The following is a 115,343-nucleotide window of genomic DNA, read 5'->3' on the forward strand; positions in this document are numbered from 1 at the left end:
ATTGATGAGCTCTGATAGACGACTTCCATGAAAAATCTGGCTTTTGGCCCACCGACCACCAGCAACCATCTGGGTTCGCCCCCCTATCGGAAGATTCAGGCTAATATCATTGAGCCATAGCATGAGAGATTGTTTATCCCTAATGTCCTGGCCATTTATCTCTAAGCGATTGGAGATAGGAGTATAGAGCAGTGAGGTGTACGCCTTGATGCTCCCAACTGGATTAAGTTTATATTCGTAACTGCTCAACAAGTTATAAACATCATTTCCACTTGTTAGTTGGGTCAGTTTTCCCTTATCCCGCTCTTTGAGGGTAGAGTATTGTGCAAAAAAACGAACACCAACATCAAACTTAGAGGGATTTCGGTGATAGCTAAGAGTGATACTTCCATTATAGAGCTGTGCAAGGCTATTCCCTGTGGCTTCGCTTCGCCAAGTGATCGGAAAACGACCAGTACTTATCCAGCTTCTACTAGTTGAGATATGAGAATAGCCGATGAGACCGTATAGATTGGTATTTATACTCCAATTCTTACTGAGGGGAGAGAGCAATGTCATAGAGATATGGCTTCCCTTACTCCCTATACCAATATTTCCTGCCCCAGAGAAAGAGCCCATATGCTGGCGAGATGTAATAATATTTATTACTCCACCAATGCTCTCTGCAGCATACATAGCACTAGGCATTGTAGAAACTTCTATTCTCTGAATATCTGTAGGAGCAACGAGTGACAGCACTTGGCTGGAAGGAATCCCATAGAGCTCTTTGCCATCGATGAGTACCTTAATCTTGGAATTCCCCTGAATCATAGGCGTATTATTAGCACCAATTGTTACCAGGGGAGTCCTACGTAGGATATCAACAGTTGATATAGCGAATTTAGCCCCTTCATCATCAACAACTTTATATATAAGCGTATTGTCTTGATACCTATACTTCACCTTGGAAGCTGTCACTACTACTTCCGAGAGTAAGTAGCTCATGGAGAGTGTGTCTTTCCCAACACTCTTACTGTTCTGGGCGAAAGTAATCCCATCATTTGCTAACCATAGAGAAAGCATGTATAGTGTAAATATGCGGGCATACATAAAACACAATACTATGGGGTAATCTTAAGTCTATCAAAGTCTATAGAAGGATTTTGCTTTATAGATAAAACATCTCCTACGGCTTTACCATACGCATTGATAATTTCAATCCTGTGGGGGAATACAATGCCATGTACCGATCAATAGTTTGAGAAGAACGTCTTACCAAGTACATTAACTGTCATCTTAATCAAATAACTCTTTTTCGAGATATAGACATCTGTCTCTCCTATGCCTCCCTTGTAGACTACTTTCATTCGATGACAAGGCTCCTCCTCGATCTTATCATCACCTTCCAACGTGATGGTCTGGACAGGCCCATTGATAGAGTCAGTACCGTACTCATAAATAGGCCCCAGCATCTGAGTATTCAGTAGCAAGAAAGTCGCACATTCTTGAGGAGACATCATCCTGACCTTAGATGATACAAAGCTATTTAAGCTCCAGCCCAAGCTGTCTCTTACATAGGTGAGGACTTGCCCACCTTGGAGGATCATCTGTTGGTAGAAGAAATGCTTAGGCACCAATATTGTTGTTTGAATAGATTCTACTCCATTCGAAAGTAGTTTCTGTTCGATCTGTATAGAATGTAGGCGATTGGCATGCTTCCCGAGAGCTGCAACATGCTTACTGACAATCTCAGACATATCTTCTGCTAAAGATGATGATGTCCAGTATAAGAGTGCAAGCACTATTGTTATAATGCGAATTATTGCTTTCATAATTTTACTTTTTGTAGTGTGTACCGAATAGGCGGCTGATTTAACCAATCCCATTCGGTACAGACGTTAAGACCTGGTTCACAGTTGTGTTATCTCAGCTCCTCCCGCACATCCATATGTGCCGAAAGTTCCGCAACACCCTCCCGCTGTTCCAAAGGTCCCAAAGGTTCCACAGCAACCAGGAGCGACTTCTGAGCCAACATCATCTGCAGTTACATTCAAGTCTGCAACACTAACAGCATCTTCATGAGAAACCCTAACAAAACTTAGATTTTGATCTAATTGTAACATAGCTTAAAATAATTTAGCTAAACATTCAATTCGCAACATCAATGAGATAACCACAATGACATAGAACTTTGTTGCAAAGATAGAGCAAAATCAATCTTATAGACAGTATTCTTTAGTCTCTTTCTGCTATATACTAAAGTATTTTTAAAGATACGTTATAGATATTTCTTGTCATTAACCGCCATAATAAGACCGTATATATATGCTCGGTATATGGCATGATGTATATTTTTAACTTTTAATTTTCTCATTATATTTGCTTTAATCGTTTTTATTCTAGAGGAAGAGATGTATAATCGATCTGATATTTCATGCTCCGTCAGTCCTTGAGACGAAAGAATTAGAATTTGCTGCTCCCTATTGTTCAGTGCTATCGGAACTTTCTGAATCCAATATCGAAGATTAGGATGCAGGCGGTAATATATTCCTGTATAGCAGTTTATAATGCGGGGGATTCCACTCAATTTATGGGATGACGGTAATAGTCGACACAATACGGTGTGCACTTGACCTTCCTGAATTGAGAGTATAGAAACTATTCGTTCGCAGCATCGCCAAAAGCCATTAAAGAATACTTGAATATTACTTCTACAATTGAAGTCGAAGAACCGGTTTCCGTAATTACTCAAGATAAATCTAAATGCAGACTCTTCATATCTCTTGATTCTTAAAAGATCTTCTTTCGGATACAGGCATAGTAGATCATCTAATGCTGCTGTCTGATTCTCTAATGCTGCTGTCTGATTCTGAGATAAGAGCGCCATGCATCCTTTAGATAGCCAAATAATTCGTTGTTTCAACGGATTCCAAATGTAACAAATGGAAGACTCAGAAGATGAAGTGTTTCGAAGGGTAGAAATAACACCATAAAGAAAGCTATTTTTCTTTAAATCAATATCATAAATATCGATATATTCGTTAGGATAGGTTGAGTCTATATTCACATGCATAAGTCTAAAGATATGGTATTAATTACATAAGAAAACTAAATAAAAATTCACTGCTGCAAACTTACAAAAAAATCATTGGATTATACACCAGTCTAATAAAAAAGTTGAGCTCACAATCAAATCTCTACATGAGAACAACGTGCCATACGCACTTATTTGTTAATTATGCGAATCCAGCGTTAAAAGATAAGGTACAAGAAAGCGATCGCCAACTTTCCGTAGATGTGAACTAACAGCCCGTTGATAGATATTACTTTCATCGCTCTTTGAATATTTGTTTTTTCGTTCAGCCAATTGAAGAAAGCCCCAATAGGTTGTCCAACTTTTGAAACAGCCGTAGAGAAGAGGGCATTAAAGGCTTTGTCTCTTTGTTTTAGCTCTTCACATTGCCCTTTGATAGCTTTAACGGGAGTAAGCATTTCTATTTGTTGAAACTACACGAGCAGAAGGCTTTATTTGCGGTTCCAACTTTTTCATGTACATTTGCACGGCGCGAATCATAATAGGCTTGAGCACATGGCACGAGAAAATCAGACTGAACAAGAACGAGACGAAGAAATGCTGTTCGGGGAAAAAGTCCGGACAAATGGAAATGCGTATTCCGACGATGAAATATCTGAAACATCGGAGGCGGAAGAGATCGCAGAAGAAGGGGATGTATTACCTTCGCGCTCCGGCTATACTGTGCCGGGAGGAAGTGATGCGGTCCATCATCTGCCGGGGATGTATCAGAGCTGGTTTCTCGACTATGCCTCATATGTGATTCTTGAACGTGCCGTACCGCATATTAACGATGGATTGAAGCCTGTTCAACGGCGTATCCTGCATGCGATGAAACGGATCGATGACGGCCGTTACAACAAAGTGGCCAATGTCGTAGGGCAAACGATGCAATTTCACCCGCATGGCGATGCGTCGATCGGAGATGCTTTGGTGCAGCTGGGACAAAAAGATTTATTGATCGATTGTCAAGGGAACTGGGGAAATATCCTGACGGGCGACAGCGCCGCCGCACCGCGATATATCGAAGCACGTCTCTCCAAATTTGCTCTCGAGACGGTGTTCAACCCTAAAACAACTCTTTGGAAGCTCTCGTACGACGGTCGTAACAAAGAGCCGGTTAGCTTACCGATCAAATTCCCGTTGTTGCTTGCACAGGGAGCCGAAGGCATTGCTGTCGGACTTTCGTCTAAAATTCTACCGCATAATTTTAATGAGTTGATCGACGCTTCGATTGCGCATTTGCGAGGGGAGGAGTTCAAACTCTATCCCGACTTTCAGACGGGTGGGCTGATCGATGTCTCGAAATATAACGACGGAAGTCGAGGAGGCATGGTCAAAGTACGTGCGAAGATCGGTAAGATCGATAACAAAACGCTCGTGATTACGGAAATTCCGTTTGGTCACACGACCGGGTCGCTAATTGATTCGGTCATCAAGGCGAATGATAAGGGCAAAATCAAAATTCGCAAGGTGGATGACAATACCGCCAAAGATGTTGAGATTCTGATTCATTTAGCACCGGGCGTATCGTCCGACAAGACGATCGATGCGCTTTATGCCTTTACCGACTGCGAAAAAAGCATTTATCTGAACTGTTGCGTTGTCGAAGACAACAAGCCGCGCTTCATGTCGGTCAGCGAAGTGCTGCGCCACTCGGCGGATCAGACGTTAAGCCTGTTGCGCCGCGAACTGGAAATTCAGAAAAGCGAACTGCTTGAGTCGCTCTTTTACGCTTCGCTGGAACAGATTTTTATCGAAGAACGCATCTATAAAGATTCGGAGTTTGAGAATGCAAAAGATATGGATAAGGCCGTGGCACATATCGACCGACGGCTGGAGCCTTTCAAGCCCGATCTGATCCGTGACGTCACGCCCGACGATATCCTTCGACTGATGGAGATCAAAATGGGACGCATCCTGAAGTTTAATGCTGACAAAAACGAAAAACTAATCGCCCAGCTGAAGAAGGACCTTGCGCAAGTTGAGCAGCATCTGGCCAATATGGTCGGTCATACCGTCGCGTGGTTCTCGTTACTGAAGGAAAAATACGGATCTGCCTATCCGCGACGTACGGAAATCCGCAGCTTCGATACAATCGAGGCGACGAAAGTCGTTGAAGCCAATGAGAAGCTGTATATTGACCGCAATGAAGGATTTATCGGTACAAGCTTGAAAAAGGACGAATTTGTTTGCAATTGTTCCGACATCGACGATCTCATTCTGTTTTATCGAGACGGCACGTACAAGGTCATACGCGTAAGTGACAAAATCTTTGTCGGCAAAGGCGTTATTTATGTCAATGTCTTTAAACGGAACGATAACCGTACGATTTACAACGTCATCTACCGTGACGGAAAGATGGGGCGCAACTTCATTAAACGATTTGCCGTTACAGGCATCACGCGCGATAAAGAATATACGGTAACGAGGGGCGTGGAAGGATCACGTATCCTTTATTTCAGTGCCAACCCAAACGGAGAAGCCGAGACGGTAAAGATTGTCCTTAAACCCAAATTACGTCAGAAGACCCTCGTTTTTGAGAAAGATTTCAGTGAGATTTTGATCAAAGGCCGTGCCTCGATGGGAAATCTTTTGACGAAAGCCGAGATCCATAAAATTACCTTAAAGCAAAAAGGTAGCTCTACCCTTGGCGGCCGTCAAGTATGGTTTGATCGTGATGTGTTACGTCTCAATTACGATGGGCGTGGCGAAGAGCTAGGAGAATTTCAGAGCGATGACCAGATTCTGGTCGTGCTCCGCAGCGGTGAGTTTTATACGACCGACTTCGATCTGAGCAATCATTATGAAGAAAATGTTCTTTTAATCGAACGATACGACAGCCGTAAGATATGGACGGCCGTGCTCTATGATGCCGACCAGAAATACGTTTATCTCAAGCGTTTTCAGCTTGATGCCGGCGGGAAGCGACAAAACTTGATGGGAGAGAACCCGGAGCACCGCCTCTATTTACTTACCGACGAAGCGTATCCCCGCATCGAAGTGCTTTTCGGCGGGCACGACAGCTTCCGTGAACCGCTGACAGTCGATGCCGAATCGTTTATCGGCGTCAAGAGTGTCAAGGCGAGAGGGAAACGTATCAGCACCTATCAGATAGAGACGGTCAATGAACTGGAACCGATGCATTTTGCTCCTGAAGAGGAAGACAACAGACCGGTGAGCGTGCACGATGAAGAACCGGAAGAACGTGAGGAACAACAGATGAACCTCTTTGATGTATAGAAAAACAGAACGATAAATGTATGAAGAAGACTGTTTGTTTTTTTTGTTTTTCGGTATTCACCCTTGCACTGCATGCACAGGCTAACGAGCCGCATCGCTCTGTGAATGAGGCGACACTGATCGGTTGCGGAGGATATAAGATCAAGAATACCTACCTCTCGGCCGTTAAGTATAATGGGTGGGGGATAAACGTGTTGAACGAACGGATGAAGCTGATACGTCCGCGTATCTCTCGACAGCAAACACTTCACCTCGATGGGTTGACGGTGAGTCATCCTGCAGGAACAAGCCGCACTTATGCGGGGTTCATCGATTATGCTTACGGATTGCATTATCATTTCCGTGCGACTCCCGATCTGAAAATTCTGGCGGGAGGCGCGGCCGGTGCCATGCTCGGTTTTGTTTATAATATGCAAAACGGCAACAACCCGGCAGCATTACACGTCGATCTGGATATGCGTCTCTCCGCTGCAGTCATTTATACCTTCCGTCTGCACCATTACCCGTTGACGGTACGTTACCAGACGGCGCTCCCGATAGCAGGGGCGCTTTTCTCGCCGCATTACGGACAGTCGTATTACGAGATATTCGGTGTCGGCAATTCGGATGGCGTTATTCAATGCTTTTCTTTGCACAATAAGTGGGCCTTCCGCAACTACCTGACCGTCGATCTGCCTGTCGGAAACTGGACGGTTCGTCTTGGCTATCTGAATGATCTTTATCAGACGAAAGTGAATGGTATTCGAGTAGATTACGGGTCACACAGTTTCATGGTTGGGATGGTGAAGGAATGGATTTCGTTGGGCGGTAAGCGTCTTCGAAAAACGCAGTTGTATCAAAGCGCATATTATTGAGAGATGAAATATTATTTGAAAGGTCTCTTATTCTTCGTGGTAATCCTGTTTTCATCTTGTGAGAAGGCTGATAATTATACGATGGATGCGCGTACCAACTTCGAAGCGCTCTGGACCATTATGGACGAGCATTATTGTTTTTTCGAATATAAAGATGTAGATTGGAAAAAGGTATATCGAAAGTATAGTCCTCAGGTAACGGATACGATAGATCGATACCAATTGTTCGATTTGTTGGGGAACATGCTGTCCGAACTGAAAGACGGACATACGAACCTTGTATCGCCGTTTAATATCGCTCGTTACTGGTCTTGGTACGAAGATTATCCGGCCAACTTTAATCGGGAAATACAAAAGAATTACCTTGGTACCCGTTATTCTATTGCCGGAGGGATGAAATACCTGGAATTACCGGAAACGAAAATCGGCTATATATACTACGGAAGTTTCTCGAACAGTGTCGGAGAGAAGAATCTGGACGAAGTGTTCTTTGCTTTCCGAAAATGTAAAGGATTGATCATTGATGTACGTGATAACGGTGGCGGCTCACTGACTAATTCCGACCGCATTGCATCCCGCTTTCTGAAAAAGAAAATCGTAGCGGGATACATCCTCCATAAGACGGGACCTGCACATGACGCTTTTTCCGAACCGTACCCGATCGAACTGAAGCCCTCGAACCACCTTCGCTGGATGCGCCCGGTCGTGGTGCTTACAAACCGGCACAGCTACAGTGCGACGAACGACTTCGTGAACAAAATGCGACTCCTTGATCAGGTGACTATTATGGGAGACCGGACAGGAGGAGGAAGCGGACTCCCCTTTCACTCCGAACTTCCTAACGGATGGACGGTACGCTTTTCAGCCTCTCCGATACTCGATGCCGACAAACAACATACCGAAAACGGCATCGATCCGGACATCAAAGTGGATATGAAAAAGGAAGATATGGAGAAAGGGAAAGATACCATCATCGAAGAAGCCATTCGTTACATTGGTTCAAAGACAGAGAAGAATTGAGTCGTTTATAAATCCTCCTTTGTGTGTGGCTGTTGTATGCCCCCGGGTCTGGATGCTTTCTGGAATGGCCTTCCGTGTAATCCTGACAAGGAAGGGCATAGGGCGCCACCATAACCTACAATATCCTGTTTTTTAATTATCTGAAAGGAATTTTACCGGACTGGCCCGAGAAGACAAAACAACGGCAAAGTGAAAATAAAAAAAAATCCATACCTTTGCAAGTTACAATAGCAGGGATAAAAACGATAATAAAATATGCGCGATTGTAATAAAAACAAAAAAACACTATGGGAAAAATTATCGCATTAGCAAATCAGAAAGGCGGTGTTGGGAAGACCACCACGACGATTAATCTGTCTGCATCATTAGCGGCTTTAGAGAAGAAAGTGCTGGTAGTCGATGCCGACCCGCAGGCTAACGCTTCTTCAGGATTAGGTATTGATATCAAAAATCTGGACTGTTCTCTTTACGAATGTCTTATCAATGGTGAAGAACCGCAAAAGGCAATCGTAAAGACCGAATTGGAAGGATTGGACGTGTTTCCGTCACATATCGATCTGGTCGGGGCAGAAATCGAAATGCTGAATATGGAGCAGCGAGAGCAAATCTTAAAGCGGATCATCGAGCCATTAAAAAGTGCATACGACTATATTTTGATCGACTGTTCTCCGTCATTGGGGCTGATTACGGTGAATGCACTTACGGCTGCCGACTCGGTGATTATCCCCGTTCAGTGTGAATATTTTGCGCTGGAAGGGATCAGCAAATTGCTGAACACGATTAAGATTATCAAGTCGAAACTAAATCCGGCGTTGGAAATCGAAGGTTTTCTGATTACCATGTACGACTCGCGCCTGAGGGTGGCTAACCAGATTTATGAAGAGGTGAAACGCCCGTTCCAGGATTTGGTATTCAAAACGGTCATTCAGAGGAATGTGAAATTGGTGGAAGCGTCGAGCTTCGGAAGTCCTATTTTGCTTTATGATGCGGACTCGAAAGGGACGACCAATCATATGCAACTGGCACAGGAAATCATTGAAAAAAACAAATAACAGATGGCCAAACCGAATAAAAACAGATTGGGACGCGGACTGGAGGCCCTTCTTACTCCACCGGATGAAGTGACAACGAGCGGCTCTTCATCGATCAGCGAAATTGAACTGACCCAGATTGAACCGAATCCGGATCAACCCCGTTCGATCTTCGAGGAGGATACGCTGAACGAACTTGCTCAGTCTATCCGTACTTATGGCGTCATTCAGCCGATTATTCTGAAAGATACCGGCTCGGGTAAATACCTGATCATTGCCGGTGAACGCCGTTATCGCGCAGCCGTTAAGGCAGGACTCGAAAAAATACCGGCGTACATTAAAACCGCAGCCGATGAAAATATCGCGGAAATCGCCCTGATCGAGAACATACAACGTGAAGACTTAAATGCGATCGAAACGGCACTGGCTTATCAGAAACTGATCGATTCGAACGGCTTCACACAGGCAGAGCTGAGCGAACGTGTCGGAAAAAAACGAACAACGATTGCCAATTACCTGCGCCTCTTGAAACTTCCGGCAGAGATACAAGTCGGGTTGAAAGATAAACGCATTGATATGGGACATGCACGCGCCATGATTTCAATCGATGATCCCGAAGTCCAGCTGGCGCTCTATGAACAGATCATCACACAAGGATTATCGGTCAGAAATGTAGAAGAGCTGGCGCGAAATGCTTCGACCGGAGAAGACGTGAAGCTTCAGGAAGCAACCTCACCACAACCTTCCCGCAAAATTTTGCCGGAAGAATTTAAAATCCTCAAGGAGCATCTTTCATCGTTCTTTCAAACGAAAGTAAAGCTGACCTACAACGAAGAAAATGGGAAAGGAAAGATCACGATACCGTTCCAGTCGGAAGGAGAACTGGAAGATATCATGAGACTTTTAGACCGCATGAAAGAAAGATAAATCAAAGAGGAAGGCTTCTCATGAAGGATCGGTGTAGGAAAATGATCGGTATTTGGTTGTGTGTCGTGGGTTGGACAGGCTTTTCTGCGGAAGGAAAAGCGCAGGAAGTGATCACGGCAGCAGAAGATACGATCCGTATACCGGCAAACGTAGCCATAAAGCCGTGGATAGGGACAGACACTGTGAGCATGAGCCATACACCTGCTTCGTTTAAACCCAATCCGAAAAAAGCAGTTGTTTATTCGGCTATCTTCCCCGGATTGGGGCAGATTTATAACCGGAAATACTGGAAATTACCTCTTGTGTATGGAGGATTCATGGGATTCATTTATGCCGTGACGTGGAATAACAAAAACTATCGGGACTATTCGGAAGCCTATCTGCATATCGTCACGGATAATCCGGCGAAACCCGATACGTGGCATTCGAGCTGGCAGAATTTTGTGCCGGCAGGTAGAGATTCGAAAGATTATATCTCAAATGCGAACTTCAGAAGTAATCTGAAAAGCGGAAAAGACTATTACCGTCGTTATCGCGATTTGAGTATTATTCTTACTGTTGCGTGGTATTTTCTTTGTATTGCAGATTCTTATGTTGATGCTCAATTGTTCGACTTCGATATATCGAGCGATCTGTCTTTGCATCTCGAACCTGTTGTGGTACCGTGTACAAATTACAGTCCGCAACTGTACGGACTCAATTGTAGTATAAAATTTTAATGATATGAAGAAGATTTTTTTTGCTCTGTGGATAGGCAGTTTGGCGGTGCCGGCTATTTCAGCCCAAGACGACCGTAACGGTATCCGTCCGGATATGACAAGCTATTCCGTTTTATCGACTGACTCGGCGTATGAAGCTATCGGACTGATACCTGAAGTAATGGACGAAAATGTGAAAACCTTGCTTCAGAGCTGGCATGCCCAGTATTTTTCACAGACGGAGAGGCATTGTCTGGATGACAATGAAAACGTTTATTTCGCCGATGAAACTTACCGTGACCGCTTAGCCCGTATTCCCAGTATCATTCCACTCGATTATAATCCGGTGGTGCGTAACTGCATCAGCTTGTATGCCGATCGTCGTCGCGATCTGGTACGATACATGATGGGGATGGCGGATTTGTATTTCCCGATTTTTGAACAAATCTTAGATCAGTACCATTTACCGCTCGAATTGAAATATCTGGCTGTTGTCGAGAGCGCACTCAATCCACGGGCTTTGTCGAGGGTCGGAGCCGCCGGTCTCTGGCAGTTTATGCTTCCCACCGGGAAACTTTATGGATTGGAAATCAACAGTTTGATTGACGAGCGGTTAGACCCCTATGCTTCCACACATGCGGCTTGTCGCTACTTTAAAGATATGTATGCAACTTTCGGCGACTGGCATTTGGTGCTCGCTTCCTATAATTGTGGCCCCGGTAACGTAAACAAAGCGATCCGGCGTGCCGGGGGACGAACGAATTTTTGGGATATCTTTCCTTATTTGCCGAAAGAAACACGCTCCTACGTGCCTCTTTTTATTGCTGCAACGTATATTATGACGTATCATTGCGAGCATAACCTCTGTCCGATGCAGACGAGCCTATCTGTTGCTTCAGACACGGTCATGGTTCGAAAAATGCTACACCTGCAGCAGGTCTCCGATCTTCTGAAAGTAGACATGGAACTTCTGAAGACTTTTAACCCGCAGTATAAACGCGAGATCATTCCGGGCAACATCAGGCCTTCCGTACTGAAACTACCGGTGCAGGCCACGTATGCTTATCTTGATCACCAGGATACGATCAATCTTCATCGAGCGGAAGAGCTTTTGGGAAATAACTTGTCGGGAGGTGAACCGTCTGCTGCGGCAAACGAAGTGGTTAATTCAACGCAGGAAATCATCAAACATACCGTAGAGTCTGGTGAAAATCTTTATATTATTGCGAATCGGTATGGGGTCACCGCCCAAAACATTCGTAAATGGAATCGGTTGAAATCTAATCGGGTGCCACACGGAAAACGGCTGGTCATTCACGTTGATAACGGAGGGGTCCGTTATGGAGCCGAAACACAGCAGGAAATCAGCAATTTGGCGGCAACCGTATCGACGGGCTCTCAGACGACCGCTTCGTCATCATCAACCGCCAAGCCTCAAACGCAGAAAAGGTCAATGAAGAGTCAGAAAGGATATGTGTCGTATAAGGTAAGGTCCGGGGATTCTCTTATGAAGATTGCCCGGAAATATCCGGGAGTCACGGTTACACAAATCCAATCAGCGAACCGATTGAAAAACTCAACAATTCATGCCGGTCAGATCTTAAAAATACCGGTAGGGTGATAAAAGAAAAAACATGAATACACAAGAAGAGCTGCTCGTTGCGGAGGAGCAAATGGTGCAAGAAGAATTCAACCGCTTGCTCGACGATTATTTTCATACGAATCACCGGCGGAAGATTGAACGTATCACCAAAGCTTTTAATTTTGCCCATCAGGCACACAAGGGCGTAAGACGCCGTTCGGGCGAACCTTATATCATGCACCCTCTGGCGGTAGCTCGCATCGTATGCAATGAAATGGGGCTTGGCTCTACTTCGATTTGTTCCGCCTTGTTGCATGATGTGGTTGAAGATACGGAATATACGGTCGAAGACATTCGCAATATGTTCGATGATAAAATTGCGCAGATCGTGGATGGTCTGACCAAGATCAGCGGGGTCATCTTCGATGAGCAAGCATCGGCTCAAGCCGAGAACTTCCGTAAATTGCTGCTCACGATGAGCAGCGACATCCGCGTGATCCTGATCAAGATGGCCGACCGCCTGCACAACATGCGAACACTTAGCTCCATGCTCCCGGCTAAGCAGTATAAGATTGCCGGGGAAACCCTGTTTTTATATGCTCCATTAGCACATCGGCTGGGACTGTTCGCGATCAAAACCGAATTCGAGGATCTTAGTTTCAAATATGAACATCCTCAGGAATACGAAACCATCAATCAGAAGCTCAAAGCTACCGAAGCGGCTCGTCAGCGTCTGTTCGAGAAATTTGCCAAACCGGTAGATCAGAAGTTGCAGGCTATGGGGCTGACGTACGAGATGCGTGCCCGTGTCAAGTCAGCCTATTCGATCTGGAACAAGATGGTCTCGAAGAATATCCCTTTCGAAGATATTTACGATCTCTTTGCCGTTCGTATTATTTTTGAGCCTAAAGAGGGAGTGGATGAGAAGAATCTTTGCTGGGATATTTATTCGGCCATTACGGATATTTACCGGATTCGTCCCGACCGACTCCGCGATTGGGTAAGCAGACCAAAATCAAATGGCTATCAGGCGCTTCATGTAACGGTGATGGGGCCTGACGGACAATGGATCGAAATACAGATTCGCAGTCGCCGAATGGATGACATTGCGGAGAAAGGCTTTGCGGCTCACTGGAAGTACAAGGAAAAGCACATCGAAGAAGATACAGAGCTGGATAAATGGCTGGCTACAATTACCGAAATTCTGGAAAGTCCGAATCCCAATTCGCTCGACTTCCTGGATACAGTCAAGATGAATCTTTTTTCATCCGAAATTTTTGTTTTTACTCCGAAAGGAGATATCAAAACCCTTCCTCAGGGATCGACAGCGCTTGATTTTGCATATACCCTGCATACCAATATTGGAAATAGTTGCATCGGAGCGAAGGTGAATCACCGGCTTGTGCCATTGAGCCATCCGCTATCGAGCGGAGATCAAGTGGAAATTCTGACATCCCGTTCGCAGAAGCCGGCTCCCGAATGGCTGAACTATGTCGTGACGGCCAAGGCGCGAACAAAAATCGAAGCTTATCTCAAACGCGTACGTCGGGAAGCTGTCAGAGAAGGTGAACGTAAACTGCTGGAAGCGTTTAAAAAATCCGGTATTGAGCCTACCGCCTCACGGATGGACAAGGTGGCGATCTATTACGGATTTTCGTCACGTGAAGATTTTTGCTACGCGATTGAGAAAGATGATATGCCTCTTTCAGACAACCTCAAAAAACTGATTCAGGAGAAGACGGACAATGTACTCTTCAAATACCTGAAACAGGCGCTTCGGGTAGGGAAGAAGAAGGAAATACAGTTTCCGATTCAACCCGAAAGCAGTAAGAAAAAAATCGCGCAGTACGACCGAAAAAAGGCGTATGTGCTCAGCGAAAACAAATTCGATCGGAACTATGTCGTAGCCAGTTGTTGTAAACCGATTCCCGGAGATGAAGCATTGGGATTTATCAATGATGACGGGAGCGTGGTCGTACACAAAATATCATGCCCGATTGCGACACGACTGAAAAGCAGTTTCGGCGAACGGATTCTCTCCACGGTATGGAGCAACCATATCAATACCTCGTTCGAAGCAACCCTCGAAGTCAAAGGAATTGACTCTATCGGAGTTCTGAACACGATTACGAAAACCATTTCGAACGATTTCAATGTGTATATTCAGAAATTATCCATCGAAGCCAAAGACGGGGTCTTCGAAGGGAAAATCAAGATGATGGTACACAATGTGGAGGATATTCAGAAACTGTGTGTGACCCTTTCGAAAGTCAAGAATGTCAAATCGATCACTCGGATTGCGGATTAATACAAGGATAAAAAACTGGGGGGGGATGTTCCTCTGCGTTCGATCCTTTGTCATTCAGAGCGTAAGCGAAGAATCTCCTTTCTTTTCCGGGGTGAGATTCCTCACTGCGTTCGGAATGACAAGAGGAGGTGTTCGGAATGACAACAAACGCGGTTATTTGCGTTGATTTGCGCCATTTGCGAAATTTGCGTTCGGATACCGTGTACCCGGCATAACCATTGACCATTGACAATTGAATTACGTCAGGCTTTCAGCCCTCCGCCGAGGGGGAGGGACGCCTTTTTTCCCAACGCTTCGCTTCGCTGCACATTGGGCTGAATTAACGCGCCCTTTCAGGGCTTTTACAGCGGGCAGCTAAACACCTCAACAATTCAACAACTCAACACCTCAACAGCTCAACAATTAAACATCTCAACACCTCAACACCTCAACGCCCCGAAGGGGTTAGCTCGCCCGAGGCCCAAGGGCTGAAAGCCCGACATATTTCAGCCCCATCCCGCAAGGGTGGGGTATCGATGTTTATATCCCGGCGGAGGGCTGAAGGCCTGAATTAAATTCATTTTTATTTCTTCTATTGCGGAATCCGGGTTTAATGTTCCGTTTAACCGCACGGGTTATACGTTTAACCGGATTCGTGATCCGTTTAGCCTCCGGAGGTGTTCCGTATCACCTTTTTGACGTTCCGTTTCTTGTTTTTAAGGTTTCGTTTCACCTCCGGAGGTGTTCCGTTTAGCCTCAGAGGCATTCCGTTTAGCCGGATTCGTGTTCCGTTTCTCCTTTTTGGTGTTCCGTTTAACCGGTTTCGTGATCCGTTTCACCTAAGGAGGTGTTCCGTATCACCTTTTTGACGTTCCGTTTCTTGTTTTTAAGGTTTCGTTTCATCTCCGGGGGTGTTCCGTTTAGCCTCAGAGGTGATATATAATATCATAAAGGTATTCCGTATCATTCCGGAGGTGATATGCACCATTTCGGCAGCCTCCCGTATGATGTGCAAAGGCCCGATCGGGAAGCGCGCCCTTCTCTCCCTCTCCCTCACGTTTGCCTGCCGAAAAGGGGAGAGAGAGCCTTACATGGTGGGGCCTTCCGTTGCCAGAGCATTCATCACCAAATACGTCATATAGACGAGGAAACAGAGCACCATGACGATGCCTTCCCAACGTGTAATCATCTGCTTTTTAAAGAACCGGCCGAAGATGAACAACATGATACACGAACCGAGCATAACGGCATAGTCAAGAAAGGTAATGCCTTGTACACGCAGCGGGTAAATCGAAGAGCTGACACCCAGTACCAGAAAGATATTGAACAGGTTCGAACCGACCACATTCCCGATCGCCATCTGGGGATTCTTTTTCCATGCCGCTACAACCGAGGTGGCTAACTCCGGTAAGGAGGTGCCTCCGGCTACCAATGTCAGTCCGATGACCGACTCGCTTACACCCAGGCTGCGTGCAATCTGCGATGAGCCATCGACAAAAAACTGACCGCCATAAATTAACCCCGCCAGTCCGGCAACGATAAATAGCGCAGATTTCCCAATCGGCATTTCCTTTACCGCCTCCGTCTCGTCTCCTTCTGCATGACTACGGGCAATGGCAAAGGTATATCCGAAAAATATCAGAAAGAAACCGAGCAAAATCACACCGTCGGAACGGCTGAGGGTATTTTCGGTCGATCCATCGATCAAGAGGTCATTGGCAGATACCATCAGTACGACTGATGCTAAAATACATAAGGGTACCTCTTTCGTAATCGTGCTTTTAAGCACGCCCAATGGAACGATCGCTGCTGTAAGTCCTACAATCAGGAGCGTGTTGAAAATATTACTGCCTACTACATTGCCCATAGCCAGATCAGGACTTCCCTTCAGGGCGGAAACAACGCTTACGGCCAGCTCCGGCGCCGAAGTGCCGAAAGCCACAATCGTCAGGCCGATCACTAAATTCGAGATGCGAAACCGCTTTGCCACAGCGGCTGCTCCGTCCGTCAAAGCGTTGGCCCCGATTAAAATTAAAATCAAACCGGCAATAACCATTCCTACTGCCAAGACGCCATTGTTTATCATTTGCTTATTCTTTTTGTGCTTTTTCTGCTTTGTTCAGCGCTTCGATCATTGAAACCAAAGCCGCACGTACCCCGTGAAGCCTGTCCGATATTTCTAAGATGCGAACCGTCGTTTCTCTGTTCTCTTTCAGCTTGCGGCGTGCTCCGGATAACGTCATGCCGCGTTCTTTTACCAGATGATAAATCAACCGGATTTGCTCGATGTCCTCCTGACGATAGTAACGTGTTCCTTTTTTCGTTTTCCGGGGAGAGATCTCATCAAATTCTTTTTCCCAAAATCGCAGGGTCGATTCATTCAATCCAAATAATTGTGCTACTTCTCCGATCGAGAAATAGAACTTTTCAACTTTCTGCTGTTTCGGAACCATGGAAGTGTTAATCCATTACCTGACCGTGATTCTCCGATATTTGAAGCATATGATCATATTCTTCGGGACTCAGATCCTGGAAATAATATTTGGCAGGATTGTCGGGCTTGTTATTCACCAGGACCTCATAATGCAGATGAGGGCCAGTCGATTTTCCGGTACTCCCCACGGTACCGATCGTCTCGCCGCGAGTTACTTTCTGCCCTACACGCACAAAGTATTTTTCCATATGACCATACAACGTTTTGTAGCCGTATCCGTGGTCGATGATCACACAATTGCCGTACCCCTGTCGCCAGCCTACAAAAGAGACTTGACCATTGCCGGTAGCATAGATGTCGGTACCGGTAGGTGCAGAAAAATCCATGCCGGAATGAAAGCGGAGCGTACGGTAAATCGGATCGATGCGCATGCCGTAGCCCGAGGCCGTTCGTTTGAGGTCTTTATTCGATACGGGCTGGATGGCCGGAACGCAACTACTGCGTTCTTCCAGTTTTTTCCCCATGGCAATCAATTCTTCCAATGAATTGGACTCGATATAAAGTTGTTTCTTTAGCATATCCAACTTCGTCGTCGTTTCAATTACCAGCTCGGAGTTGGAAAGACTGGTCAGATATTCGTACCGGTTCGTGCCACCGAACCCCGATTTACGAACCGATTCGGGAATCGAGTGTGCCTGAAAAATGGCACGGTACAAATTTTCGTCCCGTTGTTGAATGTCATCCAGCACCTTCAACGCTTCGGTGAGTTGCAGATCGAGTACCTCATATTGTGTTTGCAACAGTTTGTTTTCCTTCTGCAACAAAGACTCCATGGGCGATGAGAACGTGCTGATGAAAATAAAGAAAACGACAAAGCCAAAGAAAAGCCCGATACTCAAATGCCTGACAACGGAAAAAAAACGTTGCCTGGCCGTAGGATATACGCGTTCATAGTTTAACGTATCCGGATTGTACAAATAATATATTTTCTTCGACTTAAACAGTCCCATTCTTAAAGTCTTCCTTTGAATCAGGTTGCAAATATAAGATTTTACTCTATTTTTGCAAAATATTTTAAAGGTTTTACAAGCACACCTGTTCGATTAATATGCTAACAGCAAAGGAAATTCGCGAATCGTTTCTGTCTTTTTTTGCGTCAAAAAGACATCACATCGTACCCTCGGCTCCTATGGTGGTCAAAGGCGACCCGACCCTGATGTTTACCAATGCCGGGATGAATCAATTCAAAGATATCATTCTCGGCAATGTACCGATTAAATATCCCCGTGTGGCGGATTCGCAAAAATGTTTGCGCGTCAGCGGGAAACATAACGACTTGGAAGAGGTGGGACATGATACCTATCATCATACCATGTTCGAGATGCTCGGAAACTGGTCGTTCGGCGATTATTTCAAGAAAGAAATCATCGCTTGGGCATGGGAATATCTTGTAGATTGTTTGCACCTCGATCCGGAACGGCTCTACGTGACGATCTTTGAAGGCAGTCCGTCCGAAAACATCGACCGCGACAATGAAGCGGCACAATACTGGGAACGGTTTTTGCCACAGGATCATATCTTGGAAGGAAACAAACACGACAACTTCTGGGAAATGGGCGATACCGGTCCGTGTGGCCCCTGCTCCGAAATCCATGTCGACCTGCGCCCCGAGGCCGAGCGCCGGGCAACGCCCGGAGCTGCACTCGTCAACCGAGACCATCCGCTCGTCATCGAGATATGGAACCTCGTATTCATGCAATATAACCGCAAAGCCGACGGCACGCTCGAATCGCTCCCGAACCATGTGATCGACACGGGTATGGGCTTTGAGCGGCTTTGCATGGCCTTGCAGGGAAAGACCTCGAACTACGACACCGACGTCTTCCAGCCCATCATCCGAGCTATTGCCGATATGACGTCGACACCTTATGGAACCGATAAGGAAAAAGACGTAGCGATGCGTGTCATCGCCGACCATATCCGCACCATCGCCTTCTCAATTACCGACGGGCAGCTGCCGTCGAATGCCAAAGCCGGCTATGTCATCCGCCGTATACTCCGGCGTGCCGTGCGTTACGGATATACGTTCCTCGACCGGCGCGAAGCATTCATGTACAAGCTCCTTCCGGCACTGATCGACACCATGGGGACGGCATACCCCGAACTCATTGCTCAGCAGGAACTGATCGGCAAAGTGATCCGGGAAGAAGAAAACGCATTCCTGCGTACACTCGAAACCGGTATCAGAATGCTCGACAAAAAAATAGAAGAAGCAAAAGCAGCCGGACAAAACATGCTGAACGGCGCTCATGCGTTTGTGCTTTACGATACCTACGGCTTCCCGCTTGACCTCACCGAACTGATCTTGCGCGAACATCGGATGACCGTCGATACCGCGGCTTTTGATGCGGAGATGCAGAAACAAAAAGAGCGGGCGCGCAATGCCGCTGCAATCGAAACCGGCGATTGGATCGTGCTCCGCGATGGTGAAACCGATTTCGTGGGGTATGATCATTTCGGATGCGATGCGGAGATTCTGCGCTACCGGAAAGTAAAACAAAAAAATAAGGAACTGTATCAGATCGTACTCGACAAAACCCCTTTCTATGCGGAGATGGGAGGACAGGTAGGCGACTGCGGCTGGCTGATTGCTCCGGATGGCGAAAAAACGGAGATTATCGATACCAAACGCGAAAACAACTTACCCGTACATCTGGCTCGGAAGTTGCCGAACGAGGTGTCCGGTACGTTCACTGCTCAAATCAACAAGGAGATGCGTATCCGTTGCGAATGCAACCATTCGGCTACGCATCTGCTGCACGAAGCGTTGCGCGAGGTGCTGGGTACGCACGTCGAACAGAAAGGATCATACGTGTCGCCCGAATCGTTGCGTTTCGATTTCTCCCACTTCCAGAAACTGACAGATGAGGAAATCCGCAAGGTCGAAAGGGTGGTCAACCGGAAGATACGTGAAGATTTGCCGCTGCAGGAATATCGCGATATCCCGATCGCGGAGGCTAAAGCGATGGGCGCAATGGCGCTCTTCGGCGAGAAATATGGCGACGAAGTGCGTGTAGTCCGTTACGGATCGTCCGTTGAATTGTGTGGCGGTACGCATATACCGAAGACCGGGATGATCGGTTCGATGTACATCGTGAACGAGAGTTCGATCGCAGCCGGAGTACGCCGTATCGAAGCGGTGACGGCCGAGAGTGCCGAGACGCAGTTCTATCTTGCGCAGGATGCCATCCGCGAGTTGCGTGCCATGTTCAATAATGTGCCGAACCTTGCCGTGACCATCCGCAAGTCGATCGAGGAGAACAGCGAACTGAAGAAGCAGCTGGGCGAATATATGAAAGAAAAGGCGGCTTCGATCAAGCAACGAATCCTTTCGCATGCTATCGAGCGGAATGGCGTCAAGCTGTTTGTCTTCAACGGCGAAGGGAACCTCGACATCTTTAAAGACATTGCATTCCAGATCAAAGGAGAAAATCCTAAGGACGAACGGGCATGTTTCATCGCGGGCATTGAAGACCATGATAAGTGCGGACTGATTGTCGCACTCAGCGATGCGCTCGTGGCCGACGGATGGGATGCTTCACGACTCGTTAAAAGCGGCGCCAAACACATTCAGGGCGGCGGGGGCGGACAGCCGCATTTCGCCACGGCCGGCGGCAAAAAGAAAGACGGTTTGAACGCAGCCGTAGAAACCATCCTTGAAGAAGCCGGTTTGAAATAAACGATGGTGCTTATCACAAAAGATATTGCCGGGGAACTGACATCGTATCTTGCGTCGCATAAACACGACCGGACGTATATCCTGACCGATACGAATACGCGTAATGCTTGTCTGCCGCTTCTGCAGCCCGTGCAGGCACTCAGGCAGGCGGAGGTCATCACGATCGAAGCCGGAGATACGCATAAAGACATCGAACAGGTTGCCCGAATTTGGACGATCCTCTCGCAAAGCGGAGCATCCCGCCATTCTCTGCTGATAAACCTCGGCGGTGGGATGGTGACCGACCTCGGCGGGTTCGCGGGGGCGACGTTCAAACGCGGACTGCATACGCTCAATATCCCTACGACGCTTATGGCCGCCGTCGATGCGGCTGTGGGCGGAAAAACGGGCATTAACTACAACGGACTGAAGAACGAGATCGGAGCATTCTACCCGCCTGATGCGGTGCTGATCGATACGGCCTTCCTGCGTTCGCTCGACCGTGACAATATCCTCTCCGGCTTTGCCGAGATGCTTAAGCACGGACTGATCAGCGATGAGAACCATCTGAACAGCCTTCTCGCGTTCGAGATCGAGGGGAGACAGATCGACATAGAACCGCTGCACGCGTTGGTTGAGACTTCGGTAGCCGTTAAAGAACGCATTGTCAGTGAAGACCCCAAAGAACAGGGAATCCGTAAAGCGCTTAATTTCGGCCATACCGTCGGCCATGCACTCGAGAGTTTGTTCTTTGCAAAGCATCACCCGATCCTCCATGGTCATGCGGTAGCCGCCGGGATGGTTTGCGAATTGTATCTGTCGCATAAACAGTGCGCCATGCCTGTCGAGGTCTTGCGGCGGACGGTGAATCTGATCCGTAGCGGATACCCCTCGCTCGCTTTCGACTGCCACGATTACGAAGCCTTATACGAGCGGATGACCCACGATAAGAAGAACGAAGGAGGACGTATCCGCTTTGCGTTGCTGGAAGGGGTCGGCGATATCCGTATCGATCAGGAGGTAGATAAGAAGCATGTTTTCGAATCGCTCGACTTCTACCGCGAAACAATGGGGAGGTAGAAAGTCGGAAACAGTAAAAAAACAATAACGTTATTTGATAAAGCAGGGTTTTCAGGAATGAGAATCGGTATCCAATAAATCCCGGTACTTTCCATACATACCTCACTCACGTAATGAGTGTGCATTACGGATGACAGCCGCTTTATTTCACGGGTCGTCACGCCAAATTTTTCTTCTCTTTTTTTGCCTTGTTCGTCCAAAATGCACATAAAAATGCTATCTTTGTGGACGTCGAGACCGCTGACTGTTCTCACAAAAGATATTTTTTAAATCACTATTAACCGACTAAAATCAAAATCCATCGGCTTTTATTTTTAAATAATTGATATATAGGTGTTTATTGTTTTGTTTTTCTATTTTCAAAAGCTACCTCCCTCTAAAATAAAGATAATTGAACATTCGAAGGGCTTTTATTTTTACTTTTAGTACGTTTGGAGTAGGCTTTACGTCCTTCTGTCACCACCCAAATTAAACCCAGATTCCGCGATAGAAAAAATCTTATCTTTGCATTTTATAATTTCTAATGCGTAGCGATAGACACAAAGCCGGTATGAAGTTTGAGTTATCCTTTACCAATAAAGAGATTACGCCTTGGGGCGGAATGGTATTTTTGAAGCAAATGTTAGACAAAATCGGGTTTAAAGAACAGGTGTTTTCTTGCCATTCTTTACCTACCCAAAACTCTAATCGTGCTTATGATGTGGACGTAATTTTAGAGTCTTTTATAACCAGTATTTGGTGTGGTGCCAACCGCTTTTTGCATACCGAGGTTACTCGGGCAGATAAGGCATTGGGACACATCTTCGGTTGGAAACATACCCCTGCACAAGACGTTTACAAGCGATATTTTTCCAAATTCAATGCCAAAACCAATTTGGAAGTTGCTCGTCATTTCTTTAGTTGGTTTTTCAAGAGTTTGAATATTAACTTTTTTACACTCGATATTGACTCTTCGGTAATTACTCGTTATGGGGAACAGGATGGCGCTACAAAAGGCTATAATCCTAAGAAAAAGGGCAGAAAAAGTCATCATCCCCTCATTGCATTTGTCAACGATATAAAAATGGTTGCCAATTTTTGGCTTCGTAGCGGAAACACGAATGCTTCCCATAATTTCATTGGTTTTTTGGAAGAGACTTTAGCCATGTTTGGCAACAAAAAAGTCGGCTTGGTACGACTTGACAGCGGTTTTTGCCAGGGAAATATATTTGACTGTTTGGAGGAAAAATCTTTACCTTACATTGTTGCAGCCCGATTTACACACCCCATTCAACACCTGATAGACAAACAGGATTTTTGGGTAAAAGTAGATGACGGTATAGAGATTTGCGACAAAACCTATCAGGCACAATCTTGGCAAAAACCAAGAAGAATCGTTATTGTAAGGCAAAAAATAGAGAAAAGACCTCAAGCGGGCGGAAAACAGTTGAGCCTTTTCCCCGAAGATGAAATCCATCGTAACTACCGATACTCTGCCTATTTTACGAATCAAACCTGCTCAATGGTCGATGTTTGGAGAACCTACCGTATGCGGGGAGATGCTGAGAACAGAATAAAAGAGTTGAAGCAGGATTTTGGGGCTGAAAGTTTTAATCTAAAAGACTTTTATGCAACCGAAGCTGCCTTGATTTTTTCGATGACAGCCTACAATTTAATGTCTCTGTTCCGTCTATTTGTTCTTCAAGAAAAAACGCAAAAAACACTATCTACACTGCGTTACAGAACCTTTGCTATAGGGGCATATTTTGAAAGGACCGGCGATACGCTCAAACTAAAAATAGCACTTACTAAAAAACGACGAAAATGGTTCATCGGACTATGGGATTACCCCATAAATCTGAACCAAAAAATTCCTATTGCGTAATCTGGGTTAAATCCAAGTGACTAATCAAGTGTATCCGCACCAATGCCGCGATGGTTGAAAACGCCTTTTTGCTCCCCGGACAAGACTCGCACTACGTTTAACAGCAAATGGGCAATCAGCGTGCACCAGACCTGTGTCTTTATCCCGTTTTCCGTTTCCGAGTAGAAGAAGTGCGGTTGAAAGTTTTGTTTCAGTTTTTTTGAATGTCAGCTCTATAGTCCACCTATATTTGTAAATCAAAGCGACTTCTTCGGGCCTTATCTCCCAGTTGTTGGTGATAAACTTGTATTTCCTGCCTTTCTCGTCCTTGTAATAAACCAAACGCAGACAAAGAGTCTCTTTTTTCTTTCCCCGTGTTTATAATCCAGGTGGATATGTTCTATTTTGTAAACACCGGATTCTTCTTTTTTGAGTTCCTTCTCGAACAAGACTTCCTGTAATTGAGATTTGGCATTGTCTTTCAACCGGCAGACAAAGTTGACCCCCTCTTTTGTCCGGTCGGAAAACAGACAATAGAAATTGTACGCCTTGTCGAAGACCGGCATGCTGCCTTTCGACGGATTCAGGTGGGACAGAAACTTCTTGTCGTGCATTTTCGCCTCGCTGATGGTGGCAAAAACGACCGTGTCGGCGTGTACGTCGGTCAGCATGTGGACTTTCAGCCCGCCTTTCTTCTTCCCGTCGTCCTTGGGGTTGCGCCCCACACCTTTCATGATGTCCGAAAACAAGGTCACCGTAGTGGAGTCAAAGGCGTAAAACTCCTCGAAACCCACGTCCTTTTTCCGGCTGACCGACAAAAGCGGACGGAAATAGGCTATCAAAGCAAAGTAATACAACCTGAAAAGCTCTTCACTCCTCTCGCGCAAGGCGTCACCCGCCGTACTCTTCGCCGGCGCACAATCCATGTTCAGGTAGTTCAGCTTGCCTTCCAATGCCCGCATACCGTCGCAGACTTCGCCCATAGAATCGCAGCGGGAAAATATCCCGAACAACATCACGATAAGTTGATCCCACGAAAAAAATGTCTTATAATAACGGTCGCTGCCGCATTGTCGTACCAAGATGTCAAACTGCTCACGCGGAAGTATTTTTACGATTTGTTTGAAAATCGGCTGACCGACTAATTTCTTTATATTATCTTTGCCCATAGTTGAGAATTTGCGTTGCAATACAAATTTACAACTTTGGGGGCAATGCTTCGGTGGAGCCCCTTATTTTTATTCTAAACTTTTGTCGGTCAGTAATGGTTTTTTATGTAAGTTTGCACTCTATTGTTAGGAATGTGATGGGTATGTACATATTTGTTCAGTGGGATGTAGATCCCGAAATTGTGAATCTTTTCGGAATGATTTCCATCCGGTATTACAGTCTGTTGTTCGTCTCGGGGTTAATGTTCTGTTACCGGATTGTTCAAGGGATGTATAAAAGAGAAAAACTCTCCTCAGAGCATTTATGGCATTTGGCCATGTATATATTTGTTGGGACGGTAGTGGGTGCGAGATTAGGCCATTGCTTATTCTATGAACCGGGCTATTATTTGTCTCATCCCTTAGAGATGCTATTGCCCGTCCAGTGGATCAACGGTTCTCTTCGCTTTACCGGTTACCACGGATTAGCTAGTCACGGCGGTGCTATCGGGGTATGGATGGCCATTATGGCTTACGCGAGAAAATATAAGGAAAAAATTTGGGCAGTCTTGGATAAAATAGCTGTAGTTGCCCCTTTAGCAGGAGCATTTATTCGTCTGGGAAATTTGATGAACTCCGAAATCATCGGCTATCCAACAACAGTGCCGTGGGCTTTCGTTTTCCAGCGTGTTGATGTGATACCGAGGCATCCGGCACAACTATACGAGGCCATTGCCTACCTCTTTATTTTCGCTTTCGTCTACGGATTGTATAGAGGGAAAAATATTAAGGCTGAAGGCTTTTTATTTGGACTGATGCTTGTTCTCCTGTTTACGGCTCGCTTCTTGATCGAATTTCTGAAGGAACATCAAGTCTCGTTCGAAGAAGGGTTGCCGTTTGATATGGGACAAATGCTCAGTCTCCCGTTTATCCTCTGCGGCATATTTCTTATGTTTCTGAAAAGGAAGGCATCGTTTCGGATACGGTCATAACAATTTGTTTTGAAGTTCTTCGCAGACGCCTTTGGGAATGGAAACGGTATAGCTTTCGGCAGGCGTAACGAGCGTACACGAAGGCTTCTTGGTATTTAGCTAAAAATGATTCTCCGCAATTCTTCCTATTGTAAATTTTTGATTTGAAGTTTGGCGGATAACTCACAGCGTCGATCAATAATCTGTAATTGCACTTTTTAGCTGTATGAGCGGGATTCTCTTTTCGGTTTTATAGAGGAAAGATAACTAAAAGGGCTGAATTCCAAGCGAGGAATCCAGCCTTAATTTTTATCCTTCAAAAAGTTTTAGCGAACATCCATAATTTCGGATAGATCAGACTACGTTTAAGCAGATGTGTTACAGATGAATCACAAAGAGTTAAGCATCCGTACCTGAAACACTTTTTTAGTCCTTTTGGGGAGGGAAAAACTTGCGTTCGAGAGGGTAGGAAACCAGCAACCCGAGTCCTCCGAAGAGCAGTACGCATGCCGTGAGCGATATTTCAAACAGTTTACGATCAGCCCACTGGTTCATATCGTATCCGGCGCTGACAAGCATCGTCTGGATTATGACTCCGATCAACAACCCTATTCCGACTCCGATCAACAGACAACCGACACGTAATGCCGTAAATGAATGTGCAAATAACTCTTTGTCATCAATTCCCACATCTCCCACGGCATTCATTTTCTCAATCATCAACAACCGTTCTTTCCGCCGGGCATACAATCCGATCAACTTATACGTATAATAAAATACGATCCATACAACAAAAATAGGTACTAATTCTGACATATTGTTAAAATTTTAAATGGTAAGTAATTTGTTTACCCTTTTGACGTACGTCTCGAAAAAAAGTTACACTCAATAAACGGCCCTTCTCTTTTTTCCGTCAGTTGAAAAGCGACCAGTTCGGATCGTCAACATGCGACTGTTCCATAAGCACCCGTAACTCATCGGCTTTTTGCGGATAGTCAGTAATAACATTTTGATTTTCCGACGGATCGGAGGAGATATTGTATAATTCGTAAACGCCTCCGTCTTTGCGGATATTCTGCCGGATCAGCTTCCAATCACCTTTACGAACAGCTTGCCGTCCGCCCAGTTCCAGAAATTCGAAATACAGATAATCGCGGTTTGTTTGCTTTCCTTTACCGGTGATTGCAGGCAGTATGCTGATACCGTCGGTCTGCACGTTTCGAGTTCCCGTCAGTTCGGCAAAGGTAGGCATCCAGTCCCAGAAAGCACATACGAGGTCGTTACTCGTTCCCTCAGCCACATGTCCTTTCCATGCAACGATCATCGGCACACGAATACCTCCTTCGTAGAGGTCGCGTTTATAGCCTCGAAAGATGCCGTTACTGTTGAAGAAGTCCGGATCGGCGCCTCCCTCCTGATGCGGCCCGTTATCGCTGGTGATGATGATCAACGTGTTATCATACACTCCCAGCTCTTTCAGTTTTTGCACAATCTGCCCGACATATCTATCGAAACGGCAGACCATGGCGGCGAAAGTGGCGCGCGGATAAGCCTGCGAGCAGTAACCGCCCTTACGGAATGTCGGCCCGTCGTCGATGCCGCGATAAGGCTTCTCCGGATACATTCCGCGGAACGTACGGAGGATACTGTCTTCGGGTACAAGCAGCTCGGCATGAGGCAGCACACAAGGCACGAAAAGGAAAAACGGCGTACGGTGATGTTCGTCGAGAAAAGCAAGGCATTTCTCGTGAATCAGGTCTTGCGCATACGTACCGAACGCACCGTTCTCGTTGTCGGGAGATTCGATGCGCCGGCCATTGTGCCAGATATGATCGGGATAATAATTATGCGCCAGCAGTTGGCAGTTGTATCCCCAGAACTCATCGACGTATTGTCGGTTCGGATCCCCCTCCGACCCGGGCGATCCTAAGCCCCATTTCCCAAAGGCTCCGGTTGTATAGCCGGCCTCCTTGAACAGTTTAAAGAAAGTATTCGTGCCATGTGGCAACGGAAATTGCCCTTCAGGCTTTACTTCCTTGTTCCCTCTCACACACGTATGTCCCGTATGAAGGCCGGTGAGCAGACTGGCACGTGAAGGGGCGCTGACCGTTGTGCCGGAATAACATTGTGTGAAACGCATACCATGCAGCGCCACACGGTCGATCTCGGGTGTCCGGAACTTTTCCTGTCCGTAACAACTCAAATCGCCGTACCCTAAATCATCAGCAATGATAAAAACGACATTCGGCCTATCCATCGGATATTTTATGTTTTGCGCCGTAGCTGTTTGGCCTGCGACTAAAAGCAGTGATCCGGAAATCCAAAAAGCCGGTTTTGCGGGATGTCTCATGATGTTTCCGTTTGTATGTATAACTCGTTCTGCGAATAATGCGAATCAATGGCAAACATACAAAAAAAATCATGATCTTATCTGCCATCCGAAAAAACAAGCCCTGTTCGCCCTTTTACAGAACCGTATAACAATCAAAGGAACATGACGGTTATGCTAAATTCACACGTAGTCTCGGCCGCAAAAAGAAGCATAGGGCAGACAGCAGCTTTGCCAAAAATATATCGTACCTTTGGCGACAAAATAGAACATTATAATCACTAAACAATTTCGATATGGAAAATACTCGACGCAATTTTTTGAAGAAAGTAACGGCTGCCGGTATCGGTGCCGCAGGACTGGCTGTGACCGATCAGGCCATGGCCGCAGTAAATCAGCCGGGCGAAGCGGCACAGCAAAAGAAGAAACCGGCAGGCAAGTCGGACGGCATGCTACGCTTCGGCTTTATCGGTACCGGTTCGCGCTGCCAGGAACACATCAACAATGTGTTAGGCATACAGGGCAACAAGATCGTAGCCATCTGCGACATACAAAAAGGACCGTTGGAGAAGACGTTGAAGCATATCGCCAAGTTCAACGTACCCGAGCCGAAGGTGTACACCGGCGGCGAGCGCGAGTTTGAGAAGATGCTGAATAATGAGGAGTTCGACTGCGTGATCATTGCCAGTCCGTGGGAATGGCACGTGCCGATGGCTGTCGCGGCGATGAAGGCCGGTGTGCCATACGTCGGTGTCGAAGTATCGGCCGCCAATACGGTCGAAGAATGCTGGGACCTCGTCAATGTTTCTGAAGCGACGGGCTCACACCTGAATATCCTCGAAAACGTATGCTATCGCCGCGACGTGATGGCCGCGCTACGGATGGTGCGCGAGGGTCTGTTCGGCGAGATGATACACGGCACATGCGGCTATCAGCACGATCTGCGCGATGTCAAGTTCAACGACGGCATACATTACACCTATCAGGAAGGCGGCGAGCTGCGGATGGGTCCCACGGCCTACGCCGAAGCGCAATGGCGCACACAGCACTCCGTCACCCGTAACGGCGACATCTATCCCACACACGGCATCGGACCGGTAGCCAACTGCCTGAACATAAACCGGGGCAACCGCTTCCTGTCACTCACTTCGATGGCCACCCAGTCGCGCGGGTTACACAACTTCGTCGTAGACAAAGGCGGAGCAAACCACCCGTATGCGAAGATTCACTTTAACCTCGGCGATATCGTCACCTCGATGATTAAATGCGCCAACGGGCAGACCGTCATCGTCACGCACGACACCAACCTGCCCCGCCCCTATTCGCTTGGCTTCCGCATTCAGGGCACGCGAGGGCTGTGGATGAACGACGGCAACCATGTCTATGTCGAAGGACAGTCGAAGCCTCATCGCTGGGATGCGTCGGATGACTGGTTTAAGAAATACGACCACAAGCTGTGGAGCACCCTCGAATTGAAGGCCAAAGAAGCCGGTCACGGCGGGATGGACTACATCATGATGCATGACTTTATCGATGCGATCCGCAACAAGAAACCGACGCCGATGGACTGCTACGACGCGGCCGCATGGAGCGCCATTTCGGGGCTGTCGGAAATGTCGATTGCACGTGGAGGAGCGGTGGTAGACTTCCCCGACTTCACACGCGGGCAGTGGATTCATCGCCAACCGGCTTTTGCCTTATAAACCGGTCGGGGCGTATCCGATATCCGAAAAAAAGAAATAAAATCATGTTTCTCCTTTTTTCTTTCTAACTTGCGCCCCCAACAATAGAAGAAGATGAAACAATAATAGATAATCGAATATGAAAATCTCCCTTGAAAGCACGTTGCCTTCGTATCCGAAGTTTCGGGAAGGCATACGCCGTGCCCCTGATCGCGGTTTCCGCCTCTCTCCGGCACAAACCGAAACCGCGCTAAAAAACGCCCTGCGCTATATTCCGTGCGAACTGCATGAGACACTTGCTCCCGAATTTTTAGACGAGCTGAAAACGCGTGGAAAAATCTACGGTTACCGCTACCGCCCCGAGGGCGACCTGAAAGCCAAGCCCATCGACGCATACCGAGGAAAGTGCATCGAAGGCAAAGCTTTTCAGGTGATGATCAATAACAACCTCTGTTTCGATATCGCCCTCTACCCATACGAGCTGGTTACATACGGCGAAACGGGACAGGTATGCCAGAACTGGATGCAGTACCGTCTGATCATGAAGTATCTGGAAGAGCTTACGCAAGACCAAACACTCGTAATCGAGAGCGGGCATCCGCTCGGCTTATTCCGCTCCAAGCCCGACGCACCGCGCGTGATCATTACCAACTCGATGATGATCGGACAGTTCGATAACCTCGCCGACTGGGAGATCGCCGCACAGATGGGTGTCGCCAACTACGGTCAGATGACGGCCGGCGGATGGATGTACATCGGTCCGCAAGGGATTGTGCACGGCACGTTCAACACCCTGCTTAACGCCGGACGCATGAAGCTGGGCGTACCGCAGGACGGTGACCTGCGCGGACATCTCTTCGTCTCGTCCGGATTGGGCGGCATGAGCGGCGCACAGCCGAAAGCCGCCGACATTGCCGGTGCCGCATCGATCGTAGCCGAAGTTGATTATTCGCGTATCGAAACGCGCCACTCGCAAGGATGGGTGCAACGCATCACACCCCATGCCGGCGAAGCGTTCGAATGGGCGCACGATGCCATGAAACGCCGCGAACCACTCTCCATCGCTTATCACGGAAACGTGGTCGACCTGCTCGAATATGCGGTGGAGAAGAACATCCATATCGAACTGCTGAGCGACCAGACATCCTGCCACGAACCCTACACCGGAGGATATTGTCCGGCCGGCATCTCGTTCGAAGAACGCACACGGTTGCTCAAAGAAGACCGTGAGAAATTCCATACGCTCGTCGACGCCTCGCTCCGACGCCATTTCAACGTCGTGAAAGAGCTTGTAGCCCGCGGCACCTACTTCTTCGACTATGGCAACTCATTTATGAAAGCCATCTACGACAGCGGCGTGAAAGAGATCTCGAAAAACGGCATCGACGACAAAGACGGGTTCATCTGGCCGTCATACGTCGAAGACATCATGGGGCCCGAACTGTTCGACTACGGCTACGGCCCCTTCCGCTGGGTCTGCCTCAGCGGCAAACACGAAGACCTGATCAAGACCGACTGTGCCGCCATGGAGTGCATCGATCCTCACCGCCGCGGACAGGATATGGACAACTGGATTTGGATTCGCGACGCCGAGAAGAACCGGTTAGTGGTAGGCACACAAGCGCGTATCCTCTATCAGGATGCCGTAGGACGGATGACCATCGCACTGAAGTTTAACGAGATGGTACGCAAGGGCGAGATCGGCCCCGTTATGCTCGGCCGCGACCATCACGACGTGAGCGGCACCGACTCACCCTTCCGCGAGACCTCGAACATTAAGGACGGAAGCAACGTAATGGCCGACATGGCCGTACAGTGCTTCGCCGGCAACTGCGCCCGCGGGATGAGCCTCGTAGCGCTGCATAACGGAGGAGGCGTGGGCATCGGCAAAGCCATCAACGGAGGCTTCGGCATGGTGTGCGACGGCAGCGAACGCGTCGATCAGATTCTGCGTTCGTCCATGCTCTGGGACGTGATGGGAGGTGTAGCCCGCCGCTCGTGGGCACGCAACGCGAACGCCATGAGCACCGTCGCCGAATTTAACCGGTCGCATGCCGACGGGTATCATATCACGGAACCGTATCTGGTGAATGAGGAGTTGATAAAGCGCATACTCAAACAGGAGTAATAAGATGTCAAGATTACGTAATAAGCGAATCGCTTCCCTGATTTGTACTCGTCTAACGATGCTTTTCGTTTGCATCTTCTTTTGGGGAGAGGGTAAAGCCCAATCATCGGAAGATTTAATCGGTCGATGCATTACTTTTCTGGAAGCAAGTGACAGTATCGCTTTCAGGAAGGTCTATCCGGATATTTTTATGCGATATGCGGCGGAGGCTTCGAAAATTTATTTAGACAGTGCCATTCATCAAGGTGATCGACAGGCCGTTCAATCCTACTTGGAGAGCTTGACAGCCGCCCCCGAATTAGACGCTTTAGCGTATTATTACCTCTCGAATACGGAATATCATCCCTTCTTCCGGTCACTGTCGGGCTGGGAGAAGTATGAAAGATGGCTCGACTCCGTAAAGTCCGTACCTTATGCCGACATCCGCGACGAAATATGGCGTATCCAACGCGAAGATCAAGGAATCAGGGTATTGTGGATCAATCTGCCGAAAGAGACAGCTGACACCACTAAGGCACAAGTTCGGAATGAAATGCGGCGTGTAGACGAGCGAAATACCCGACGTGCAGCACAGATTCTCGATGCTTTCGGCAAGTGGCCGGGAGCGGATGTGTTAGGAGCATCGGCCGATCAGACGCTTTGGCTATGCATCCAGCATGCTGACCAACGGCCGGAAGTAGCTGTCCGCTACTTGCCGATGCTGAAGGCGGCTGTTGATGAAAAGCGCACAGTTCCGATGTACTATGCTTATCTGGTAGACCGTATCCGTATGCATGAAGGACGCGAGCAAGTCTATGGAACGCAGACTTATAAAATAAAAGAGGAGGATGGACGTTCGTTCTTTTTCGTCGTTCCCATCGAAGACGTCGAACATGTAGACGAACGACGTGCCGCGATGGGCATGGGACCGCTCGCCGAATATCTCGAAGGGATGGGACAGAAATGGGACTTGGTCCAATATCAAAAAGATCTGCCCAAAATTTGGACGTATTACCGACGATCGAAGATGAAATAAATGGTTGGTAAAATGAATGTGTAAGAATTCTTTTTTCAGCCCCACCTTATGCAAATTGTAAGTTTATATTGCCATTATCATAAAAACAAGTGCTTCGCCTTCGGATCGGTGCCTACCGACCGGTTGAATGCACAAAGTGATATGGAGCTGATATTAGGTATGGCCGATGGAATCCCGTTCGAGTATGCCGGCAACCATTTCAACCTGAAATTTACAATGCTTGATACTCGGAATCATTCGATTGACCTGCCCGCACACAAGGCTGTTTTTCATCCATTGATACGTCAGTATCCATATATGGATAACTCAAAGCAATTGATTTATGAAAAAATTGAGAAACAACTGATTAGCTGAATCACGATCTAAATTTAAACAATAACATCATGAAGAATCTGAAAAAAATCATTGCATCTTCGTTATCTGTCATTTCCTTGGCAATTTCGGCTCAGAACGTGATCCCGAAAATGAGCATCGTACGTGAATCGAACGTTACCCCAATTGTCTTACAAGATATGCATATCGACATTTATGTGGTAGGACAAACAGCCGTTACTACGATGGAGATGGTGTTTTATAATCCGAATGGTCGCGTGATGGAGGGCGAGTTCGAGTTTCCGCTCGCAGACGGCCAGCAGGTATCGCGGTTTGCGCTCGATATAGACGGTCGCATGCGCGAAGGAGTCGTGGTAGATAAGGCACGAGGACGAGAAGCGTTCGAGAGTGTCGTCAGACGCAATGTCGACCCCGGTTTACTCGAAAAAACGGAAGGCAACAATTTCAAAGCCCGCATCTATCCGATGCCGGCCAAAGGTACCCGCCGCGTACTGATCGCTTTTGAACAAGAATTACATGATCGTAAGGGGAAGGATGCTTATTTCCTGCCGATCAAGAGCCCGATAACCTTGAAGAATTTCACGCTCAAGGCCGAAATCGTTTCGCGTTTTGTAGAAGTCGACACCGAAAATTCGCTGGGACTCTCGTTCACCCATTCGCGCAACTCCTATCTCACCGAAGTCTGCAAGACAGACTACACACTTTCAGACGATATCTCCCTCCTCTTCCCGAAAGTAGAAAAGCCGCAAGTCATCGTAGCATCAGAGGGCAAAAAAACATACTTCTATGGCAGTTTAATGCAGCCGGAGAGAGCCGACGAGCAGAAAACGCTCCCGAAAAAAATAGTCATCCTGTGGGATGCCTCCAATTCGAGTCGTAAACGCAATTTTACTAAAGAGTTTCAGCTATTAGAGGCTTATTTCAGGCAGGTACAAGAAGCAGATATCGAGCTGAATACATTCCATATTCAAGCCGGCAAACCCGAACAGTTCACTCTTCGAAACGGCGCTTGGAACGCATTAAAATCAGCACTCGAAAAAATCACTTATGACGGAGCCACTAGCCTGAAAGCACTGTCGTTCGTCCCTGACGCCGATGAGTACCTCCTTTTTACTGACGGTATTTTCAACTTCGACACCGATACCGATTTCGCAGAGTTGGTTCAACGGGTACGGAAGCCTGTCTATGTCATCAACTCAAACAGGACGGCCCACCCCGAAAAACTCAACTATCTGGCCTTCGCGACCGGCGCCCGTTATATTGATCTGACACGCAATGAGGTGGAACAATTGGCACGCGAAATGATGCAAATACCTTATCGACTGATCGAAGTGAAAGTACTTTCAGGCCAGGTTTCGGATATTTACCCGAAAGCGAAAGCGGTGGTTACTCAACGGCATTTCACCCTGTCGGGTGAAATGTTCAGCGAAACGGCGACACTCGAACTCTCGTTCGGATACGGTAATAAAGTGGTACAAAAACAAACGATCGACATAAAAAAAGAAACAGGTACCGACACGAAACGGTTCACTCTGCTCCGTCGCATTTGGGCCGAAAAGAACATCGTACAACGACAGATAGAAGGCCGGCCGCAAACCGAAATCGATGCGATCGGAAAGGAGTACAGCATCGTAACGGAAGGCACCTCACTAATTGTTTTAGAGAATATTGCAGACTATGTACATTATAAAATCATACCGCCGGCCGAGTTGCAGGAACTATATTATTCGATCCTGAAAGAGGAAGAAACCGAAGAAAAAAAGGCTGCTGTCGAAAAAAAAGCGGAAAAGAAACAAATGATCGAAGAGGTAATTGCCCTATCGAATGCGCAGACCGATTGGTGGAAAACCGATTTCCCAGTAAAAACCGAAAAGCCGGATTCGAAAAAAACAGCCCACTCATCCAATGATTCTTCCGAATTAGTAGAAGAAGAGATTGTGGTTGCGTATGCCACCAGACGCGCAGCCAGCCACGGGGTGCTCAATGAGGCTGTCGCGAGTGAAGAGGTGGCGAAGATAGAATCTGATTTGCAAGCAGTCGTAGTAACAGAACGTGCGCCGCACGTTTCGTCTCCGAAGATACAACTGAACGAATGGAATCCTGAAACGCCTTATCTAAAAGTACTGGAGTATGCTGATGTCGAAAAATCGTACGAGACATACCTGAAAATGAAAATTGAATATGGCGAAATACCCGCATTTTACGTAGACGCTGCCGACTATTTCTTCAAAAACGACAAAAAAGATACCGCCTTACTGGTGATCTCGAATCTGGCCGAACTGAATCTGGCCGAAGCACAGATATTGCGTATGCTGGGGCAAAAACTGCTCCAATACGGCTTTACGGAGCAGTGCGTATCCATATACCGTAAGATATTGACGATCCGTAAAGAAGAGCCACAGACGTATCGCGATTTGGGACTGGCACTGGCGCAACACAAGCAGTTCGACGAGGCTGTGAAAATGCTCTATGAGGTAGTAACGCATCGTTGGGACAATCGTTTCAGGGGCATCCAGTTGATAGCGATGAACGAAATTAACGCCATAGCTAACGCAAACAAGAATGTAGATGTCTCGTTCGTCGAGAAAAGACTGCTTAAGAATGAACCGGTCGACATACGCGTCGTACTTACATGGGACACGGATAATTCCGATATGGACTTGTGGGTGATTGACCCGAAAGAAGAAAAATGCTACTATAGCAACGTATTGACGTATCTGGGCGGAAAAATCTCCAACGACATTACTCAAGGTTATGGACCGGAAGAGTTTATGCTGAAGAGAGCTATAAAAGGCAGCTACAATGTCAAAGTCAATTATTTCAGTACAAGATCGCAGAAACAACTCTTCCCCGTAAGTCTACGCATTGAGTTCTTTACTGATTACGGTACACCAGCACAGAGAAGGCAGGAGAGTGTTGTTCGGTTAGTCGATCAGAAAGAGGTGATTGACGTCGGGAGCTTTTTGAAGGAATAAAACAGAACATATAAAGATAAATGCAAAAATATTCGATTGCTACAAGTTGTGACAACGAATTGCAGAATAATCATTAGCCGCTGCTACAACAATCTATCATTACAGAATTTATTTTTTAATATCATAATATAGTAAATCAATCATGAACAAAATCATCGAATGCGTTCCCAACTTTAGCGAAGGGCGCGACAAAGAAAAAATCGAGAAAATCGTGGAGTGTTTCCGCGGAAAAGACAATGTAAAACTCTTGGACTACAGCAACGACGAAGACCATAACCGCTTAGTCGTTACCGTCGTGGGCGAGCCTGCCCCGTTACGGGATGCCGTGATCGAGGCGATCGGCGTAGCTGTGAAACTGATCGACCTGAACAAGCACAGCGGCCAGCATCCCCGCATGGGAGCGGTAGATGTGGTGCCGTTTATCCCGATCAAGAACACGACGATGGACGAAGCCATTGCCCTCTCGAAAGAGGTGGCCGAGCAGGTGGCTCAACGGTATGCCCTGCCCGTATTCCTCTATGAGAAGTCGGCTTCGGCGCCTCACCGCGAGAATCTGGCCGCCGTACGCAAAGGAGAGTTCGAAGGGATGGCCGAGAAGATCAAACAACCCGAATGGCGTCCCGATTTCGGTCCGGCCGAGCGTCATGCCACGGCAGGAACGGTAGCCATCGGAGCACGGATGCCGCTGGTGGCTTACAACGTGAACCTCAATACCGGCAATCTCTCCATTGCCGATGCCATCGCCAAGAAAGTGCGTTTCCTCGGCGGCGGCCTCCGCTTCTGCAAGGCCATGGGCGTGGAACTGACCGATCGCGGCATCGTGCAGGTATCGATGAACCTGACCGACTTCACGAAGACGGCTATCTACCGCGCACACGAAATGGTGCGTATGGAAGCGCAACGTTACGGCGTGAGCGTCGTAGGTGCCGAAGTGATCGGACTCGTACCGATGCAGGCGCTGATCGACTGTGCCGAATATTATCTGGGAATCGAAAAATTCTCAATGGATCAGGTGCTCGAATCGCGCATCATGGAGTAAACGCTTCGAACGATAGTACTTGTTCAGATTGATGGTAAACATATTTTAAACGGATCCAATGAACAACCTGATTGTAAAAAACGCGTCGCAAGTCGTTACATGCAGCGGATTTGTCCCGAAACGCGGAAAGGAAATGTCGGAACTGCATGTCATCGAGCATGGGACGGTCGTTGTGACGGACGGGATCATTTCGCACGTGCTGAAACCGGGCGAACCGGTTCCCGTCAACGAGGCGGAGTATGAAATCCTCGACGGCACGGGCAAAGCGCTGTTGCCCGGTTTTGTCGATCCGCATACCCACTTTGTGTTCGGCGGCTATCGTGAGGAGGAATTCTCGTGGCGCATGCGCGGCGACAGCTACATGGACATCATGAATCGCGGAGGAGGTATCGTCAACACCACACGGGCTACGCGCGAAGCGTCGGAGGAGAAGCTGTTCGAAGCAGGCTGCCAACGGCTCGACGCGATGATACGCCTCGGCATCACGACCGTCGAAGGAAAGAGCGGCTACGGGCTCGACAGGGAGACCGAATTGAAGCAGCTCCGTGTGATGCGTCGCCTCAACAGCGAACATCCGATGGACGTCGTTCCCACGTTTATGGGACCTCATGCGACGCCGGCCGAATGGAAAGGACGCGAAGACGAGTTTATCGACTTCAACATCCGTGAGATGCTTCCTCTTGTGGCGCAGGAGCAACTGGCCGAGTTCGCCGATGTCTTCTGCGAGAAGAATGTCTTTACGATTGAGCAGTCGCGCCGCTACCTGCAAGCGGCCCGCGAGCACGGCTTCGAATTGAAGATTCATGCCGACGAGATTGTCCGTTTCGGAGGAGCCGAGCTGTCCGCCGAATTGAAATGTACTTCGGCCGATCACCTGCTGCAAGCCTCCGACGAGGGCATCCGCGCCATGGCCGAAGCGGGCGTGGTAGCTACTCTGCTGCCGCTCACCGCCTTCTCGCTGCGCGAAGAATATGCGCGAGGACGTGAGATGATCGATGCCGGATGCGTCGTAGCGCTGGCGACCGATCTGAACCCCGGCAGTTCGTTCAGCGCCTCCGTACCGTTGCTGTTCGCCATCGCCTGTATTTATATGAAGCTCTCGCCCGAAGAAGCTGTAACGGCGTTGACGATCAACAGCGCGGCAGCCCTTCGTCGTGCCGACAAGATCGGCAGCATCGATGTGGGCAAGCAGGGCGATTTGGTGCTGCTGCAATTCCCGTCGTACAAGTTCCTGCCCTACCATGTAGGGATGAATATCGTGGAAAAAGTAATTAAGGGAGGAAGAGTGATTAGATAACTAAAAGTGAAAAGTGAAAAGTGAAGAGTGAAAAGTGAAGAGTGAAGAGTGAAAAGTGAAGAGTGAAGAGTGAAAAGTGAAAAGTGAAGAGTGAAAAATTATGGCTGACTCCATTTTGAAAACGAAGAGTTATCATTTTGCGATAAGGATCGTGCGACTTGCTCAAATGCTTCAGAGCGACAGGATGGAGCTTGTCTTAAGCCGTCAGATTTTGAGAAGCGGAACATCCATAGGTGCCTTGGTTCGAGAAGCGGAGTTCGGTCAGAGTAAAGCCGATTTCGTTCATAAAATGAGTATTGCGCTAAAAGAAGCTAACGAAACGCATTACTGGTTGTCTTTGATTTTTGATACCGGCTATATGGAAGAGAGTCTTTCCGTTTCCTTAAAAAAGGATTGCGAAGAAATCATTTCATTGCTCGTATCGACCGTAAAGACATCCAAAAAAAGCCTGAAAGAAAAAGAACGATCCCCCAACTTTTAGTTATTCGTTTTTCACTTTTAGTTTTTCGTTTTTCGTTTTTCACTAAATAATTTAGAAGAATATGAACTTACAAGATTTAACAGTCAAAGAATTTATTGACAAAGTAACCGGCAACGATCCTGTGCCGGGAGGCGGAAGCGTTTCCGCATTGAACGGTTCGCTGGCAGCTTCGTTAGCGGCCATGGTGGCCAATCTGACCGTGGGGCGTAAGAAGTACGCCGAGGTCAATGACGAGATGGAGGAGCTGTCGGCGCGTCTGACGGGCTTATCCGCTCAATTATTAAACGACGTAGACCGCGACGCCGAAGCATACGACCGCGTCTTTGCCGCCTTCAAGTTGCCCAAAGAGACGGACGAAGAGAAGGCCGTTCGCACGGAAGCCATCCAGCGTGAGACGAAGTACGCCGCACAGGTGCCGATGGAAGTAGCCCGTACGGCTCACGCCATGTTGCCGCTTATCGATACGGTAGCGCGCAAAGGCAACAGCAACGCGGTGACGGATGCCTGCGTAGCCATGATGTGCGCCCGCACGGCCGTGCTGGGAGCACTGCTGAACGTGCGCATTAACCTGACGTCGATTACCGACGAGGCGTTTGTGAAAGAGATGAGTGCCGAGGCCGAGCGGCTCGAGCGGGAGACGCTCGCCGCCGAACAGCAGGTGCTCGAATACGTTAAAACGGTTTTCCAATAAATACAGACTACACTATGAAGAACGTATATCAAATCGGTTCCGGCGAACTGACCTTCGACATTATCGAACAGATCATCAGTGAGAACCTCAAACTCGAACTGGCGCCCGAAGCCCGTCGGCGCATCCAGACGTGCCGCGACTATCTCGATGCCAAAATAGCAGCCTCGTCCGAACCGTTATACGGCATCACCACCGGATTCGGGTCGCTGTGTAACAAAAACATCTCGATGGACGAGCTGGGGACGCTTCAGGAGAACCTCATCAAGAGCCATGCGTGCAGCGTAGGCGAAGAGATACCGCCTGTCGTGATCAAGCTGATGATGCTGCTCAAGGCCTACGCCCTCTCGTTGGGGCACAGCGGCGTGCAGGTAATCACCGTACAGCGCATCCTCGACTTCTTCAACAACGATGTGATGCCGATCGTGTACGACCGCGGCTCGCTGGGTGCATCGGGCGACCTTGCGCCGTTGGCCAACCTCTTCCTGCCACTCATCGGCGTGGGCGACGTCTATTACAAAGGGAAAAAGTGCGAGGCCATCAGCGTGCTCGACGAGTTCGGCTGGGAGCCTGTACGGCTGATGAGCAAGGAAGGACTGGCGTTGCTCAACGGTACTCAATTCATGAGCGCCAACGGCGTATTCGCGATTCTGAAAGCGCGCCGTCTCTCGAAAATGGCCGACCTGATTGCCTCCCTCTCGCTCGAAGCCTTCGACGGACGCATCGAGCCGTTCATGGATTGCCTCCATCAGATTCGTCCGCACAAGGGACAGATCGAAACCGGCGAAGCATTCCGCCATTTCCTCGAAGGCAGCGAAATCATCGCTCAGCCTAAAGCGCACGTGCAGGATCCGTACTCGTTCCGCTGCATCCCGCAGGTGCACGGTGCAACGAAAGATGCCATTCGTTACGTGGCCTCTGTATTGCTGACCGAGATCAACTCCGTAACGGACAACCCGACCATCTTCCCCGACGAAGACCTGATTATTTCGGGCGGGAACTTCCACGGTCAGCCGCTGGCTATCTCGTTCGATTTTCTGGCTATTGCGCTGGCCGAGCTGGGCAACATCTCCGAGCGACGCGTGGCGCAGCTGATTATGGGCTTCCGCGGACTGCCAGAATTCCTCGTCGCCAATCCGGGACTTAACTCCGGCTTTATGATTCCGCAATACGCCGCAGCCGCTATGGTGAACCAGAACAAGATGTACTGCCACGCTGCTTCGAGCGACTCGATCGTCTCGTCCAACGGACAGGAAGACCACGTGAGCATGGGCGCAAACGCCGCCACGAAGCTCTACCGGGTGATGAACAATCTGGAGCTGATTCTGGCCATCGAGCTGATGAATGCGGCGCAGGGCATGGAGTTCCGCCGGCCGCTGAAAAGCTCCCCCATCCTGGAACGGTTCATGCACGCCTATCGCAAGGAAGTGCCGTTCGTCAAGGACGATATCGTGATGTATAAAGAGATACATAAGACGGTCGCCTTCCTGAAAAGAACGCAAGTAGACCATCTGTAATCACCGACCGGAAGGGGGGGGCGGAGTATCAAAAATAATAATATATTAAAAAAGATTTATATGCTGTACAACATATAAAAATATTTGCACATATCTTCTCTTTTTTTCAAACTTTGCATACATTAACATATAAAACAGTTATAAAATGAAAAAGTTTATTTTGGCCTTAGGCTTAGTGGCGGTAACCGGAGCAGTATCAGTTAACAGTAGTCCTGCAACGCAAGCACACGTCGACCAAGATTGTATTATCAGTTTTTGTCAAGGTATTACCGTTTGCGATCCGGCCTTCTCTAATCCTGATGTTGCCGCGGATTATCTTGACATGATGGAGTCTTTTTGCGATGATGAAGAGTAAGAAAACAAGGTAGTCCTTAAAGAAGAGAATGATGAAAAGGCTGATGTTTATTTTTCTTTTTGCGGCAGTTTCATTTTGTAATGCACTGTCGCAGGAAAAACTTGACGATGCCGTGTTTCGGGCGGTCTATACGTTTTCGTATAAGACTCGCCCGGATCAAACCGAGTATGCCAAGAGTGATTTAATGTATCTTGATATGGGTAAGAAAGCGTCCAAGTTTTACAGCCGTAACCAGGAGGTGAGAGACTCTATCCGCCATGCGGCAATGATGAAGAATTCATCTCCCGAAGTAGCCGTAGAGGCGGCAAGAGGTTATCAACGAGGTACGCCTCATATATATTATATATTGCAAGATATAAAGAAAGTACGTGTTACTACGGAATACGTTCTTTATGGATATATGTATGAAGAACCGCTTGTAATGCCGAAATGGACGATACTCGACGACACAATGACCTTTGTTGGCTATTCTTGCCGACGCGCAACGACCCGGTATCTGGGGCGCGAATGGGAAGTCTATTTCACGACAGATATCCCGATAAATAAAGGCCCCTGGAAATTATGGGGACTTCCGGGATTGATTGTAAGAGCCGAAGATAAAGACAGATATTTTCGCTACGAACTGAATAATTTTGAAAAACAATCATCGTCCACGCCTATTATTTATGTCCATCATAAGTTCGATATAGGAAAAGGGGCGTATGCAGGCGAAGCATACAAGCATATTACCAAGAAAACGTACCAACAATACGAAAAAACATTCAACGAAGACTTCGCCGCTTTTTCACGTATCGAATTCGGGCGTAATATCCATATGAGCCAGGATGGAAGCCCTGTCACCCATAAAATAAAGAAAGACTATATTCCGCTGGAAAAATAAGAGATAAATAATCAGAGACACCCTGTTTATAGCTCATTTCATCCAAAAGACAAAACGTTTGACCTCGAAAGTAAAATTTTATCATTTCAATAAAGCAGAGTCTCTCAGCGGCATACAATCCGACCGAATACTTTCATACTCCGCACAAGGTGTTCGGTACGATACATCCAAACAGAGAGGTATACGATGAATCATGTAAGACGATACTTCATATGGTTTTTCGCTTGGTGCATTACGACGATGGCTGTAGCGCAACAGTCACTCACGGGGCAAATTAAGGACGTCCGAACGGATCAACCGGTACCGAATGTGTACGTCATGCTTATGAGTGAGGATGGGGCTAATATCTTGGCCTATGCTTTTTCGACCGAAAATGGGTTCTACACCATTGATTATCCCGACGAGAAGCGACAAACTTTCCTTATCTCTACCTCGTGCGTAGGCTACGAAACGTTCAAACAGAAAATTTCCTCCCGTTTGCAAGTATTCGATATCGCCCTCAAAGAGTCCGTCATTCCCTTGCGGGAGGTTAAGATCACTTCGTCTCCTATTCGTCGGCAAGGCGATACGATCAACTATTACATGGCCAACTTCATCCGTCCGCAGGATCGTTCGCTGGCCGATGTGCTGGCACGCATGCCGGGCATTGAGGTGCGAAAAGACGGCCAAGTAAAGTACGGCGGCAAACCCATCAATCGCTTTTATATCGAGGACATGAATCTCCTAGAACGTCGCTATTCGCTGGCCACGAAGAATCTTTCACCTTCCGATATCGCCACCGTACAAGTCTACGAGAATCACGAACCGATCAAGATGATGCGCGGACGAAGCGACCCGGAGCAAGCAGCGTTAAATATCAAACTCAAAGAAGGAGCGCGCGCCCGATGGTTATACGCGATTGATTTTGGTCTGGGTGCATGGCCACCACTCTATAACGCTACGGCAACGTCGGCACGCTTTGCCCAAAAGAATCAGACGCTCATCGTAGGAAAAATCGACAATACGGGAACAGATATTTTTCAGGAGTTGAAGCTTCATTCGCTTGGTGCAAGAGGCAAGGTATTCGTTTTAGGCCAAGATGAGGGGCCTTCAGACCGTTTTTGGCCCATCCGGTCGTCTGCTGATCTGTTTGTACGCGACCGCGCACGCTTCAATACAAGTTCTATTGTCTCCCTCAATCACTTGCGGCGCACAGCTGCAGATACGGATCTACGACTGAACATAAACTACGGATACGAGCGCGAAGAACGTGAGCGAAGCATAGAAACGGCGTATCACTTCAAAAAACACCCTCCCGTCATTTTGCGCGATTACACATCGCAGGCAGCGAACTGGCACAAGACAGAAAGCGAACTGACCTTCCAGGCCAATAAGTCGACCTATTACCTCGAAGAAAAACTGACGGCGAACGTACATTGGAAAGATATTGCAGCAGACATCAAGGCTCCTCGTCATCAGATGACACAGCAAATGACGTTGCCGCGCATACATCTAAGAAACAAGACATCGTTTTCCCGTCTCATCGGCAACGTATCGCTGGGTGTGGAAAACGAGACAGAATATACACGTATGCCACAACAACTTACCATTGAGTCAACAGATACGTTACCGCTCTTCGGTGTACAGGCGGTAAAGCAGTCGGTAACATTCGACGAAGCCTTCAGCCATACATACGCGACGGCAGGATATAAGCGACGCCATCATACGTTCGATCTTACAATGGGTGGCATCCTTACATGGCAACGTATACGAAGTCAACTGACACCGTATCCCGAAGTGGCAGGCCATTACACGAACGACTTACAATGGCGCTCGGGTAGATTCTACGCCCAACCCTCGTACCGATTCATCTACGGTAAATGGAACATCCGTACTTCTTTCGCTGTCAATTCTCTGCACACGGATTATTCGGGTCGACGAAACCGACACACGTACATCAACCCGCACATGCGTGTCATATTTGATTCAAAGAGCGGCCTGAAACTCAGTGCGGGCTATTCACGCAACGTCCGCTACGGAAATCTTGACGGGATGGAAACAGGCTACATGATGACACGCTATAACACTTTTTCGCGCGGCATCGATCAACTGCAACGCAAAGCCACACAAACGATCGACGTTGACGCAACATACAAAACGTTCTCACAGTTTATGACATTGAATTACAATATAATTTATTCACAATACAATGATAACCTGATACCCGTAAGTTTCATCCGTGATATGTATGCGTTCTACGGTCAGGAAGTGCGTAACAAAACGTTTTCTTCTTGGACAAACCGTCTCTCGGTAAACAAGCTGTTTACAGGCATATCGCTTATCGCGGGTCTCAGCCTATCGTACAACCGATCCGGCTCATCCATCGAACAGCAAGGAACGAATTATGATTATATCAACCATTCATTGGGTATCGAGCCTTCGTTGAGATGGAACGCAAGCCCAAAACTAAATTTCGATTATACAATGGACGCCTCTCTTTCCGGGATCAGTGTGAATCGTCAACCTGTCCCTACCTATATTCCTCTCGTCGAGCATCGGCTCTACACGTTTTTTGGAGCTACCGACAAACTTTCTTTCACGCTCAACTTACAACACTTTTATAACAAAGCCCCCGGTGCATCGTCCTCGAATCTGCTATTTGCCGATTTAGGTATTCTCTATGCCTTCAAATATCTGACTATCGGCTTAGACTGGACGAACTTGCTGAACCGCAAAGAGCATATCACCACTCGATACAGTACGATCAATACTGTCATGTACACCGAACGTCTCCGCCCGTCGGAAGTACTGATCAGCATCCGATTCAAACATTGAACAACAGACGCTATTCCCCGTGCACCGTCATTCTTTCCATTTACGATCACAAAGATAGCCCGCCCGTCAGGGCCGTTTGATTTTAAGATATAAATACCCTCCCTGCTGCGACGGATAAAGCTCTTTCGTATACCAAATTTAATCTCTAACTTTGTCGGACGAAAACAGGAATAACCGTGAAGATAGGAAGATATAACACGTTACGTGTCGTAAAGAAAGTGGCGTTCGGCGTATATCTGGACGGAGGTGATCAACATGAAATCCTCCTGCCGAAGCGTTTTGTGCCCGAAGGGTTGGACATCGACGACGAGATCGAAGTATTCATTTACCACGATAACGAAGGGCGTCTGATTGCTACCACGCAGCGTCCGCTGGCCACCGTTGGCGAATTTCAGTGGATGAAGGTGAATCAGGTGACAAATGCCGGTGCTTTCCTCGAATGGGGGCTGATGAAAGAACTCCTCGTGCCCTATCGGGAGCAGAAAACCGAGATGATCGCCGGACGGTGGTATCTGGTCTACGTCTACCTCGATTTCATTACCCAACGTGTAGTGGCCTCGGCGCGTATCGACAAGTTCCTCGATAATCTGCCGCCACGCTACGAATATAATCAGGAGGTTGATCTCATCGTGGCCGACGAGACCGAGCTTGGCTACAAGGTTATCATCAATCACCTACACTGGGGACTACTCTACCGCAACGAGGTCTTCCGTACCCTTCGCAAAGGTGAGAAAACAAAAGGCTATATCAAAGAAGTGCGTGAAGACGACAAGATCGACGTGAGTCTTCAGCCTCTTGGCTACGATAAGGTAGAAGGTATCGCCCAACAGATTCTCCGGGCATTGGAGCAAAACAACGGTACCTTGCCGCTGCACGATAAAAGCGAAGCCGACGAAATCTATGCCCTTTTGGGATGCAGTAAGAAAAGCTTTAAAAAAGCCATCGGATCCCTTTACAAGCAACAACTCATCACCCTCGGTGAAAACGGAATCACACAAAAAGGAATGAAAAGCGAAAGCCCTCCGGACTGTGATAATATACTTGACGGTATCTTCGTCCGCGACGATATAGCAGGAACATCGTAAACGGTTGAGAAATCCTTTGCTTCTTACGACCGAAAATATGCAACTTTTCAGAGAATTATGCGGACACCATATTTACTTTTAAGAAAAACTGGAGAGTCATTTCAGTTCTTGAATGGTAAATCGTTTTAAAAAGCCCTGGCTCAGGTGAAAATAGACAATGCGGAAATCACGGTCTATCTTCCGGTGTAAATAGTCTCTGGCTTCAGCCAGCAACCCGGGCGTAATTTCTTCGAGTTTCACCGTAAAACCTTTAGTGATATACAACCCATGCAGAAAACAATCCTGCTCTACTTCAAATGTATGTTCGCCGATTTGACGAAAGAGAGGCGGCTGCATATCCTCGACCGAAAGCCCATTGACGAGCTTCTTCCAGCCTAAATGATTGGTGACGATCCCCCACGAGTAAAGCGGAAGCGCTACATCGAACGTTAACGGATAATCGTTCATATTTCGGGTATAAGCCTTGAGTAGCGAGAGGTCGAGGATCGAGTTGGCCGAATCGTCTCCGGTGGGATCGGAGGTCGCGTAGCACATCAGGTAACCCTTGTCGGCCGGCGGCACGCCCGTCTGTTTCCTGTCCTTGATCTGATGCAGGCGTAACGTACACGATATGTTCTTCGCTGAATGTTTTTTCAGCACTTCGAGGAAACGGAAGTACGCGTTTCGGGTACGTGTCGTCCAGTCACAGTCGATCTTAATTTCGCGTATTTCCGGAAAACGGTTGACGGTGGCGATGTCCCGAATCAGTTTTAAGGTATGTTCGGCGAGTTCGTCGATCTTTTCGTCCGTCATATCGAGAAACGTACGGTTCGTAATGAACACGACCGGTACATATTCCGCCGGCAGGACCGCTGCATCGAAACGTTTGATTTTAGCTACGGGCACCGGCTTTCCTTCTTGGAGATCGATATCGAAAAGTCGGATAAAAAGCCTCTCACAAGCCAGCGAGTCGAAATAATTTTTTTCCGTCTCACCGATATGTACATCGGCTTTCCAGTAATAAAAGTCGACCGGATGGTTGCGTTCGCGGCGGCAACCTGCTGCCAATATACTAAATAAAAATAAATATATCAAACTCTTAGTATTCATTTCTGTATCCTATTGATTGCACAAATATAAGTATTAAAATTATTATCTTGAAATAACAGTTTTGTGAACCATTTTGCTGCAATTTTGTTTATGCTTAAAATTGATTGCATTCATTTGATCCGAAAAGATTCATTTCTCTCAAACACAAATATCGACAGCAAGACCGAAAGAAAAGATTTCTCTAAAAATCAAAGGGTACACATCAAATCACTGAATTATTTTTATAACATTTAAACTTTATATGGTATGAAAAAGAAAACTTTTATTGCAGTCGTACTGAGCATTATTTCGGTTGCTGTATTCGGACAGGAAAAGATCAAAGACGTGCGGACGAATCCTACGCTTTATTTCTTACAGATCGAAGACGTAGCAAGAAGCCTCGACCTTCTGGCTCCTCCTCCGCAACCGGGCAGCATTCTTTTTCTTCATGATCAAGCGCAGTATCAATGGGGAAAGATGCAGCGAAACACGCCACGCGGCGAGCAGGCTTTTTCGGATGCCAACGTAGATGGGGATGGTGTGCCGCAAGCCTTTTCAGAAGCTTTCGGAGTCCGTATCTCGAAGGAGACAACCCCCGAAATTCACAAGTTGGTCTTGAATATGCGCGAAGACGCGGGTGATCTGGCCACACGCGGCGCCAAGGAGCATTACATGCGCATGCGTCCGTTTGCTTTTTATCAGGAAGAAACGTGTAATCCTAAGCAACAGCAGGAACTTTCGACCAACGGTTCTTATCCCTCGGGACATACCGCCATCGGTTGGGCTACGGCACTCGTACTGGCTGAGATCAATGTGGATCGTCAGAACGAAATCCTTAAAAGAGGATATGAGATGGGGCAGAGCCGTGTTATCTGCGGGTATCATTTCCAGAGTGATGTCGATGCCGCGCGTTTGGTGGCCAGCGCTGTTGTTGCCCGTCTGCATGCCAATGAGAATTTTATGGTGCAGCTCGGCAAGGCCAAGCAGGAGTTTGCCAAACTCGTTAAGGAAGGCAAAGTAAAGAAAAGCGAGACACAGGTAAACTGAAACGGGTGGACGTATGATGAAACAGTTTATTCTCATACTTCTCGGTCTGATGTTGATGGGGACAGCCCATAGTCAGGACGAGGAGAAATTAACGGTGAAACCTTCGGGGCGTATCCTGATGGATGCGGGAGCGTTCCATGCCGACCATTACAACGACAAATTCAATGATGGAGTTGCCATCCCCGATGTACGCATCGGGTTTGGAGCGCAGTACGGCAAATGGAAGAGTAAGGTCGATGTGGGATTTGCTTATGCAAAAATCTCGCTGAAAGACATCTTTATGGAATACGTCTTCAATAAGGAGAATCTGCTTCGCGGAGGATATTTCGTCCATCAGTTCGGGCTGCAGAGCGCAACAAGTTCTTCCTTCAAGATCACAATGGAGGAACCGGCCAGCAATCAGGCCTTTTTCAACTCCCGTCTGGTCGGTCTGATGTTTCTTCATAATAAAGGGAAGTTTTTCGGTACACTGAGCCTCTTTGCCGAAAGCGAAGCGATGAAACAAAGTACGGATAAACTCGGCAATGAAGGCTACGGTATGATGAGCCGACTCGTCTACCGCCCCCTGCGCGATCCGGGTAATATCCTTCATATCGGTCTTTCAGGTGCTTTCGAATCGCCTCGATACAGTGCCAAACCCGAAGATAATCATCGCTCGTATGCGTTGAAGTCGGAATTTCCGACCCGTATCGCGCGCGTGGCAGCTCAGCAGGCCGACATCACCGAGGCGAAGATGCTTTACAAGTTTACGCCCGAAGTAATGGCGGCTATCGGTCGTTTGGCTATCGAATCGCAGTATTTTTTCGTGACGGTAAATCGTGAAAAGGATTTACCCCGTTATCAGGCAAGCGGTGCGTATGCCCTTTTAAGAGGACTTGTAAAAGGTAATGGCTACGTTTACTCTGATGGAGACAGCGGTATCCGTACACCTGCTCCGGGTTCGATGGAGCTTGTATTAGGATACAACTACACCGATCTGTCCGATCATAAAGCCCGGATACTCGGAGGGCGGGTGAACGACTGGTCGCTCACCTTCAACTATTATCCGAACAAATACATGATCTGGCGTGTCAGAGGTTCGCTGACAAAAGCAACCGACAGAGCCGGCTATGACGATACCAATCTGAGTCTTATCGAGACGCGTTTTCAGGTGAAGTTTTGAATCCGTCAGAAAAACAACACAATCATTTCAATTTAATCATTTCAAAACATGATAAAAAGAAAAAAAACATTCCGGATTCTTCTGCTTCTGTTGTGTCCGGCTGTAATGATGGCACAACTGGAACGTTCGCAGGAATTCAGAAGCGAATATAAATTGAAAGAAGTGGTTATTCTCAGTCGCCATAATATTCGCTCACCACTGTCTTCGAACGGCAGCGCACTTAGTCGCCTGACACCCCACAAATGGACGGAGTGGTCGTCAGCTCCGAGCGAACTGACACTGCGCGGAGGAATACTTGAAACAATGATGGGGCAGTTTTTTCGCAAATGGCTTATTGAGGAAGGTCTTTTTGAGGAAAATCATGTACCGACAGCAGATGAGCTGAATTTTTACGCCAACAGCATGCAACGTACTATTGCTACGGCACAGTACTTTTCATCCGGATTTATGCCGGTGGCAAATATCAGAGTCAACCATCGCTTTTCTCCGAGCAAGATGGATCCCGTCTTCTTCCCTCGCCTGACCAAAGTGAGCGACGCTTTTCAGACACAGGCGCTGAAAGAGATTGCAGCTATGGGAGGCAAAAAAGGAATTGTCGGGATCAATGAGAAGCTGGAAGATTCATATAAAGTAATCGCTAAAGTGCTTGATCTAAAATATTCTCCATCCTGCAAAGCGGGAGAGACATGTGCATTCGATGATTACAACACACAGATCTCACTTGTCAAAGGTCAAGAACCCAATATGACGGGATCGTTAAAGTTGGCAAACTCCGCATCCGACGCATTTATTCTTCAATATTACGAAGAGCCTGACACGGTCAAGGCCGCTTTCTGCCATTCGATCACGAAGAGTGATTGGGAAAAGATTGCAAAGGTCAAGGATGTGTATGGTGATGTACTCTTTGCGGCGCCGATTGTGGCTGTCAATGTAGCTCATCCGTTACTTGTGTATTTGCAGGACGAGCTGAATGCATCCGCGCGTAAGTTCACATTTCTCTGCGGACACGACTCGAATATTGCCAGTGTCAATGCTGCACTCGGAATAGAAGATTACGAACTTCCTCATTCTATCGAAAAGAAAACACCGATAGGCTGTAAACTCGTGTTCGAAAAATGGGAGAACCATGAAGGTAAGACCTATATTGCCGTGAACCTCGTTTATCAAAGTACCCGGCAATTACGCGAGCTACAGATGCTCACGCTCGAACATCCTCCGATGGTCTATCCGTTAAAACTGGAAGGTTTACAGGCGAATAATGAAGGACTTTATTCCTTCGAAGATATTCAATCACGTTTTAATCGCGCAATTTGTGAATATGAAGAAATAAAGTAGATATTATTTCCCCAAACGGGGCGCGCCGGCAGCCGAAAAAATGCCTCGCTGCTTGGAGCGAACATCTTCGACCAGATAAAAAGCATCCGGATCGAACAAGTTCACCAGACGAACGACTTTCTTCTCCGACTTACGACTTACGACGGTCTCGATAACCGAGACCTCGGAGATCGCTCCTTCGCCCTTAAGGCACGTAGAGCCGAATCCGTTATCGTTGAGGAGACGGGTCAGCTCGGCACCGTCTTTCTTCGTATAAATGCGGAACAACAGAAAGCCGATGGCAATCTTGTTCTCCACCATAATCCCCACGAAATTACCGGCCGCATAACCACCGGCGTATGAGAGATAAGCTACGATATCGTTGGCGTTAGAAAATATTTGCGAAATCACAATCACCCAGATAAACACCTCAAAGAAGCCGACAACCGGCGCTTTCTTTTTTTCTCCTTTCGAGACAAAGATGATGCGCAAGGTTCCCAAGGTCACATCGCAGATACGACCAAAGAAAATAATCATCGGTGTTAACCAAGGATAAATCTCTAAAAATTCGAACATAAACGTATAAAATTTTCGTGTTGTTTGCTGCAACGGCGATATTGATAATACGCGGCAAAGATAACGTTTTCTAACGGATCGCGCGAACAAAACGGCAGGCATTCAGATCATCCGACGCATTTTTTCTCTTTTTCTTGTCCGATGCCGGAATTTTATCTACTTTCGCAACTTCATCCAAACGACAGGTTATTTGAACAATGATACAAGCGCGAGGAATAAGAAAACGCTTCGACAAGCTGGAGATTCTGAAAGGTATTGATTTGACGATCGACGCCGGAGAAATCGTAGCCATCGTCGGGCCGAGCGGTGCCGGAAAAACGACCCTGCTGCAAATTATCGGAACGTTAGACAAGCCCGACAGCGGCACACTCCTGATCGAAGGCATCGAACCTTTCCGGCTCAACGAAAAACAGATGGCTGATTTCCGCAACCGCCATATCGGTTTCGTCTTTCAGTTTCATCAGTTGCTGCCGGAGTTTACCGCGCTCGAAAACGTGATGATCCCCGCGCTGATTGCCCGCCAACCCACCTCTGCCGCCGAAAAAAGGGCGAAAGAACTGCTGGATTTTCTCAAACTTTCCGACCGGATGACGCACAAGCCCGCCGAACTGTCGGGCGGCGAAAAACAACGGGTCGCTGTGGCACGCGCGCTCGTCAACCGGCCTTCCGTGATTCTGGCCGACGAGCCTTCGGGCAGTCTGGACACGCAGAACAAGGAAGAGCTGCATGCGCTGTTCTTCGACCTGCGGAACGAAATGGGACAGACCTTCGTTATCGTCACACACGATGAGCAGCTGGCGACGCAAGCCGACCGTATCATTCACATGAAAGACGGACAGATATGAGTACGGCCACACGGACCACTTTCGGCCGATTGGGCGTGGTGCTCGCCACCATCGGGAGCGCCGTAGGGTTAGGCAATATCTGGCGTTTCCCTTATATGCTGGGCACCAATGGGGGCGGCGCGTTTCTGCTGATTTATATCCTCTGCGTGTTGCTTCTCGGACTGCCGGCCGTCATCGCCGAGTTCTTCATCGGCCGACACACGCAACGCAACGCGGCCGGAGCCTTCAAAGCCATAGCGCCCGGTACGGCATGGGGGCTAATCGGTTACAACGGAGTTCTGATCGCGTTCCTTATTCTCGGCTTCTATTTCGTCATTGCCGGATGGACTTTTGAATATCTTTTTCAATCCGTGACCGAGCCGTTAACCGGTAAAACGACGGCCGACTTCGAAGCGGAATTTTTCACCTTCTCTTCCGAGGTTTTCCGCCCGGTCTTCTGGACCATACTCTTCATCGGGCTTACGCATTTCATCGTGACGGTAGGTGTGAAGAACGGCATCGAGCGGGCCTCGAAATTCCTGATGCCGCTACTCTTCGTCATCATGCTCATACTGTGCATACGCAGCCTGATGTTTTCGGGCGCTCGCGAAGGGTTGGAGTTTCTCTTCAAACCCGATTTCGGGAAAATCAACTCGTCCGTCGTGTTCAGCGCCATGGGGCAGGCATTCTTTTCGCTCAGCATCGGCATGGGATGCCTGATTACGTACAGTTCGTATTTTCATAAAAAAACCAACTTGCAACGTACTGCAATCGAGGTGGTGGTACTCGATACGGTCGTGGCGCTGCTGGCCGGAGTGATGATTTTTCCGGCCGTCTTTCATTTCGGTGTCGAACCGACCGAGAAAGTCGCCCTCGTATTTATTACGCTGCCCAACATCTTCGCCCGGATGCCTTTCGGAAACGTATGGGCTTTCAGCTTCTACCTCCTTTTGGGCGTAGCGGCGCTGACGTCTACCATCTCGCTGCACGAAGTAGCCACGGCCTACATTCACGAAGAACATGGCATCAAACGCAAGCGGGCAACCGTCTACGTATCGCTCGGCACCTGTATTCTGGCCGGATTCAGCTCGCTCTCGTTCGGACTGATGAAAGACTGTACGCTTATCGGGATGACATTCTTTGAATGCCTCGATTTTCTGACCGCTAAAATCATGCTGCCTCTCGGAGGTATGCTCACCTGCATCTTTGTCGGGCATCGCATCGACCGAAAAATCCTGAAAGCCGAACTGACGAACGAAGGCAGCGTGCCGTTCCATTTCTTCCGAACCTATCGTTTCCTTGTGCAATACATCGCACCGGCAGGTATCGGATTGATTCTGCTTTATCAGTTTGGCGTCTTCAAGCTCTCCGGTTAATGAGCCCTCATTTACATTCGTAATCTTCCATACACAGGTCTCTAAAGACAAGGCAAACGCTCCCCCTCCCTCCAAATTCCAGTTACACGTAACATATGTTGGAAGACCTCGCGAAACTATATATTAGTTGCCAACACAAGAAATTTATTTACCCACATGAAAAAGATTTTATTCGACTTTTGCAAGTTCAATAAATGATTGATTATAGAAAAAAACGCACATTTAGCGAGCCTCTGTTATTCATCATTCTACAGTACTTAACAAAAAAGGTCAAACTTCACAGTCTGACCTTTTTCCAAATCAACTAAAACAAACAACTATTTATCTATGGTAAATCGGTAGATACACCGACTTTCATAGCTATTTTCGGGCCGAAGTTCCGTTGTCGGGAACTCCGGATGATTCGGACTGTCGGGGAAATGCTGTGTTTCCAAGCAGAGTGCCCCCCGATAAGGATAAGTTACTCCCTGTTTTCCAATATCCTTTCCGCTCATGAAGTTACCGGAATAAAATTGTATCCCCGGTTCCTTCGTATATACTTCGAGTACGATTCCACTCACGGGACTGATCGCTTTTGCCGCGAGTTTAGTCACATCGCCATTCGTATTCAAGACCCAATTATGGTCGAATCCACGACCTCTTACGATTTGTTCCGATGAGCTATCGATATGCAAATTCAACGCTACCGGATCACGCAAGTCCATTGGAGTTCCTTCGACCGGTGCGATCGAATCGGGAATCAGCATGCTATCAACCGGCGTATAATAGTCAGCATTGATCATTATCAGATGATCGAGCACCTGCGAGCCGGGCACACCGGAGAGGTTGAAATAACTGTGATTCGTTAAGTTCACTACGGTCGGTTTGTCGGTTGTTGCAGCATAACGTATATCGATCTCATTTTCTTCGGTCAGGAGATATGTAACCGCAACATGCAGGTTCCCGGGGAATCCGGCTTCCCCATCGGGTGAAAGATACGTCAGTTTCAACGTCTTTTCATCCGGCTGTTCCGCTGTCCAAACCTTGGTATGAAAACCCTCCGGACCTCCGTGGAGGCAGTTCGTCTCATCGTTTTTCGGCAATGTATAGGTCACGGAGTCTAAGCTAAACGAAGCATTTGCGATCCGGTTTCCATACCGCCCGATAATCGCCCCGAAGTTTCCGTCCGACGCCAGATAATCGGAAATTTTATCATATCCGAGCACGACGTCTGTCATCTTCCCGTTTTTATCGGGTACCATCACAGAGACAATGCGTCCGCCATAGTTCGTAATGCAAACTTCCATCCCTCTATCATTGGTAAGAACATATAAGGCAGTCGGATGACCTTCTACCTCCGATACGAAATGCTCCTTGTTCAGACCGGATATCGTTAACTCATCACCCGTTTTACCACACGCTGTCAACATAACGACAGCAGCCAACATACTTAAAACCAATTTCTTCATCTGTTTATTTCCCTCTCTGTTTCTGTTTCTTTTTTCATTCCCTCTCCGTCTTTTTTTCGTTTCGTGGCAATGTGCCTAAAAAACGGTTTGTGTTTTTATAACAAAGAGAAATTAGAGATTGTTCATGAAAAAAAATTTTTTTGTTCGCACTTTTCAATCGTTGGTATAAAAAGACGAATGAGAAGCGGAAAACAAAATCTTTACTTCCTGTAAAAACGTGACGAGCAGGATAAGAGAAAGGGATTCGTTCGGTTCTTCCGACATCGGTTCGAGTTGATACGCAAAATGATTTTATCGAAAAAAATATCTTATTTTTGTACTTTGAAGTAAAGGATGATATTCATGATGGAAAAGATTGATTATGCAACAGAAATAAACCGCCTGCGAAAAGAGAAAAATGCGTTTATTCTGGCACATTATTACCAGACAGGAGAGATTCAAGATATTGCCGACAAGGTGGGCGACAGTCTTGCATTAGCTCAATGGGCGGCTAAGACAACGGCTGATATCCTCGTGCTCTGCGGCGTACATTTCATGGGGGAGACAGCCAAAATTCTCTGTCCGGAAAAAAGGGTACTCATTCCTGATATGGAAGCGGGCTGTTCGCTGGCAGACAGCTGTCCGGCCGATGAATTTGAGAAGTTTGTCAAAGCACATCCGGATCATCGGGTAATCTCGTATGTGAACACTTCGGCAGCCGTCAAAGCGTTGACTGATGTTGTAGTCACATCGACGAACGCACACAAGATTGTTGCGTCGTTCCCTCAAGATGCTTCACTGATTTTCGGGCCGGACCGGAATCTGGGTAATTATATCAATCGTATTACCGGGCGCAACATGCTTTTATGGGAGGGCGCATGTCATGTACATGAACAATTTTCACCAGGGAAAATCCTTGCTTTGAAGAAGACACACCCCGAAGCGGAAATCATTGCACATCCCGAATGCAAACAATCTATCTTGCAAATGGCCGATTTTATCGGCTCGACGGCCGCACTGCTGCATCATGCCGTACAATCGCCGAAAACGGTGTTTATCGTATCGACCGAGAGCGGTATCATCCATGAGATGCGTAAACGTAATCCTCACAAGACGTTTATTCCCGCTCCTCCGAACGACAGCACGTCCCCCTGCAACGAATGCAACTTTATGCGTTTGAATACGATGGAAAAACTGTATCGTTGTCTGCGAGATGAAACACCTGAAATACTCGTAGACGAGACCATTCGTCTTCGAGCCGTCAAACCGATTCGGCGCATGCTGGAGTTGTCATGAGACATTGCATTTGCATGCCCGTGAACAGACGAGATGATTTATCGGTCGGTCGATGCCAGCTTTCGACCCTGTGGGAACGTTCGGTACGTATCGTACGAATACCTTTCTTGGGATGGGCGGTATGTGTGCTCATCGGACTCGATGTTCATGCACACGACATTCCTTTTGTACCTCCGGTTTACAACTACACAACGGCCATGTATGGAGGGGGTAACCAGAATTGGGCCGTGGCGCAGGGTGCCAACGGTGTGATGTATATCGGCAACAACAACGGCCTGCTGTGTTTCGACGGGGTCAACTGGGAGTTGCATCGACTACCTAATCACTTGTCCGTCAAATCACTTTTTGTCGATACGACTGCGAGGCCCGAACGAATTTATGTCGGGTCGTTCGAAGAGTTCGGATATTTTACTGCCGACGCCGCTCACCGCCTCACGTATCATTCGCTCAAACCACTTGTAAAGGATTATCTTTTCCGCAACGACGAAATCTGGACGATTCATAAGGTCGGGACGGTCATTTACTTTCAATCTTTCTCCTCTTATTTCGCTTATCGTCCCACCGACGGTCTCATCCGCCATGCTCGCCCATACCCTGCGCCGCTTTATTTTTTCGAGGCCGGTGGAGAGCTGGTCTCGCAACTGATCAATGACGACTTTTATCGATTCAATGAGAATGGCAAGGCGGAACGGCTCTTCGAGCGCAAGCAGGTAGGCGATGACGATATCGTTTCGGTACTGCCTTTTGGCAGAGAGTGGCTGCTCGTCTCGTCACAACACGGGTTCTTTATCTTCGACCCGGCAACGCATGCCATACGCCCTTGGCCGACGGATATCGACTCCGAACTGCGCACAGCGGCCGTCAACCGTGCGGTTTGTACACACGATTCGATTTATATTGTCGGTACGTTGAATAAAGGATTGTTCGCCGTCGGTCGAGACGGGACGCGGCGATGGCTTCTACATCGGCAAAACGGACTGAACAACAACACGGTACTCGGTCTGTTCGTCGATCGCGATCATCATGTATGGGCTGCGTTAGATAATGGTATTTCCCTTGTTCATACGCGATCGGAATTGTCGTTCTTTCAACCGGACGGCATTCAGTTGGGCCTGGTAGAAGAGATGCTTTTTTACGACGGCAAGCTCTATCTTGCCACCAATCAAGGGGTTTACAAATCATCCAGAATAGACGGACAGATGGATCGGTTGCCGGGCTTCGATACGCAATCGTGGTTTATCCGTTGCTTCGACGGACAGATGATTACAGGTAATAACCGCGGCACATCATTCATCCGGAACGACCGGAATCTCCCCCTTGAAACGAGCACGGGTGGAATGGATATCCGTCAGGCGCGGCTGCATGAGCAGGACGTGCTGATCGAGTCGACATACACTTACCTGTCCGTCTATCGCCGGAACGAGGCCGGCCGCTGGATGTTCGCCCGACAGATTGACGGGTTCTATGACCTGATCCATCACCTTGAGACAGACCATACCGGAAATATCTGGGCCGGACACATGTATAAAGGAGTGTATCGGCTGCGACTGAACGATTCGTTGAGCACCGTTGTCGAGACAACTTATTTCCCCCATTTACATCCTGCCGACAGCACCCCGGCACACATCCGCGTGATGAAACTGCGCGGGCGTATCGTCTTCTCCGACGGCCGACATTTTTATACTTATGACGACATTGACCGACGGATCGTGCTCTATGAGCAACTCAACACACAACTCTGCGGACTGGAAGACGTCAACCGCATGACCGCCATCAACGACAGTCTGTACTGGTTCGTGTGCGACGGCGCTTATGTGCTTGTCGGGCTGCACAACAATATCTATCGTCTGCGCGAAAAAATTCCGTTTGCCATTTTGAATCATCCGCCCAACAGCGGACGCGGTAACGTACATGTAACGAACGATGGGGTATCGTATCTTTGCCTCGACGGTGGCATCGCACGGTACTTGCCGCAATCGGGTATCCCTTATCCTCCGAAAACGTTACGCCTGCATGCCGTGTCGACCTACAATCGCAGGAACGACCAACGTCAGCATCTGCCGGTCGATGTACCTCCGGCTCCGATCGATTATGCGTTCAATCATCTGACGTTTGCTTTTCAGTATCCCGATTTCTCGCGGAAGGCTTTCCGGATAGAGTGCCTGCTGGAGCCATACGACACACGATGGATAGCTACCGATGATCACCGTCGTATCGAATATGCCTACCTGCCTGCCGGTGAATATACATTGCGGGCGCGTGTGCTCAACGATCTTGGAGAGGAACTTTCGGTTCTTTCCTACTCGTTCCGTATCCAAAAACCGTGGTATCGGACGTTCACGGCCGGCGTCGGCTATCTGTTTCTCGGGATACTGCTGATGTTCTTTTTTATCAGGCTGTACACACGTCGTGTAATGCGCAAACGCAGCGCGTTATTCGAACAGCAGGAGAAGGAACGGATAGCACAGCTCGACCGGCAGGAGAAACTGATTACAGCCTTGCGCAACGAACGGCTCGAAGCCGATCTGACTCACAAGGGCAAAGAACTGGCAGGCGCCACGATGAACATCATCAACCAAAAAGAGTTTCTCAATAAGTTAAAACACGAGATACAAGCGGTAATTCTCCGGGAGAAGATGAATAAGAACGAAGGTCACAAACTCCTCGCACTTATCGACAGCAACCTCTCGGACGAAGACGATTGGGTACTGTTTCAGGAAAATTTCGATTTGATTCACGAAAATTTCTTCCGCCGGCTGCAGGAGCAGTATCCGGTACTGACCCCGACCGACCTTAAGCTCTGTGCCCTGCTCCGCCTTAACTATTCCTCGAAAGAGATCGCGAACATGCTGAACCTGACGATTCGAGGAGCCGAGGCCGCACGCTATCGCCTGCGCAAGAAGCTGAACTTGCCCGAAGAAGTCAACCTTGTTTCTTTTATGATTGATTTCAAGTAAGTTTTTCGTACGTTTGTGGTCAAAAAAACGTACCCATCATGAAAACAGGATTATTCATCGTTTTGCTACCTGTCCTCACTGTCTGCAAAGGAATAGCGCAGCATGTCGCTTTACAGGAACTTGTCGATAAGCGGCGATATGCCGAAGTCATGGCGTATGCGGCCACCCTGCAACCGGCCGACACGGCCGATTATGCCACGATGTATGCCATCGGCCAGGCTTGCGAGGGGATGCTCAAATACCGCGATGCCTACCGTTATTATCGGCGCTGTCTGGCCATCGACTCGACCCGGACGGATCTGCTGGCAACGGCTTCACGCATGGCTGCGAATCTGGGTAAAACCGCGGAGGCGGAAACGTATCTGCAACAACTGCGCGCACGTGATACGACCGACTTTTACGCCAACTATCAATTGGCTCGACTCTATGCCCAGCAGGGAGAATATCCGAAAGCTATCGGACGGTATGAGTTTCTCCTGCGACAAGACCCCGAAAACTCGGTACTGATGCGCCTTATCGGTGATTGTTACAACCGGATGGACTACACCGTTTCGGCTTTTCGATACTATCTGAACGCTTTTCGAAGGGAGCCGGAAAACGCGTCGTTGGCAGCCTCGCTGTCTAATCTGTTGCTGTTGCTTCAAGAGCCGGAAGAGGCAGTGGCCGTCTGTGACACGTCTTTACGATATCATCCCCAAAGCCGTTTGCTGCTTCAGAGCAAAGGACTTGCACTGTTTACCATGCAGAAATACGCACAGGCCGATACGGTCTATTCCATGCTTATGGCACAGGCCGACAGTTCCTACAATACGTTAAAGTACGGAGGGTCGGCCCAATATTATGCCGGTCAATACATGAGGGCGATCGAGCCACTCGAGAATGCTTACCAAAAAGATACGACATCCGTCGAGGTCTGCCTGTTGCTCGGTTCGTCATTGGGACGTACCTTCGACCGTAAACGAGCGTTCAAATTGTTCGACAAGGCCGAAGCGCTCATGCAACCCTCACCTGCCTTAGTCGATATGTTGATACGGTTCCGGGCCGAAACCCTTGATCGTGACAACCAGCATGACAAGGCGAACGTGCTCTATTACCAACTCTGGACCGAGAGTCAGCGGTTCGATATGCTGGGATGCATCTGGCAGCGATACCGAACCTCTAAGATGGCGGAACAGTCTGACGACTATCGCCGGCGTGCCCTCTTCATCAACATGCTTTTCGCGACCGAATATCTGAAAAGGCCGGAGCGCAGGAAAGATCATCTGGTTTACCTCCGTTCGCTGCTTTCGCAGTTTCAGGAAGAAATGTTTTTCCGTAGCGTGAAACAGTTGCCGACGCTCGCCCCCGACGGTAAAAAAGGCGTCTGCACGGAGGAGCAGTTGCAGACCGTGATTCGGCAACTCCCCGAAAAAGAGTAATACACTCGGACAGACGTTCCGGATTTTTGCACTATTTTTGTCGGACAGATAAACGACAGACAGATGAATAGAGCATTGTTTGAGTTCCTCCGGGAACTTCAGGAAAACAATAACAGGGAATGGTTTCAGGCCAACAAGAAACGGTATGATGCTTTGCATGCCACTTTCGTCGACCATGTGAGGCAACTGATCGACCGTATCGCCACGTTCGATCCCGAGATTGGCGGGCTGGATGCCCGGAGTTGCGTGTATCGCATCTATCGGGATCTGCGTTTTTCGCAGGATAAAACGCCTTACAAAACTCATTTCGGAGCGTATATGACCGGTTTCGGAGGACGTACCAGTCCCTACGGCGGCTATTACATCCATCTTGAGCCGGGTAAACCGTTTCTCTCGGGAGGCGTATGGTGTCCTGCTCCGGCTATGCTTAAGCAACTACGAAAAGACCTGTTCGATAATATGGACGAGTTTCTCCAAATTTACGAAGACCCGAAGCTCAGAAAAGTATTCGGTGAATTAGAAGGCGACAAACTCAGCCGGATGCCGCAAGGTTTTCCCACCGAGACTAAACACGGTGAGATCTTGAAATATAAGAGCTTCGTCGTGTCGAGCGTCAAAACGGAGGCGTTCTTCTGTGCCGATGACTGGATAGATCGCACCGTCGAGGATTTCAAACTGCTACAGCCGTTCAACCATTTTCTGAATTATACCATCGGTGAGTTTTTCGGGAAAGCATGAAACGTTTTTTGAAGCGTCTGTATCGGTATCTCTTCTGCCGTAAAGGTTACGGAGTTCATTCGCCATTCGTCTTCGATTTGATTACCAACGTGCTCGAAGAACGACACGGGTACTATGCCTATACCGAACTGAAAGCTGCCCGTCTGATGCTGCAAGATGCTGCAAAGATGAAAAATGCAGTCAAACGGCAAAGCCTTTCCCGACATGAATGCGAGTGGCTTTTCCGGCTGGCGAATCGTTTCAAACCATGTCGCATTATCATGGTCGGGAGCGGAGCGGGACTGATTCCGCTCAGCCTGACGAGCTATGCTTCGGGAGGGCTGCACGGCATTGCCTTAGAGCAGGATGCCGTGATGGCCAATGTGGCGCGGAGCTTGCTGCGTGAGCGGGCCACATCGCCTGTCGAAGTCCGTTATGAGACATACGAGGTTTCGTTACCCAAGGCGCTTGCTGAATTCGGACATCCCGATTGTATCGTGCTTGATGAGATAACAGGCGCATTATCCGCTCTGCTCCGATGCTGTGCCGGCTATATCCATGAAGATACCCTGCTGATCGTCCGGGGAATCGACGCTTCGCCGGAGGCAAACGAAGCGTGGCGAACGGCTTGTGCCTTTCCGTCCGCCACAGTCAGTATCGATGCGTGCACATGGGGCATTGTCTTTTTCCGCCCCGGTCTGCCCCGGAAAACATTCAGGCATGTCGTGTGTTAAATCTCTCGCGTGCCTTTGTCTTCCGTCTTTGCGATACCATTCGTTTCGTTTCCGTTAAAATCTCAATCGACCGTTGTATATCCAGTGCTCACGGGAGTTGAGGTAACGAATCTCGACATTATCGTGTGAAGTGATACAGGCTTTTGTTTCTTCCGTTCTTTTTTCCCTTACATCGGTAGCCAGTATTTTGATGATTCCATCCATAAAACCGGCCTCACCACGTATTTTCTCAATACGCAAGGGTACCTCGATCGTATAATCGAGTTGGAGCTTGGGCGATTGGATGCTCAACAGCGTGCCTTCTCCTTCGATTTTGCGCGACGCGCCTTTTCCGAAGTGAATCTTCCACGAGCAGGAATACTCGAATTCCCTGTCCCGGTTGTTATGACGGGCAACGCTCCATGTATTTCTGTCTTCGTTTTTAATCTCGAATTCGTAGATGATCCGTTGCTTTACCGACGAAGAAGATAAGTCACGCACCGTCCATGTTCCGGGAGCATTGAGATTGTGTCCGTTCGTTCGGACGGACATGTGCATTTTATCTTCAGAAAGGTGCCGAAGCGTCCACGTATTTTCTTCTTCGCCACGAAGTATTTTTACGTTGTTGAAGTAGAGCTTGTCGACCGAGTCGCGTTTGGCGAGGTCCGTCTGCGAATAGTATTCGTTGAAACGATAGGCATATTCGAGCATGGTCGCGTATTTTTCCAACACATTATACGTATAGTCGAACGCTACACGGCCAGGATGAGTTCTGCGCCGGCTTTCATCGTAATATACGCAACTGCACGTCATGCTCAGTAGAGTCAGACTTAAAAGGAACTGTTTCATTTTCATAGTCGTGTAAGTATATTTGAATATTTAACCATTGTTTTTTTCAGAAACGATAACCTGCACCGGCCTTCAGGAAGCCCATCGTTCCGTATCCGATTTCCCAAGATCCGAAAAGGTTACGTCCGAAGGATACCCCGAAGAAAGTGAGCTGTCCGGTTACAAACGTTCGATGAGAGTATTCACGCATGCCGAATTCTCTCTCGCTTTCCATGCCAAATCCTAATCCGAACCCCGAATAGAGACGTACGACAGGACGATTGAAATAGATGAAACGTATCGTCGGATAAAATGCAAAACAGTGTTTGCGGTAAGTATCATCTATCAAAAACGATTCACTGATTCTGCGGTTTTGAAAAGCCCCTGAATAGGAAACATTAAGACCCACAGCGAGCCATCGTTTCATCTCCTGTGTGTAGGAGAACGAAAGCGCTTGTGTGTAATGGCGCTCGTCATACGTATATCGTCCCTGATTATACCGATCGAGTGGTGTCCGCCACCAATTCGGATAGTCATGACTCTCCCACCACGATGGAGAAGATAGTTCGACCCATCCCCAACCGAAGGAAACCTCACGCCGCGGATGGAAGGTAGATCGTCTCCTATCCGGTAAATCATCTTGCGCTCGCGCACCCACCACCAATACAGCCAGACAAACAAAACAGAACAGTTTCTTCATTAAGATTTTTTTTATTTATTCTCATTTATATAAAACAACAGACTCCACACCAATGGGCAGAAAAATCCTCTCTTTTTATTTATCTCCGTAAAAAAACTTTTATCTTTATATATAGACGGAAAAAACAGGTGAAACGTTGCCGCAAAGCAATTTTTTTTTGAATAGATAAAAAAACGATGAGAAGATACTGTCGTATAATGACATACATTCGTTCATAAAAAGGTTGGATCGTCGAAGAGATCACGAGAAATCGCTTTCATCCAAACACCGGAGTTTACCACCGAGAAACCCGTCACTTGCAAGGCAATAATTAATTGTATAAAATGGTTAAAGTCAAACGATAGACATTTGCATGTTCGCATAATATGCCTACCTTTGCCCGTCCGTAAGATAATAACTCAGGATATGAAGGAATATATTTTCAAGCTGGAGATGAAGGTGCGCGACTACGAATGCGACTTGCAGGGCGTGGTGAACAATGCCAATTACCAGCACTATATGGAACATACGCGTCATGAATATCTGGAGTCGCTCGGCGAAAACTTCGGAGAGATACACGAGAAGGGACTGGATGCGTTCGTGGCGAAAGTAGAGATCAAATACAAACATTCTTTGCGAAGCGGCGACCATTTCGTGTCGTGCGTAAATCTCAAACGCGAAGGTATCAAACTCGTATTCGAACAGGATATTTACCGGAAGTCCGATGGGATTCTGGCTGCATCGGGGCGAGTGGAGACCGTGATGGTACAAGATGGGAAACTGACTCGCGGCGAGTACTTCGACCGTCTGATTCCTTAAATTCTGTTTGTCCTTTTTCCATATGACGGCCGATCCCACTGCACTGATTGCTCTGACGATGCTTCAAGGTGTCGGCGATGTGTTAGCGCGTGCGCTGTTGCAATATTTCGGAACGGCTGAGGAGGTCTTTACTTCGCATCGGCGAGTCTTGGAAAAGATACCGGGCATCGGCGAATATACGGCCCGACGGATCGATGAAGGAAAAAACGAGGCCTTAAAACGGGCAGAAAAAGAAGTTTCTTTTATCGAGAAAAAAAACGTACGGTTGTATGCCATCACGGAGCATGACTATCCGAAGCGCCTGCGCGAATGTCAGGATGCTCCCGTCGTTTTCTATTACAAAGGTAAGGCCAACCTGAACGCAACGAAGATCATCAGTATCGTTGGGACGAGACGTGCAACGGATTACGGGCGGATGCTGACCGAACGGTTAGTCAGAGAACTGGCCGAAGCATATCCCGCTCTGCTTATCGTCAGCGGATTGGCGTACGGTATCGATATCTGTTCGCATCGCAGCGCTTTAAAGAATGGCTTATCCACTGTCGGTGTCTTGGCACACGGGTTAGACCGGATTTATCCTGCCGAACATCGAAATACGGCAGCCGAAATGCTTGAACAAGGGGGGCTGTTGACCGATTTTTCCAGTGAGACGAATCCTGACCGCGAGAACTTCTTGAAGCGTAACCGACTGATTGCCGGACTCTCCGATACTACGGTCGTCGTCGAATCGGCAGAACGTGGCGGAGCGCTTGTCACGGCTGATATCGCGTGCTCATACGGACGCGATGTTTATGCCTTTCCGGGACGAACGACCGACGAGTGTTCGGCCGGATGTAACCGGATGATTCAAACGAACAAAGCCGGCCTGATCACTTCGGGACAAGACCTGATCCGCGCCCTTTGCTGGGATACTGACACAACGGGCCTGAGCGTCAAAGGACAGTTGAAGCTGAAACTTGAGAAACCCGATCATCCGATCGTAAAAATACTGGCCGACAGAGGTGAGATGCAAATCAATGACTTGGCGATGGCAATAAACCTGCCCGTACATCAAGTGACTCCGATACTTTTCGAACTCGAGCTTGCCGGACATATCATCGCTCTGCCGGGAGGAATGTATAAATTAACCGATTAAAAACAGATGAAAAAGTTCTATCAGACAATAAAGGAACGGAAACTGCAGATATTCTTCTTAATGTATATCCTGCTGCTCGTTCCGTCCATGAGCCTGATTGCTCAAAACATACCGGCCAAAACGCTTATCTCCGGTTTCCTCGTGAGTTTCGGACTGCTGTCCGTAGTCTTCATCCTCTCTTCATTTATGACGACGAAAGGGATCCGTATATTCTATTCCATTCTATTGGCGATTACCATCATACCAAGTACGATTTTGCTCAGTTACCTACTGATTGCAAATGTGTTGCTTTCGGGTGGGACGATTACTTCACTTTTCGAGACGAATACGGATGAGGCGAAGGAATTTATCACCTATGTAAACCCCTGGATCGTCATGGGGGTCGCTTTATATGTCCTGCTTCCCATCGTGATGATCTGTAAAATGAAACAAGTCGTTTTTCACCGCGTAGGAAAGCATAAAAACGCCTTTTTTGCCTGCGTACTGCTGTTGTTGTTGTTTCTGGCTATCGAGCCTGTGGCACAGCGCATTTACTTCGTCGACTTCTATCGCGTTTTTGCCGATTATAAACGGCAGAGGTTACGTGAAGAAAAAGAGATCGCAGAACGCCAGACTCTTCCCTTCGACGTAAGCATGCTTCCCGAAAAAGCACCGCAGACGTTGGTCGTTGTGATCGGCGAATCACATACCCGGCATCACATGTCGCTCTATGGCTATGGCAGGGATACAAACCCGTTGCTGTCGGCACAGAAAAGCAGATTGAACGTTTATCGTGATGTGGTTTCGCCGCAAGTACATACCATTCCCGTCTTGCGAGCCGCACTCACCTTTGCAGATCATGAGCATCCCGAGAAACTGACCGAACAGCCGTCACTCTTCGAGTTATTCAACCGTGCAGGATACGAAACGTATCTGATCAGTAACCAGCCTTTCGAAAACTCATCCTCCAGCTACGAATCATTGCTGAGGTTGGCCCAACATACGACCGACCTCTCACGGCTGAACGAGCCGGATGGCGTGATGCTCAAATCACTCAGGCAGGCGTTGCAGGAACAAACGAACAAGCCCCAACTTATCGTGTTGCATCTGATGGGAAGCCATATCGCGTACAAATACCGCTATCCCGAAAATTTCGAGCATTTCAACCATTTGCATCATCCCATCGGGCGTCGAGACATACAGCTCACCGCTGATGCCAAGACGGTGATCGACCGGTACGATAATTCCGTGCGCTATAATGACTATTTGCTCGCCTCAATAATTGACATGATAAAGAGTGAAAAGAAAAGATCGGCCATGCTCTATTTCTCCGATCATGGCGAAGAAGTATATGATTTGCGCGAATTTGCCGGTCATGCTTACGAAAAAATTTCCTCTTACATGTGTGAAATACCGTTTATCCTATGGATGTCGGACGATTACAAGCAACGGAGAAGCGATCTTGTCTTCGATACGAAGCGTCCCTATTCAACCGTGGATGTATTGTACAGCCTTTCGGATTTGGGAGGATTGCGGTATGAAGGATACGACACGCGCCGGAGTATTTTTTCCGCGCAATTCGCGCCCCGTCCGCGAATCGTCGGCCAAATACCCTACGAATCAGTGCTTGATATGACCCACGAGATTCGACAAAAACATCGCCGAACCATGGCATCGAATACATTCTTCGACAATCTGAATAAAGAATGGAAACAGATTAAAAGCTTATCCGATAAGGTGCTCTCTTCTCCTCGGGCAGAAAAATGAAACAGATATAAAAAAATTAAAGGCTATCTCACGACAGCCTCTAACCCACTTTGTTAACCTTAAATCTAATACTATTATGAAAAAACCACGATGCAAAGATACAGTCATACCTCTTATTTGTCAAGAACAAATAAGTTAAATAATCATAACAAAAGCGAACGCAAAATATAAAAAATGTTTACGCTTGTATAAGGGGTAATAGCCGCACATATCTATTATAACTATCTCTTTAATACTTTATAACCGCTTAGAATTACTTTTAATGGTGTTCCGTTTTTCAGTTTGACCTGATAATGCTCTTTACCGAAAAATCCGATCCGTGCGATGTATTCCGTATTCACGATACAGGAGCGACAGCCCCGTACGAACCGGCCGACGGATTACGCCCCGAAATCGACGAAGATTTGAATATATCAACCTTTTTTTGTTCCTTTGTCATCTCAAAACAAATCAGAAACAGAATCCTATGAATCCGAAGAAGTTTTTATTACAAGAGAAAGATATTCCCACTGCATGGTATAATATCGTAGCCGATATGAAGACAAAGCCGATGCCCATGCTCAATCCGGCTACTCGGCAGCCGATGACGGCCGAGGATCTCTACCCGCTCTTCGCCACCGGGTTGGCACAACAGGAGTTGAACGTGACGGACACATGGATCGAAATCCCCGAGGAGGTGTGCGACCTCTACAAGAACTGGCGCCCCACGCCGCTCGTCCGGGCCTACGGTCTGGAGCGCGCATTGGATACTCCGGCACATATTTATTTCAAGAATGAGAGTGTCAGCCCCATCGGTTCGCACAAGCTCAACTCGGCGCTCGCACAAGCTTATTTCTGCCGGAAAGATGGGGTGACGAACATCACCACCGAGACGGGCGCTGGACAATGGGGCGCGGCAATGTCGTATGCGGCCAAGGCTTTCGGGTTGGAGTTGGCCGTCTATATGGTCAAGATCAGTTATAATCAGAAGCCCTACCGTCGTTCGATGATGCAGACATTCGGGGCACAGGTCATCGCTTCGCCGAGCATGAGTACGAAGTCGGGAAGGAAGATATTGACGGATCACCCGACGTATCAGGGCAGCCTCGGCACGGCGATTTCCGAAGCCGTGGAGCTGGCCATGCAGACACCTAACTGCAAGTACGTGTTGGGCAGTGTGCTCAACCATGTGGCGCTCCACCAGACGGTGATCGGTCTGGAGGCGGAGAAGCAGATGGAGATGGCGGGCGAATATCCGGATGTGGTGATCGCGTGCTTCGGCGGAGGGTCCAATTTCTCCGGCCTGTCGTTCCCCTTCCTAAGGCATAAGCTGACCGAGGGTCGCACGCTACGTGTCGTGGCGGCCGAACCGGCATCATGCCCGAAGCTGACGCGTGGCCGCTTCCAATACGACTTCGGCGACGAAGCGGGTCACACACCGCTCATTCCTATGTATACGCTCGGCCACACGTTCTCCCCGGCACATATCCACGCCGGCGGACTGCGTTACCACGGTGCCGGAGCCATTGTCAGTCAACTGAAGAAGGAGGGGCTGATGAACGCCGTCGACATCCCGCAGCTTGAGACGTTCGACGCCGCCCGACTCTTCGCCAAGACGGAGGGTATCATCCCCGCACCCGAGTCGGCTCACGCTATCGCCGCTACGATCCGGGAAGCGAAGGAGGCGAAGGAGGAAGGCAAAGCACGCACGATCCTCTTCAACCTTTCGGGCCACGGACTGATCGATATGGCTGCCTATGACCTGTATCTGGCCGGCGACCTGACCAACTACGAACTTCCCGACGAGGAACTGAAGAAATCAACCCAAGATCTGGAACAGATTATTTAATCACAACACATCGGACAATGATATTCCTGCAAAACCGGCGACACAATAAAACAAAGCGGCAGTCCGTTCTTCAAAAGAAAACGAAAATCAATTACACTAAAACCTGTAAAAAATGATAACGAACTGGATAATCATGATGGCAACATGTATGATGGGACTGTCGGGCGGAGAGAATCCGCAGACCAACCCCAAAGATAAGCAACAAGAGAAAGAAATCTATCTGGCCGGAGGATGTTTCTGGGGAACGGAACATTTTCTGAAGCAGATCGAAGGTGTAAAAACAACGCAGGCCGGATATGCTAACGGCAACAAAAAGAATCCGACCTATCAGGAAGTATGTACGGGTACGACCGATTTTGCGGAGACGGTAAAGGTGGAATACAACCCTGCCACGGCAGAGTTGCCTTTCCTTATCGAGCTGTTCTTTAAAACGATCGATCCTACGAGCCTCAACAGACAGGGAAATGACCGGGGCACGCAATACCGGACGGGGATTTATTACACCGATCCGGCCGACCTGCCGGTCATTCAGCAAACCGTTAACCGGTTGGCATCGGCGTATAAACGTCCGTTAGCCGTAGAGATAAAGCCGTTGGTCAACTTCTATGCGGCCGAAGATTACCATCAGGATTACCTCGACAAGAATCCCGGCGGTTATTGCCACATCGATCCGTCGCTGTTCAAATTGGCACGCAACGCACGGATGGAGAAACCCCGATCCTACGTCAAGCCGGACGACAGCGTCCTGCGCGAACAGCTTACGCCCGAACAGTATGCCGTAACTCAGGAGAATGCGACCGAACGCCCTTTCCGGAATGCTTACTGGAACGAACACCGTCCGGGCATTTACGTCGATATTACCACGGGCGAACCGTTGTTCGTCTCGACCGATAAGTTCGACTCCGGATGCGGATGGCCCAGTTTCTCGAAACCGATCGACCGCAAGTCAGTGGTAGAGAAAAAAGACACCTCGCACGGAATGATCCGCAAAGAAGTGCGCAGCTCGACGGGCGATGCCCATCTGGGACACGTCTTCGACGACGGCCCGAAAGACAAAGGAGGGCTGCGTTACTGCATCAACAGCGCCTCACTGCGGTTCATTCCGAAAGAAAAGATGGAAGCCGAAGGGTACGGAAGCTACATCGGGATGGTCAAATAAATCTTCGGCACACCTCCATAGCCATACCAAAGTTTTTTTCAACAAAGGAAGATTTTCGGGGCTAAAGTTTTTTCTTGTTTCGCCCGGAATGTCTTCCTTTGCGAGGTAATGAACGAGGGGATTTTAGAGAAACTGAAGATACTGGCCGAGTCGGCCAAATACGATGTCTCGTGCGCTTCGAGCGGCACGGTGCGCAGAAATACGTCCGGCGGATTAGGCAATACCGTCGGCGGGATGGGCATCTGCCATAGCTTCACGGACGACGGACGTTGCGTGTCTCTCCTCAAAATCATGCTCACGAACCATTGCATGTACGACTGTGCTTACTGCATCAACCGTCGCAGCAACGATCATCCGCGAGCCACATTCTCGGTCAGCGAACTGGTAGAACTGACCATCGAGTTTTACCGTCGCAACTATATCGAGGGGCTGTTTCTCAGCTCCGGCGTCATGCGCAGCCCCGACTATACGATGGAACGCATGGTGCGTGTCGTCAGAGACCTTCGCACGGTGCATTGTTTCAACGGGTATATTCACTTGAAGAGCATCCCCGGATGCAGTCGGGAACTGGTCAACGAAGGAGGGCTTTATGCCGACCGTATGAGTGTCAACCTCGAAATCCCGACAGAACAAAACCTGAAACTCCTCGCGCCGGAGAAAGATTTTCAAAGCGTCTTCACACCGATGCGCTACATTCAGCAGGGCATGTTGCAAAGCCTCGAAGACCGGCGCAAGTTCCGGCATGCTCCGCGTTTTGTTCCCGCCGGACAAAGCACGCAGATGATCGTGGGCGCTACCTCCGAGACTGATAAGGAAATCCTCTCCATCTCGTCCGCCTTGTACCGCCGACCAAGTATGAAACGCGTCTATTATTCGGGATACATACCGGTGAATACATACGATAAACGCCTGCCTGCCCTGAGGCAAGCTCCTTTGATACGTGAGAACCGACTCTATCAGGCCGACTGGCTCATGCGCTTTTATGAGTTCAGGGCGGACGAGATTGTCGACGACCGTTTCCCGAACCTCGATCCGGAGATCGATCCGAAGCTGGCATGGGCCTTACGGCATCCCGAACATTTCCCGGTAGATGTGAACACGGCAGACTATTCGATGATTCTGCGGGTGCCGGGCATCGGCGTGAAGTCAGCTAAGCTGATCGTAGCCGCACGCCGCTATGGCCGGCTCACATCGGCACAACTGAAAAAGATCGGCATCGTGATGAAGAAAGCGCAATACTTCATCACCTGCCGTGAGTTACCGGTGAATACGGTGCATGAGGTGACGCCCGAATACGTGCGCCGCATCCTGACCGAACCAAAGAAACGCAAATTGGCGACCGATGAACGCCAGCTGACCATCCCATGGCCGGAATAGGAGAAGACGTATGGTGATTTTCTTCTACGACAAAACCTTCGAAGGGCTGCTGACTGCCGTTTTCGACGCATATAACCGGAAAACATTTCCGCAACGCCTGATGAAAACAGGCGAAACGCCTCCTCTGTTTACGGATGAAGTCTATACGGTGTGGACCCAAAAAACATCGGCCGAACGCGTGTGGAAGGCGCTGGAGCGCAAGTTGAAAAAAGAAGCCTGTAACATGCTGATGCGTGTCTGGCTGTCGGAACTGCCCGGAAGCGACGAACTGCTGCTCCGTTATATCCGCAAAACATTCGACACAAAGCACGACATCTCCCTGAACTTCGGCGATGCCGATGTGTTGGAAGTTGGTAAGATTGCCCGTAAAGTAGGCCATGAAGCGCTTTATCTCAAACAGTTCGTGCGCTTTCAGAAAGCTGCCGACGATCTGTTCTTCGCCCCCGTCCGACCGATATATAACGCGTTACCCCTGACCATCGACCATTTCACCGACCGCTTTGCCGACCAGCCTTGGGTAATCTACGACCTGAGACGCAAGTACGGTTACTATTACGACCTGCAAACGGCACGCGAAATCACGTTTACGGACGACGACCGGCTGTTGGGCGGCCGGCTCGACGAATCGCTGATGGCCGAAGACGAGCAACTGTTTCAAGACTTGTGGCGCGGCTACTTCAAGGCGATGTCCATCAAAGAACGCATCAACCTGCGGAAACAGCGTCAGGATATGCCCGTCCGCTTCTGGCAATACCTGACGGAAAAGCAATAAGCAGAGAATGGAGCGATAACCGTACTTCCTGTCGGCATCGGACAGAAATCCCCTCAAAAAGATTGGATACCAATCTAAAGAAACACATTAAAAAACATAATTTACATAAAACAGCAAATACCCCGGCAGAAAAAGAAAAAGAACAAGACACAGACATCACGCATCAGAATACAAGTTTACAGATCAAACACTTACAAATAAAATCAAACGCGCATAATCATAAAAGTTAAAATGATTAGGTATAAGTGCGGATAATCATATTTTAAAAAATAAAGCAATGAAAAAGATGACATATACATTGATCGTGGCGGGGCTGACGATGCTCTCCGCCGGTAAAAGCGCGTATGCGCAAATCCCCGAAGCGAAAAACGTTCCGCAAGATACGGTGATGTACAAAACAACATACGAAGTACGGCAAATCATCCCACCTCTATATGAGGCAGCCGGATTTTTCCGCGAGGGGAGAGCTCGGATCAAGCGTGACAACAAATGGGGCGTATTATCTTTCAGAATAGTGAAAAACGAAAAGTGAAGCCCTTCGGGCATTTGATTGTTGATTGGTTGGACTGTTGGCTGAATGCTGACCGCTGCATACTCTTTAGATAAACTTCTCTCTGCGGCGGAGGTTCAGAAGTCCGGCCAGAAGAAAAACGATGCCTCCGACCGTCAGGAAAAGACGGCTTTTAAGGATCGTACTCTGCCAGACGAGGGGGTGCATCTCACGAGGCCGCGAGAATGGATTGAGAAAAACGTTCCAGAACGAACGGCTGATCAGGTCGACAGCATTCATAAAGATAAAGAACAGCAGTCCCAGCACAATCATGATCACGGCCGTAGCGTTCCCGCTACGCGTCAAGGTGGAGAAGAGAAATGCGAGGTTACCGAAAAACAGCATGGGGAATAGCAGTTGTGCGGCCATCTCGAAGACGGGTACGGGATAGAGCAGCCATCGGGCGAGCAAAGCAAAAAGCAGCAGGATGACATAATCGGCCACGTAGACCATCAGCATACGTGCACCCCAGACCTTATAACGGTAGTCGGGGATGCTGAAGATGATCTCGAGCATGCGGCTATCCTCATCGTTCTGAATCCCAAAGACCACGGGGTAGAAGATCAACAGCATACACGGGAAGAACAGCAAATAATAAATACTTTCTTCGTTGATTTCCACCCTGTCCCATGCCATCTGAAACATAAAGAAGGCAAAGAACACGAAGGCAGCCAACAGAAACCAAACAAACTTGCCGGCAAAGATAATCTTCAAGTTATAGCGCACCATCCGCCCGGCCAGTATGATATATTTTTTCATCTTCTACATGTTTTTTAATAAGCACAAATAAGCATCTTCGAGATTGGCCTCTGCCTGCACGGCATCAGGACGGGGCTGCACGGCCGAGAGATAACGCACCTGTATGCGATCGCCATCCTGAATATGATGTACGACGAACGACTTATCGAGCTCGTCGAACGACTCCCCATCGATGGAGAACTGCCATATCTTGCCTTCGGCCATATAAACCATGCCTTCGGGCTGTCCGAAGTATTTCAACTGTCCCCTGTCGATGACAGCCACCTGATTGCACGAACTCGAAATATCCTCGATGATATGCGTCGAGAAGATGACGATACGTTCCTTACTCAGTTCGACCAGCAGGTTACGAAAACGGATCCGCTCGCGCGGGTCAAGTCCCGCCGTAGGCTCATCGACCACGAGGATACGAGGCAGATGAAGGAGAATTAGGGCGATGCCGATCCGCTGCTTCATGCCGCCGGAGAAGGAACCGATCTTCTCGTCTCTTCGTTCATACATATTTACGGCTCGCAACACGTATTCGATCCGTTCGTTGCGCAAACGGTCGTCGGTCAGTCCTTTCAGGATAGCCTGATAGTCCAGAAACTCCCACGACGACATCTGCTCGTATGTGCCGAACTCCTGCGGCAGGAAGCCGATCAGCCCCTGCAACTCCTCACGGTAGACACGGGTGTCCAGCCCATTCACCCGAATACATCCGTAACTCTGCTCCAAAATACCCGTAACGATCCGCATCAGTGTTGATTTACCGGCTCCGTTAGGGCCCAGCAGACCGAACACCCCCGTCTTGATCTCGAACGATACGCCGCGCAACGCTTTGAACGGACGACGACGCTTGCCGAGCCACGGCACACTCTTGACCAGACGGAAGAACATACGTTTCAGCCCCGCAAAGCGACCGCCTACACGCTCGATGTTCACTTCCCTTTCATACAGATATTGCGACGTGACATAAACAATCAACCCGCATCCCCACAAGAGAGCGGTAAGCACCATCAGAGACGGTTGACTGATCTTGCCCGACAAAACGACAAGCAGTACGACAGGCACTCCCCAGAACAGGAGTCGGTTGAGGTAACGGAGGCCTCTTCCGTCGCCGAAACGGAAGAAGAGGTACATCCGTATTTTACGCCACAGGTACAGGGTCAACGCATATACGATAAATGAAAAGACAAAGATCCAGAACGAATGCTCCAGATAGCCGTAGGTGAAACAGACGACAAACGCGAAGAGTCCAAACAACCAGCCGATATTCAGGAAGTCTTTGAACGAACGATACTCCTGCTGAATCCCCAGACGCTTGCGCCGTTCCTGTCCGCTGTTCCACTGGCGGGCGAAACGTCCCGCACGGTCGTATACCTTCACAAGGTTACGGATGACGATCCGGATCTCCTGCTCAGGATGAATCACATCGGCTCTTGCCCGGCGCAAACTGGCCTTTACAAAGGCTGTGACTCCGGGAATGAGGATGACCAGCGTCACAACCGATACGGCCTGCCACAGCCAACTGTCGATATAGACATAGACGGCAAGCAGCCCGGCAAGCATAAGCCCGAGATGAAGCCATTGCACCCTGCGCGAGAGCGCACGGTACCATTGTAACGTATTCTCCAGCCCCATGTAAGCCGTGGGAAGGATGACCAGCGTCAGCAACGACGAAAAAGTCAGTCCACCGATCACAGTAATCGCAAAAGGCGCTCCGATAGCTCCGGCATATTCCGTATCGCCCATGGCCAGCGGGAACATGGCGATAATCGTGGTGATGCTCGTGATCAGAATCGGACGGATACGGGACAGCCCGGCCGTCATCAGCGCACGTTCGCGTCGGAAGCCTTGCTTGCGGAGAATACGAGCATAGTCGATAAGGATGATGCCGTTGTTCACAACTACTCCAAGGAGGATCAGAAAGCCCGTCAACGTATTCGCATTCAGCAGGCTGTTACCGGTCATAAGCAGAGCCAGCAGTGATCCGATAGCCGCCAGAGGAATGGAAAAGAGCAGTACGAACGGAGTCGATATCGATTCGAATACGCACGAGAGAATCATAAAGATCAGCACGAAGGCGGCAAGCAGGAGGAATTTAAAATCGGCGAACAGATCTTCTTCATGAACGACTTCAATGGCTACCCCGGCGGGCAGATTATAATTCGCGATATACCGGTCGATGTCGGCACGATACCCTTCGAGCAGTGTCTTCGACTCTTCGACACTGCGGGCGAACCGGTAGCGTACTTCAAGTTGCTTGTCCTGATTCACACGTATGATACGTGAGCGTCCGTTGCTCTTGTGAAGGGTAGCCAGCTCGTGAAGGCGGTGCATTCCTCCCTGCCCGTCGGCAATGCGTACCTCTTTCAAGTCATCAACGGTTTGCTGTTTCTTTTCCCGCTCGGACGTCTTGTCCGGCAAATCTTCACGAATCACGATGTCGTAAGTCTTGTTACCCACTTTGAAGGTTGTTCCCGTAGCATATTCGGGCGTCAGCTGCGCCAGTCCTGTTGCGATATGACTTCGGGTGATGCTGTACGAAGCGAGCAGTAACGGATCGAAATGCAACCGCACTTCGGGTTGACGACGGGTCGACGGCATCCACGCATGTCCGACAAACTCCTGTGCGTCGAGGTAATACCGTATATCTTCGGCCACCACCTGCATCATGTCGTAGTCCGATCCTTTGATAACCACCCGCTCCTGATTATCCCCAATGCCCAGCAGCGTCATAAAAGCCATGGCCGTTCCTGCGCCGTCACCCCCACCGGTTCCGCTCATAGCTTCGGAGAACGATATCTCGGCACCTCCCACAGCCGGCATCCGCGTTTGTGCGTCGGCCTTGATCTCAGCGATCTTACGCCTACCCGTCGTCTCGTAATCTTTCCGAAGAATCACGGTCAGCACGGCTTGCTCCTCCTGAACACAGCTGACGACATCCTGCTTCTCCGGGATCTCATTAAGACGTTCTTCGATCACCTTCACGATCTTATCCGTATGCTCCAGCGTGCTGCCCGTATGCATCGTGACATAGATATCGAAGCGGTCGGACTCAACTTCCCTGTTCTGACGGACGTTCATCGTCAGCGACAGAATCAGCGTCAGGAAAAGCAGTACGACGGCGCTCAACAAGGTAGCACCGGGATGACGCATGCACGTTTTGAGAAATACGAGGTAAATCTGCACAGGCCGTTGCAGCAGAGAAATCTTTTCGTAAAATACGCTCTCACCTTTTCGTCGCAAGATGCCGTAGGTCGCCATCGGAATAAACAGCAGGGCCACCCCCATCGACACCAGCAGGGTGGAAATAATTGAGACACCGATATGGTTGCCGATCAGTTTGATCATGAAATTATCGGAGAAGACGAAAGGCAGGAATACGGTGATGGTTGTGAGCGTAGCGGCTATAATCGAACGCCAGACCTCTTTTGTCCCTTTCGTTACGGACTGCTCGGGCGATTCTCCCGCCGCCGACCGCCGATACACATTTTCGAGCACGACGACGCTGTTATCGAGCAGCATCCCGATAGCAAGCGCCATGCCGACGAGAGTCAGGCTGTTGATCGAGATGCCTGCCGCATAGAAGAAGTTAAAAGCCGTATATACGGACAAGGGGATAGACAAGGCGATGAAGAACACGAGACGGATATTCTTCAGGAAAAACCAGAGCACTAAGATAGCCAACAAGCCCCCTGTCAGCGCCAGACGAATGATCTGATCGATATTCTTCTCCATCGTTTCAGCCGTATCCGACTCGATCACGATCTCCACATCCTGTTCCTGCAAACGTTCATTGAGCCGGTCGATCACCGCCCGTGTACGATGCGACAGGTCGATGAGGTTCGTCTGGGCTTCGTTCATGAGCGCGACGGAGATCGCGTCCTTGCCGTTCACGCGGCTGAACGAGGTTTCTTCTTTCAGGTCGAAGCTGACGGTTGCCACGTCTTTCAGGAACACGGGGCCTTCGGCTACGACAAGATACTCCAGCTCGGAAACCTGCGTGTACGCCGAATGCACATGAACGAAATAACGCGAATCAGCTTCCGTAACATTCCCTGCAAACATTTTCTCCTGCGTCTGACGATTCAGCAACTCACCGATCTTCGAGGCCGTCAGGTTCAACGCTTCACACACTTCCTTATGTAAACGGATCTCAATGGTTCGCTCCTGTCCGCCATACACATCGACGGCCGCCACTCCATCGATATGTTCAAGGTCGCGCCGAACCTCTTCTTCCACGACATTACGCACGCGATCCACTCCTCCCGAACCTCGCACCTGCAATGTCATAAAACGGTTCGCCATCATCGCCAGATCAACTTTCTGCACTTGCACGGTAAAGCCTTTCGGCAGCGATGAGGAGACTTCTTTCATCTTCTCTTCGAGCCTGAGATACGTCGTCTTGAAATTGATATCGGCCTTGAAATCGACCTGTATGGACGACTGGCGGCGGTTGATCTCGGAGCGTATCTTATCTACCCCTCCGACGGTGCTGATAGCTCCCTCGATCGGAATGATGACTTCGGTCTCGACATACGCCGGATCCATCTCCTGCTGAGACTGGACGGAGACGAACAGCACGGGCAATTCCGCATTGGGCAACAACTCCACAGGCAGCTGTTTGTAGGACACATACCCCAATAAGGTAAGCGCAATAAACAACATGCTGATGGTTACCCTTCTGTTTAAAAGAATGTTCATCCTTCGCGTCTTACCTTACTTTTCAGTTGTTCGAACACATAGTAAACACACGGAATCACGACAAGACTCATCAAAGTAGACGTAATAAGTCCGCCGATGACAGCCACCGCCATGGCGGAGCGCAAGGCCGCTCCTTCGCCGATATGGAGCGACATGGGCAGCAAGGCCAGAATCGTCGTAAGCGTAGTCATCATGATCGGACGGATTCGCTGCCGGCCGGCCTCGACAATGGCCTCCGTAAGCTCCATCGTCTTCTTCAACTGGTTGATGCGTCCGACTAAAAGAATCGAGTTGTTCACCGCAATCCCGGCAAGCATAATCATCCCGATCACTCCCATGATATTGAGCGTTATTCCGGTGATCCAGAAGATCAGCACGGCTCCCACCAGTGCCAGCGGAACAGTCAACAGGATGGTAAAAGGATGCAGCAACGATTCGAACTGCGATGCCAGCACCATGTATACAAGTACGACCGACAATAACAGCGCAAGCATCAGGCTGTTCATCGATTCCCGACGCTGCTCCTCCTCGCCCGTCACATGAATCGAATAACGTGAGGGCAACTCCACGTCCTCCACTGCCCGGCGTATGTCTCGCGCCACCTTATCGAGCGAGCGAGCTTCGTCTTTGTCGGCAAGAATCTTGTTGATACGGCTCTGATTCCGACGAAATATCTCCTTCGGGGCCTGTGTCGGGGTAATCGTCGCGATCTCGTGCAGCAGAAATTCCCGATTCCCGCTACGGATGACAAGGCGTTTCAATTCCTCTGCCGTAATATCGGGTATTTTGATGACAATATCACGCATCTCTCCCTTATATTCCATCTTGCCCACGTCCCGCCCCTGCAACTGTTGCTTTAACTGGGCAAGCACGGTCGAGGCCGTAATCTGATGAATACCGGCCATCGTACGGTCGAGGGTGATCAGCAGCTCGGGCGCTCCGTCGGCCATCGACGACTTGAGGTTATAAATCCCTTCGACCGATGCCATCCGTGCCATCACCTCGTCTGTGAGAGCCGCGATCTCTTCCGATTCTTCTCCTTTCACTTCCACGACAATCGGAGCCTCTTCATCTCCGAACAGCGAGCCCAGCGAGTAATCCTCCTGTTTGAACGTAAGTTCCAACCCTTCGATCTCTTTCGTTGCTTCCACAAAACGCGATATGACTTTATCGGTCGACAAAGGCGACGCCTCCGAAAGCAAGACCGTCAGCGTTGCCGTCGACTCTCCCTCAAATACCTCATGCTCCGATGCTCCTTCTCCGATATGGCTGTACACGGTAAGCAGGCTGTCGCCACTGATGGAGTGCAGCAGATATTCCAGATTATGCACTACGGCATCCGTGCGTTCGAGACGTGTGCCTTCCGGCAGTCTCAGTGAGACGGAGAACGCACGTCCGGCGGAGCGGGGTAAAAACTCCGTCCCGACGAATGGAGTAAGCAGGAACGTAACGACCAGCAATCCTACCGACAGACCGATCACCCACCAACGGCGTCGGAGAAACGAGGTGAGCAGCATGCCATACCGCTCGAACCGAACGGTTTTCGCTTGCCGCTGTATCTGCTTCCTCCCCGATAGTCGGTCGTATAGCATGGGAATAATCAGCAAGGCAACAAATAAAGAGGACAGCAGCGAGAAAGCCACCGTCCACGCCTGCTCCTTGAACAGTTCGCCCGATGCTCCGTGCAGGTAGACGATTGGAAGAAAAACGACAATGGTCGTCAGTGTAGAAGCAATCACTGCGCCGGCTACCTCCGATGTTCCGGTGACAATAGCGTCTGCACGGCTCAGCCCCCGCTCATGATTTCGGAAGATGCTTTCTATCACCACAATGGCATTATCGACGAGCATCCCTCCGCCAAGCGCGAGACCTCCCAGTGTCATGACGTTTAATGTCAGTCCGTTAAAATACATCAGGTTAAATGTTGCCACGATCGAAATAGGGATCGACAGACTGACGATCAGCGTCGTCCCGATACGACGAAGGAAGACAAACAGCACTAACACGGCCAACAGCATCCCCAGCAAAGCCGTACTTTTCACTTCACCGATCGCTTGACTGATAAAAGTACCCTGATTGCGGATCACCTGAAAACGATAGCCGGGCAAAGCCTGTTCCATGGCTTTCAACTGTCGATCGATTCGATCGACCACCCGAACCGTATTATGCTGCATCTCCTTATAAACAGAGAGGCCGATGCAACGTTCGCCGTTGATACGCACGATGTTTTCGGGACGGGCATTTTCAAACCGGGCTGTAGCCACTTCGCACAGATATATCGGTGCACGGTTCTCCGTTCCGCCATTTGCATGAGATGCTTCCGTCGATGCGACAGTCGGGCGATAGCTCACAATCAGATTCTCAAAATCGGCTTCGGAAGTAAAGAACGACGAACTTTTCACCAAATACTGCAGTCCGAGTTCACTGACCCTTCCGCCCGATACGGTTTGATTATTCGCCTCGATTCCGGAGGCGATGTCTTCCATCGTCAAGCCGAACGCCTTTAACTTATAGGGATCGGTTCGTAAGGTCAGGACAGAGCGCTCTTCGCCGGAGAGTAATACTTCCCCTACCCCTTCTATACGCACCAGTTCGTTGCGCACGTAATTCCCGGCCATCTTACGCAGCTCGGCCATATCGGTGATGGAACGATGCGACATGGCAATCAACATCACCGGATCGGTATTCGGATCATGCTGAGTGATGTTGAGAGACTCAATATCCGTGTTACGCGAAAAAGGCGCCATGGCTTTCTGCAAGTCTAAAAAGGCCTCGTCCATATCTTTATGCTGGACGTACGTGACCGTGATGCGTGCCGAGCCGGAACGAATCACCGAGGCGACCTGCGTGACGTCGCTCTGACGTATGGCCATCGACTCCATATTCTCTACGAACATCTTCTCCATCTCTTCGGGCGGACGTTCACCCGCCTTGATTTCTACGAACAGACGCGGAGCATTCATGTCGGGCAGTAAATCCACATTCAGACGATTGTACGAGATATTGCCGAGCAACACGATTGCCAGCACCACCATCGCCATGGTAACGGGATTGTTTACCGCAAACCGGATGATTTTTTTCATGTCATTGCGTAATCTTAAACTATACCTGTATTACCGTTTCACTGCATCGCGTTACTTCAGCACCTTTACCCGACTGTTTTCACGCAAGGTCTCAAACCCTTTGACGATAAGATGATCATGCTCGTTCAACCCTTCCGTAACCTGAATAGACTCATCGTCTTCAAGACCTGTCCGTATCTGACGCGCAACAGCCGTATTCTTTTCCACCACATATACATATTTGCGGTCTCGTGCTGAGAGAACAGCATGCTTCGGAATAATAATGGCACTGTCGGCCTGCTCCACAACGATATCGACTTTGATGAACATACCGGGACGCAGTTTCTGCCCGGCATTGTCTATCCGTATCCGTCCGGTGAAGGTGCGTGTCTCGGTACTGATAGCCGGAGAAAGTTCGCTGATCACACCTTTCAGCGTATCTTCGGGCAAGGTGTAGTGCGTCACATGGACCGGCTGATCGACCCTGATATACGGAATCGTACTTTCGGGCAAGTTCACATCCATGTACATACTCGTATACGACATGATACCGACCATCGGTTTCCCCTGCTCCACCCGACTGTCCGATGTATAATGAGGCAGAGAGACGATCACTCCGTCAAAAGGCGCCTTGATATTCATCTTTTCCAGACTGATATTGGCATTCTCCAGTTCGTACCGGGCATTGGCTGCTTTCACATCCGTATTACGCATCTCACTGAGGGTCACTCCTCCTTTCTCGTATAACGCCTTCTGCTTGCTTTGCTCCTGCCGGGCAATTTCAAGATTCAACGTTTTCGATTCCAACGCAATGCCATTCTCATATTCTTTATTTTCGAGGCGTATGATCAGTTGACCTTTCCTGACCCCATCACCCAACTTATACGGTTTGCCCGTCGCCGGATTACGCTGAAGGCCGTACATCCCGCTCATCTCGGAGACAAGTTCGGCCGCACCAGCGGCCTGTGCCGTTCCCGTGGTATGAATGAGCTTGCTGATCGATCCTTTCCGAAGTTCCTGCACAGATACGGGAGTCTCCACATCGTTCTGATCGGATTGAGGTTTGGAACCGCATGCCGTAAGCGCGGCCAGCGCGGCTACGGCGAAGATTGTTTGGTATTTCATCATGAGGTATATCATTTTATTTTTTACTCGTATACGGGAATGAATTTATTTATCTCTATGACGGGCATCGCCCAATGTCCGGACAGGAATTACCGGAGCGTTTTTCTCAAAATCGTACAGCGAAAGAATTTTCAGATTCAGCAACTCGATTTTATAATTGATCAACGTTTGCGAATAAGCGATCTTCTTATTGGACAGCTGGGTCTGAAACTGACTGATCTGCATACCGGTGAGGTCTCCTTCACGATATCTGGTCAAGTTCAGGTCATACGTCAGCTGCGCGTTCCTGACATTCTTTTCGGCAATGGTAATCTGTGTGCGGAGATTTTCGAGCCGGCGCCACACCTGACGGATATTCAGCTCGATGTCGAGCTTTTCATTTTCCTGCCGGAGCTTCGCGATTGTCTGTGCTGTCCGTTGCGCCTTCACACGCGCTTTCTTCTCTCCCCAATCGAAGATCGGAACGGTAAAGCTGATGGCGACACGAGGATTTTGCGTCGGATTATCGTAGACGCTTCCCAATCGCTCATTGTCACCGGTAATGCCGACCGATAAGGAGATATCTCCTTTAAATTCATTCAGGCTCTTCGTGCGGATCATTTGCAGTTCCGCCAACTCGATATCGATCTCACGCTGCCGAAGCTCCATCCGCGAATCGAGTCCGTTGCGGACAGCCTCCTCAAGACTGACGGCTATCGGACTGATCCCGATATCGGCCATGACACGAATCCGTTCGTGAAGAGGCAAGCCCAGTGCCTGCTTCAACTCGTCTTCCGCGTTGGCGAGCGCAACCACACGTTCCTCGACCGAAGACTGTGCCGTGGCCAAATTCAACTCCGCCTGATACAGCTCCTCTTTGGCCGACAAATCGGCTTCGACCTTGTTTTTGATAATTTCGAAGCTCTGCCGGGCATTTTCCAACTCCTCCCTGCTAGTCTCCAGGTTACTTTGCGCCATGTAAACCGTATAGAACCGATTCGTGATGTCTCGCTCCGTATTCAGGCGCTGAAGAGCATAATCGATCCCTGCATTTTCATAATCGAACTCAATCTGTTTCAACTCCATCTTCCGACGGTTATACGTAAACACCGGCTGAGTGAACTGAAGATAAAGATTGTTGCTGAATGCTCTGTTGCGGTTTTCATGCCCTTCGACCACCGATGTGTTATTTTGCCACCCGAACCGGTTAATGAGCGAGAGCTCTCCATCCGTCCACAAGATAGGCTGCGTAACACGGAACGTCCCGCTTGAAGTCAACGACTCGTTCGTGTACCATTGCGAAAGCCGGTTGTCGAAACGACGCGTCTTCGTATAATCAATCGGATCGAGGTTCAGAGAGAACCGGGATTTTAACGATGCCCGCTGCGCAACGAGCTGAAGCTGATATCGCTCCAGATTGAGCTTCGAGTTGATCAGGGTAGGATTGTGCTCTTCGGCGATGTCGAGTGCCTGCTCTATGGTCACCGACCGTTGCGCATACGCTTCTGAAGGCACGCCCCACATTCCCGCAAGCCACATCATCCCACTCACGTAAATCCTTAGGAATTGTTTGTTCATCATCATGTTTCTTTTCTATGCTGCTTCTTTGAGTTCATTCGCTTATTTTCTGACGATTTTCACGGCATCGGCTGTGACGGTTCTTAACTTCGTATCATTCGTCAATACGACATGTACCGTATCACCGTTGAAATAATATGTGCCCAGCAGACCCCATCCGTCTTCCGAACGTGCAAGGTCGATATACGCTTCTTCTTCCTCGTGATCATAACAGACCTTAAACCGATATTCCGTATGACTTGCCCTTCCTCCGCCACGTCCTCCTTCACGAAGTTCCTGAGGTTTATACACGTAATAGTAGAGGTCATATTGTCCGGCATGCGGAACCGGGATACTCCATGTAGCCGTCTGATTTCCGCTTCCGCCCTTGATCACGTAAGCCGAACGGATATGCGCACCGTAATACTTATCGTTTGTCGTCAATGTCCATTGCAGCGGAGCACGCCATTGGGACACGCCCGAATAACGGAACGATTGATCGTTCTCCTTATCGAGCCACCGTGGCAGAAGACCGAACACTTCGGGTTTCGACAAGGCGAACAGCAAAGAGTCTTCATTATCTACGATCACCTCTCCGGACGTATCATCCGACAGAAGCGGCAGTACGAAGTCGCCTTCCTCTTCGATCGTCCGGTTCTGTTCACGCAGGATATTTCCGACGGGTAAATCGATCTGCGCCGGCAGGTTTGCCGATATAAGTGTATGAACACGGAGTTTCCGCGGCGCTTCGTCCCAATGCGTCACGATGCGTTTCGTCTGATGCGGAGCGAAAGAGAAGGTGCGTTTCGTTCGCGGATCATACAAGTCGTTACGTCCTCCCGCATCGGTTTCCAGACGGATCGCACCCTCGTAATCGGAGGTATTGGTGATCTGCAAAGCCACGACATACGTCTCCTTATCGCGGTTCGTGACGTGTACGATACGGGGCGTTCCGACAATATATACAGGCAGCGGCGTAGGACGTAGCCATGCGCCGAGAGACACCCGGAGGTCTTTGCCGGTCATCGTGCCGAGTGTATCGAGCAGGTACTCGAAGCGCAGGTTTGTAAACTTGTTCCGTTGCAGGATGGCACGCAGCGAGTCACGAAACGCACGGTATCCCATATCAATTTCGGCAGGAGCGAAGAGGCTGCTTGCCTTCAGCGACAGCACATCGTCGACCGGATTACGCAGTTCCGTATCGGAGAGCAGCTCCTTCAACGGCCGCTGCTCCATCAGCAGATTTGCCTTTTCCTTATTGCTGATACCGTTCATCTCCCTGATCCAGCCGTTCTCTTCGGACTTGTCCTGCAGGTAGAGTTCGATCATGCGGTTGGCGACAGACCATTCCGACGAAAATACATTGTATCTGAAATTATACAGTTGAGGAAAAAGCAAATAAGGATTGACCTCGGCAGAGACATTCTCCGTTCCGCGATCGAACGACCAGTTGAAATCGCTCTCTGTACGACGGAAGAGATGCATAAAGCTATTGAACGTACGGATGGCAGCTTCCTTATCGGTAATCTCACGTCCTTCCCAACGCGCCCATTTCTTTTCACGTTCGACCCTTCTCGCAACATCAGCCTCGTTGAACAGGCAACCTTTTTCGGGAAAGAAAATCATCTCGGGCTGTACTTTCTCCTGTGCCTGCGTCCATACTCTGGGATAGCTGTAAAACTGCACAGGCACTTCGACTACGGAGAATCGGCGGAACGAATAATCGAGCGAATAATCGTGTTCGATCGACTGGCGAAACTCTCTGATCTGCGATGGAATGGTATCCGTAATCGAATCGAACGGAGCCGTAAAATCACCATGCCCCCGCAGATGCCAAATACTGTACTCCGTACTGTCTACCACGAGGCTTTTCTGCTCGTAGTCCCCCACGATAAGCGAGAGAGAAGGTGACGGAAAATCCGTTTCGTAGATAAACACCCGTTCTTGTTCCTTATCCAAAGAGAATGCAGCGGTGTCCAGCGTCGTTGGGAAAGGTTGCTGCCGTGTACCCTGTGAGAGAGCCATCAGGCCGTCTGTCGTACGCACCGTCAGCCGGAAACGACTGAAATACGTTTGCTGCCCATCGGTGCTGAGGCTGCTGTAGGAAGTGCCGGGACGCGGATACCAATACGCTTCGGGTGTAAAAAGCAGATAGTCGCGTTCCTGAAAGCTGTATTTCTTATCCATTCGGAACAGATCGTTCGCATACTCCTGCTGCAGGATGTCGGCAGGAATATCAAGGTAGCAAAAGCGGTCGTCGATGCGTCCTTCGTACTTCATGACGATCGAAAGGGAGTCTCCTTCGGCGAGTTCATGTCCGAGATCAACAAGGATGATCTGGCTCCTGCGCTCGAACGCTAACGGACGACCACCGGCTTCGACCTCGTGCACGGTCAAGCCGGGATTGAGGCAGAATGTAAACACGGAACCGCGAGTGGCAGCCACTCCGTTCATGGACACCTCAGCAATAATCGTCGACGGCTGTTGGGTGAGGATGATGTCGTAACGGTCGACAAGCATCTTCGGTGCGTGCACATACTCATTATTCAACGCGATATAATGCTGTCGCAGCTCCCCTTTTTTCCTGACGGAATCTACATGACGATAAGCTGCCGCGATACCTCCGAGAAAGAAGCAACAGCCGAGTGCCAGCCATCGATAGCGTCCGTACTTCGTGTTCGGCAACCGACGGAACAAAAACACGGCGAGGCAGACAAAGCCTAATCCAATCAGCAGATAAATCGCACGATGTATCATCAGCGCCTGCACGTTCGTAAAGCCGACGACAGACGATTTCACCAAAGGCAGGTTGTAGGTCATGTAATCGAAGAGATAGTAAAACCGATCGCCAACATAAAACAGAGTCAGTCCGATATACCCCAGCAGCAGTACGAAGGTCACAGCCTGATTTTTCAAGATAAGCATCAGGCAGATAGACAGTCCAAGGATATAGAAGAGCGTAGGGATGCATATCAGGAAGAAATACGTGAGATAGGCCGTCCAGTCGATCGACACGCCCGACGCGAGGTTAAAAATCAGGACCATCGCAAGAATCATCAGGTCGAGGCGGAAGAACACGCTTAAAATCCCCCATATCTTACCCGCTACGTATTCGGCATTGCTGAGCGGATGAACATAAAACACCTCGGACGTATCGAGCTTTTTGTCCGACTTCAGAAATTCGGACGACAAAAAAACGGCGATCACCGCCTGCCCGGTATTAAGCAGCAGCAGATTTACATACGGGATATTGGAGGGCAGCGATTTCATCAGCCAGTAGCCGTCGTCGCTAAGTAAAGCTGCAAAATTAAACAATGCCAGAATCAACACGGAAAGTACCAGAAAGACGCGGTAGAACCATGTACGGAGCAATAGCTTGCGTTCATACTTGGCGACAGACCGTATATTATTCCATACCGACATATTGGTTTGTCTTCTGTAATTGGATCAATCGTTCATCCACCGGTTCAACTTATACTCCATGTAATATACATAGGCGTGCTCCAGATTGGGGGGATACGGTTCGGCGTCATATCCTTCGATCTTGTCGGCTACCACTTGTACTTCCCACCCCGTACCGGAGGGGATGGTCGATATCACAGGGTATTTCGCGTCGATAACGGGCATCTCGTCACTGCTGATATGCATCCGCCACACCTTCCCTTCGGCCTCTTGCAGCATCTCCCGGGGCGATCCGAAAAACGCCACTTCGCCTTTGTTCATCAACGCCATACAGTTGCATGTGCTCGATATGTCGCCGACGATATGGGTCGACAGGATGATCGTCACATCCTGCTTGCCCACTTCGGCCAACAGATTACGGAAACGAATGCGTTCTTCGGGATCTAACCCCGTGGTCGGCTCATCGACGATGATCAGTCTGGGGCGATGTATCAATGCCTGTGCAATGCCCAGCCGACGTTTCATACCGCCGGACAGCTTATTGGCATAACGCTCCCTGACATCGAACAGCCCGACGCTCTCCAGCATGGCATCGACGGCTTGCCGACGCTCCCGCCGGTTGTTCATCCCCGATAGACGAGCTGCATAGTCAAGGAACTCATGCGTCTTGTATTTCGCAAAGAAACGGAAGTCCTGCGGCAGATAACCGAGTATCCGGCGTACTTCCCGACGCTGCTTACGCAAGTCGTAGCCGAACACATTCACCTCGCCGGACGTAGGCTCCATCAGCGCCACGAGGATACGCATCAGCGTCGATTTGCCGGCCCCGTTAGGCCCCAGCAGACCGAACATGCCCGTCGGTATCTCCATGTTGACGTCTTTCAGGGCATGGTTGCCGTTCGGATAGCGTTTGTTTAGCGAACGTATCGATATGTTGTTCATCTGTCTTTACCGGTTATCGTTTCCTATAACGCTGTTTTCACTTATCTTATTGTCTCGGAAAGCACCCTCGCCTTTCCCTTACCTGTAGAGGGTGCTTTCCTTATGTACAAAGCCTCTCTTTGCTTAAGCGCCGGTCACTCTTGCTTACGCGATATAAGTTTCCAACAATTTGGTCTGTGGTGCAGGCTTTAGGGTAACCGACTGTGTTGTTGCAGGAAAGAGCACGGTCTGTCCCTGCGAAACAGTCAGTTCGTTGCCGTTATCATCACGTAACTCAACGGAGCCGGCCATGCAGATATAAACAACAAACGAATCGAGCGTGGCATAATCGCGCATCATAGGTGTTTCCGTCTCCAGCAAGCGAGTGGTGAAGTACGGGCATTGCACCAGCTCGACGGCGGCGCCCGGTTGTGGCGTATAATGCGTCCGATAGTCGCTCTGAAACGTATAGTCGATCGCGTCTTTGGCCAGTTCGGTATGCAACTCGCGTCCCTTGCCGTCGGCACCTTTGCGGTTATAGTCGTAGATGCGGTACGTGATATTGCTGGTCTGCTGTATCTCGGCGATGAAGCATCCCGCGCCGATGGCATGCACTCGTCCGGCAGGCAGGAAGAAAACGTCGCCCGCTGTCACGTCGTAACGCTTAAGCACCTCCATAATACTGTTGTCTTCGACTCGTCGCACGTATTCATCCGCATCGATGGGCTGCGAAAAGCCGCAATACAACGCAGCGTCGGGGGTAGCCTTGATTACGTACCACATCTCCGTTTTTCCGAATGAGTGATGACGTTTCTCGGCCAGCACATCGTCGGGGTGTACCTGAATGGAAAGATCGTCCCAGGCATCGATAAACTTGATGAGTAACGGAAAGCGTGTTCCGAACCGCTTCATCACCTCACTGCCCAGCAGACTTTCACCGTACTCGCGAATCAATTCGTCGATCGTTTTTCCTTTATCGGCACCATACGCTACAACGGAAAAATCGCCGTCTACATGCGACAGTTCCCAGCTCTCTCCTATCTTTTCCTGTGTAGGAGTCATGCCCTTAAACGGACGGATATCCGTCCCTCCCCAGATGATTTCCTTTAAAATCGGTTGAAATAAATATGGATACATTATTTTATTTGTTGTTTGACTGTTTGTTCTGCTTTGTTTGTTTTCATTGATCGTACATGTTTAAGTAGATGATTCATCTCTTTTTACATGACGTTATTCTTTCCTTTTGCGTGGCATCGTTTTTTCCGTACCCGTCTTTTCTCCATCTCTCCTTGTTCGACCGATAATGAACGAACTTCAGGTAGCCGTTTCAATACCATAGCCGTGCGCGCCGGGAGATACAGTTTCAGCCAGCCTTTATATTCTTTTTCGTAAAGCGGATCGTATTGCGTCAGATGCTCGATGGCATCGTCGGTTAATCCGTTCCCTCCGAAACGCGGGTCATCCGTATTTAGTACTGTACGGTAAGTGCCCGGAGGAGTCAGGAGACCATAATCGGTAAACGACTGCGCAGGACTGAAATTAAAGACGAACACATATTCTCCACGCATGTAGGCCAGCACCTGGTCGCCGTCGTTATCCCACACCTTCTGCACGGGTAGCGCTTGAAAATCTTTTACGCTGCGGATCAACGCAAGCATCTCACGGTCAAAATCGCCCAGAAAGCGATATTTCAGGTTCGGAGCATCGACCAGACTCCACTGTCGGCGAGCATACTTGTACGACCAGCCGTTGCCTTCGCGCGGGAAATCGATCCATTCGGGATGTCCGAACTCGTTCCCCATAAAATTCAGATAACCGCCGTTGATCGTCGTGGCCGTCACGAGCCGGATCATTTTATGAAGCGCCAGTCCGCGCTCTACCATAAAGTGTCGGTCGTCCGCCTGCATGTGCCAGTACATATCGGCATCGATAAGACGGAAGATGATCGTTTTATCTCCTACCAACGCCTGATCGTGACTCTCGGCATAGCTGATGGTCTTCTCATCGGCCCGCCGATTCGTTGTCTCCCACCAGATGGCCGAAGGATGCCAGTCTTCATCTTTCTTCTCTTTCAGTATTTTGATCCAGAAATCCGGGATATTCATCGCCATGCGGTAATCGAACCCATAGCCACCATCGGCTACTTTAACCGCCAGCCCCGGCATACCGCTGACTTCCTCCGCAATCGTCACGGCATGCGGATTAACCTCGTGTATCAGTTTGTTAGCCAGCGTCAGGTATGTTATCGCGTCATCGTCCTGATGACCGTTGTAATAGTCACCGTAGCTTAAGAAATCTTCGCCCAGTCCATGGCTGTAATAAAGCATCGAGGTGACACCATCGAAACGAAAACCGTCGAAGCGATACTCATCCAGCCAGTATTTGCAGTTCGACAGCAGAAAATGCAACACCTCGTCCTTTCCGTAATCGAAGCAGAGAGAGTCCCATGCCTGATGTTCACGCCGGGTACCGGTATGGAAATACTGATGATACGAACCGTCGAAACGTCCGAGCCCCTCTGTTTCATTTTTCACGGCATGACTGTGCACAATATCCATGATCACCGTCAGCCCCATTCGATGGGCATCGTCGATGAGACACTTCAACTCGTCGGGCGTGCCGAAGCGTGATGAGGGCGCAAAAAAACTGCTCACATGATACCCGAATGAACCGTAATACGGATGCTCCTGTATCGCCATGATCTGTATGGCATTATAGCCGTCCTTCACGATACGCGGCAGAACGTGTGTACGGAATTCCTCATACGTACCTGTCTTCTCCTCTTCTGAAGCCATACCGATATGGCACTCGTAAATCAGCAGTGGCGACGTATCCGGCCGGAATGTCTTTACTTCAAACTGATACGGATTTTCAGGCGCCCAGACTTGCGCGGAGAAGATTTTGGTCTGCTCGTCCTGCACCACCCGACGGCACCATGCAGGGATACGCTCTCCGCAGCCCCCTTCCCATTCGATGAGTAACTTGTATAAATCTTCGTGATGGAGGGCAGCAGCCGGCAAAACGATCTCCCAGTTGCCGTTGTCGAGAGGTTTCAGACGATAACTCTCGTTCTTTTCCCAGCCGTTGAACGTCCCTATCAGATAGATAGCTGTGGCATGCGGCGCCCATTCGCGGAACACCCATCCATCCTCCGTCCGGTGCAATCCGAAATACAGATAACCCGATGCGAATTCGGCAAGGGTTTGTTTCCCGCCACAGGTTAATGTTTTCTCTTTTTCTATCGTACGGTGATAACGTCCTTCGATAGCGTCCGAATAAGGTTTCAGCCAAGGATCATTCTGAATTAGAGTCAATTTTTCCATCTTCCGTTCTTATTTATGTTTATTCCAGAGACCATATCAGCAACGAAGCATCTTATCTTAAACCCATGCTTTACGGTTTTTTGCCGTATGTACAGCCCATTTTCGCAACCGATGCAAAGCTACAAGATAAATTTCAATTCACCCACAGGCCGATAAAAATAAAACTCAAAGCGACTATGTTTTTTAAATATAGATGTGAGATGAACTTTTTTAGGTTCATTCTTCTTTGCTTTTGGAGAATCGATGTTGCTGTTGGAGCGATAAAAGCAGAAAATTCTTTCAATATTTCTATGCTCGAAGTAACCGTTTCAAATCACGCAAGAAGAACAGGAATTGACATCTCCCATTTTTTTGTTTTTGATATTTTTTCGGCAATAATTCGCACAAATATTTTGCAATTACATCTTTTTTCTTTTACTTTGCAACCGTTATCAAGATTTAAACAAGAATTATGTATAATAATAACATCGGTATTCTTATTATTTCTATTCGACTTCTGGAAGAATCCGGAGGGTGGGATTGGAATATCGGTAACTGAAAAAGATACAAGCAGCATAAAGAAATAGCCTTTCTCACTCATTGGGTGGGAAAGGCTTTTTTTGTTACAAAACACAAAGAGCTATATTTAACTTATGGAACAAATTTATGTTTTCGACACGACCTTACGCGACGGGGAACAGGTTCCCGGATGTCAACTAAACACCATCGAGAAAATCCAGGTGGCCAAAGCCCTGGAGCTGCTGGGGGTAGATGTGATTGAGGCCGGATTCCCGGTGTCCAGTCCCGGCGACTTCAACTCGGTGGTTGAGATCTCCAAAGCCGTCACCTGGCCTGTTATATGTGCGCTCACACGTGCGGTGAAAAAAGACATCGAAATGGCTGCCGAATCATTGAAACACGCCAAACGCAAACGGATCCATACCGGTATCGGCACATCGGACATGCACATCAAACACAAGTTCAACTCCAACCGCGAAGAGATCATCGAACGTGCAGTGAAAGCGGTGAAATTTGCCCGCCGTTTTGTGGACGACGTGGAGTTCTACGCCGAGGACGCCGGCCGCACCGACAACGAATACCTTGCGCGGGTGGTACAGGCGGTGGTGAACGCGGGGGCAACCGTAATCAACATCCCCGACACCACGGGCTACTGTTTCCCGCACCAGTACGGCGCCAAAATAAAGTACCTCATTGATCACGTCGATTTGAAAGAGGCCATCCTCTCCACCCACTGCCATCAGGACCTGGGCATGGCTACGGCCAACACCCTTACAGGGGTGCTCAACGGCGCGCGGCAGGTGGAAGTAACCGTGAACGGAATCGGCGAACGTGCCGGAAACACCTCGCTCGAAGAGGTGGTGATGGCGCTCAAAAGCCATAGGGAACTGGGACTCGAGACGAACATCAACACAACCAAGATTCACTCGACGAGCCGACTTGTTTCAGCGCTGATGAACATGCCGGTACAGCCCAACAAAGCGATTGTGGGGCGGAACGCTTTCGCACACTCGTCGGGCATCCATCAGGACGGCGTGCTCAAGAATACGGATACCTACGAAATTATCGACCCCAAAGAGGTGGGCATCGACGATAACGCCATCGTCCTGACGGCAAGAAGCGGCCGTGCGGCGTTGAAAAACCGCCTGAGCCTGCTGGGAGTCGACCTCGATAACGGCAAACTCGACGACGTGTACCAGAAGTTTCTCGCGCTGGCCGACCGGAAAAAAGACATCAAAGACGACGACGTGCTGGCGTTGGCCGGCATCGAGTCGCGGCTAAACCGGATCAAGATCGATTACCTGCAAGTTACTTGCGGCGTAGGGCTGCGCCATGTGGCGAGCATCGGGTTGAACATCGCCGGCGAGCACTTCGAAGCCTCCGCCACCGGAAACGGGCCGGTCGATGCGGCCATCAAAGCGGTTAAAAAGATTATCAGCCGCGAAATGGTGATTCAGGAGTTCCTCATTCAAGCCATCAACCGCGGAAGCGATGATGTAGGAAAAGTGCACATGCAGGTAGCACACAACGGCATGTTGTACTACGGCTTTTCGGCCAATACCGACATCGTTTCGGCATCAGTCGAAGCTTTTATCGATGCGGTGAACAAGTTCGTGGAATAGCTCTCCGAAAAAGATAACAACGACAAAAACAGAAAATGACAAATCATACATCACAGACAAACAGTTCGAAGCCCTCGACCGGACAGAAGGGGGCGACCCTGTTCGATAAAATATGGGACGCTCACGTCGTTACCACGGTAAAAGAGGGGCCTACCCAACTCTACATAGACCGTCACTTATGCCACGAGGTAACCAGTCCGCAAGCTTTTGCCGGACTTCGTTCGCGCGGACTGAAAGTATTCCGTCCCGAACAGACGACCCTGACGGCTGACCACAACATCCCTACCGTGGGACAGGACCAACCCATTCGCGATCAGATATCCCGTTTTCAAGTCGAAACGCTTGCCAAGAACGCACAGGAATTCGGGCTCACCTATTACGGACTGAATAATCCGAAGAACGGCATCGTGCACGTGGTAGGACCCGAAAACGGCTACACCCAACCGGGCATGACGATTGTCTGCGGCGACAGCCACACCTCTACGCACGGTGCTTTCGGCACTATTGCTTTCGGTATCGGCACGAGCGAGGTGGAGATGGTGCTGGCCTCGCAATGCATCTTGCAAACGCGCCCGAAGACGATGCGTGTGAATTTCGAGGGCAAACTGGGTAAAAACGTGGGGGCGAAAGATATGGCGCTCTATATGATTTCGCAGCTCACCACGAGTGGCGCGACCGGCTACTTCGTGGAATACGCCGGCGAGGCCGTCCGCAACCTCACCATGGAGGAGCGGATGACACTCTGCAACCTGAGCATCGAGATGGGCGCCCGGGGCGGGCTGATTGCTCCGGACGAAACAACCTTCTCCTATCTGAAAGGGCGTGAGTTCGCTCCCAAGGGCGAGAAGTGGGAACAGGCGGTGGCTTATTGGAAGACGCTGAAAACCGATACCGACGCGGTATTCGACAAAGAGGTCTCTTTCGACGTGTCGAACGTCGGCCCGATGATCACCTACGGAACCAATCCCGGCATGGGCATGCCTGTCGACGGTGCCATCCCGCAAATGGAGGAGATCGATGAGGCGGGAAAAATATCGTTCGCAAAGTCGCTCGAATATATGGGTTTTGTTCCCGGCGAAAAGCTGGAGGGGAAAAGCATCGATTACGTGTTTCTGGGCAGTTGCACCAACGGCCGGATCGAAGATTTTCGCGTATTCGCCCATTATGTGAAAGGGAAACGCAAGGCCGACCACGTAACGGCATGGCTCGTGCCCGGAAGCTGGCAGGTGCACAAACAGATCGAAGCCGAAGGGCTGGACCGGATTCTGGAAGAGGCCGGATTCGAACTTCGTCAGCCCGGCTGTTCGGCCTGCTTGGCAATGAACGACGACAAAGTGCCCGCCGGCAAATACGCGGTATCGACCTCGAACCGGAACTTCGAAGGACGTCAGGGCCCCGGAGCGCGTACCATTCTGGCCGGCCCGCTGGTAGCGGCTGCTGCGGCAGTTACAGGAAAAATAACCAACCCGTAAAAAGAACGCAAATTACGCGAATAACACAAATTTCCGCAATATGGTAACACAAGAGAACGCTCCTGCTTCGGTTCCTAAAGAACTCGTAGACATTATTATTACACAATTCTATCGCGTTTACAACGACTTAGGATACGGCTTTCTTGAGAAAGTCTATAAGAATGCGATGTATTTTGCATTGACCGATTCAGGACTGAAATGCGAAGTAGAGAAAAACATAACAGTGTACCATGACGGACGTGTAGTAGGAGATTATTTTGCCGATCTATTGGTTGAAGGCTGCATCATACTCGAACTAAAAACGTGCGAGAACATTGATCCGGCACACGAAGCTCAATTAATCAATTATCTGAAGGCAACAGAAATAGAAGTTGGCTATTTGCTGAATTTCGGCAGGAAATCCACTTTCAAAAAGAAAGTATATTCAAATCAGAGAAAATTTTATAATACAAAAAAGGACTTGCGTGAATTTGCGTTTTTTGTGCAATTTGCGTTCAAATAAGACTCATGGACAAATTTCAAACACTTACATCCACCTGTGTTCCGCTACCCATCGAGAACGTGGACACAGACCAGATTATCCCGGCGCGCTTCCTGAAAGCGACCACGCGCGAAGGTTTCGGAAACAACCTTTTCGCCGACTGGCGTTACCACAAAGACGGTAGCCCGAAGTCCGACTTCGTACTCAACAATCCCACCTATTCCGGTCAGGTGCTGGTGGCAGGCAAAAACTTCGGAAGCGGCAGCAGCCGCGAACATGCCGCATGGGCTATTGCAGGTTACGGATTCAAGGTAGTCGTATCGAGCTTCTTTGCCGATATTTTCCGCAACAACGCTCTCAACAACGGTATTCTGCCCGTGGTAACGAGCGAAGGCTGCTTGAGCGAACTCTTCGCGTCGATCCACAACAATCCGAAAGCGACGGTTACGGTTAATCTGGAGGAGCAGACTATCCGGAACAACGAGACCGGCACGTCGGAATCGTTCGAGATCAACTCCTATAAGAAGGAGTGTCTCCTGAAAGGACTCGACGACATCGATTTCCTGTTAAGCAACCAATCGCTGACGGAGGCGTGGGAGAGCAGGGCAAACCGGTTCTGACAACCTGCCTGCGGGTTTGTTGCAACGCTTAATAAACGATTGAATATTGAAACATGCGTGATCTTCACGAATAAGCATAAAAACAATGACAACAATGAATCATTCACAACCGTTCGAGTCCTCGCCGAGGAAAATCGAAATCATGGACACCACACTGCGCGACGGCGAGCAGACCTCGGGCGTCTCGTTCGCGGCCGAAGAGAAGGTGAGCATCGTTCGTCTGCTCCTCGAAGAGCTGCACGTCGACCGGGTAGAGATCGCCTCGGCACGCGTATCGGAGGGGGAATTCGCTTCGGTACAAAAAATAGCCCAGTGGGCAAAGAAAAACGGACACATCGACCGGATTGAAATTCTGGGATTTGTGGACGGAAAAGCGTCGCTCGACTGGATTGCCGCCACCGGATGCAACGTGGTGAATCTGCTTTGCAAAGGCTCTGAGAATCACTGCACGCATCAGCTCCGGAAGACGGTGAACGAACATCTGGCCGATATCCGGTCGGTCATTGCCGATGCCAAAAGCCGCGGAATGACCGTAAACATCTACCTTGAAGACTGGTCGAACGGGATGCGAGACTCGCAGGCGTACGTCTTTGAAATGATGGACGAGCTCCGGCACCAGCCCATCGCCCGCTATATGTTGCCCGACACCTTGGGCGTCTTAAATCCTTCGGAGACAAAAGAGTTCTGTGAAACGATGGTGAACCGCTATCCCGATCTGCACTTCGATTTTCATGCCCACAACGATTACGATCTGGCGGTGGCCAACGTCTTCGAAGCGGTAAAAGCCGGTGTGCACGGCGTGCATGTAACCGTCAACGGTTTGGGCGAACGTGCCGGAAATGCGCCGATTACCAGTGTAACGGCGCTGATCCACGACCAGTTGAAGTTCAAAACGAACATTGCCGAAGACAAACTCTACAGCATGAGCAAAGTGGTGGAGAGCTATTCCGGCGTGCGTATTCCCAACAACAAACCGGTCATCGGCGATAACGTCTTCACGCAGGTTGCCGGTGTACATGCTGACGGCGATAAAAAGAAGAACCTCTATTTCAACGATCTGGCACCGGAGCGTTTCGGCCGCTCGCGCGAATATGCGCTGGGGAAAAATTCGGGCAAAGCCAATATCCTCAAAAACCTCGAAGCCTTGGGCATCGAGGTGGACGACGAGGCGGCGAAAAAAATAACCGCCCACATTATCGAATTGGGTGATAAGAAAGAGCTGGTCAGCCCCGACGAACTTCCCTACATCGTCTCCGACATCCTGAAAAACGGTATTGAGAACCAGAGTATCAAGATACTCAACTATTCGCTGATGCTTACTGAGGGGATGCGTCCTACGGCTACCGTGAAACTCTCTATCGGAGGGCAGGTTTACGAACAGTCGGCTGCGGGCGAAGGACAGTACCACGCGTTTTCAAAAGCGATGTACAAGATTTACAAAAGCCTCGACAAGCCGACCCCCGAATTGCTCGATTACGTGGTGGTCATCCCTCCGGGCGGAAAAACGAACGCTTACGTGCAAACGATTATCACCTGGAAGTTCGACGGAAAAGTTTTCAAAACGAGGGGACTGGATGTCGATCAGACGGCTGCCGCCATCAAAGCGACCATGAAGATGCTCAACATGATTGAGAAAGGAAATATCCCCGTCATCAACCATATGCAGTTGCCGTAAGGGAAAAAAATCAGAAATAATAAGAAGTAAAAAATCAGATATCAGCAATTTTATACAACAATGAAAATCAATATAGCAGTATTAGCCGGTGACGGCATAGGCCCCGAAATCATGGCGCAGGCGTTGCACGTAACGCAGGCCGTTTGCGATCGGTTCGGACATGAATTATCGTACGAAGAGGCCATGGTGGGCGCGTGTGCTATCGATGCCGTGGGCGATCCCTATCCGCCGGAAACGCACGCTCTGTGCATGCAGTCCGACGCGGTGCTTTTTGGCGCAATCGGCCATCCCAAATTCGACAACGATCCCAAAGCCAAGGTGCGCCCCGAGCAGGGTTTGCTTCGTATGCGCAAGCAATTGGGACTGTACGGAAACATCCGCCCCGTGATGACTTTTCCTTCGCTGGTCCACAAATCGCCGCTCCGTGCCGACCTCGTCTCCGGAGCCGATTTCGTATGCATCCGCGAGCTTACCGGCGGCATGTACTTCGGTCGTCCGCAGGGACGGAGCGAAGACGGCAATACGGCCTATGACACCTGCGTTTACACCCGCGAAGAGGTAGAACGCATCCTGCATCTGGCTTACAAGTTTGCCGCGCAGCGGCGCAAAAAAGTAACCGTGGTGGATAAGGCGAACGTGATCGCTACCTCACGCTTGTGGCGGCAAATCGCGCAGGAGATCGCGCCGCAGTACCCCGACATCGAAACCGATTACCTCTTCGTGGACAATGCCGCCATGCGCATCATCCAGTGGCCGAAGAGTTTCGACGTGCTCGTTACCGAAAACCTTTTCGGCGATATCCTCACCGATGAGGCCTCGGTCATCACCGGATCGATCGGACTGCTGCCTTCGGCCTCGATCGGACTGCACACGTCGCTCTTCGAACCGATTCACGGGTCGTATCCGCAGGCGGCAGGCAAGAACATCGCCAATCCGCTGGCCATGATTCTCTCGGCCGCACTCATGTTCGAATACGGTTTCGACCGGATGGAGGAGGGCACGCTGATCCGTCGCGCGGTAAACGACTCCATCAATGCGGGCATCGTAACCGAAGACCTTGCCGACGGCGGAAAAGCCTACACCACAAGTGAGGTAGGCAAATGGATAACCCGATACATCGCAGAAGAGGCATGAATGAAAAACCGAACAGCGCCACCTCTATGCAGGGACGCCGCATGGCCGGCGCGCGTGCCTTGTGGCACGCCAACGGCATGACGCGCGAACAGAAAAAAAGCCCGCCCGTTAGGAAAGTCACCTTTACTCAGGGAAGTGATTCCGGTGCGATTCGAACGCACGACCCACAGCTTAGAAGGCTGTTGCTCTATCCAGCTGAGCTACGGAACCCTGTTTTTTGCGGTTGCAAAGATAGGAAAGGTTTTTTTTCTGCCAAAAGAATAAAACTTGAATGACCTTCGGAAAGATCGCATTTTTTAACGCTTTTTATCTTGGTCTTCGTAGAAATACCGGTAACGCCCCACACGGGAGTACACCCCTTGAATGTCTCCTTTGGTATCCCTGTATGAACCGCTCTCGATCGGAACATCCGGAAGATACTTGACAGGAGTACCGTAAATACCCAGATAATACAAATCCGGATTGATGATCACTTCATTCGTCAACGGCGACCCGGCATAGCGCAGCACATTGCAGACATAACCTTTATTCTCGATCTTTCGGGACGAAAGCTGGACGGTATAATAACGCCCTTCCGGCTCTTCAATGATCGTAATGCTGTTCGAACGTTTCCGGGCATTCAGATAATCATACCGAAAGTGAATGACAGACCGTTTATTCAAAATCTCGACTCTCGATAAATATCCGCCCTGATCATAATGATATCTTAACTGAACATACAGATTGCTGTCTTTCCAGACTTCCATATCTTCAACGAATCCGTGATCTTCGAGCGACAGGATTTTATACTCATATGCTTTATCGTAGTACGTATAATCGTATCCATACCGGATTCGCGGATGTTTCTTATCCCACGAGATGTGCTTTCGGTCTTCACCGATCATTCCCTTGCGAAATCCCACGATCTTTACTCTCCCTGTTTTCTGTTGTTCCAGCATCAATTCGGTGTAAACGGAATCGAGCGCATACGCTTTCATACCGACGCTAAGCAGCGACGTCTCGATATGAATTCCGTTATTATTGATTCTGTTCCCGTGTTCATCGATCTCAATCAGGTCGGAAGTGTGCACTTCACATCCTGCCATGCCAACGAACAGGAAGAAAACCCGGAAACTTTTCCATGCATTCTGTAAGTGGTATATGCTCATATTTTTGTTTTTATACGATGCAAAAATAATAAAAAAACAATACACTTAGGAACTTAAAGAATAAATGCTTGTTTTTTTCTTTTTATTTAAGGAATCAGAACGGATATCCGACGGCAAAATGCCATGCAAACCGATCGGTCAGGTTGGGGCGAGTAATGGCCCATTTGCGATGGCCGATTTCCTGCGGGTTGTAGGCTTTCATTCCCGTGTCAAGACGAATCAGAAAATAATCGAAGTCAAGTCTCACTCCTAATCCGTACGAAAGAGCGATTTCTTTATAAAAGCGGGTAAGATCAAAATTCCCTTGAGGTTGATAGTCGTATTTTCGGATAGTCCAGATATTGCCGGCATCAATATAGGCGGCTAACTCGATTTTCCAAAACAGTTTAGTACGATATTCCAGATTCGCATCAAGGCGGAGGTCGCCTACCTGGTTGACGAACGTCGTAGCATCGGTGACAGGCATGCTTCCGGGTCCCAGCGAACGTACCGACCAGCCGCGGTTGCTGTTCGCGCCACCGGCAAAATACCGACGGGTGAAGGGCAGTTCCTTGCTGTTTCCATAAGGATAACCGATGCCGGCACCGAGGTGGAAGGCGAAAGAGTTGCGATTGTCGATCGTCAGGCTTCGTGCAAAATCGATATCACCTTTGACGAATTGCGAATAATGTGTGCCGAAGAGTTTGTAACGGCCGTCGGCATCTTTTTTATTCAACAAGTTCGATAATCCGTACAGAATATTCCCTGCCAGTTCGACAGACAAACGCAGCGAGTAAGTACTTCGCCCGCGTTTCATCGGGTCGTAGTTATTAAACGAGTATGTATAGCCTGAGCTGACGATGAACAGGTCGGAATAGTTGTATTTGGCCGTGATTTCCGGCAAGGTATTGCGAAATGCCGTATCGACATGAAGCATATAGATATAGTCTACATCGAGCAATTTAAACGTATGACGGGCCAGATTATTCGTCCGGTTCTGCCAGATATAGTTCCAGCCACCGGAAAGGATGGCACGCCGGTATTCCGGTCGGTGCTGCTGGTCGTAGCTGAATTTAAATTCGGTTGTGGCACGTACTTTTCGGCGGAAGTCGTAACTTGTAAACGGGAAAACGAATGTAGGAAAAAGCATGGATGCTTCGCCGGCAAATTCCCAATAGCTCCCCCATCCGGCCTGACTGTTCCCGCCCGATAGCGCTTCATAAGCTCCCCGTACTTTAGCCGTAAAGAGCTCCGAACCACCGAACAGATTACGATGCTGATAGTTCAGGCTCGATGCGAAGCCCAGATCCCCACTCGAGTTGGTTCCTTCTATTTCGATGCCGAAACCTTGTGTTTGGGCCGGAGCGGTAAGGATGGTACAGTCGAGTTTGAGTGTGTCGTTTTCCTCGCGTTCATCGTAGCGGATATTGACATGGCGCATGGCTCCCAGATTGGCAAACGCGGAGTAGGTCAGTTCCATATTGCGGTCGCTGTACAGCTGTCCGGGCAAAAGGTAGCAGCAGCGCGCAAGGACCCTGGGCCGTAGGCGATGCTTTCGGGTACTGTGGTAAATCCATACGTTGCGTTTCCATACGGAGTCGACCGGTACGATGTGCGTATATTCCTGTGATAAGGGGTCATAGCCTGTCACAACGCTCACCTTATTCAGGTAATAACGCCGGTGAGGACGTTCTTTGGTCGAATCGGAGGGCATAACCGAACGGAAGGGTTTGAGATGCAAGTCAAGGTCGACGAGTTGTTGATTTTGTAGACTGTCTGCCCGGAAATAAATATAATCGCGATTAAAAGCATAGTACCCGCGTCGGCGCAGCAACATGGTGATACGTTGCCGTTCCTGATCGAGCACGTCGCGATCGAAAAGATTGCCGGGCTGTACCAATGGCGTGTATTCTTCGGAAGCTGGACGGAACAGCCCTTTCAACCACGATACCTTCGAAACTTTCAAGTGAAGGATACTGTCGATACGTGCGTCGTTCACCCTCGTGCGGTATTCCCGGATTCGGTAAGGTTCGCCGGCAGTGATCGTATAATGCACGGTTGCTTTTTTATATTTAGACGTATCAATGGCGTAATGAACATCGGCACGTATGAATCCTTTGTTGATCATGTACCGGTGAAGTTCGTCACGCGACGGCCCGACAAGGGTTGTGTCAAGAATCTCAGGAGGCTCTCCGATGCGACGCAACAGTTTGTTGAACCATCGCTTCTCGTTTCGTCCCGACCAACTATAGACATACAGCGGCCATTTCAAGATACCGAACACTTTATAGTTGGGCTGTTGACGGAGATACGACCGGAGGTCGTCCGCTTTAATGCGACGGTCATCGACCGAAAGGTCTACTTTATCCAATAAATATTCATCATCTCCCACATACTTTGTTGTGCTGCATGACCAGCAACATGCAACAAGGCTTATACACAGAATCAGGTAGACATATCGGCTCATATCGTCTTTTAGCTGCACAAATGTACGCGAAATAAATTATTTGACGTATTTTTGAGTTCCTAAAAATGATGCGGCATGTTGAGTAAATCAAAAATGAAACAGGTACGTGCGCTGGAGATGAAGAAGTACCGGGATGCGCAACAATTGTTTGTGGCAGAGGGTAACAAATTGGTGACGGACTTGATGAAGGCTTTCGAATGCAAATGGCTGGCAGCCCGCTCGTCGTGGGTCGAGGTGCAACCTGACTTACGTACCGGCGAAGTAATCGAAGTCCGTGACGACGAAATGCGTAAGATCAGTCTGCTAAAGACACCTCAGGAGGTACTGGCCGTTTTCAGCCGACCCACATACCGGCTCGACGAAGCTGATCCAAACTCACAACTCATCCTTGCCCTCGACGGTATTCAAGACCCCGGCAATCTGGGCACAATCATCCGGCTGGCCGACTGGTTCGGTATCGCACACGTCGTTTGCAGTACGGATACGGCCGACGCTTTCGGCCCGAAGGCCGTACAGGCTACGATGGGAGCATTGGCTCATGTGCAGATCCACTATACCGATCTCGTCGAATACCTTAAACAATACCGGACACCGTGTTACGGCACGTTCCTCGACGGTGAGAACCTGTATCGGAAGAAATTGTCGCCTAACGGCATTCTCGTGATGGGTAATGAAGGGAACGGCATCCGACCGGCTGTCGAAATGCAGATTAACGAACGACTTTTTATCCCCAACTTCCCCGAAGGACACGAATGTGCGGAATCATTGAATGTGGCTGTCGCCGCTGCCGTCGTTTGTGCCGAATTTCGGCGACAAGCGATACAATCGCCTGTTTTATGATATGACAGGAAAAGGTGGTTAATGTAGGGGCGAACCCCTGTGTTCGCCCTTTGGGGTTGGGTTATCCGAACGCAAATTTCGCAAATGGCGCGAATAACCGCCTTTGTCATTCCGAACACCGTGAGGAATCCCGCGGAGTAAAAGAAAGAGATTCTTCGCTTACGCTCTGAATGACAAATTAATTGTTAATTGTCAATGGTTAATTGTTATGCCGGGTACACGCCGAATCATGTATTTAGAAAATAACCATTGACAATTTATTTCGTCCATGGGCCTCGGGCGGTGAGCCGACGAAGCAGCGAGCAGGGCGAAAGAAAATCAGGCTGTCCGAGCCAAGCGAGTTACCTGATTTTCCGACCTGCAAGCGTCGCGAAGGCGTGCGAAGCCTTGACCTTTGGGTTACTTTTTGGGTCAAGCCAAAAGTAACGGAAAAAATATCCCTCTTTTCATTTAAAAAAAAAATTGTTATATCTTTGCACCGTAAAGAACAAATAAACAGGAACGGTCAATGAAAGGCAGAGGCAGACAGACACTATCGATAACGCTACGGACGGACGCGCACGCCGCGACGAACCGTGTCTCGCACCCTGACACCCGAACGATAACGCCTCAATTTACCCCCCCCTATTTACATTTATTAACACCTACATAATAACTCCTTATGTCTCCGTATGTCACATGCGGAGCAACGGACGTTGCGTATCTTTTCATCATAAAAACAAAGCGATTATGAAAAAGACAGTTTTTCTCGCGGCCGACATCTGTCATTCGGCCGCCACCAAAGTCGACGAAGGCGACATCGTGGTCAACAACCCCTCGGAGCTGATGATCATCATCCCCGCCCTCCCCGCCGGGACGTACCAGTTGGAAGTAACGACGCAGTATTCGATGGGGAAGCAATGGTTGAAAGAACCTCGAACAAGCGTGTTCGAGAAGACATTAACGGTTAAATAATCAGTCCGGCATATTAGGGCGTCTAATAAGCACGTATTAGGGCGGCGCATACGTACCTGTCAAATTATGTCAGGCTTGCAGCCCTCAAAGCGGGGTATGGGAATCGATACCCCACCCTTGCGGGATGGGGCTGAAATATACCGGGCTTTCAGCCCTTGTGCCCATGCGAGCTAACCCCTTCGGGGTGTTGAGTTGTTGAGTTGTTGAGGCGTTGAGTTGTTGGCTGATTGCTGACAGCTGTAAGAGCCCTGAAAGGGCGTATTAATTCAGCCCAATGCGAAGCGTTGGGAAAAAAGGGCGACCCCCTCGGCGGAGGGCTGAAAGCCTGACGTAATTCAGTTGTTAATTGTCAATGGTTAATTGTTATGCGTGGTACACGGAATCCGAACGCCACCCTTTGTCATTCCGAACACCGTGAGGAATCTCGCGGAGAAAAAGAAAGAGATTCTTCGCTTACGCTCTGAATGACAAATGTCAGAACGCAGAGAAACATCCCCCCCAGCCCCCCTTCAAAGGGGGGAATGCGGAAGCAAAGCGGGGATGTTCTCCCATAAGCGCTAACTTAAGGGTTGTGGTATTACGCCTGATATGATTTAACGTGCCGATGAATTACTCTCACGATAACTGGTCAGCAATTCTGGCCCATATTGGTAAGCCCGAAGAACTGGATACTTCGGCACGTAATGCCGGGGCTCTAACCCGCCGCCGCGAAATTCGTGATGCTGCAACTCTGCTACGTCTGGGGCTGGCTTACGGCCCCGGGGGGATGTCATTACGTGAAGTCACTGCATGGGCTCAGCTCCATGACGTTGCAACATTATCTGACGTGGCTCTCCTGAAGCGGCTGCGGAATGCCGCCGACTGGTTTGGCATACTTGCCGCACAAACACTTGCTGTACGCGCCGCAGTTACGGGTTGTACAAGCGGAAAGAGATTGCGTCTTGTCGATGGAACAGCAATCAGTGCGCCCGGGGGCGGCAGCGCTGAATGGCGACTACATATGGGATATGATCCTCATACCTGTCAGTTCACTGATTTTGAGCTAACCGACAGCAGAGACGCTGAACGGCTGGACCGATTTGCGCAAACGGCAGACGAGATACGCATTGCTGACCGGGGATTCGGTTCGCGTCCCGAATGTATCCGCTCACTTGCTTTTGGAGAAGCTGATTATATCGTCCGGGTTCACTGGCGAGGATTGCGCTGGTTAACTGCAGAAGGAATGCGCTTTGACATGATGGGTTTTCTGCGCGGGCTGGATTGCGGTAAGAACGGTGAAACCACTGTAATGATAGGCAATTCAGGTAATAAAAAAGCCGGAGCTCCCTTTCCGGCACGTCTCATTGCCGTATCACTTCCTCCCGAAAAAGCATTAATCAGTAAAACCCGACTGCTCAGCGAGAATCGTCGAAAAGGACGAGTAGTTCAGGCGGAAACGCTGGAAGCAGCGGGCCATGTGCTATTGCTAACATCATTACCGGAAGATGAATATTCAGCAGAGCAAGTGGCTGATTGTTACCGTCTGCGATGGCAAATTGAACTGGCTTTTAAGCGGCTCAAAAGTTTGCTGCACCTGGATGCTTTGCGTGCAAAGGAACCTGAACTCGCGAAAGCGTGGATATTTGCTAATCTACTCGCCGCATTTTTAATTGACGACATAATCCAGCCATCGCTGGATTTCCCCCCCAGAAGTGCCGGATCCGAAAAGAAGAACTAACTCGTTGTGGAGAATAACAAAAATGGTCATCTGGAGCTTACAGGTGGCCATTCGTGGGACAGTATCCCTGACAGCCTACAAAACGCAATTGAAGAACGCGAGGCATCGTCTTAACGAGGCACCGAGGCGTCGCATTCTTCAGATGGTTCAACCCTTAAGTTAGCGCTTATGGGATGTTCTCCCTTCAAAAGGGGAATGCAAGGGGGCTGATTGCTGACAGCTGTAAGAGCCCTGAAAGGGCGTAATAATTCAGCCCAATGCGTAGCGAAGCGAAGCGTTGGGAAAACAGGGCGACCCCCTCGGCGGAGGGCTGAAAGCCTGACGTAATTTAATTGTTAATTGTCAATGGTTAATTGTTATGCGTGGTTATCCGAACGCCACCCTTTGTCATTCCGAACACCGTGAGGAATCTCGCGGAGAAAAGGAAAGAGATTCGTCGCTTACGCTCTGAATGACAAAAGACCGAACGCGAATTTCGCAAATGGCGCGAATCAACGCAAATAACCGCCTTTGTCATTCCGAACACCGTGAGGAATCTCGCGGAGAAAAGGAAAGAGATTCGTCGCTTACGCTCTGAATGACAAATTAATGGTTAATTGTCAATTAATTTCGTCGATGGGCCTCGGGCGGTGAGCCGACGAAGCAGCGAGCAGGGCGAAAGAAAATCAGGCTGTCCGAGCGAAGCGAGTTACCTGATTTTCCGACCCGCGAGCGTAGCGAAGGCGTGTGAAGCGCACGAAGCCTTGACTTTTTGGTTACTTTTGGGTCAAGCCAAAAGTAACGGAAAGAGCGCTCTGAATGACAAAAGACCGAACGCGAATTTCGCAAATGGCGCGAATCAACGCAAATAACCGCCTCTGTCATTCCGAACGCAGTGAGGAATCTCGCGAGGAAGAGGAAAGAGATTCTTCGCTTACGCTCTGAATGACAAAGTAATTGTTAATTGTCAATGGTTAATGGTTATGCCGGATACATGATTTGGCGTGTACCACGCATAACAATTGAAAAACAGCCCTGAAAGGGCGTATTAATTCAGCCCAATGTGCAGCAAAGCGAAGCGTTGGGAAAAAAGGGCGACCCCCTCGGCGGAGGGCTGAAAGCCTGAATAAATATGGATTTGGATGCCCCCTTTGTCATTCCGAACGCAGTGAGGAATCTCGCGAGGAAGAGGAAAGAGATTCTTCGCTTACGCTCTGAATGACAAAAGTAATTGTCAATTGTCAATGGTTAATTGTTATGCCGGGTACACGGAATCCGAACGCAGAGGGACATCCCCCCCTCCCCCCCCTTCAAAGGGGAGAAAGAGCGAAGCGAAGGGGGGATGTTATCCCTTCAAAGGGGGGAAGAGCGAAGCGAAGCGCACGAAGCCTTGACCTTTGGGTAACTTTTGGGTCAAGCCAAAAGTAACGGAAAGAACGCTCTGAACAACAAAAGAAACGAATAACGAATAGTGACTAACGAAAAATGTTTATTAATATCAAATTGTAGAAAACAATGAAAAAGAAAATGTTTACTTTATGGATGACGGGTCTCTTCTTATTGTTGACGACCCTGGGCGCTGCGGCGCAAAACAGCGGAACCACCGGACCGCTGAACTGGAACTACGATGCCGGTACCAAAACCCTTTCCATCACCGGAACGGGCGCCATGCCGGACTTCACGCTCACGACGCGGCCGCCTTGGGAGAAGACCACGAACCCGATAGAGAAAATCGTGATCGAGGCCGGCGTGACGAGCGTCGGGGCGCACGCCTTTAGGAATTGCGCCGTGCTGACAAGCGTTACCCTCCCGGCGGGTGTCCAAACGATTGGGGATAATGCCTTTCACGCTTGCGAGAAGCTGACAAACATCACGCTGCCCGCCGGCCTCGAAAGGCTCGGAGATGGCGCCTTTGGGGAATGCGGGGCGCTGGCCAGCATCACGCTGCCCGAGGGGCTCCAAACGATCGAACGGAACGCCTTTGGGGAATGCCTTGCGCTGACGCACGTCACGATCCCTAAGAGCGTAACCACGATCGGAGATGGCGCCTTTACTAATTGCTGGAAGCTGGCAAGCGTCACGCTGCCCGCTGACGCGCAGCTCGGCACGATCGGAGAGAACGCCTTTTATGGGTGCGAGAAGCTCGCCAGCCTCACGATCCCGAAGAGTGTGAACACGATCGGAGAGCTGGCCTTTGCCTACTGCGTAGCGCTGAAGGACGTGACCGCGTCCTGGCCAGACGCGACCTCCATCCCCGTCATCCAGTCGAATGTCTTTGATTATCTCAATCCGGGGAATATCAAGCTGCATGTGCCCGCTGGCACGGGGGAGGCTTACCAAGGGAAGGACGTATGGAAAGAATTCACCATCGTGGAGCAGCCGTGGGGCGACCTCAGCACCGGCCTGCACTGGGAGTACGACGACGCCACCCGCACCCTCACCATCTCCAATCCCAACCCCGGGACGCCCAAGTCGATGCCGGACTTTGCCGACTTTAACGATCAGCCTTGGAAGGATCTCCGGGAGAAGAAAATCAAAACCGTAGTGATCGAAGCCGGTGTGACCAGCATCGGAAATAAGGCCTTTACGGGTTGCGAGGCGATGACAAGCGTCACGCTCCCGGAGAGCGGCCTTGAAACAATCGGGGAGAAAGCTTTTATGGGTTGCGAGAAGCTGCTAAGCATCACCATCCCGAAGAGCGTCACCACGATCAAAGAGCGAGCCTTTCTCTATTGCCAAGCGCTGGGGGGTGTCACCGTGGGGTGGACGGAGGCCAGATTCATCCCTGCCATCTCAGAGTTAGAGTATGTCTTTTTCTCCCCCTCTGATCACCAGTCTAAAGTGCTGCACGTGCCCGCCGGTACCGCGGAGATGTACCGCGCGAAGGATGTGTGGAAAAAGTTCTTCATCATGGCTGGAAAGACTGCAGGGGGTGACCTCAGCACGGGGCTGCACTGGGCGTACGACGACGAAACCAAGACGCTCTCCATCACCGGTGCGGGCGAGATACCGGACTATAACTACCCGAATGATCGGCCTTGGAATGCTTTCATGAATAAGGCGCGAACCCTAACCCTTGCAGAGGGCGTCACCAAGATCGGGAAGAATGCCTTCGCGGGTTTCCAGGTGCTGCCAAGCATCACCCTCCCGAAGAGCGTCGCCACGATCGGAGAGTATGCCTTTATAAATTGCCACAAGCTGACGGACGTCACCGTAGCGTGGAAGGATGCCGGATCGATCCCCAACATCCAAGCGAATGTCTTTGACGACGTCACACTCTCGGACGTTACGCTGTACGTGCCCGAGGGCATGGTCGATACCTACAAAGCGAAGAACGTGTGGAAGGATTTCGATATTCAGGAGACGCCGCCCACCTTGTCCGCCGCCCTGACCGACGCCGCGCCGATGGCCTGGACTGCCGGCAGCACGAAGCAGATCAAGGTGCAGGGCAATAAGAAGTGGAAGGCTACCATCCCCGCCGCAGCGCAGACGTGGCTCGAGTTTGCAGGCGGCGACGGCATAACGATCGTCTCCGAAAGCCCGGACACGACGCTGACGGTGAAGGCCAAAAATGCGAACGGCATTACCGCGGCACGCACGGCCACGCTCGATTTCGTGTTTGAAGACGGCAGCGGCCCCGCCACGCCGGTTACGGTCGCGGTGACGCAGGTAGCTTTTTCTCCCACGCTCTCGGTAACGCCCGCCACACTCACGTTTACCTTTGACGGCGAAGATAAGGCGCTGACCGTTACGGCTAATCGGCCGTGGACCGCCCAATGCGACGCGTCGTGGATCACCCTCTCGGCCACTTCGGGCACAGGCAACGGCACAATCACCGTCACCGCCCCGGCCTACGAAGACGAGCAGCCCCGCACGGCTAATATCTTCTTCGTCTCCGGCGCGCTGAAAGAAACGGTTACCGTCACGCAAAACCCCAAACCCGGGCCCGCCTTCGTCGCGCTCGATTATACGGAACTTACGCTGCCCGCAGGCGCCTCGCAACGCCTCGTCGTAACGGCCTATCCCAAAGACGCGGATATCCATCGCGACGTGAAATGGTATTCCTCGAACAATGACATCGCGACCGTGAGCAGAGACGGTACCGTCACCGCCCTCGCGCCCGGACGGGCCGATATTACCGTCGTGGCCAACGTCGGCGGACAGCAGACGGCCTGCCGCGTGCGCGTCGTACCGGCCGAACAGATGGTTTCCGTCACGTCGGGAGGCGATAACACGTTACGATTGGCCTTAGTGGCACCCTCCGATGCCGACTTTACGCTCTCGTTCGACGTCGATCTGCCCGAAGGCTTTGCCCTCGACGCCAAGAAGACCGCGCCCGATGCGTCGCTGGCTGCCGGCTATGCCGTCACCGTGACCGGCAAACGCGTGGAGATGAAACCCAACGGTCTGCGCTCAGGCAGCACGATGGAGAAACGCAACCTGCTGACGTTCGCCTGCACGGCCGCGCCCGGCACGTCGAAAGGCAGCTACAAAGCTGCGCTGCGTAACCTCACGTTCACGCCTACGGCAGGATACGCGCTGCAAAACATCACGGTGCCGTTCACGTTCACTCACACCGTGGCCAATCAAACGATCGACGGCCTGCGCGTCTACGCCGCCGACGGCGCGCTGCACCTCACCCTGCCCAAGGCCGAGACGGTACATATATATAATGTAGTAGGTTCGCTCGTTCGCACGATGAACGCCTCCGCCGGCGATCATGTTCTTCCGCTGTCCTCGGGCATGTATGTGGTGCGCGTAGGAGAACGGGTAACCAAAATTCTTATAAAGTGAAGAGTGAAAAACGAAAAGTGAAGAGTGAAAAACGAAAAACGAAGAGTGAAAAGTGAAGAGTGAAAAGTGAAGAGTAGTCAACAGTAATTAATGTTGTCAATGTAGGGGCGAACCTTGTGTTCGCCCTTTTTTTGTGTGGCGTCGGGTTTATCCGAACGCAAATTTCGCAAATAGGCGCGAATGGACGCAAATATTAACCCGACGGGACTATTTTGTGATTTTTGAAACTATTAAATGTCTGACTAATATATTTTTGTCAAAATAAAAATAACGTTATATTATCGCCGTGTTAATAACTGTGTTTGTCATTCTGCCCCACCCTTTGTCATTCCGAACGTAGTGAGGAATCTCGCCTCGAACGCCCTCGGCGTTCGTCCCTTCGGCCTCGGGCGGTGAGCCGACGGAGCAGCGAGCAGGGCGAAAGAAAATCAGGCTGTCCGAAGCGAAGCAAGTTACCTGATTTTCCGACCTGCAAGCGTCGCGAAGGCGTGTGAAGCGCACGAAGCCTTGACCTTTTGGTTACTTTTGGGTCAAGCCAAAAGTAACAGAAAGAGATTCTTCGCTGACGCTCTGAATGACAAATTAATTGTTAATTGTCAATGGTTAATTGTTATGCGTGGTACACGGAATCCGAACGCCACCCTTTGTCATTCCGAACATCGTGAGGAATCTCGCCTCGAACGCCCTCGGCGTTCGTCCCTTCGGCCTCGGGCGGTGAGCCGACGAAGCAGCGAGCAGGGCGAAAGAAAATCAGGCTGTCCGAAGCGAAGCGAGTTACCTGATTTTCCGACCTGCGAGCGTCGCGAGGGCGTGTGAAGCGCACGAAGCCTTGACCTTTTGGTTACTTTTGGGTCAAGCCAAAAGTAACAGAAAAGAGTGCTCTGAATGACAAATTAATGGTTAATTGTCAATGGTTAATGGTTAATGGTTATGCGTGGTACACGCCGAATCATGTATTTAGAAAATAACCATTGACAAATTAATTTGTAGGGGCGAACCTTGTGTTCGCCCGTCATAACGCCGACATATACATCCCCCATCCCCCCCTTCCAAGGGGGAAGAGCGAAGCGAAGGGGGATGTTACCCCTTCCAAGGGGGAATTTGCAGGGCTGACTGCTGGCAACTGAATAAAGCATTGGGGACGAGAAAAACCTCAAACACTCTTTGACTTATTGACACACGACGGAAAGGGAAAATACGTCTTACGCTTGGACGATTGATGGAAAAGTTGTAAGTTTGCACTGAAACAAGAGAAAAGTAATCAGGAGGCAAGAGAATGGCAACTTATACTATCCATATCAATGAGCAGACGCAGGAAGGCCGCAGTCTGGTCAATTATCTTCGTGAGTTGGGACTTATCGCCCCCGACTCCGTAGATGACGGCATCGAGGCTACCCGCCGGGCAATGCGTGAACTGCGCCAAGGCAAAGTAACGCACTGCAAGGATTTCAATGAGTATCTCGACAGCGTCAAATAATGCGACAGATTGTCTATACAGGGCAATACAAGCGCGACTTGAAGCGTGCCCGTAAACGCAGATTGTCGGAGGAAGACCTTAACGAGGTCATTCTGTCGCTGGCTGAGGATAGAGCCTTACCACCGGAAAGGTGCGACCATGCGCTCAGCGGTGAATTTGCAGGGTTGCGAGAGTGTCACATCCATCCGGACTGGCTTCTGGTATACGAAAAGGAGGATTCCGGTGAACTGCACATCCTCAATCTCGTCAGAACCGGCAGCCATGCCGACCTGTTCTAACCGCCGTGTTGCCAAGGTTTGCGTCTCTACAATATGTACCACGCATAACCATTGACAATTAACCATTAGAGAAGAGCCCTGAAAGGGCGCGTTAATTCAGCCCAATGTGGAGCGCAGCGAAGTGTTGGGGAAAGAGCGACCCCCTCAGCGGAGGGCTGAAAGCCTGACGTAATTCAATTGTTAATTGTCAATGGTTAATTGTTATGCCGGGTACACGGAATCCGAACGCAGAGGAACATCCCCCCTCCCCCCTTCAAAGGGGGGAAAGAGCGAAAGCGAAGGGGGGATGTTATCCCTTCAAAGGGGGAATGCGGTGCGGTCAGCCATCAGCAAACAGCGTGTGGTATGCCGTGTAGGGGCGAACCTCAGTGTTCGCCCTTTTTTTGTGTGGTGTCGGCAATATCCGAACGCGAATTTCGTAAATGGGCGCAAATCAACGCAAATAACTGTGTTTGTCATTCCGAACACCGTGAGGAATCTCGCAGGGGAAAGGGAAGAGATTCTTCGCTGACGCTCTGAATGACAAATTAATGGTTAATGGTCAATGGTTAATTGTTATGCCGGGTACACGGAATCCGAGCGCAGAGGGGGCTGAATGCTGACGGCTGAACGCTGACTGAAACCTTACAATCCTTGCGATTTATTCTTTACCGCAAAGAACGCAAAACGATTTACACCTTTTCCCGATGGTGGATGATCAGTGTGGAGGGCATATCCTGAAGGGCGTCTTTGCATTCTTCCGAAATAATGTTCCACGCCGTATAGCTGACGAGCATAAAATCATGATCGCTGAACGATTCGCTCATCACGTTCTTTTCGGGCAGTATGTGCGCATTCTCCGTCTCGTTCGTGAAATCAGTCAGGGTACGGACGATGTGGTCGCTTGGGTCGGAGACGAAATTCGTCCGGTTCAGAAGGCTGACCGTGCCATGCGTCGACCGCAACAGCACGCGCACGTAGTCGAGCAGGATCAGATCGTCCGACGAATTGATAAGGATTAGGATATGGTTCGCCTGTACGAACCCTCGGTTGATGAAGACCCCCACCGACGAGTGACTCCGCTCAATGAATTCCTTCGTTTTATCGTGAATCAGCGATCCGGGCGAGAACAGGTCTTGCACCTTGAGTTTCTTGAAGATTCCGAAGAACGACTTTTGGATACTCCGTGCATCCATATCGGACGAGAGGTTGCTCATCGAGATACCGGCGCCCACAAGCAGGAAGTCGAACGGCTCGTCATTGACGATACGGACGATGGATTCGCTCGCATGATCCGCCACTTCATAACGCGTATGTATCTGCATATTCAGTTTGCGCGCCTCGTAGAGGATGGGACCGAAACTGACACGCTCAAAATTATCGGTATGCAGCGGGTTGATATCCGACCCGACCGTCAGGTGCAATGCCGTCAGATCAAGTTTGTCCTTACCCTGCGAGAACATCTGATGCGCCACATCAAGCATAATCTGTCCGTTGCCTGCCCGCCCGAAAGAGAGCAGCACCTTAAACCGTCCTTCTTTAAACTGCTCCATCCGTTGCTGTTTGATCTTCTCACCCGTGCGGAAGCAAAGATGGATGAACTTCAGGAGCGGAGTCGTCATAAACGTGGTGACAAGCGTCATCAAAATTAACATCACGAAGATGGGTGGCGGGAGGATTTTCATCTCATATCCGATGGTAAGCGCAATCAGCTCCATCAGTCCATGCGTGTTCATCAACGCTCCGAGCGAGAAGCTGTTTTTCCAGCTTTCGTGCTCGAATCGTGCCGAGAGCAACGCGCCACCGAACTTGCCAACAGTCGAAAAAGCGATGAAGAGCAGGCAGGTCAGCCACATGTCGGGCGAATCAATCAGCCCGATTTCGGTACGCAACCCTGTCGATGCGAAAAACAGCGGAAGGAACAGCACAAGTGATATATCTTCGACCTTTTCCGTCATAATTTTCCGGAAACGCAAATTCTCCGGCATTACCAATCCTGTGACAAAGGCGCCGAACAGCGCATGCAAACCCAAGATTTCGGTTAGATAAGAAGACATCAGCAAGAGCAGGAACATCAGCATCACGAGCGGTTTACTCACCACTTCCTTGTTATGATAC

The 115,343-nt window shown here is 49.4% G+C and carries 87 protein-coding genes and 1 tRNA gene (2 of these 88 cut by a window edge); 57 read left to right on the plus strand and 31 right to left on the minus strand.

Features of this window, described 5'->3' with window-relative positions; all coding sequences use genetic code 11:
- The 4 genes from BFO_RS03280 to BFO_RS03295 all read right to left on the minus strand — a co-directional run.
- Nucleotides 1-984, minus strand: the 5' portion of a protein-coding gene (locus tag BFO_RS03280) for a TonB-dependent receptor plug domain-containing protein (RefSeq protein WP_167536498.1). Its footprint begins 930 nt before the window's first position; the window shows 984 of its 1,914 coding nt (coding positions 1-984); the start codon lies at nucleotides 982-984; its stop codon lies off the left edge, out of view.
- Between the two features lie 245 nt (nucleotides 985-1,229).
- The gene (locus BFO_RS03285; RefSeq protein WP_157755279.1) at nucleotides 1,230-1,811 is read right to left on the minus strand and encodes a hypothetical protein; all 582 of its coding nucleotides are present in this window, start codon (nucleotides 1,809-1,811) and stop codon (nucleotides 1,230-1,232) included.
- A 446-nt stretch (nucleotides 1,812-2,257) separates the two neighbouring features.
- Nucleotides 2,258-3,052, minus strand: coding sequence for a response regulator transcription factor (locus BFO_RS16560; RefSeq protein WP_014224175.1), 795 nt, complete (start codon nucleotides 3,050-3,052; stop codon nucleotides 2,258-2,260).
- 179 nt (nucleotides 3,053-3,231) lie between these two features.
- Nucleotides 3,232-3,471, minus strand: a complete 240-nt coding sequence (locus BFO_RS03295) for a hypothetical protein (RefSeq protein ID WP_014224176.1) — start codon at nucleotides 3,469-3,471, stop codon at nucleotides 3,232-3,234.
- Nucleotides 3,472-3,610: 139 nt separating this feature from the next.
- On the opposite strand from BFO_RS03295, the gene BFO_RS03300 reads away from it, so the two are divergent.
- The 8 genes from BFO_RS03300 (at nucleotide 3,611) to BFO_RS03335 (ending at nucleotide 14,715) form a co-directional block, all read left to right on the plus strand.
- On the plus strand, nucleotides 3,611-6,295 hold the full coding sequence (locus BFO_RS03300; RefSeq protein WP_014224177.1) for a DNA gyrase/topoisomerase IV subunit A: 2,685 nt from the start codon (nucleotides 3,611-3,613) through the stop codon (nucleotides 6,293-6,295).
- Between the two features lie 20 nt (nucleotides 6,296-6,315).
- Nucleotides 6,316-7,149: a DUF3316 domain-containing protein gene (locus BFO_RS03305; RefSeq protein WP_014224178.1), complete on the plus strand. Its 834-nt coding sequence runs from the start codon at nucleotides 6,316-6,318 to the stop codon at nucleotides 7,147-7,149.
- Nucleotides 7,150-7,152: 3 nt separating this feature from the next.
- Nucleotides 7,153-8,169 carry a S41 family peptidase gene (locus BFO_RS03310; RefSeq protein WP_014224179.1) on the plus strand — a complete coding sequence of 339 codons (1,017 nt, stop codon included), beginning with the start codon at nucleotides 7,153-7,155 and terminating at the stop codon, nucleotides 8,167-8,169.
- A 287-nt stretch (nucleotides 8,170-8,456) separates the two neighbouring features.
- Entirely contained in the window at nucleotides 8,457-9,221 is a 765-nt protein-coding gene (locus BFO_RS03315; RefSeq protein ID WP_014224181.1) for a ParA family protein, read from the plus strand.
- Nucleotides 9,222-9,224: 3 nt separating this feature from the next.
- Nucleotides 9,225-10,127 (plus strand): ParB/RepB/Spo0J family partition protein, encoded by a 903-nt coding sequence (locus tag BFO_RS03320; RefSeq protein WP_014224182.1) that lies wholly within the window; start codon nucleotides 9,225-9,227, stop codon nucleotides 10,125-10,127.
- Between the two features lie 20 nt (nucleotides 10,128-10,147).
- Nucleotides 10,148-10,846 (plus strand): DUF5683 domain-containing protein, encoded by a 699-nt coding sequence (locus tag BFO_RS03325; RefSeq protein WP_041590635.1) that lies wholly within the window; start codon nucleotides 10,148-10,150, stop codon nucleotides 10,844-10,846.
- 4 nt (nucleotides 10,847-10,850) lie between these two features.
- Nucleotides 10,851-12,446, plus strand: a complete 1,596-nt coding sequence (locus BFO_RS03330; protein ID WP_014224184.1) for a lytic transglycosylase domain-containing protein — start codon at nucleotides 10,851-10,853, stop codon at nucleotides 12,444-12,446.
- Nucleotides 12,447-12,459: 13 nt separating this feature from the next.
- Complete coding sequence (locus tag BFO_RS03335) at nucleotides 12,460-14,715, plus strand: RelA/SpoT family protein (protein WP_014224185.1); 2,256 nt, start codon at nucleotides 12,460-12,462, stop codon at nucleotides 14,713-14,715.
- 1,066 nt (nucleotides 14,716-15,781) lie between these two features.
- On the opposite strand, the gene BFO_RS03340 is transcribed toward BFO_RS03335, so the two are convergent.
- From BFO_RS03340 to BFO_RS03350, 3 genes are read right to left on the minus strand one after another with little or no spacing between them, the layout of a single operon-like run.
- Complete coding sequence (locus BFO_RS03340; protein ID WP_014224189.1) at nucleotides 15,782-16,780, minus strand: calcium/sodium antiporter; 999 nt, start codon at nucleotides 16,778-16,780, stop codon at nucleotides 15,782-15,784.
- A 4-nt stretch (nucleotides 16,781-16,784) separates the two neighbouring features.
- On the minus strand, nucleotides 16,785-17,147 hold the full coding sequence (locus BFO_RS03345; protein ID WP_014224190.1) for a MerR family transcriptional regulator: 363 nt from the start codon (nucleotides 17,145-17,147) through the stop codon (nucleotides 16,785-16,787).
- Between the two features lie 7 nt (nucleotides 17,148-17,154).
- The gene (locus BFO_RS03350) at nucleotides 17,155-18,138 is read right to left on the minus strand and encodes a M23 family metallopeptidase (RefSeq protein ID WP_014224191.1); all 984 of its coding nucleotides are present in this window, start codon (nucleotides 18,136-18,138) and stop codon (nucleotides 17,155-17,157) included.
- A gap of 98 nt (nucleotides 18,139-18,236) precedes the next feature.
- Between BFO_RS03350 and alaS the strand changes: the two genes are divergently transcribed.
- The 3 genes from alaS to BFO_RS03365 all read left to right on the plus strand — a co-directional run bounded on the left by alaS (nucleotide 18,237) and on the right by BFO_RS03365 (nucleotide 23,790).
- Nucleotides 18,237-20,867: an alanine--tRNA ligase gene (alaS, locus tag BFO_RS03355; RefSeq protein ID WP_014224192.1), complete on the plus strand. Its 2,631-nt coding sequence runs from the start codon at nucleotides 18,237-18,239 to the stop codon at nucleotides 20,865-20,867.
- 3 nt (nucleotides 20,868-20,870) lie between these two features.
- A complete protein-coding gene (gene aroB, locus BFO_RS03360; RefSeq protein ID WP_014224193.1) occupies nucleotides 20,871-21,926 on the plus strand; it encodes a 3-dehydroquinate synthase in 1,056 nt (351 codons plus the stop codon).
- A gap of 523 nt (nucleotides 21,927-22,449) precedes the next feature.
- Nucleotides 22,450-23,790 carry an IS1380 family transposase gene (locus tag BFO_RS03365; RefSeq protein WP_014223539.1) on the plus strand — a complete coding sequence of 447 codons (1,341 nt, stop codon included), beginning with the start codon at nucleotides 22,450-22,452 and terminating at the stop codon, nucleotides 23,788-23,790.
- A gap of 257 nt (nucleotides 23,791-24,047) precedes the next feature.
- Here BFO_RS03365 and BFO_RS03370 read toward each other — a convergent pair whose 3' ends face one another.
- Entirely contained in the window at nucleotides 24,048-24,938 is an 891-nt protein-coding gene (locus BFO_RS03370; protein WP_041590636.1) for a DUF4372 domain-containing protein, read from the minus strand.
- A gap of 134 nt (nucleotides 24,939-25,072) precedes the next feature.
- Here BFO_RS03370 and lgt point away from each other — a divergent pair, with 134 nt between their 5' ends.
- Nucleotides 25,073-25,909, plus strand: a complete 837-nt coding sequence (gene lgt / locus BFO_RS03375) for a prolipoprotein diacylglyceryl transferase (RefSeq protein WP_143596091.1) — start codon at nucleotides 25,073-25,075, stop codon at nucleotides 25,907-25,909.
- Between the two features lie 405 nt (nucleotides 25,910-26,314).
- Here the strand turns inward: lgt and BFO_RS03380 are convergent, their stop codons facing one another.
- Nucleotides 26,315-26,704 carry a DUF6249 domain-containing protein gene (locus BFO_RS03380; protein ID WP_014224196.1) on the minus strand — a complete coding sequence of 130 codons (390 nt, stop codon included), beginning with the start codon at nucleotides 26,702-26,704 and terminating at the stop codon, nucleotides 26,315-26,317.
- 97 nt (nucleotides 26,705-26,801) lie between these two features.
- Nucleotides 26,802-28,238 (minus strand): arylsulfatase, encoded by a 1,437-nt coding sequence (locus BFO_RS03385; RefSeq protein ID WP_041590637.1) that lies wholly within the window; start codon nucleotides 28,236-28,238, stop codon nucleotides 26,802-26,804.
- A 275-nt stretch (nucleotides 28,239-28,513) separates the two neighbouring features.
- Between BFO_RS03385 and BFO_RS03390 the strand changes: the two genes are divergently transcribed.
- From BFO_RS03390 to BFO_RS03455, 14 genes are all read left to right on the plus strand, one after another.
- Nucleotides 28,514-29,920, plus strand: coding sequence for a Gfo/Idh/MocA family protein (locus tag BFO_RS03390; RefSeq protein WP_014224200.1), 1,407 nt, complete (start codon nucleotides 28,514-28,516; stop codon nucleotides 29,918-29,920).
- A gap of 118 nt (nucleotides 29,921-30,038) precedes the next feature.
- Nucleotides 30,039-32,027, plus strand: coding sequence for a urocanate hydratase (locus BFO_RS03395; protein ID WP_014224201.1), 1,989 nt, complete (start codon nucleotides 30,039-30,041; stop codon nucleotides 32,025-32,027).
- Nucleotides 32,028-32,031: 4 nt separating this feature from the next.
- Entirely contained in the window at nucleotides 32,032-33,042 is a 1,011-nt protein-coding gene (locus tag BFO_RS03400; protein WP_014224202.1) for a DUF6624 domain-containing protein, read from the plus strand.
- Between the two features lie 48 nt (nucleotides 33,043-33,090).
- Nucleotides 33,091-33,396 (plus strand): hypothetical protein, encoded by a 306-nt coding sequence (locus BFO_RS03405; protein ID WP_014224203.1) that lies wholly within the window; start codon nucleotides 33,091-33,093, stop codon nucleotides 33,394-33,396.
- A gap of 29 nt (nucleotides 33,397-33,425) precedes the next feature.
- On the plus strand, nucleotides 33,426-36,350 hold the full coding sequence (locus tag BFO_RS03410) for a VIT domain-containing protein (RefSeq protein ID WP_014224204.1): 2,925 nt from the start codon (nucleotides 33,426-33,428) through the stop codon (nucleotides 36,348-36,350).
- Nucleotides 36,351-36,492: 142 nt separating this feature from the next.
- A complete protein-coding gene (ftcD, locus tag BFO_RS03415; protein ID WP_014224205.1) occupies nucleotides 36,493-37,389 on the plus strand; it encodes a glutamate formimidoyltransferase in 897 nt (298 codons plus the stop codon).
- A gap of 58 nt (nucleotides 37,390-37,447) precedes the next feature.
- The gene (gene hutI, locus BFO_RS03420; RefSeq protein WP_014224206.1) at nucleotides 37,448-38,686 is read left to right on the plus strand and encodes an imidazolonepropionase; all 1,239 of its coding nucleotides are present in this window, start codon (nucleotides 37,448-37,450) and stop codon (nucleotides 38,684-38,686) included.
- Between the two features lie 100 nt (nucleotides 38,687-38,786).
- On the plus strand, nucleotides 38,787-39,167 hold the full coding sequence (locus tag BFO_RS03425) for a four helix bundle protein (protein WP_014224207.1): 381 nt from the start codon (nucleotides 38,787-38,789) through the stop codon (nucleotides 39,165-39,167).
- Between the two features lie 61 nt (nucleotides 39,168-39,228).
- On the plus strand, nucleotides 39,229-39,858 hold the full coding sequence (locus BFO_RS03430; protein WP_014224208.1) for a cyclodeaminase/cyclohydrolase family protein: 630 nt from the start codon (nucleotides 39,229-39,231) through the stop codon (nucleotides 39,856-39,858).
- 14 nt (nucleotides 39,859-39,872) lie between these two features.
- A complete protein-coding gene (hutH, locus tag BFO_RS03435; protein WP_014224209.1) occupies nucleotides 39,873-41,372 on the plus strand; it encodes a histidine ammonia-lyase in 1,500 nt (499 codons plus the stop codon).
- Between the two features lie 145 nt (nucleotides 41,373-41,517).
- Nucleotides 41,518-41,727 (plus strand): hypothetical protein, encoded by a 210-nt coding sequence (locus BFO_RS03440; protein WP_014224210.1) that lies wholly within the window; start codon nucleotides 41,518-41,520, stop codon nucleotides 41,725-41,727.
- A 28-nt stretch (nucleotides 41,728-41,755) separates the two neighbouring features.
- Nucleotides 41,756-42,607: a GLPGLI family protein gene (locus BFO_RS03445; protein WP_014224211.1), complete on the plus strand. Its 852-nt coding sequence runs from the start codon at nucleotides 41,756-41,758 to the stop codon at nucleotides 42,605-42,607.
- 186 nt (nucleotides 42,608-42,793) lie between these two features.
- Complete coding sequence (locus BFO_RS03450) at nucleotides 42,794-45,421, plus strand: peptidase associated/transthyretin-like domain-containing protein (protein ID WP_014224212.1); 2,628 nt, start codon at nucleotides 42,794-42,796, stop codon at nucleotides 45,419-45,421.
- A 176-nt stretch (nucleotides 45,422-45,597) separates the two neighbouring features.
- Nucleotides 45,598-46,506, plus strand: a complete 909-nt coding sequence (locus tag BFO_RS03455) for a CvfB family protein (protein WP_014224213.1) — start codon at nucleotides 45,598-45,600, stop codon at nucleotides 46,504-46,506.
- Nucleotides 46,507-46,602: 96 nt separating this feature from the next.
- On the opposite strand, the gene BFO_RS03460 is transcribed toward BFO_RS03455, so the two are convergent.
- The gene (locus BFO_RS03460) at nucleotides 46,603-47,595 is read right to left on the minus strand and encodes a hypothetical protein (protein ID WP_014224214.1); all 993 of its coding nucleotides are present in this window, start codon (nucleotides 47,593-47,595) and stop codon (nucleotides 46,603-46,605) included.
- A 246-nt stretch (nucleotides 47,596-47,841) separates the two neighbouring features.
- Between BFO_RS03460 and BFO_RS03465 the strand changes: the two genes are divergently transcribed.
- From BFO_RS03465 to BFO_RS03475, 3 genes are read left to right on the plus strand one after another with little or no spacing between them, the layout of a single operon-like run.
- Nucleotides 47,842-48,621, plus strand: a complete 780-nt coding sequence (locus BFO_RS03465; RefSeq protein WP_014224216.1) for an acid phosphatase — start codon at nucleotides 47,842-47,844, stop codon at nucleotides 48,619-48,621.
- A 16-nt stretch (nucleotides 48,622-48,637) separates the two neighbouring features.
- On the plus strand, nucleotides 48,638-49,783 hold the full coding sequence (locus BFO_RS03470) for an OprO/OprP family phosphate-selective porin (RefSeq protein WP_041591090.1): 1,146 nt from the start codon (nucleotides 48,638-48,640) through the stop codon (nucleotides 49,781-49,783).
- 48 nt (nucleotides 49,784-49,831) lie between these two features.
- Complete coding sequence (locus BFO_RS03475) at nucleotides 49,832-51,118, plus strand: histidine-type phosphatase (protein ID WP_014224218.1); 1,287 nt, start codon at nucleotides 49,832-49,834, stop codon at nucleotides 51,116-51,118.
- 3 nt (nucleotides 51,119-51,121) lie between these two features.
- On the opposite strand, the gene BFO_RS03480 is transcribed toward BFO_RS03475, so the two are convergent.
- On the minus strand, nucleotides 51,122-51,673 hold the full coding sequence (locus tag BFO_RS03480) for a DUF2179 domain-containing protein (RefSeq protein ID WP_041591091.1): 552 nt from the start codon (nucleotides 51,671-51,673) through the stop codon (nucleotides 51,122-51,124).
- 197 nt (nucleotides 51,674-51,870) lie between these two features.
- Between BFO_RS03480 and BFO_RS03485 the strand changes: the two genes are divergently transcribed.
- Together BFO_RS03485 and BFO_RS03490 are read left to right on the plus strand one after the other, a co-directional pair.
- Nucleotides 51,871-52,518, plus strand: coding sequence for an ABC transporter ATP-binding protein (locus BFO_RS03485; protein ID WP_014224221.1), 648 nt, complete (start codon nucleotides 51,871-51,873; stop codon nucleotides 52,516-52,518).
- A complete protein-coding gene (locus tag BFO_RS03490) occupies nucleotides 52,515-53,873 on the plus strand; it encodes a sodium-dependent transporter (RefSeq protein ID WP_014224222.1) in 1,359 nt (452 codons plus the stop codon). Before BFO_RS03485 ends, BFO_RS03490 begins: the two co-directional genes overlap by 4 nt.
- Before the next feature lie 317 nt (nucleotides 53,874-54,190).
- Here the strand turns inward: BFO_RS03490 and BFO_RS03495 are convergent, their stop codons facing one another.
- On the minus strand, nucleotides 54,191-55,321 hold the full coding sequence (locus tag BFO_RS03495; RefSeq protein WP_041590639.1) for an aldose epimerase family protein: 1,131 nt from the start codon (nucleotides 55,319-55,321) through the stop codon (nucleotides 54,191-54,193).
- 342 nt (nucleotides 55,322-55,663) lie between these two features.
- Here BFO_RS03495 and nadA point away from each other — a divergent pair, with 342 nt between their 5' ends.
- From nadA to BFO_RS03520, 5 genes are all read left to right on the plus strand, one after another.
- The gene (gene nadA / locus BFO_RS03500; RefSeq protein ID WP_014224225.1) at nucleotides 55,664-56,596 is read left to right on the plus strand and encodes a quinolinate synthase NadA; all 933 of its coding nucleotides are present in this window, start codon (nucleotides 55,664-55,666) and stop codon (nucleotides 56,594-56,596) included.
- Nucleotides 56,597-56,610: 14 nt separating this feature from the next.
- Nucleotides 56,611-59,553 (plus strand): triple tyrosine motif-containing protein, encoded by a 2,943-nt coding sequence (locus BFO_RS03505; RefSeq protein WP_014224226.1) that lies wholly within the window; start codon nucleotides 56,611-56,613, stop codon nucleotides 59,551-59,553.
- A gap of 38 nt (nucleotides 59,554-59,591) precedes the next feature.
- Nucleotides 59,592-60,971, plus strand: a complete 1,380-nt coding sequence (locus BFO_RS03510) for a tetratricopeptide repeat protein (RefSeq protein ID WP_014224227.1) — start codon at nucleotides 59,592-59,594, stop codon at nucleotides 60,969-60,971.
- Nucleotides 60,972-61,034: 63 nt separating this feature from the next.
- Entirely contained in the window at nucleotides 61,035-61,709 is a 675-nt protein-coding gene (locus tag BFO_RS03515; protein WP_014224228.1) for a DUF2461 domain-containing protein, read from the plus strand.
- Nucleotides 61,706-62,422, plus strand: coding sequence for a hypothetical protein (locus BFO_RS03520; RefSeq protein ID WP_014224229.1), 717 nt, complete (start codon nucleotides 61,706-61,708; stop codon nucleotides 62,420-62,422). The genes BFO_RS03515 and BFO_RS03520 overlap by 4 nt, the downstream gene beginning before the upstream one ends.
- A 54-nt stretch (nucleotides 62,423-62,476) precedes the next feature.
- Here BFO_RS03520 and BFO_RS03525 read toward each other — a convergent pair whose 3' ends face one another.
- Together BFO_RS03525 and BFO_RS15465 are read right to left on the minus strand one after the other, a co-directional pair.
- Nucleotides 62,477-63,250, minus strand: coding sequence for a hypothetical protein (locus BFO_RS03525; protein WP_167536499.1), 774 nt, complete (start codon nucleotides 63,248-63,250; stop codon nucleotides 62,477-62,479).
- Nucleotides 63,251-63,296: 46 nt separating this feature from the next.
- Nucleotides 63,297-63,929: a hypothetical protein gene (locus BFO_RS15465; RefSeq protein ID WP_014224231.1), complete on the minus strand. Its 633-nt coding sequence runs from the start codon at nucleotides 63,927-63,929 to the stop codon at nucleotides 63,297-63,299.
- 405 nt (nucleotides 63,930-64,334) lie between these two features.
- Between BFO_RS15465 and BFO_RS03535 the strand changes: the two genes are divergently transcribed.
- From BFO_RS03535 to BFO_RS03545, 3 genes are read left to right on the plus strand one after another with little or no spacing between them, the layout of a single operon-like run.
- Nucleotides 64,335-64,727: an acyl-CoA thioesterase gene (locus BFO_RS03535; protein WP_014224233.1), complete on the plus strand. Its 393-nt coding sequence runs from the start codon at nucleotides 64,335-64,337 to the stop codon at nucleotides 64,725-64,727.
- 22 nt (nucleotides 64,728-64,749) lie between these two features.
- Nucleotides 64,750-65,862 (plus strand): DNA-processing protein DprA, encoded by a 1,113-nt coding sequence (dprA, locus tag BFO_RS03540; protein WP_014224234.1) that lies wholly within the window; start codon nucleotides 64,750-64,752, stop codon nucleotides 65,860-65,862.
- A gap of 6 nt (nucleotides 65,863-65,868) precedes the next feature.
- Nucleotides 65,869-67,608 carry a sulfatase-like hydrolase/transferase gene (locus tag BFO_RS03545; protein WP_014224235.1) on the plus strand — a complete coding sequence of 580 codons (1,740 nt, stop codon included), beginning with the start codon at nucleotides 65,869-65,871 and terminating at the stop codon, nucleotides 67,606-67,608.
- Nucleotides 67,609-67,829: 221 nt separating this feature from the next.
- On the opposite strand, the gene BFO_RS15470 is transcribed toward BFO_RS03545, so the two are convergent.
- Nucleotides 67,830-67,949, minus strand: a complete 120-nt coding sequence (locus tag BFO_RS15470) for a hypothetical protein (protein WP_394329995.1) — start codon at nucleotides 67,947-67,949, stop codon at nucleotides 67,830-67,832.
- A gap of 125 nt (nucleotides 67,950-68,074) precedes the next feature.
- On the opposite strand from BFO_RS15470, the gene BFO_RS03550 reads away from it, so the two are divergent.
- The 5 genes from BFO_RS03550 to BFO_RS03570 all read left to right on the plus strand — a co-directional run bounded on the left by BFO_RS03550 (nucleotide 68,075) and on the right by BFO_RS03570 (nucleotide 73,276).
- Nucleotides 68,075-69,436, plus strand: a complete 1,362-nt coding sequence (locus BFO_RS03550) for a TrpB-like pyridoxal phosphate-dependent enzyme (protein WP_014224237.1) — start codon at nucleotides 68,075-68,077, stop codon at nucleotides 69,434-69,436.
- Between the two features lie 148 nt (nucleotides 69,437-69,584).
- Nucleotides 69,585-70,595, plus strand: a complete 1,011-nt coding sequence (msrB, locus tag BFO_RS03555) for a peptide-methionine (R)-S-oxide reductase MsrB (protein WP_046472630.1) — start codon at nucleotides 69,585-69,587, stop codon at nucleotides 70,593-70,595.
- 108 nt (nucleotides 70,596-70,703) lie between these two features.
- Complete coding sequence (locus BFO_RS03560; RefSeq protein WP_014224239.1) at nucleotides 70,704-71,972, plus strand: putative DNA modification/repair radical SAM protein; 1,269 nt, start codon at nucleotides 70,704-70,706, stop codon at nucleotides 71,970-71,972.
- 10 nt (nucleotides 71,973-71,982) lie between these two features.
- A complete protein-coding gene (locus tag BFO_RS03565) occupies nucleotides 71,983-72,744 on the plus strand; it encodes a TIGR03915 family putative DNA repair protein (RefSeq protein ID WP_014224240.1) in 762 nt (253 codons plus the stop codon).
- Between the two features lie 277 nt (nucleotides 72,745-73,021).
- Complete coding sequence (locus tag BFO_RS03570; RefSeq protein ID WP_014224242.1) at nucleotides 73,022-73,276, plus strand: WG repeat-containing protein; 255 nt, start codon at nucleotides 73,022-73,024, stop codon at nucleotides 73,274-73,276.
- A 66-nt stretch (nucleotides 73,277-73,342) separates the two neighbouring features.
- On the opposite strand, the gene BFO_RS03575 is transcribed toward BFO_RS03570, so the two are convergent.
- The 9 genes from BFO_RS03575 to BFO_RS03615 form a co-directional block, all read right to left on the minus strand.
- Nucleotides 73,343-74,053, minus strand: a complete 711-nt coding sequence (locus BFO_RS03575) for a hypothetical protein (protein WP_014224243.1) — start codon at nucleotides 74,051-74,053, stop codon at nucleotides 73,343-73,345.
- A 3-nt stretch (nucleotides 74,054-74,056) separates the two neighbouring features.
- Nucleotides 74,057-78,742 (minus strand): efflux RND transporter permease subunit, encoded by a 4,686-nt coding sequence (locus tag BFO_RS03580; protein ID WP_014224244.1) that lies wholly within the window; start codon nucleotides 78,740-78,742, stop codon nucleotides 74,057-74,059.
- A complete protein-coding gene (locus tag BFO_RS03585; RefSeq protein WP_014224245.1) occupies nucleotides 78,739-81,825 on the minus strand; it encodes an efflux RND transporter permease subunit in 3,087 nt (1,028 codons plus the stop codon). The genes BFO_RS03580 and BFO_RS03585 overlap by 4 nt, the downstream gene beginning before the upstream one ends.
- 51 nt (nucleotides 81,826-81,876) lie before the next feature.
- Nucleotides 81,877-82,932: an efflux RND transporter periplasmic adaptor subunit gene (locus tag BFO_RS03590; RefSeq protein ID WP_041591094.1), complete on the minus strand. Its 1,056-nt coding sequence runs from the start codon at nucleotides 82,930-82,932 to the stop codon at nucleotides 81,877-81,879.
- Between the two features lie 42 nt (nucleotides 82,933-82,974).
- The gene (locus tag BFO_RS03595) at nucleotides 82,975-84,450 is read right to left on the minus strand and encodes a TolC family protein (RefSeq protein ID WP_390904757.1); all 1,476 of its coding nucleotides are present in this window, start codon (nucleotides 84,448-84,450) and stop codon (nucleotides 82,975-82,977) included.
- Nucleotides 84,451-84,528: 78 nt separating this feature from the next.
- A complete protein-coding gene (locus tag BFO_RS03600) occupies nucleotides 84,529-87,888 on the minus strand; it encodes a golvesin C-terminal-like domain-containing protein (protein ID WP_014224248.1) in 3,360 nt (1,119 codons plus the stop codon).
- A 24-nt stretch (nucleotides 87,889-87,912) separates the two neighbouring features.
- Nucleotides 87,913-88,809: an ABC transporter ATP-binding protein gene (locus BFO_RS03605; RefSeq protein ID WP_014224249.1), complete on the minus strand. Its 897-nt coding sequence runs from the start codon at nucleotides 88,807-88,809 to the stop codon at nucleotides 87,913-87,915.
- 144 nt (nucleotides 88,810-88,953) lie between these two features.
- Entirely contained in the window at nucleotides 88,954-89,928 is a 975-nt protein-coding gene (locus tag BFO_RS03610) for a type I phosphomannose isomerase catalytic subunit (RefSeq protein ID WP_041590643.1), read from the minus strand.
- An 80-nt stretch (nucleotides 89,929-90,008) separates the two neighbouring features.
- Nucleotides 90,009-92,111: an alpha amylase C-terminal domain-containing protein gene (locus BFO_RS03615; protein WP_014224251.1), complete on the minus strand. Its 2,103-nt coding sequence runs from the start codon at nucleotides 92,109-92,111 to the stop codon at nucleotides 90,009-90,011.
- Between the two features lie 65 nt (nucleotides 92,112-92,176).
- On the opposite strand from BFO_RS03615, the gene BFO_RS03620 reads away from it, so the two are divergent.
- From BFO_RS03620 to leuB, 7 genes are all read left to right on the plus strand, one after another.
- Nucleotides 92,177-92,677 (plus strand): hypothetical protein, encoded by a 501-nt coding sequence (locus tag BFO_RS03620; RefSeq protein WP_041590644.1) that lies wholly within the window; start codon nucleotides 92,177-92,179, stop codon nucleotides 92,675-92,677.
- Between the two features lie 66 nt (nucleotides 92,678-92,743).
- Nucleotides 92,744-94,231, plus strand: coding sequence for a 2-isopropylmalate synthase (locus BFO_RS03625; protein WP_014224254.1), 1,488 nt, complete (start codon nucleotides 92,744-92,746; stop codon nucleotides 94,229-94,231).
- 35 nt (nucleotides 94,232-94,266) lie between these two features.
- On the plus strand, nucleotides 94,267-95,703 hold the full coding sequence (gene leuC / locus BFO_RS03630) for a 3-isopropylmalate dehydratase large subunit (protein WP_014224255.1): 1,437 nt from the start codon (nucleotides 94,267-94,269) through the stop codon (nucleotides 95,701-95,703).
- Nucleotides 95,704-95,743: 40 nt separating this feature from the next.
- The gene (locus tag BFO_RS03635; protein WP_014224256.1) at nucleotides 95,744-96,205 is read left to right on the plus strand and encodes a GxxExxY protein; all 462 of its coding nucleotides are present in this window, start codon (nucleotides 95,744-95,746) and stop codon (nucleotides 96,203-96,205) included.
- 5 nt (nucleotides 96,206-96,210) lie between these two features.
- Nucleotides 96,211-96,804, plus strand: a complete 594-nt coding sequence (gene leuD / locus BFO_RS03640) for a 3-isopropylmalate dehydratase small subunit (RefSeq protein ID WP_014224257.1) — start codon at nucleotides 96,211-96,213, stop codon at nucleotides 96,802-96,804.
- Nucleotides 96,805-96,898: 94 nt separating this feature from the next.
- Nucleotides 96,899-98,479 (plus strand): alpha-isopropylmalate synthase regulatory domain-containing protein, encoded by a 1,581-nt coding sequence (locus BFO_RS03645; RefSeq protein ID WP_014224258.1) that lies wholly within the window; start codon nucleotides 96,899-96,901, stop codon nucleotides 98,477-98,479.
- Between the two features lie 60 nt (nucleotides 98,480-98,539).
- Nucleotides 98,540-99,613 (plus strand): 3-isopropylmalate dehydrogenase, encoded by a 1,074-nt coding sequence (gene leuB / locus BFO_RS03650; protein WP_014224259.1) that lies wholly within the window; start codon nucleotides 98,540-98,542, stop codon nucleotides 99,611-99,613.
- Nucleotides 99,614-99,749: 136 nt separating this feature from the next.
- Here the strand turns inward: leuB and BFO_RS03655 are convergent.
- The 3 genes from BFO_RS03655 to tamL all read right to left on the minus strand — a co-directional run bounded on the left by BFO_RS03655 (nucleotide 99,750) and on the right by tamL (nucleotide 103,207).
- Nucleotides 99,750-99,823: transfer RNA gene (locus tag BFO_RS03655), tRNA-Arg, on the minus strand.
- A gap of 86 nt (nucleotides 99,824-99,909) precedes the next feature.
- A complete protein-coding gene (locus tag BFO_RS03660; RefSeq protein WP_014224260.1) occupies nucleotides 99,910-100,761 on the minus strand; it encodes a hypothetical protein in 852 nt (283 codons plus the stop codon).
- A 94-nt stretch (nucleotides 100,762-100,855) separates the two neighbouring features.
- Entirely contained in the window at nucleotides 100,856-103,207 is a 2,352-nt protein-coding gene (gene tamL / locus BFO_RS03665) for a translocation and assembly module lipoprotein TamL (protein WP_014224261.1), read from the minus strand.
- A 75-nt stretch (nucleotides 103,208-103,282) separates the two neighbouring features.
- Between tamL and BFO_RS03670 the strand changes: the two genes are divergently transcribed.
- From BFO_RS03670 to BFO_RS14345, 4 genes are all read left to right on the plus strand, one after another.
- On the plus strand, nucleotides 103,283-104,047 hold the full coding sequence (locus BFO_RS03670) for an RNA methyltransferase (RefSeq protein WP_014224262.1): 765 nt from the start codon (nucleotides 103,283-103,285) through the stop codon (nucleotides 104,045-104,047).
- 729 nt (nucleotides 104,048-104,776) lie between these two features.
- Nucleotides 104,777-105,001 (plus strand): DUF4469 domain-containing protein, encoded by a 225-nt coding sequence (locus BFO_RS03675; protein WP_041590645.1) that lies wholly within the window; start codon nucleotides 104,777-104,779, stop codon nucleotides 104,999-105,001.
- Between the two features lie 604 nt (nucleotides 105,002-105,605).
- On the plus strand, nucleotides 105,606-106,718 hold the full coding sequence (locus tag BFO_RS03680; RefSeq protein ID WP_001300563.1) for an IS4-like element IS421 family transposase: 1,113 nt from the start codon (nucleotides 105,606-105,608) through the stop codon (nucleotides 106,716-106,718).
- A gap of 1,494 nt (nucleotides 106,719-108,212) precedes the next feature.
- Nucleotides 108,213-111,491: a leucine-rich repeat protein gene (locus tag BFO_RS14345; protein ID WP_014224266.1), complete on the plus strand. Its 3,279-nt coding sequence runs from the start codon at nucleotides 108,213-108,215 to the stop codon at nucleotides 111,489-111,491.
- A 273-nt stretch (nucleotides 111,492-111,764) separates the two neighbouring features.
- Here the strand turns inward: BFO_RS14345 and BFO_RS15475 are convergent, their stop codons facing one another.
- Together BFO_RS15475 and BFO_RS15480 are read right to left on the minus strand one after the other, a co-directional pair.
- On the minus strand, nucleotides 111,765-111,992 hold the full coding sequence (locus BFO_RS15475) for a hypothetical protein (RefSeq protein ID WP_157755283.1): 228 nt from the start codon (nucleotides 111,990-111,992) through the stop codon (nucleotides 111,765-111,767).
- 109 nt (nucleotides 111,993-112,101) lie between these two features.
- Nucleotides 112,102-112,314, minus strand: coding sequence for a hypothetical protein (locus BFO_RS15480; RefSeq protein ID WP_014224267.1), 213 nt, complete (start codon nucleotides 112,312-112,314; stop codon nucleotides 112,102-112,104).
- Between the two features lie 453 nt (nucleotides 112,315-112,767).
- Here BFO_RS15480 and BFO_RS03690 point away from each other — a divergent pair, with 453 nt between their 5' ends.
- Both BFO_RS03690 and BFO_RS03695 read left to right on the plus strand, forming a co-directional pair.
- Complete coding sequence (locus BFO_RS03690; RefSeq protein ID WP_014224268.1) at nucleotides 112,768-112,968, plus strand: adenine nucleotide alpha hydrolase family protein; 201 nt, start codon at nucleotides 112,768-112,770, stop codon at nucleotides 112,966-112,968.
- On the plus strand, nucleotides 112,968-113,246 hold the full coding sequence (locus BFO_RS03695) for a type II toxin-antitoxin system RelE/ParE family toxin (protein ID WP_014224269.1): 279 nt from the start codon (nucleotides 112,968-112,970) through the stop codon (nucleotides 113,244-113,246). The genes BFO_RS03690 and BFO_RS03695 overlap by 1 nt, the downstream gene beginning before the upstream one ends.
- Before the next feature lie 671 nt (nucleotides 113,247-113,917).
- Here BFO_RS03695 and BFO_RS03700 read toward each other — a convergent pair.
- Nucleotides 113,918-115,343: the 3' portion of a cation:proton antiporter gene (locus BFO_RS03700; protein ID WP_014224270.1), read on the minus strand. The gene runs 869 nt beyond the window's last position; 1,426 of the gene's 2,295 nt are visible here — the last part of the coding sequence; its start codon lies off the right edge, out of view — the gene reads right to left on this strand; its stop codon occupies nucleotides 113,918-113,920.

Origin of the sequence: Tannerella forsythia 92A2, from assembly GCF_000238215.1 — a bacterium.
Taxonomy (GTDB): domain Bacteria; phylum Bacteroidota; class Bacteroidia; order Bacteroidales; family Tannerellaceae; genus Tannerella; species Tannerella forsythia.

Excerpts from the sequence above, each read along its gene's own strand:
- BFO_RS03285 (WP_157755279.1), bottom strand. The coding sequence starts at position 1,811 with ATGAAAGCAATAATTCGCATTATAACAATAGTGCTTGCACTCTTATAC.
- BFO_RS16560 (WP_014224175.1), bottom strand. The coding sequence starts at position 3,052 with ATGCATGTGAATATAGACTCAACCTATCCTAACGAATATATCGATATT.
- BFO_RS03295 (WP_014224176.1), bottom strand. The coding sequence starts at position 3,471 with ATGCTTACTCCCGTTAAAGCTATCAAAGGGCAATGTGAAGAGCTAAAA.
- BFO_RS03300 (WP_014224177.1), top strand. The coding sequence starts at position 3,611 with ATGCTGTTCGGGGAAAAAGTCCGGACAAATGGAAATGCGTATTCCGAC.
- BFO_RS03305 (WP_014224178.1), top strand. The coding sequence starts at position 6,316 with ATGAAGAAGACTGTTTGTTTTTTTTGTTTTTCGGTATTCACCCTTGCA.
- BFO_RS03310 (WP_014224179.1), top strand. The coding sequence starts at position 7,153 with ATGAAATATTATTTGAAAGGTCTCTTATTCTTCGTGGTAATCCTGTTT.
- BFO_RS03315 (WP_014224181.1), top strand. The coding sequence starts at position 8,457 with ATGGGAAAAATTATCGCATTAGCAAATCAGAAAGGCGGTGTTGGGAAG.
- BFO_RS03320 (WP_014224182.1), top strand. The coding sequence starts at position 9,225 with ATGGCCAAACCGAATAAAAACAGATTGGGACGCGGACTGGAGGCCCTT.
- BFO_RS03325 (WP_041590635.1), top strand. The coding sequence starts at position 10,148 with ATGAAGGATCGGTGTAGGAAAATGATCGGTATTTGGTTGTGTGTCGTG.
- BFO_RS03330 (WP_014224184.1), top strand. The coding sequence starts at position 10,851 with ATGAAGAAGATTTTTTTTGCTCTGTGGATAGGCAGTTTGGCGGTGCCG.
- BFO_RS03335 (WP_014224185.1), top strand. The coding sequence starts at position 12,460 with ATGAATACACAAGAAGAGCTGCTCGTTGCGGAGGAGCAAATGGTGCAA.
- BFO_RS03340 (WP_014224189.1), bottom strand. The coding sequence starts at position 16,780 with ATGATAAACAATGGCGTCTTGGCAGTAGGAATGGTTATTGCCGGTTTG.
- BFO_RS03345 (WP_014224190.1), bottom strand. The coding sequence starts at position 17,147 with ATGGTTCCGAAACAGCAGAAAGTTGAAAAGTTCTATTTCTCGATCGGA.
- BFO_RS03350 (WP_014224191.1), bottom strand. The coding sequence starts at position 18,138 with ATGGGACTGTTTAAGTCGAAGAAAATATATTATTTGTACAATCCGGAT.
- alaS (WP_014224192.1), top strand. The coding sequence starts at position 18,237 with ATGCTAACAGCAAAGGAAATTCGCGAATCGTTTCTGTCTTTTTTTGCG.
- aroB (WP_014224193.1), top strand. The coding sequence starts at position 20,871 with ATGGTGCTTATCACAAAAGATATTGCCGGGGAACTGACATCGTATCTT.
- BFO_RS03365 (WP_014223539.1), top strand. The coding sequence starts at position 22,450 with ATGCGTAGCGATAGACACAAAGCCGGTATGAAGTTTGAGTTATCCTTT.
- BFO_RS03370 (WP_041590636.1), bottom strand. The coding sequence starts at position 24,938 with ATGGGCAAAGATAATATAAAGAAATTAGTCGGTCAGCCGATTTTCAAA.
- BFO_RS03380 (WP_014224196.1), bottom strand. The coding sequence starts at position 26,704 with ATGTCAGAATTAGTACCTATTTTTGTTGTATGGATCGTATTTTATTAT.
- BFO_RS03385 (WP_041590637.1), bottom strand. The coding sequence starts at position 28,238 with ATGAGACATCCCGCAAAACCGGCTTTTTGGATTTCCGGATCACTGCTT.
- BFO_RS03390 (WP_014224200.1), top strand. The coding sequence starts at position 28,514 with ATGGAAAATACTCGACGCAATTTTTTGAAGAAAGTAACGGCTGCCGGT.
- BFO_RS03395 (WP_014224201.1), top strand. The coding sequence starts at position 30,039 with ATGAAAATCTCCCTTGAAAGCACGTTGCCTTCGTATCCGAAGTTTCGG.
- BFO_RS03400 (WP_014224202.1), top strand. The coding sequence starts at position 32,032 with ATGTCAAGATTACGTAATAAGCGAATCGCTTCCCTGATTTGTACTCGT.
- BFO_RS03405 (WP_014224203.1), top strand. The coding sequence starts at position 33,091 with ATGCAAATTGTAAGTTTATATTGCCATTATCATAAAAACAAGTGCTTC.
- BFO_RS03410 (WP_014224204.1), top strand. The coding sequence starts at position 33,426 with ATGAAGAATCTGAAAAAAATCATTGCATCTTCGTTATCTGTCATTTCC.
- ftcD (WP_014224205.1), top strand. The coding sequence starts at position 36,493 with ATGAACAAAATCATCGAATGCGTTCCCAACTTTAGCGAAGGGCGCGAC.
- hutI (WP_014224206.1), top strand. The coding sequence starts at position 37,448 with ATGAACAACCTGATTGTAAAAAACGCGTCGCAAGTCGTTACATGCAGC.
- BFO_RS03425 (WP_014224207.1), top strand. The coding sequence starts at position 38,787 with ATGGCTGACTCCATTTTGAAAACGAAGAGTTATCATTTTGCGATAAGG.
- BFO_RS03430 (WP_014224208.1), top strand. The coding sequence starts at position 39,229 with ATGAACTTACAAGATTTAACAGTCAAAGAATTTATTGACAAAGTAACC.
- hutH (WP_014224209.1), top strand. The coding sequence starts at position 39,873 with ATGAAGAACGTATATCAAATCGGTTCCGGCGAACTGACCTTCGACATT.
- BFO_RS03440 (WP_014224210.1), top strand. The coding sequence starts at position 41,518 with ATGAAAAAGTTTATTTTGGCCTTAGGCTTAGTGGCGGTAACCGGAGCA.
- BFO_RS03445 (WP_014224211.1), top strand. The coding sequence starts at position 41,756 with ATGATGAAAAGGCTGATGTTTATTTTTCTTTTTGCGGCAGTTTCATTT.
- BFO_RS03450 (WP_014224212.1), top strand. The coding sequence starts at position 42,794 with ATGAATCATGTAAGACGATACTTCATATGGTTTTTCGCTTGGTGCATT.
- BFO_RS03460 (WP_014224214.1), bottom strand. The coding sequence starts at position 47,595 with ATGAATACTAAGAGTTTGATATATTTATTTTTATTTAGTATATTGGCA.
- BFO_RS03465 (WP_014224216.1), top strand. The coding sequence starts at position 47,842 with ATGAAAAAGAAAACTTTTATTGCAGTCGTACTGAGCATTATTTCGGTT.
- BFO_RS03470 (WP_041591090.1), top strand. The coding sequence starts at position 48,638 with ATGAAACAGTTTATTCTCATACTTCTCGGTCTGATGTTGATGGGGACA.
- BFO_RS03475 (WP_014224218.1), top strand. The coding sequence starts at position 49,832 with ATGATAAAAAGAAAAAAAACATTCCGGATTCTTCTGCTTCTGTTGTGT.
- BFO_RS03480 (WP_041591091.1), bottom strand. The coding sequence starts at position 51,673 with ATGTTCGAATTTTTAGAGATTTATCCTTGGTTAACACCGATGATTATT.
- BFO_RS03485 (WP_014224221.1), top strand. The coding sequence starts at position 51,871 with ATGATACAAGCGCGAGGAATAAGAAAACGCTTCGACAAGCTGGAGATT.
- BFO_RS03490 (WP_014224222.1), top strand. The coding sequence starts at position 52,515 with ATGAGTACGGCCACACGGACCACTTTCGGCCGATTGGGCGTGGTGCTC.
- BFO_RS03495 (WP_041590639.1), bottom strand. The coding sequence starts at position 55,321 with ATGAAGAAATTGGTTTTAAGTATGTTGGCTGCTGTCGTTATGTTGACA.
- nadA (WP_014224225.1), top strand. The coding sequence starts at position 55,664 with ATGATGGAAAAGATTGATTATGCAACAGAAATAAACCGCCTGCGAAAA.
- BFO_RS03505 (WP_014224226.1), top strand. The coding sequence starts at position 56,611 with ATGCCCGTGAACAGACGAGATGATTTATCGGTCGGTCGATGCCAGCTT.
- BFO_RS03510 (WP_014224227.1), top strand. The coding sequence starts at position 59,592 with ATGAAAACAGGATTATTCATCGTTTTGCTACCTGTCCTCACTGTCTGC.
- BFO_RS03515 (WP_014224228.1), top strand. The coding sequence starts at position 61,035 with ATGAATAGAGCATTGTTTGAGTTCCTCCGGGAACTTCAGGAAAACAAT.
- BFO_RS03520 (WP_014224229.1), top strand. The coding sequence starts at position 61,706 with ATGAAACGTTTTTTGAAGCGTCTGTATCGGTATCTCTTCTGCCGTAAA.
- BFO_RS03525 (WP_167536499.1), bottom strand. The coding sequence starts at position 63,250 with ATGAAACAGTTCCTTTTAAGTCTGACTCTACTGAGCATGACGTGCAGT.
- BFO_RS15465 (WP_014224231.1), bottom strand. The coding sequence starts at position 63,929 with ATGAAGAAACTGTTCTGTTTTGTTTGTCTGGCTGTATTGGTGGTGGGT.
- BFO_RS03535 (WP_014224233.1), top strand. The coding sequence starts at position 64,335 with ATGAAGGAATATATTTTCAAGCTGGAGATGAAGGTGCGCGACTACGAA.
- dprA (WP_014224234.1), top strand. The coding sequence starts at position 64,750 with ATGACGGCCGATCCCACTGCACTGATTGCTCTGACGATGCTTCAAGGT.
- BFO_RS03545 (WP_014224235.1), top strand. The coding sequence starts at position 65,869 with ATGAAAAAGTTCTATCAGACAATAAAGGAACGGAAACTGCAGATATTC.
- BFO_RS03550 (WP_014224237.1), top strand. The coding sequence starts at position 68,075 with ATGAATCCGAAGAAGTTTTTATTACAAGAGAAAGATATTCCCACTGCA.
- msrB (WP_046472630.1), top strand. The coding sequence starts at position 69,585 with ATGATGGGACTGTCGGGCGGAGAGAATCCGCAGACCAACCCCAAAGAT.
- BFO_RS03560 (WP_014224239.1), top strand. The coding sequence starts at position 70,704 with ATGAACGAGGGGATTTTAGAGAAACTGAAGATACTGGCCGAGTCGGCC.
- BFO_RS03565 (WP_014224240.1), top strand. The coding sequence starts at position 71,983 with ATGGTGATTTTCTTCTACGACAAAACCTTCGAAGGGCTGCTGACTGCC.
- BFO_RS03570 (WP_014224242.1), top strand. The coding sequence starts at position 73,022 with ATGAAAAAGATGACATATACATTGATCGTGGCGGGGCTGACGATGCTC.
- BFO_RS03575 (WP_014224243.1), bottom strand. The coding sequence starts at position 74,053 with ATGAAAAAATATATCATACTGGCCGGGCGGATGGTGCGCTATAACTTG.
- BFO_RS03580 (WP_014224244.1), bottom strand. The coding sequence starts at position 78,742 with ATGAACATTCTTTTAAACAGAAGGGTAACCATCAGCATGTTGTTTATT.
- BFO_RS03585 (WP_014224245.1), bottom strand. The coding sequence starts at position 81,825 with ATGAAAAAAATCATCCGGTTTGCGGTAAACAATCCCGTTACCATGGCG.
- BFO_RS03590 (WP_041591094.1), bottom strand. The coding sequence starts at position 82,932 with ATGATGAAATACCAAACAATCTTCGCCGTAGCCGCGCTGGCCGCGCTT.
- BFO_RS03595 (WP_390904757.1), bottom strand. The coding sequence starts at position 84,450 with ATGATGTGGCTTGCGGGAATGTGGGGCGTGCCTTCAGAAGCGTATGCG.
- BFO_RS03600 (WP_014224248.1), bottom strand. The coding sequence starts at position 87,888 with ATGTCGGTATGGAATAATATACGGTCTGTCGCCAAGTATGAACGCAAG.
- BFO_RS03605 (WP_014224249.1), bottom strand. The coding sequence starts at position 88,809 with ATGAACAACATATCGATACGTTCGCTAAACAAACGCTATCCGAACGGC.
- BFO_RS03615 (WP_014224251.1), bottom strand. The coding sequence starts at position 92,111 with ATGGAAAAATTGACTCTAATTCAGAATGATCCTTGGCTGAAACCTTAT.
- BFO_RS03620 (WP_041590644.1), top strand. The coding sequence starts at position 92,177 with ATGCTTTACGGTTTTTTGCCGTATGTACAGCCCATTTTCGCAACCGAT.
- BFO_RS03625 (WP_014224254.1), top strand. The coding sequence starts at position 92,744 with ATGGAACAAATTTATGTTTTCGACACGACCTTACGCGACGGGGAACAG.
- leuC (WP_014224255.1), top strand. The coding sequence starts at position 94,267 with ATGACAAATCATACATCACAGACAAACAGTTCGAAGCCCTCGACCGGA.
- BFO_RS03635 (WP_014224256.1), top strand. The coding sequence starts at position 95,744 with ATGGTAACACAAGAGAACGCTCCTGCTTCGGTTCCTAAAGAACTCGTA.
- leuD (WP_014224257.1), top strand. The coding sequence starts at position 96,211 with ATGGACAAATTTCAAACACTTACATCCACCTGTGTTCCGCTACCCATC.
- BFO_RS03645 (WP_014224258.1), top strand. The coding sequence starts at position 96,899 with ATGAATCATTCACAACCGTTCGAGTCCTCGCCGAGGAAAATCGAAATC.
- leuB (WP_014224259.1), top strand. The coding sequence starts at position 98,540 with ATGAAAATCAATATAGCAGTATTAGCCGGTGACGGCATAGGCCCCGAA.
- BFO_RS03660 (WP_014224260.1), bottom strand. The coding sequence starts at position 100,761 with ATGAGCATATACCACTTACAGAATGCATGGAAAAGTTTCCGGGTTTTC.
- tamL (WP_014224261.1), bottom strand. The coding sequence starts at position 103,207 with ATGAGCCGATATGTCTACCTGATTCTGTGTATAAGCCTTGTTGCATGT.
- BFO_RS03670 (WP_014224262.1), top strand. The coding sequence starts at position 103,283 with ATGTTGAGTAAATCAAAAATGAAACAGGTACGTGCGCTGGAGATGAAG.
- BFO_RS03675 (WP_041590645.1), top strand. The coding sequence starts at position 104,777 with ATGAAAAAGACAGTTTTTCTCGCGGCCGACATCTGTCATTCGGCCGCC.
- BFO_RS03680 (WP_001300563.1), top strand. The coding sequence starts at position 105,606 with ATGAATTACTCTCACGATAACTGGTCAGCAATTCTGGCCCATATTGGT.
- BFO_RS14345 (WP_014224266.1), top strand. The coding sequence starts at position 108,213 with ATGAAAAAGAAAATGTTTACTTTATGGATGACGGGTCTCTTCTTATTG.
- BFO_RS03690 (WP_014224268.1), top strand. The coding sequence starts at position 112,768 with ATGGCAACTTATACTATCCATATCAATGAGCAGACGCAGGAAGGCCGC.
- BFO_RS03695 (WP_014224269.1), top strand. The coding sequence starts at position 112,968 with ATGCGACAGATTGTCTATACAGGGCAATACAAGCGCGACTTGAAGCGT.